Source organism: Phytohabitans sp. LZ39 (assembly GCF_059359075.1).
The window spans coordinates 1-115,343 of sequence record NZ_JCADBM010000001.1 but is presented as its reverse complement, the minus strand read 5'-3'; the positions used below and the strand labels follow the sequence as shown (position 1 = coordinate 115,343).

Annotated in this window: 98 protein-coding genes and 3 tRNA genes (1 of these 101 running past the window's edge); 57 read left to right on the top strand and 44 right to left on the bottom strand. The window is 70.7% G+C overall.

Translation table 11 applies throughout. From position 1 onward, the window contains the following. From AC5L36_RS00505 to crtI, 7 genes are all read right to left on the bottom strand, one after another. On the bottom strand, positions 1-192 hold the beginning of the coding sequence (locus AC5L36_RS00505; RefSeq protein ID WP_441216179.1) for an NUDIX hydrolase. 285 nt of this gene lie to the left of the window's left edge; the window shows 192 of its 477 coding nt (coding positions 1-192); it begins with the start codon at positions 190-192; its stop codon lies off the left edge, out of view. 86 nt (positions 193-278) lie between these two features. Further along, a tRNA-Phe gene (locus AC5L36_RS00500) sits at positions 279-352 on the bottom strand. Positions 353-374: 22 nt separating this feature from the next. Beyond that, positions 375-448, bottom strand: a tRNA-Asp gene (locus AC5L36_RS00495). A gap of 25 nt (positions 449-473) precedes the next feature. Further along, a tRNA-Glu gene (locus AC5L36_RS00490) sits at positions 474-546 on the bottom strand. A 162-nt stretch (positions 547-708) separates the two neighbouring features. Beyond that, a complete protein-coding gene (locus AC5L36_RS00485) occupies positions 709-1,530 on the bottom strand; it encodes a polysaccharide deacetylase family protein (protein WP_441216180.1) in 822 nt (273 codons plus the stop codon). A gap of 44 nt (positions 1,531-1,574) precedes the next feature. Continuing rightward, positions 1,575-2,126, bottom strand: a complete 552-nt coding sequence (idi, locus tag AC5L36_RS00480; RefSeq protein WP_441216181.1) for an isopentenyl-diphosphate Delta-isomerase — start codon at positions 2,124-2,126, stop codon at positions 1,575-1,577. Then, positions 2,123-3,607, bottom strand: coding sequence for a phytoene desaturase family protein (gene crtI, locus AC5L36_RS00475; protein ID WP_441216182.1), 1,485 nt, complete (start codon positions 3,605-3,607; stop codon positions 2,123-2,125). Before crtI ends, idi begins: the two co-directional genes overlap by 4 nt. Before the next feature lie 312 nt (positions 3,608-3,919). Between crtI and AC5L36_RS00470 the strand changes: the two genes are divergently transcribed. The 5 genes from AC5L36_RS00470 to AC5L36_RS00450 all read left to right on the top strand — a co-directional run bounded on the left by AC5L36_RS00470 (position 3,920) and on the right by AC5L36_RS00450 (position 9,276). Then, complete coding sequence (locus AC5L36_RS00470; RefSeq protein WP_441216183.1) at positions 3,920-5,278, top strand: dihydrolipoyl dehydrogenase family protein; 1,359 nt, start codon at positions 3,920-3,922, stop codon at positions 5,276-5,278. Positions 5,279-5,341: 63 nt separating this feature from the next. Continuing rightward, a complete protein-coding gene (locus AC5L36_RS00465) occupies positions 5,342-6,346 on the top strand; it encodes a LacI family DNA-binding transcriptional regulator (RefSeq protein ID WP_441216184.1) in 1,005 nt (334 codons plus the stop codon). A 215-nt stretch (positions 6,347-6,561) separates the two neighbouring features. Next, positions 6,562-7,707: a ScyD/ScyE family protein gene (locus AC5L36_RS00460; protein ID WP_441216185.1), complete on the top strand. Its 1,146-nt coding sequence runs from the start codon at positions 6,562-6,564 to the stop codon at positions 7,705-7,707. A 207-nt stretch (positions 7,708-7,914) separates the two neighbouring features. Continuing rightward, positions 7,915-8,760, top strand: a complete 846-nt coding sequence (locus AC5L36_RS00455) for a phosphatase PAP2 family protein (RefSeq protein ID WP_494907400.1) — start codon at positions 7,915-7,917, stop codon at positions 8,758-8,760. Between the two features lie 75 nt (positions 8,761-8,835). Further along, on the top strand, positions 8,836-9,276 hold the full coding sequence (locus tag AC5L36_RS00450; RefSeq protein ID WP_441216187.1) for a DUF1707 domain-containing protein: 441 nt from the start codon (positions 8,836-8,838) through the stop codon (positions 9,274-9,276). A 382-nt stretch (positions 9,277-9,658) separates the two neighbouring features. Here the strand turns inward: AC5L36_RS00450 and AC5L36_RS00445 are convergent, their stop codons facing one another. Genes AC5L36_RS00445 through AC5L36_RS00390 form a run of 12 tightly spaced genes read right to left on the bottom strand, consistent with a single transcriptional unit; the run spans position 9,659 to position 18,482 of the window. Beyond that, positions 9,659-10,732 (bottom strand): LysM peptidoglycan-binding domain-containing protein, encoded by a 1,074-nt coding sequence (locus tag AC5L36_RS00445; protein ID WP_441216188.1) that lies wholly within the window; start codon positions 10,730-10,732, stop codon positions 9,659-9,661. A 9-nt stretch (positions 10,733-10,741) separates the two neighbouring features. Beyond that, positions 10,742-11,167, bottom strand: coding sequence for a pilus assembly protein TadG-related protein (locus AC5L36_RS00440; protein WP_441216189.1), 426 nt, complete (start codon positions 11,165-11,167; stop codon positions 10,742-10,744). After that, complete coding sequence (locus tag AC5L36_RS00435; RefSeq protein ID WP_441216190.1) at positions 11,164-11,613, bottom strand: TadE/TadG family type IV pilus assembly protein; 450 nt, start codon at positions 11,611-11,613, stop codon at positions 11,164-11,166. The genes AC5L36_RS00440 and AC5L36_RS00435 overlap by 4 nt, the downstream gene beginning before the upstream one ends. Then, positions 11,610-12,053 carry a TadE/TadG family type IV pilus assembly protein gene (locus AC5L36_RS00430; protein ID WP_441216191.1) on the bottom strand — a complete coding sequence of 148 codons (444 nt, stop codon included), beginning with the start codon at positions 12,051-12,053 and terminating at the stop codon, positions 11,610-11,612. Before AC5L36_RS00430 ends, AC5L36_RS00435 begins: the two co-directional genes overlap by 4 nt. A 5-nt stretch (positions 12,054-12,058) precedes the next feature. Continuing rightward, entirely contained in the window at positions 12,059-12,247 is a 189-nt protein-coding gene (locus tag AC5L36_RS00425) for a hypothetical protein (RefSeq protein ID WP_441216192.1), read from the bottom strand. A gap of 23 nt (positions 12,248-12,270) precedes the next feature. After that, positions 12,271-13,137 (bottom strand): type II secretion system F family protein, encoded by an 867-nt coding sequence (locus AC5L36_RS00420; RefSeq protein WP_441216193.1) that lies wholly within the window; start codon positions 13,135-13,137, stop codon positions 12,271-12,273. Further along, positions 13,137-14,075 (bottom strand): type II secretion system F family protein, encoded by a 939-nt coding sequence (locus AC5L36_RS00415; protein WP_441216338.1) that lies wholly within the window; start codon positions 14,073-14,075, stop codon positions 13,137-13,139. Before AC5L36_RS00415 ends, AC5L36_RS00420 begins: the two co-directional genes overlap by 1 nt. After that, the gene (locus tag AC5L36_RS00410) at positions 14,033-15,601 is read right to left on the bottom strand and encodes a TadA family conjugal transfer-associated ATPase (protein ID WP_441216194.1); all 1,569 of its coding nucleotides are present in this window, start codon (positions 15,599-15,601) and stop codon (positions 14,033-14,035) included. The genes AC5L36_RS00415 and AC5L36_RS00410 overlap by 43 nt, the downstream gene beginning before the upstream one ends. Then, positions 15,591-16,394, bottom strand: coding sequence for a CpaE/TadZ family protein (locus AC5L36_RS00405; protein ID WP_441216195.1), 804 nt, complete (start codon positions 16,392-16,394; stop codon positions 15,591-15,593). The genes AC5L36_RS00410 and AC5L36_RS00405 overlap by 11 nt, the downstream gene beginning before the upstream one ends. 2 nt (positions 16,395-16,396) lie before the next feature. Next, complete coding sequence (locus AC5L36_RS00400) at positions 16,397-17,083, bottom strand: SAF domain-containing protein (RefSeq protein WP_441216196.1); 687 nt, start codon at positions 17,081-17,083, stop codon at positions 16,397-16,399. Beyond that, positions 17,080-17,982, bottom strand: a complete 903-nt coding sequence (locus AC5L36_RS00395; RefSeq protein WP_441216197.1) for a hypothetical protein — start codon at positions 17,980-17,982, stop codon at positions 17,080-17,082. Before AC5L36_RS00395 ends, AC5L36_RS00400 begins: the two co-directional genes overlap by 4 nt. Beyond that, positions 17,976-18,482 (bottom strand): hypothetical protein, encoded by a 507-nt coding sequence (locus AC5L36_RS00390; protein WP_441216198.1) that lies wholly within the window; start codon positions 18,480-18,482, stop codon positions 17,976-17,978. The genes AC5L36_RS00395 and AC5L36_RS00390 overlap by 7 nt, the downstream gene beginning before the upstream one ends. A gap of 414 nt (positions 18,483-18,896) precedes the next feature. Here AC5L36_RS00390 and AC5L36_RS00385 point away from each other — a divergent pair, with 414 nt between their 5' ends. Then, on the top strand, positions 18,897-19,616 hold the full coding sequence (locus AC5L36_RS00385; protein WP_441216199.1) for a prepilin peptidase: 720 nt from the start codon (positions 18,897-18,899) through the stop codon (positions 19,614-19,616). Between the two features lie 75 nt (positions 19,617-19,691). Here AC5L36_RS00385 and AC5L36_RS00380 read toward each other — a convergent pair whose 3' ends face one another. Continuing rightward, complete coding sequence (locus AC5L36_RS00380) at positions 19,692-21,395, bottom strand: S8 family serine peptidase (protein ID WP_441216200.1); 1,704 nt, start codon at positions 21,393-21,395, stop codon at positions 19,692-19,694. Positions 21,396-21,513: 118 nt separating this feature from the next. Here AC5L36_RS00380 and AC5L36_RS00375 point away from each other — a divergent pair, with 118 nt between their 5' ends. From AC5L36_RS00375 to AC5L36_RS00340, 8 genes are all read left to right on the top strand, one after another. After that, positions 21,514-23,028 (top strand): deoxyguanosinetriphosphate triphosphohydrolase family protein, encoded by a 1,515-nt coding sequence (locus tag AC5L36_RS00375; protein WP_441216201.1) that lies wholly within the window; start codon positions 21,514-21,516, stop codon positions 23,026-23,028. Positions 23,029-23,350: 322 nt separating this feature from the next. Continuing rightward, complete coding sequence (locus AC5L36_RS00370) at positions 23,351-24,541, top strand: helix-turn-helix domain-containing protein (RefSeq protein WP_441216202.1); 1,191 nt, start codon at positions 23,351-23,353, stop codon at positions 24,539-24,541. 118 nt (positions 24,542-24,659) lie between these two features. After that, a complete protein-coding gene (locus tag AC5L36_RS00365) occupies positions 24,660-24,887 on the top strand; it encodes a hypothetical protein (protein WP_441216203.1) in 228 nt (75 codons plus the stop codon). Between the two features lie 49 nt (positions 24,888-24,936). Then, entirely contained in the window at positions 24,937-25,908 is a 972-nt protein-coding gene (locus AC5L36_RS00360; RefSeq protein ID WP_441216204.1) for an ABC transporter ATP-binding protein, read from the top strand. After that, on the top strand, positions 25,905-26,774 hold the full coding sequence (locus AC5L36_RS00355; RefSeq protein ID WP_441216205.1) for an ABC transporter permease: 870 nt from the start codon (positions 25,905-25,907) through the stop codon (positions 26,772-26,774). Before AC5L36_RS00360 ends, AC5L36_RS00355 begins: the two co-directional genes overlap by 4 nt. Positions 26,775-26,786: 12 nt before the next feature. Continuing rightward, entirely contained in the window at positions 26,787-27,041 is a 255-nt protein-coding gene (locus AC5L36_RS00350) for a helix-turn-helix transcriptional regulator (RefSeq protein WP_441216206.1), read from the top strand. A 202-nt stretch (positions 27,042-27,243) separates the two neighbouring features. Then, positions 27,244-29,574, top strand: a complete 2,331-nt coding sequence (locus tag AC5L36_RS00345; protein WP_441216207.1) for a Tex family protein — start codon at positions 27,244-27,246, stop codon at positions 29,572-29,574. 147 nt (positions 29,575-29,721) lie between these two features. After that, positions 29,722-30,273 (top strand): sigma-70 family RNA polymerase sigma factor, encoded by a 552-nt coding sequence (locus AC5L36_RS00340; RefSeq protein WP_441216208.1) that lies wholly within the window; start codon positions 29,722-29,724, stop codon positions 30,271-30,273. A gap of 331 nt (positions 30,274-30,604) precedes the next feature. On the opposite strand, the gene AC5L36_RS00335 is transcribed toward AC5L36_RS00340, so the two are convergent. Then, the gene (locus tag AC5L36_RS00335) at positions 30,605-32,104 is read right to left on the bottom strand and encodes an Nramp family divalent metal transporter (protein ID WP_441216209.1); all 1,500 of its coding nucleotides are present in this window, start codon (positions 32,102-32,104) and stop codon (positions 30,605-30,607) included. Between the two features lie 71 nt (positions 32,105-32,175). Next, complete coding sequence (locus AC5L36_RS00330) at positions 32,176-33,171, bottom strand: Kelch repeat-containing protein (protein WP_441216210.1); 996 nt, start codon at positions 33,169-33,171, stop codon at positions 32,176-32,178. A 28-nt stretch (positions 33,172-33,199) separates the two neighbouring features. On the opposite strand from AC5L36_RS00330, the gene AC5L36_RS00325 reads away from it, so the two are divergent. Together AC5L36_RS00325 and AC5L36_RS00320 are read left to right on the top strand one after the other, a co-directional pair. After that, the gene (locus AC5L36_RS00325) at positions 33,200-33,832 is read left to right on the top strand and encodes an adenylate kinase family protein (protein WP_441216211.1); all 633 of its coding nucleotides are present in this window, start codon (positions 33,200-33,202) and stop codon (positions 33,830-33,832) included. Next, positions 33,832-34,854 carry an alcohol dehydrogenase catalytic domain-containing protein gene (locus tag AC5L36_RS00320; RefSeq protein WP_441216212.1) on the top strand — a complete coding sequence of 341 codons (1,023 nt, stop codon included), beginning with the start codon at positions 33,832-33,834 and terminating at the stop codon, positions 34,852-34,854. The genes AC5L36_RS00325 and AC5L36_RS00320 overlap by 1 nt, the downstream gene beginning before the upstream one ends. Here AC5L36_RS00320 and AC5L36_RS00315 read toward each other — a convergent pair. Beyond that, positions 34,799-37,366, bottom strand: coding sequence for a hypothetical protein (locus AC5L36_RS00315; RefSeq protein WP_441216213.1), 2,568 nt, complete (start codon positions 37,364-37,366; stop codon positions 34,799-34,801). The two genes, AC5L36_RS00320 and AC5L36_RS00315, sit on opposite strands and share 56 nt — an antisense overlap. 18 nt (positions 37,367-37,384) lie before the next feature. Between AC5L36_RS00315 and AC5L36_RS00310 the strand changes: the two genes are divergently transcribed. From AC5L36_RS00310 to AC5L36_RS00300, 3 genes are read left to right on the top strand one after another with little or no spacing between them, the layout of a single operon-like run. Continuing rightward, a complete protein-coding gene (locus AC5L36_RS00310; protein ID WP_441216214.1) occupies positions 37,385-37,852 on the top strand; it encodes an aminoacyl-tRNA deacylase in 468 nt (155 codons plus the stop codon). 51 nt (positions 37,853-37,903) lie between these two features. After that, positions 37,904-38,227, top strand: a complete 324-nt coding sequence (locus tag AC5L36_RS00305; protein ID WP_441216215.1) for a DMT family transporter — start codon at positions 37,904-37,906, stop codon at positions 38,225-38,227. Next, positions 38,224-38,754 carry a TetR/AcrR family transcriptional regulator gene (locus AC5L36_RS00300; RefSeq protein WP_441216216.1) on the top strand — a complete coding sequence of 177 codons (531 nt, stop codon included), beginning with the start codon at positions 38,224-38,226 and terminating at the stop codon, positions 38,752-38,754. The genes AC5L36_RS00305 and AC5L36_RS00300 overlap by 4 nt, the downstream gene beginning before the upstream one ends. On the opposite strand, the gene AC5L36_RS00295 is transcribed toward AC5L36_RS00300, so the two are convergent. Continuing rightward, complete coding sequence (locus tag AC5L36_RS00295; protein WP_441216217.1) at positions 38,735-39,565, bottom strand: alpha/beta fold hydrolase; 831 nt, start codon at positions 39,563-39,565, stop codon at positions 38,735-38,737. The two genes, AC5L36_RS00300 and AC5L36_RS00295, sit on opposite strands and share 20 nt — an antisense overlap. 5 nt (positions 39,566-39,570) lie before the next feature. Beyond that, entirely contained in the window at positions 39,571-40,575 is a 1,005-nt protein-coding gene (gene fgd / locus AC5L36_RS00290; RefSeq protein ID WP_441216218.1) for a glucose-6-phosphate dehydrogenase (coenzyme-F420), read from the bottom strand. A 152-nt stretch (positions 40,576-40,727) separates the two neighbouring features. On the opposite strand from fgd, the gene AC5L36_RS00285 reads away from it, so the two are divergent. From AC5L36_RS00285 to AC5L36_RS00270, 4 genes are read left to right on the top strand one after another with little or no spacing between them, the layout of a single operon-like run. Continuing rightward, entirely contained in the window at positions 40,728-41,675 is a 948-nt protein-coding gene (locus AC5L36_RS00285) for an LLM class F420-dependent oxidoreductase (RefSeq protein ID WP_441216219.1), read from the top strand. A gap of 58 nt (positions 41,676-41,733) precedes the next feature. Next, positions 41,734-42,261 carry a PadR family transcriptional regulator gene (locus tag AC5L36_RS00280; RefSeq protein WP_441216220.1) on the top strand — a complete coding sequence of 176 codons (528 nt, stop codon included), beginning with the start codon at positions 41,734-41,736 and terminating at the stop codon, positions 42,259-42,261. A 53-nt stretch (positions 42,262-42,314) separates the two neighbouring features. Continuing rightward, entirely contained in the window at positions 42,315-42,992 is a 678-nt protein-coding gene (locus tag AC5L36_RS00275; RefSeq protein ID WP_441216221.1) for an ABC transporter ATP-binding protein, read from the top strand. Further along, positions 42,989-45,214 carry an FtsX-like permease family protein gene (locus tag AC5L36_RS00270; protein ID WP_441216222.1) on the top strand — a complete coding sequence of 742 codons (2,226 nt, stop codon included), beginning with the start codon at positions 42,989-42,991 and terminating at the stop codon, positions 45,212-45,214. The genes AC5L36_RS00275 and AC5L36_RS00270 overlap by 4 nt, the downstream gene beginning before the upstream one ends. Before the next feature lie 300 nt (positions 45,215-45,514). Here AC5L36_RS00270 and AC5L36_RS00265 read toward each other — a convergent pair whose 3' ends face one another. Further along, on the bottom strand, positions 45,515-46,768 hold the full coding sequence (locus AC5L36_RS00265) for a chloride channel protein (RefSeq protein WP_441216223.1): 1,254 nt from the start codon (positions 46,766-46,768) through the stop codon (positions 45,515-45,517). Positions 46,769-46,881: 113 nt separating this feature from the next. On the opposite strand from AC5L36_RS00265, the gene AC5L36_RS00260 reads away from it, so the two are divergent. The 4 genes from AC5L36_RS00260 (at position 46,882) to AC5L36_RS00245 (ending at position 52,877) form a co-directional block, all read left to right on the top strand. Continuing rightward, positions 46,882-48,423: an MFS transporter gene (locus AC5L36_RS00260; RefSeq protein ID WP_441216224.1), complete on the top strand. Its 1,542-nt coding sequence runs from the start codon at positions 46,882-46,884 to the stop codon at positions 48,421-48,423. Between the two features lie 106 nt (positions 48,424-48,529). Beyond that, complete coding sequence (locus tag AC5L36_RS00255; protein WP_441216225.1) at positions 48,530-52,066, top strand: choice-of-anchor D domain-containing protein; 3,537 nt, start codon at positions 48,530-48,532, stop codon at positions 52,064-52,066. A gap of 76 nt (positions 52,067-52,142) precedes the next feature. Continuing rightward, on the top strand, positions 52,143-52,562 hold the full coding sequence (locus AC5L36_RS00250; RefSeq protein WP_441216226.1) for a protein-tyrosine phosphatase family protein: 420 nt from the start codon (positions 52,143-52,145) through the stop codon (positions 52,560-52,562). 3 nt (positions 52,563-52,565) lie between these two features. Further along, positions 52,566-52,877 carry a hypothetical protein gene (locus tag AC5L36_RS00245; RefSeq protein WP_441216228.1) on the top strand — a complete coding sequence of 104 codons (312 nt, stop codon included), beginning with the start codon at positions 52,566-52,568 and terminating at the stop codon, positions 52,875-52,877. A 48-nt stretch (positions 52,878-52,925) separates the two neighbouring features. On the opposite strand, the gene AC5L36_RS00240 is transcribed toward AC5L36_RS00245, so the two are convergent. Beyond that, complete coding sequence (locus AC5L36_RS00240) at positions 52,926-53,480, bottom strand: TetR/AcrR family transcriptional regulator (protein WP_441216230.1); 555 nt, start codon at positions 53,478-53,480, stop codon at positions 52,926-52,928. Positions 53,481-53,571: 91 nt separating this feature from the next. Here AC5L36_RS00240 and AC5L36_RS00235 point away from each other — a divergent pair, with 91 nt between their 5' ends. Next, positions 53,572-54,537, top strand: a complete 966-nt coding sequence (locus tag AC5L36_RS00235) for an oxidoreductase (protein ID WP_441216232.1) — start codon at positions 53,572-53,574, stop codon at positions 54,535-54,537. 153 nt (positions 54,538-54,690) lie between these two features. Continuing rightward, entirely contained in the window at positions 54,691-58,731 is a 4,041-nt protein-coding gene (locus tag AC5L36_RS00230) for a galactose-binding domain-containing protein (protein ID WP_441216233.1), read from the top strand. Here the strand turns inward: AC5L36_RS00230 and AC5L36_RS00225 are convergent. Next, positions 58,728-59,408, bottom strand: coding sequence for a hypothetical protein (locus AC5L36_RS00225; RefSeq protein ID WP_441216235.1), 681 nt, complete (start codon positions 59,406-59,408; stop codon positions 58,728-58,730). The two genes, AC5L36_RS00230 and AC5L36_RS00225, sit on opposite strands and share 4 nt — an antisense overlap. Before the next feature lie 4 nt (positions 59,409-59,412). After that, a complete protein-coding gene (locus AC5L36_RS00220; protein WP_441216237.1) occupies positions 59,413-60,015 on the bottom strand; it encodes an RNA polymerase sigma factor in 603 nt (200 codons plus the stop codon). A gap of 727 nt (positions 60,016-60,742) precedes the next feature. Here AC5L36_RS00220 and AC5L36_RS00215 point away from each other — a divergent pair. Next, positions 60,743-62,080: an MFS transporter gene (locus AC5L36_RS00215; RefSeq protein ID WP_441216239.1), complete on the top strand. Its 1,338-nt coding sequence runs from the start codon at positions 60,743-60,745 to the stop codon at positions 62,078-62,080. 104 nt (positions 62,081-62,184) lie between these two features. On the opposite strand, the gene AC5L36_RS00210 is transcribed toward AC5L36_RS00215, so the two are convergent. Both AC5L36_RS00210 and AC5L36_RS00205 read right to left on the bottom strand, forming a co-directional pair. Next, the gene (locus tag AC5L36_RS00210) at positions 62,185-63,114 is read right to left on the bottom strand and encodes an aldo/keto reductase (RefSeq protein WP_441216240.1); all 930 of its coding nucleotides are present in this window, start codon (positions 63,112-63,114) and stop codon (positions 62,185-62,187) included. A 96-nt stretch (positions 63,115-63,210) separates the two neighbouring features. Then, the gene (locus tag AC5L36_RS00205; RefSeq protein WP_441216242.1) at positions 63,211-63,540 is read right to left on the bottom strand and encodes a hypothetical protein; all 330 of its coding nucleotides are present in this window, start codon (positions 63,538-63,540) and stop codon (positions 63,211-63,213) included. A 401-nt stretch (positions 63,541-63,941) separates the two neighbouring features. Between AC5L36_RS00205 and AC5L36_RS00200 the strand changes: the two genes are divergently transcribed. Next, complete coding sequence (locus AC5L36_RS00200; RefSeq protein ID WP_441216244.1) at positions 63,942-64,946, top strand: NAD(P)-dependent alcohol dehydrogenase; 1,005 nt, start codon at positions 63,942-63,944, stop codon at positions 64,944-64,946. A 174-nt stretch (positions 64,947-65,120) separates the two neighbouring features. Further along, positions 65,121-66,965 (top strand): pectate lyase-like domain-containing protein, encoded by a 1,845-nt coding sequence (locus AC5L36_RS00195; RefSeq protein ID WP_441216245.1) that lies wholly within the window; start codon positions 65,121-65,123, stop codon positions 66,963-66,965. Positions 66,966-66,996: 31 nt separating this feature from the next. On the opposite strand, the gene AC5L36_RS00190 is transcribed toward AC5L36_RS00195, so the two are convergent. Continuing rightward, positions 66,997-67,656: a GNAT family N-acetyltransferase gene (locus tag AC5L36_RS00190; protein WP_441216246.1), complete on the bottom strand. Its 660-nt coding sequence runs from the start codon at positions 67,654-67,656 to the stop codon at positions 66,997-66,999. 77 nt (positions 67,657-67,733) lie between these two features. On the opposite strand from AC5L36_RS00190, the gene AC5L36_RS00185 reads away from it, so the two are divergent. The 16 genes from AC5L36_RS00185 to AC5L36_RS00110 all read left to right on the top strand — a co-directional run bounded on the left by AC5L36_RS00185 (position 67,734) and on the right by AC5L36_RS00110 (position 88,594). Then, entirely contained in the window at positions 67,734-69,740 is a 2,007-nt protein-coding gene (locus AC5L36_RS00185; protein ID WP_441216247.1) for a glycosyl hydrolase family 28-related protein, read from the top strand. Between the two features lie 193 nt (positions 69,741-69,933). Then, on the top strand, positions 69,934-71,250 hold the full coding sequence (locus AC5L36_RS00180) for an ABC transporter substrate-binding protein (protein ID WP_441216248.1): 1,317 nt from the start codon (positions 69,934-69,936) through the stop codon (positions 71,248-71,250). Next, complete coding sequence (locus AC5L36_RS00175) at positions 71,247-72,188, top strand: carbohydrate ABC transporter permease (RefSeq protein ID WP_441216249.1); 942 nt, start codon at positions 71,247-71,249, stop codon at positions 72,186-72,188. The genes AC5L36_RS00180 and AC5L36_RS00175 overlap by 4 nt, the downstream gene beginning before the upstream one ends. After that, positions 72,178-73,005, top strand: coding sequence for a carbohydrate ABC transporter permease (locus tag AC5L36_RS00170; protein ID WP_441216250.1), 828 nt, complete (start codon positions 72,178-72,180; stop codon positions 73,003-73,005). Before AC5L36_RS00175 ends, AC5L36_RS00170 begins: the two co-directional genes overlap by 11 nt. Continuing rightward, positions 73,002-74,201 (top strand): Gfo/Idh/MocA family protein, encoded by a 1,200-nt coding sequence (locus AC5L36_RS00165; protein WP_441216252.1) that lies wholly within the window; start codon positions 73,002-73,004, stop codon positions 74,199-74,201. Before AC5L36_RS00170 ends, AC5L36_RS00165 begins: the two co-directional genes overlap by 4 nt. Continuing rightward, positions 74,198-75,634 carry a glycoside hydrolase family 43 protein gene (locus AC5L36_RS00160; RefSeq protein ID WP_441216254.1) on the top strand — a complete coding sequence of 479 codons (1,437 nt, stop codon included), beginning with the start codon at positions 74,198-74,200 and terminating at the stop codon, positions 75,632-75,634. The genes AC5L36_RS00165 and AC5L36_RS00160 overlap by 4 nt, the downstream gene beginning before the upstream one ends. After that, positions 75,631-76,491, top strand: a complete 861-nt coding sequence (locus tag AC5L36_RS00155) for a DUF6807 domain-containing protein (RefSeq protein ID WP_441216256.1) — start codon at positions 75,631-75,633, stop codon at positions 76,489-76,491. Before AC5L36_RS00160 ends, AC5L36_RS00155 begins: the two co-directional genes overlap by 4 nt. Then, entirely contained in the window at positions 76,488-77,435 is a 948-nt protein-coding gene (locus AC5L36_RS00150; RefSeq protein WP_441216257.1) for a DUF6807 domain-containing protein, read from the top strand. The genes AC5L36_RS00155 and AC5L36_RS00150 overlap by 4 nt, the downstream gene beginning before the upstream one ends. Further along, the gene (locus AC5L36_RS00145) at positions 77,432-78,667 is read left to right on the top strand and encodes an ROK family protein (protein ID WP_441216258.1); all 1,236 of its coding nucleotides are present in this window, start codon (positions 77,432-77,434) and stop codon (positions 78,665-78,667) included. The genes AC5L36_RS00150 and AC5L36_RS00145 overlap by 4 nt, the downstream gene beginning before the upstream one ends. A gap of 219 nt (positions 78,668-78,886) precedes the next feature. Continuing rightward, positions 78,887-80,332: a pectinesterase family protein gene (locus AC5L36_RS00140; RefSeq protein ID WP_441216260.1), complete on the top strand. Its 1,446-nt coding sequence runs from the start codon at positions 78,887-78,889 to the stop codon at positions 80,330-80,332. 26 nt (positions 80,333-80,358) lie between these two features. Beyond that, entirely contained in the window at positions 80,359-81,792 is a 1,434-nt protein-coding gene (locus AC5L36_RS00135; protein WP_441216261.1) for an RICIN domain-containing protein, read from the top strand. Positions 81,793-81,927: 135 nt separating this feature from the next. Continuing rightward, positions 81,928-82,530 carry a TetR/AcrR family transcriptional regulator gene (locus AC5L36_RS00130; protein WP_441216262.1) on the top strand — a complete coding sequence of 201 codons (603 nt, stop codon included), beginning with the start codon at positions 81,928-81,930 and terminating at the stop codon, positions 82,528-82,530. An 84-nt stretch (positions 82,531-82,614) separates the two neighbouring features. After that, entirely contained in the window at positions 82,615-84,789 is a 2,175-nt protein-coding gene (locus AC5L36_RS00125) for an MMPL family transporter (RefSeq protein WP_441216264.1), read from the top strand. A 184-nt stretch (positions 84,790-84,973) separates the two neighbouring features. Beyond that, a complete protein-coding gene (ahcY, locus tag AC5L36_RS00120; protein ID WP_441216266.1) occupies positions 84,974-86,434 on the top strand; it encodes an adenosylhomocysteinase in 1,461 nt (486 codons plus the stop codon). A gap of 170 nt (positions 86,435-86,604) precedes the next feature. Next, the gene (locus AC5L36_RS00115; protein ID WP_441216268.1) at positions 86,605-87,744 is read left to right on the top strand and encodes a molybdopterin molybdotransferase MoeA; all 1,140 of its coding nucleotides are present in this window, start codon (positions 86,605-86,607) and stop codon (positions 87,742-87,744) included. A 94-nt stretch (positions 87,745-87,838) separates the two neighbouring features. Beyond that, positions 87,839-88,594 carry a hypothetical protein gene (locus tag AC5L36_RS00110; RefSeq protein WP_441216270.1) on the top strand — a complete coding sequence of 252 codons (756 nt, stop codon included), beginning with the start codon at positions 87,839-87,841 and terminating at the stop codon, positions 88,592-88,594. 52 nt (positions 88,595-88,646) lie between these two features. On the opposite strand, the gene AC5L36_RS00105 is transcribed toward AC5L36_RS00110, so the two are convergent. From AC5L36_RS00105 to AC5L36_RS00080, 6 genes are all read right to left on the bottom strand, one after another. Further along, positions 88,647-91,634 carry an AfsR/SARP family transcriptional regulator gene (locus tag AC5L36_RS00105; protein WP_441216272.1) on the bottom strand — a complete coding sequence of 996 codons (2,988 nt, stop codon included), beginning with the start codon at positions 91,632-91,634 and terminating at the stop codon, positions 88,647-88,649. A 221-nt stretch (positions 91,635-91,855) separates the two neighbouring features. Then, positions 91,856-92,095, bottom strand: a complete 240-nt coding sequence (locus tag AC5L36_RS00100) for a DUF6458 family protein (RefSeq protein ID WP_441216274.1) — start codon at positions 92,093-92,095, stop codon at positions 91,856-91,858. A gap of 69 nt (positions 92,096-92,164) precedes the next feature. After that, positions 92,165-93,601 carry a serine/threonine-protein kinase gene (locus AC5L36_RS00095; protein WP_441216275.1) on the bottom strand — a complete coding sequence of 479 codons (1,437 nt, stop codon included), beginning with the start codon at positions 93,599-93,601 and terminating at the stop codon, positions 92,165-92,167. Between the two features lie 97 nt (positions 93,602-93,698). After that, a complete protein-coding gene (locus AC5L36_RS00090; protein WP_441216276.1) occupies positions 93,699-94,544 on the bottom strand; it encodes a S1 family peptidase in 846 nt (281 codons plus the stop codon). Positions 94,545-94,726: 182 nt separating this feature from the next. Continuing rightward, on the bottom strand, positions 94,727-95,710 hold the full coding sequence (locus AC5L36_RS00085) for a TerC family protein (RefSeq protein WP_441216277.1): 984 nt from the start codon (positions 95,708-95,710) through the stop codon (positions 94,727-94,729). 180 nt (positions 95,711-95,890) lie between these two features. Next, positions 95,891-96,901 (bottom strand): coiled-coil domain-containing protein, encoded by a 1,011-nt coding sequence (locus tag AC5L36_RS00080; RefSeq protein WP_441216279.1) that lies wholly within the window; start codon positions 96,899-96,901, stop codon positions 95,891-95,893. 308 nt (positions 96,902-97,209) lie between these two features. Between AC5L36_RS00080 and katG the strand changes: the two genes are divergently transcribed. Together katG and AC5L36_RS00070 are read left to right on the top strand one after the other, a co-directional pair. Next, positions 97,210-99,384: a catalase/peroxidase HPI gene (katG, locus tag AC5L36_RS00075; RefSeq protein ID WP_441216281.1), complete on the top strand. Its 2,175-nt coding sequence runs from the start codon at positions 97,210-97,212 to the stop codon at positions 99,382-99,384. A 75-nt stretch (positions 99,385-99,459) separates the two neighbouring features. Continuing rightward, positions 99,460-102,243, top strand: a complete 2,784-nt coding sequence (locus tag AC5L36_RS00070) for an AfsR/SARP family transcriptional regulator (RefSeq protein WP_441216283.1) — start codon at positions 99,460-99,462, stop codon at positions 102,241-102,243. A 7-nt stretch (positions 102,244-102,250) separates the two neighbouring features. Here AC5L36_RS00070 and AC5L36_RS00065 read toward each other — a convergent pair whose 3' ends face one another. Next, positions 102,251-104,107 carry a Xaa-Pro dipeptidyl-peptidase gene (locus tag AC5L36_RS00065; RefSeq protein WP_441216284.1) on the bottom strand — a complete coding sequence of 619 codons (1,857 nt, stop codon included), beginning with the start codon at positions 104,105-104,107 and terminating at the stop codon, positions 102,251-102,253. A gap of 172 nt (positions 104,108-104,279) precedes the next feature. Here AC5L36_RS00065 and AC5L36_RS00060 point away from each other — a divergent pair, with 172 nt between their 5' ends. After that, positions 104,280-106,613: a PKD domain-containing protein gene (locus AC5L36_RS00060; protein WP_441216285.1), complete on the top strand. Its 2,334-nt coding sequence runs from the start codon at positions 104,280-104,282 to the stop codon at positions 106,611-106,613. On the opposite strand, the gene AC5L36_RS00055 is transcribed toward AC5L36_RS00060, so the two are convergent. Further along, positions 106,610-107,116, bottom strand: a complete 507-nt coding sequence (locus AC5L36_RS00055) for a GNAT family N-acetyltransferase (RefSeq protein ID WP_441216287.1) — start codon at positions 107,114-107,116, stop codon at positions 106,610-106,612. The genes AC5L36_RS00060 and AC5L36_RS00055 overlap by 4 nt on opposite strands. 28 nt (positions 107,117-107,144) lie before the next feature. On the opposite strand from AC5L36_RS00055, the gene AC5L36_RS00050 reads away from it, so the two are divergent. The 4 genes from AC5L36_RS00050 to AC5L36_RS00035 all read left to right on the top strand — a co-directional run bounded on the left by AC5L36_RS00050 (position 107,145) and on the right by AC5L36_RS00035 (position 110,498). Next, positions 107,145-107,279: a hypothetical protein gene (locus AC5L36_RS00050; RefSeq protein WP_441216289.1), complete on the top strand. Its 135-nt coding sequence runs from the start codon at positions 107,145-107,147 to the stop codon at positions 107,277-107,279. 518 nt (positions 107,280-107,797) lie between these two features. Then, positions 107,798-108,892, top strand: a complete 1,095-nt coding sequence (locus tag AC5L36_RS00045; RefSeq protein ID WP_441216290.1) for a helix-turn-helix domain-containing protein — start codon at positions 107,798-107,800, stop codon at positions 108,890-108,892. Continuing rightward, the gene (locus AC5L36_RS00040; protein WP_441216292.1) at positions 108,889-110,019 is read left to right on the top strand and encodes a hypothetical protein; all 1,131 of its coding nucleotides are present in this window, start codon (positions 108,889-108,891) and stop codon (positions 110,017-110,019) included. Before AC5L36_RS00045 ends, AC5L36_RS00040 begins: the two co-directional genes overlap by 4 nt. Before the next feature lie 44 nt (positions 110,020-110,063). Next, complete coding sequence (locus AC5L36_RS00035) at positions 110,064-110,498, top strand: DUF6582 domain-containing protein (protein WP_494907115.1); 435 nt, start codon at positions 110,064-110,066, stop codon at positions 110,496-110,498. Positions 110,499-110,507: 9 nt separating this feature from the next. Here the strand turns inward: AC5L36_RS00035 and AC5L36_RS00030 are convergent, their stop codons facing one another. Next, complete coding sequence (locus tag AC5L36_RS00030; RefSeq protein ID WP_441216294.1) at positions 110,508-111,143, bottom strand: transcriptional regulator; 636 nt, start codon at positions 111,141-111,143, stop codon at positions 110,508-110,510. Next, complete coding sequence (locus tag AC5L36_RS00025) at positions 111,140-111,517, bottom strand: DNA-binding protein (RefSeq protein ID WP_441216295.1); 378 nt, start codon at positions 111,515-111,517, stop codon at positions 111,140-111,142. The genes AC5L36_RS00030 and AC5L36_RS00025 overlap by 4 nt, the downstream gene beginning before the upstream one ends. A 58-nt stretch (positions 111,518-111,575) precedes the next feature. On the opposite strand from AC5L36_RS00025, the gene AC5L36_RS00020 reads away from it, so the two are divergent. Together AC5L36_RS00020 and AC5L36_RS00015 are read left to right on the top strand one after the other, a co-directional pair. Next, positions 111,576-112,754: a PEP/pyruvate-binding domain-containing protein gene (locus tag AC5L36_RS00020; protein ID WP_441216297.1), complete on the top strand. Its 1,179-nt coding sequence runs from the start codon at positions 111,576-111,578 to the stop codon at positions 112,752-112,754. Positions 112,755-112,765: 11 nt separating this feature from the next. Further along, positions 112,766-113,374 carry a histidine phosphatase family protein gene (locus tag AC5L36_RS00015; protein WP_441216299.1) on the top strand — a complete coding sequence of 203 codons (609 nt, stop codon included), beginning with the start codon at positions 112,766-112,768 and terminating at the stop codon, positions 113,372-113,374. Here the strand turns inward: AC5L36_RS00015 and AC5L36_RS00010 are convergent. After that, entirely contained in the window at positions 113,364-113,801 is a 438-nt protein-coding gene (locus AC5L36_RS00010; protein ID WP_494907112.1) for an SRPBCC family protein, read from the bottom strand. The genes AC5L36_RS00015 and AC5L36_RS00010 overlap by 11 nt on opposite strands. A gap of 91 nt (positions 113,802-113,892) precedes the next feature. Next, positions 113,893-115,218: an outer membrane protein assembly factor BamB family protein gene (locus tag AC5L36_RS00005; RefSeq protein WP_441216302.1), complete on the bottom strand. Its 1,326-nt coding sequence runs from the start codon at positions 115,216-115,218 to the stop codon at positions 113,893-113,895. Positions 115,219-115,343 lie beyond the last annotated feature (125 nt).

Here is a 115,343-nt window from a genome sequence, read left to right as displayed (position 1 = left end):
CCGGACCGCGGCGGCCGGCAGCGACTCGCCTAGGTCCATCGCACCGCCCGGCAGAGCCCAGTTGTCGTTGTCGGCGCGCCGGATCAGCAGGATCTCCCCGGTGGCGCTGATCACCACGACGTTGACCGAGGGCACCAGGCTCGTGGCCGGGGGCGCGGCGGGATCATCGAAGTAGTCGACGCGACCTGCCATGCGGCAAATCATCCCGCATCCGGAAAGCAAAACGCCCACCCGCGTTTCCGCTGGTGGACGCTGCTGTAGCCCGGCGAAAGGCTATGTGGCCAGGGGCGGGGTCGAACCGCCGACCTTCCGATTTTCAGTCGGACGCTCGTACCAACTGAGCTACCTGGCCGGGTCTCGCCTCATGTTAACCGCGGTCCTGACGGGACTTGAACCCGCGACCTCCGCCTTGACAGGGCGGCGAGCACTCCAACTGCTCCACAGGACCTTACTCTCCGGCCGGGCCGGAACCGTGCCCCCAACGGGATTCGAACCCGTGCTACCGCCTTGAAAGGGCGGCGTCCTGGGCCACTAGACGATGAGGGCGGGCCCCGCCATCATTGCACATCACAAGTCAGGCAGCCTTGCTCCCATCCGGCCCCGCCGGAGGCTTCGAAAGCATACGTGACGTGCGACCGTCCTTCCAAACCGATACCGGGCGCGTCACATTCCCCGCAGATGGCCACAAGATCGGCGTCGGAGTCTGGGTCAGCGGAGCAGGACGATGCCGTACTTGCGCTTGAGCTCGGACACGATGGCCGGGCAGGCGGCCAGCGTTGCGCTGCGGTCGCCGCCGCCGTCGTGGAGCAGCACGATCGAGCCGGGGCGGGCCTGGTTGACGACCCGGGTGCGGATGGCCTCGGCGCTCGGCTTCTTCCAGTCGAGCGGGTCGACGTCCCATCCGAGCGCGGTCATGCCCAGCTCGCGGGCGACCTTGACGGCCGCCGCGGTCCACAAGCCACCGGGGTGGCGAAAGTACTTGATTTTGGCGCCGGGCACTGCGCGCCGGATCTCCCGGTTGGTGGCCTCAAGGTTGGCCCGGATCTCGGCCTCGGGCTTGGTGCCCAGGTCGAACTCGTGGTGCCAGGTGTGGTTGCACAGCGTGTGTCCCTCGCGCACGATGCGCTGCACCAGCGCCGGGTACTGGTGCACCTCGGTGCCGACCAGGCAGAACGTCGCCTTCACGCCGTTGCGCCGCAGCAGGTCGAGCACCTTGGGCGTCCAGGTGGGCTGTGGGCCGTCGTCGAACGTCAGCGCGACCTTCTTGCTACCCGTCAGCCGCTGGGTCCGGACCGGGCCACCAGCGCCCTTTGGCGGCTTAGGGGACTTCGACGGCGGGGTGGTGTGCTTCGGCGTTGGCGACGGCTTCGGCGAAGGGCCGCCGGCGTGCTCGGACGCCGAGGGCGCCGGCATGCCGGGGCCCTGCTCGACGAGGATCGTTTCGACCGGCCCGCGGCCCAGAGCCCATCTGCCACCGACCAGCAGCGCGAGAACGACAAGCGCACTGACGATGGCTGCTCGGTGGGTCACGTCGCGTACTCCCGACGGTTCGGGGCCAGAGCGACAAAACCCTACTAGAGTGCCCGCTGAGAATCGAGATTCAGCTTTGCCAGGACGCCTGCCAACCACGGGGCGTAGTCGTCAGATCGCGTGTTGAGCAGGTCGAAAATCTCGCCGGGAGCCACCCACCGCAGCTCGGCCACCTCGGCCGGGTCGGGGCGCAGCGGGTGGTCGGCGGCGATGTGGCCGAGTAGTACGTGGTCGTACTCCACCTCGACGCGGCCGGTCGCCGGGTCGTCGGCGCGGTACACGTACACGCCGAGCTCGGTGAGCGGCAGCGGGGCGAGGCCAAGCTCCTCACCGAGGCGCACGTTTGCCGCCTCCGGCACCGGCTGGCCGGGCCCAGGGTGGCCGCAGCAGGCGTTGCCCCAGCGCAGCGGAAAGCGGGTCTTGACCGCCGCCCGCCGCTGGAGCAGCACGCGCCCAGCGGCGTCGGTCAGCAGCACGGAGAACGCCCGGTGCAGCATCCCGGGCGCGCGGTGCGCGGCGTCCACGGTGGCCTGGCCAGCAGGGGCGCCGTCCTCGTCCACCAGCTCGACGAGGTATGTCTCACGGTCCGGCGTCATGCGGCACGCCCCGTGACGCGCTGTGCGGCGAGCTTGCCGGAGATGAGCACCATGGGCACCCCCACGCCGGGCTGCGTGCCCGAGCCGACGAAGACGACGTTGTCCAATGTGGAGTGCAGGTTGGCCGGGCGGAACGGGCCGGTCTGCCAGAAGCTGTGCGCGGCCGCGAAGGGCGTGCCGGCCGCCATGCCGAGGTCGGCCCAGTCGGCCGGGGTGACCACATGGGACACCTCTATGCCAGCACCGAAGCCGTTGTAGCCGCGTGCCTCCAGCACTTCGACGAGCTCTTCCGCGTAGCGCTCGCCGAAGCCGCCGCGCCAGTGCGGGGAGCGACCACTCGCCAGGTTGGGCACGGGGGCGAGCACGTAGTACGCGTGGCGGCCCTCCGGCGCCAACGAAGGGTCGGTGCGGCTCGGGTTGGTGACCAGCAGCGACGGGTCCGACATCAGCACGCCGTGCCGGATCACCTCGTCGAAAGCCGCTTCCCAGGTACGTCCGAAGTGGAGGTTGTGGTGCGCGATCCGCGTGTACTCCTGTGTGGATCCGACGTGGAGCACCACGCACGACGGTGAGTAACGCAGCGGCCGGTGACGTTTCGGTGGCAGCAGGTCGCGGCGCGCGACCGGCAGGTCGGGGTTGAGCACCACGACGTCGGCGGGGATGCGCTCGCCCTCGGCGGTCAGCACCGCGACGGCCCGGCCCGCGGAGGTCTCCACGCGGCTGACCGTGGTGCCGTAACGGATCTGGACGCCGTGCTTTTCCGCCGCGCCGGCGAGCGCGCGGGGCACCGCGTGGATGCCGCCGCGGGGGAAGTAGACGCCGGCGACCGAGTCCAGGTACGCGATGACGGCGTAGATCGCGAGCGCGTCGCGTGGCGCGAGCCCGGCATACATGGCCTGGAAGGAGAAGATGCGCCGGGTGCGCGGGTCGGTGAAGAACTGGTCGATCTTCGACTGCAACCGGCCGAACGCGCCCATCGCCAGCAGCCGCAGCAGGTTGGCGGTGAGCAGATCGGTGGGTGCGTCGAGGTTGCGCTCGACGAAGTCGGCGCGCTCCAGCTCCCACAACCGCTTGGCGTAGTCGACGAAGCGCAGGTAACCGTCCGCTTCGGATGGTCCACACACGCGTGCCACCTCCGCCGCCATGCGCTGCGGCTCCGTGATGATGTCCAATGTGGAGCCGTCCGGGTAGTGCGCGCGGTACGCCGGGTCGAGCCGGGTCAGCTCCAGCCAGTCGGGCAGCCGCTCGCCCACCGCGTCGAGCGCCTCCGCGATGAGGTCGGGCATGGTGAGGACGGTCGGGCCGGTGTCGAACTCGTATCCGTCCACGGCCAGCCGCCCGGCGCGCCCGCCCGGCACCGCCTCGCGCTCGAGCACGGTGACGTGGCGCCCGGCGCCGGCGAGGTGCAGGGCGCAGGCGAGACCACCGAGGCCAGCACCAACGACAACCACCCGGTCGGTCCGCCCACTTACGCTCCGCACGCGATCGAGCGTAGCGACTACCTGCGGTTACGCCCCATGGCCTACCGCTTCCCGGCGGCCTCAGTCACCCGTTGGTGGCATGCTGGCGACATGAGCGGGAGCCGGGAGGCTACGGGCCTTGACCACGACGGCGGACGAGCGCCGAGCGGCGGAGCGGGGTAGGCATGAGCGGGAGCCGGGAGGCTACGGGCCTTGACCACGACGGCGGACGAGCGCCGAGCGGCGGAGCGGGGTAGGCATGAGCGGGAGCCGGGAGGCTACGGGCCTTGACCACGACGGCGGACGAGCGCCGAGCGGCGGAGCGGGGTAGGCATGGTGCGGCAGGTGGACATTGTGGTGGTCGGGCTGGGCGTCGGCGGCGAGGAGGTGGCCGGCAAGCTCGCGGAGGCCGGCCTCTCGGTCGTCGGCATCGAGCACAACCTAGTTGGCGGCGAGTGCCCGTACTGGGGGTGCGTGCCGAGCAAGATGATGATCCGCGCCGGCAACGCGCTCACCGAGGCGCGACGGGTCGAGCAGCTGGCCGGGCAGGCCCAGGTGGAGCCCGACTGGGCACCGGTGGCCAAGCGCATCCGCGAGGAGGCCACCGACACCTGGGACGACACTGTCGCGGTCGAGCGGTTCACCGGCAAGGGCGGCCAGTTCGTGCGCGGGTACGGCACGCTGGTCGGTCCGGGCCGGGTCGAGGTGGGCGGCGAGGTCTACGAGGCGCGGCGCGGCATCGTGCTCGGCACGGGCACCTCCGCGGTGATCCCGCCGATCGAGGGTCTGTCCGGCACGCCGTACTGGACCAACCGCGAGGCGATCGAGGTCGAGGAGCTGCCCACCTCGCTCGCGGTGCTCGGCGGCGGTGCGATCGGGCTGGAGCTGGCGCAGGTGTTCGCGCGGTTCGGCGTGCGGGTAACGGTGATCGAGGCGCTCGACCGCATCCTGGCGCTGGAGGAGCCGGAGTCGTCCGAGCTGGCCACGAAGGCGCTCGGCCGCGACGGCGTGGAGTTTCGCACCGGGGCGCGGGCGGAGCGGATCGGGTACGACGGCGGTGAGTTCACCGTGCACGTCGAAAGCGGCGCGCCGGTCGTGGCGGAGAAGCTGCTGGTCGCGATCGGCCGGCGGGCGCAGCTCGGCGAGCTGGGTCTGGAGTCCGTCGGGCTCGACTCGGCGGCTGAGCAGATCGAGGTCGACGAGCGGATGCGGGCCGGTGCCGCGATCTGGGCGGTCGGCGACGTCACGGGGCACGGCGCGTTCACGCACATGGCGATGTACCAGGCCGGCATCGCGGTCCGCGACATCCTCGGGCAGGAGGGACCGCCGGCGGACTATCGGGCGGTGCCGCGGGTGACGTTCACCGATCCGGAAATCGGCGGGGTGGGGCTGACCGAGGCACAGGCGCGCGAGCGGGGCATCCCTGTGCGCACCGGCCTGGCCCAGGTGCCCAGCTCGGCGCGGGGTTGGATCCACAAGGTGGGCAACGACGGGTTCGTCAAGCTCGTCGCCGACGCGGAGCGCGGCGTGCTGGTGGGCGCCACCTCCGCGGGCCCGGTCGGCGGCGAGGTGCTGGCCCCGCTCACGCTTGCGGTGAAGGCCGAGGTGCCGGTGGAGACTCTGCGTCACATGATTTACGCATATCCGACTTTTCACCGCGCGATTGAAGATTCTTTGCGTGATCTGCGTTAAGAACTCACCAGCGAGCTGGCCTGAGGTGTCAATTCTTGCAGCGGTTTGCCGTACGATTTCGCCGTGACACGACGCCTTACCGAGGTCGCCAAGAAGGCGGGGGTCAGCGAGGCCACGGTGAGCCGCGTGCTCAACGGCCGCGAGGGCGTTTCCGAGGCGACCCGGGCCGCGGTGCTGACCGCCCTCGACGTGCTCGGCTACGAGCGGCCCTCAAAGCTGCGCGGCGAGCGTGCCCGGCTGGTCGGCCTGGTCCTGCCCGAGCTGCAAAACCCCATCTTCCCGGCGCTCGCCGAGGCGGTCACCGGCGCGCTGGTGCAGCGTAGCCTCTCGCCGATCCTCTGCGCGCGCACGATCGGCGGCGTCTCCGAGACCGACTTCCTCGAGATGCTGCTCGAGCACCAGGTGTCCGGCGTGATCTTCGCTGGTGGCAACTACGCGATGGCTGACGCGCCGCACGACCACTACCGCACGCTGCGCGAGCGTGGGCTGCCGGCGGTGCTGGTCAACGCCGGCGTCGCGGGGTTGGGCTTCCCGAGCGTCTCCACCGACGACGCGGTCGCGGTCGAGCAGGCGTTCGCCCACCTTGTGTCCCTCGGCCACCAGAAGGTCGGCGCGCTGCTCGGCCCGGAAGACCACGTGCCCTCCCGCCGCAAGCTCGACGCGCTCATGGCCGCCGCGAAGGGCACCCCGGATGTGACGTGCGACGTCGAGCGGGCGAGCTTTTCGATGGAGGGTGCCCGTCCGGCCGCCACCCGGCTCGCCGAGCGCGGGGTGACCGGCATCCTGTGCGCCAGCGATGTGCTCGCTCTCGGTGCCGTGCGCGCCGTCCGCCGGCTGGGCAAGCGGGTGCCGCAGGACATCTCGATCGTCGGCTACGACGACTCGGCCATCATGACCTGCACCGACCCGCCGCTGACCACCGTCCGGCAGCCGATCGAGGCGATGGGCCAATCGGTCGTCGACCTGCTCGTGCAGCAGATGGAGGGGGTCGGTGTGCCTCCGGAGGAGCTGTTCTTCGAGCCGGAGCTCGTCGTCCGCGGCTCCACGGCGCCAGCACCGAAGGACTGATTGGTCCGTCTCTGCACTTCCATTTTTGCGGCTACCAGTCGTATTCTTGCGATCACCGCCACGAAACACGGCAGATGTGAGCCGGTTTGTGGGCGGCTGACCGCCGCCGGGACAGTGGCGACCGCCCACAAACCCTTTTTTACCGTTTTCATCCCACCGAACGGTGAAAGCACGCATGATTCCCCTTGTTCGGTTGCACGAGGAACGGGGTATTCATGAGGCTTAGTCACGTTATCCCAGCCGGTGCCGTTGCCGCCGCGCTGGTGCTGACCGGCGCGCCCGCCGCGTCGGCCACCGCCAGCGCCGAGGGCAAGCCGTCGGTGAGTGTCGTCGCGCGCGGGTTGGACAACCCCCGCGGCATCACGGTGGGTAGGAACGGATGGCTCTACGTCGCCGAGGCCGGCCGCGGCGGAAAGGGCCCCTGCATCGATGGACCCGAGGGCGGCAGGGAGTGCTTCGGCACCTCGGCGGCTCTGACGGTGGTGGCACCGCACCACCACCGCGGCAAGGGCTGGAAGCAGTGGCGCGCCATCACCGGCCTCCCGTCGCTCGCCGGCGAGAAGGACGGCGGCTCGGCCATCGGCCTGCACAAACTCTCCCCGGCCGGTCCAGGGTTGGTGGCCACGATCGGCGGCGCCTTCAATCTGGACACCCGGAAGCTCCTCGGCAAGAAGGCGCGGCTCATGGGCCACGTCGTCGGCCTGTACCCGGGGGCACGCGGCCCGGTCAAGCCGATCGCCGATCTCAACGCGTACGAGGCGGCGAAGAACCCCGACAAGGGCGAGGTCGACTCGAACCCGTACGGCGTCCTGGCCACGCCGTTCGGCGCGTTCGCCACGGATGCGGGCGGCAACGACCTGCTCAAGGTCACCAAGAACGGCAAGGTCTCCACCGTGGCGGTCTTCGGCGACCGGACGGTGCCCCATCCCTTCGCGCCCCCGCCGGCGACGGTCCCCATGCAGGCTGTGCCCACGGCCGTGGCCTGGGGTCCGGACCGCGCGCTCTACGTGAGCGAGCTGACCGGCTTCCCGTTCGTAAAGGGTGCCGCGCGGGTGTGGCGGATCGCCCCGGGTCACGCGCCGAAGGTGTACGCGACCGGCTTCACCAACATCGTCGACATCACCTTCGACCGCTGGGGCCGCCTGCTGGTGCTTCAGATCTCCAAGGAAGGGCTGCTCGCCGGAGACCCGAAGGGCGCGCTGATCCGGGTGGACGTCAAGCGCGGCGCGAAGCGGACCGAACTCGCGAAGGGGAAGCTGACCGCTCCCGGCGGCGTGACGGTCGCCCGGGACGGCACGATCTACGTGACCAACAAGTCGATCGTCGCGGGCGGCGGCGAGGTGCTGCGCATCAACGCGTAGCCGCGGCTCCGGTCTCGACCTCAGGGCGTCCCGCTTCGGCGGGGCGCCCTGGCCTTTGCCGGAAGCGTAAAGGGACATCGGGTCGTGCGTGGTCCGTCTACGATCGGCCGGAGCAAGTTCGAGGTGTGTCGTTGTGCGTGGGGTCACACGGATAATCGTTGTTCTGGTATAGAGATTTCACTTAGCGTTGAATTGCGTAAACCGTGGATGAAATCTCGGTGGGGGACGGCGATGGCAGTCACGGAAGGGGTCACGCGGCCCGCTACAGGTCCGCGGACAGTAACACCGGTAACCCCGGGGCCTGAGCGCTCTCGGGCGGCGCGCTTGCGCGAACTCGTCATCGAGGTGGTCTTGATCGCCTCGATGATGGTTATTTACCAGGGCATCCGCCACCTCGCGGATGGCCAAATGGGTGTTGCTTTCCGCCATGCGGACTGGGTGTGGGAGGTCGAACGGGCATTTCGCTTGCCCAGTGAGGCAGTGATCCAGCATTGGGCGCTCTCCTGGGGCGGCACGGCTCGACTCGCCAACCTTTATTACGTGGGCGTCCACTTCCCCGGCACGATCGCGGCGATGGTGTGGCTGTGGATCCGGCACCGGCCCGACTACCTGCGCATGCGCACCGAGATGGCGGTGCTCACCGGCGCCGCGCTCTTCGTGCACGTCATCTTCCCGCTGGCGCCCCCGCGGCTGGTCAACAGCTTCGGCATGGTCGACACGATGATCCTCACCGGCCCCTCGGCCTACCCCGACAACAGCACGGACGGAGTCGCCAACCAGTTCGCCGCGATGCCCTCGCTGCACGTCGGCTGGGCGCTGCTCGTGGCGATCGCACTGATCCGGGTGAGTTCCAGCCGTTGGCGGTGGCTGGCGCTCGTCCATCCGGCGCTGACCGTGAGCGTCGTGGTGATCACGGCCAACCACTACTGGCTCGACGGGATCGTGGCCGGCCTCTTGCTCGTGGGGGCGGTCCGCCTGGTGGGCCTGCGCAGCCGATATGCCACCGGGCTGCCCGGGCAGCCCTTGCCGAGCTTCTCCCGCGTACTGCTCTGAGCGCGCCGTCCCGTGCGGCGCGCTTCACTGTGCCCGCATCTTGACAGTGACAAGACTGCCTGGCACTGTGGAGTCATGGCGAACGAACTTGAGCGTGTGGGCACGGCCGAGCGCGAGTCGGTGGCCGCGCTCCTGAGCGACGCCCTCGCTGCGGGCTACCTGGAGACGGAAGAGTTCAGCGAGCGGTCGACGGCGGCTTACACCGCGCGTACCCGCGGCGAGCTCGAGGCACTGGTCGCCGACCTACCGGCGACCTGGGTGCGGTCGCGCGCCCGTGACCGCCGGCGGGAGCGGCACGCGGTGGGCGCCCGGCTGGGCATGCGGACGCACGTGGCGGCGTACATCGCGGGCTCGCTCCTCATGCTCGGCATCTGGGCAGCCGTGGGCCTGAGCAGCGGCGCGTGGTACTTCTGGCCGGTCTGGCCGATCCTCGGCTGGGGTGTCGGCCTGCTGGGACACGTGATCCCGGTGCGTGCGGTGCTGGAGGCGCAGTCTCGCCGTCCGCTGCGCCGCTAGCCACAACGTTGGCCGGCCTCACCCGGTGAAGTTTTGTGGCCACCGCACTATCTAGAGACCTTTTCGGAGTCGGGGGATTTCGACCGCTGAATCCCCTTATTTAGACAGAGACTTGAGCTACCGCGACGTCCGTCGTGGTCCGGACCGCTGCTCCCGCGGCCTCACCCGTCCGCCGTGGGTCACGCTCACCCCGGCGGCTGCGCCGGGCCTTGCGGCCCCGGCCTTGCCGCGCGGGCCTGGCAGCGGAGGCCGGGGGTTTCGGCGAGCCCCGGCGAGCCGCCGGCCGCAGCGGTCTCCGGCGGGAGCGGCGGTCCGCAGCTGACGCGAATCCGGGACACCTGTTTCGAGTGGACCTGACTCCTAAAGGTCTCTAGAGAGCGCGTCAGGGGCGGCGGGTGCGCTCGCGGGCCTGCCGTCGCTTGTCGCGCAGGCCCAGCAGCACACCGATCTGGGCGCCGACCAGGCTGGCCGCGGTCAACACGGCGGTCACCGCCAGCGGCAGGTTGAGTCCTTCCTTCCTTTCCGGCCGTCCGGCCGCGGCGTCCACCGGCTCGCGGCCGTCGTCGCCTTCCTGCACGGTGGGCGGTGGCGGGACGTAGGGCACCGCCGGCTCTTCAGTGGCCGGTTTCGACGGGGTGGGCGACGGCTTTCGGCCCTCCGAACCACCCTCACCAGGCAACGGGCTCGGCGTCGGGTGGGCGCCTGGTGACTCCTCGCCACCGCCGGGGGCAGGCGGCGGAGGCTTCTCGGCGGCCGGCGGGGGCGGGACCGAAACCAGGCCGGTCGCGTGGCGGCGTACGCCGCCGTCGGCCGCGTTGTCCGGCAGGTGCAGCATCTGCCCCGGACGGATGAGGTCGGGGTCACGGATCTTGTTTAGCTTGGCCAGCTCCGGGTAGCGGTCGAACTCGCCCAGGTAGCGGTCCGCGATGTGGCCCAGGTAGTCGCCGCGTTCGACCCGGTAGACCGGCTGCGGATCCTCGTCGGCGGCTGCTGCGGCCGTGCGCTCCCAGGCCGCCGCGGCGGGGGCGGACACCGCGGCCGGCGTGTATGGCGCGGCGGCGTACGACGTGGGCGGGGCGGTGGTGGCCGCCGAGGCCATCGCCGGGCTTGCCCCGATGATCAGCGCGACGCCGCCGACGAGGGCCGCCGCCATCCGCTGCTGCCGCCGCATGCCGGGCAGCCGGGGTACGGGGATGCGCAGCGCCCGCGCCGGGATCTCCACGAGCACCGACAGCGCGAACGTCGCCCAGCCCAGCCAGCCCACCACGGCGAGCGCGCGCAGGAAGAGCTGCCCGTCGTCGCGGCTGGTGAGCGCGTCACCGATCTCGGAGAGCGCGGGCACGTGGTCGGGCAGCGGGTTGCCGGCGAACACGACCAGCGCGACCGGCGCGCCAACCAACAGTCCAATGAGGATGACGAGCGCACCCAAGCCCTTGACGACCTGTCGCAGCCGCATGGCGCCCTCCTATTCGTCGGGTGTGGTGAGCAGCACCGCTGTGGCGGTGCCGGTCACCGTGCTGGTGTCGGAAAACCCGAAGACGTCGAGAAACTTGTTGTCGTACGTGACGGAGACCTCGACCTGGATCAGCGGCTGGCCGTCCGGGCCCGTGGAGAACGTGGGTGGCGGCCCGCCCACTCCGGCGGCCGCGCGGTAGGCGTCGACGGCGGCGACCGCCTCGGCCTCGCTGATCTGCGTCGGGCCGCCCTCGATCGCCTGCGCCCGGTCGATCGACTGGCCACCGGCACGGGCCGCCTCGGCGGCGAGGTTGTGTGCACGCTGGAGGGCGCCGAGCTGGCCGGCGCCGTCGTACGCCAGGCCGATCACCATCAGCATGCCGGCGAGCGCGATCGCCAGGAAGATGCTGACCCGCCCGTCGTCCCGCGTGTTCATCCGCGGCTCCGGTAGCGGTCGAGGGGTGAGACGTAGGTCGCCACCACCGTCTTGGCCCCCGGCACGCCCGGCATGACCAGGTCGGCGAAGGAGACCGTGCAGCTCACGGTCGCGGTGACGGTGGCCGGCTCGCCGAGGTCCGCGGCGAACCCGCTCGTGTCGACCGCCACCTGGAGGCTGTCGCCGCAGTCGAGGCCCTGCGCGTCGAGGGTGGAGTTGGCGGCAGACTCGCCGTCGGTCTCCGCGGCCGCGGCGGTGCGGGCGAGGGACGCGGTGCGGGCCGCCTCGTGCGCGGCCAGGTCGACGGCGTTCTGGGCGATCGCGGTGCGGCCGGCCACCGCCGCGAGCACGATCAGCATGAGGAACGCGGGCGCGAGAATGGCGATCTCCACGGATACGGAGCCCTGGTCGCCCGTGCCGGGCGCGCGGCGAGCCGAAGCCGTCACGGCGTCTCCTCCTCCACGAAGCGCTCGACCGGCCCGCGCGCGGTCTGGCTGACCGTCCAGTCGACGCCGGGGATCACCGAGACCACGGTGCCGGTCACGGTGGCCGTGACCTGCTCGTCGTCGCGGGATACCTGCACGTCCCAGCCGACGAGCCAGCCGCCCGTGTCGGCGATGAAGGAGCCCGCCTGCTCCTCGCCGGCCTCCGGGGACGCGCCGTTGAGCGTGCGGGTGGAGCTGACCGCCACCTGGGCGGCGTTGAGCGCCACGGCCCGGGCCAGAAACCATGCGCCCACCTGGATGGAGGCGAACGTGAGGATGAGGATCGCCGGAAACGCGACCGCCAGCTCGACGGGGGTAGCCCCCCGATCCCGGCCGCCAGCCGACCGGCGCCGGACCAGCTCGACGGCCCGGCGCACGCGAGCGACAGCGCGGCGACGCATCCCGGTTACGGCGTGCCGCCGCCGCCGATGGAACCCATGAACGAGTCCACCAACCCGCTCGCCGCGAGCACCACGGCGCCGGCGGCCGCCGCCAGGCCGGCGATGATGATGGCGGTGGGCACCGGGCTGTCACCCCGGTCTCGCTCGCCCGGACCGCGCAGCCGCGCGATCCGCTCCCGCAACGTCCTGATCATCGTTTTCCTCCCTGGGGTACGGCTCAGATTCGGGCCAGGAACGGGTACATGACGAAGCCGACGAGCACGAAGACGAGCAGCGCGCCGGGCACGTCGAGCCGGCTGGTGATCGCCTCGGCGCGAGCCAGGTTGTCGGTGCGGATCTGGTCGCGCAGTGAGTCGGCGCGGACCCGCAGCGTCTCGTGCACCTGGGCACCCTCGGTGCCGGACGCCTGGACGATCGCACCGACATCGCCCAGCTCCGGTACGCCGATCTTTTCGGCGAGCGAGCGCAGCTCGTCCCACGGTGACTGCATCTGCATCTGCGCCATCCGCAGCGACTCGCGCAGCCGCTCGAACACCCAGCCGTCGCAGACCTCGGCCGCCCGTTCCAGGGATTGCACCGGACCGTGCGCGGCGGAGAGCTGGAGCGCGACGAGGTCGAGGTAGGTGCATACGGCCTGGGTGAACTCGCGCCGTGCCGCTTTCGCCTTGGAGAGCACGTCGGCGTGCGCGACAAGCGCGAAGAGCGCGGCCAGACCGAGGCCGGCCGCGGTCGGGATGACGAACGGCAGCGAGACACCCGCGGTGCGCGCGGCCAGCGAGAGAAACGCGGGGATGGCCAGGCCGATCAGCGCCGACAGCAGGAGCGAGAGGGTGTACTGCTCGGGCGACTTGCCCAGCAGCGCCAGCTCCTTTACCGGCGGCCGGGTCCACCGGGACAGGCCGGTGAGCCACTCCAGCCGCCGGCTCGGGTGCGTGGTGCGGAGCGTCGCCGGCGGATGCAGGCGGTGCAGCGCGGGGCCGAGGGCCGGGGTTGCGGGCAGCAGCGTCTCACGGACGACGATAAAGATGCCGAGGCCCACCGCCGCGCCGCCGAGGATCGCGATGACCAGGTACGGGTTGCCCATCACCCCTCCCGCCGCTCGTCGGGGATCGCCAGGAAACGCACCGGCGCGGGCGGCAGGCTCATCGCGCGGGTCCACGCGAGCAGCGCGACGAACGTGCCGCCGAGCACCACCAGCACGACTTGGCCGGTCGGCGTGCCGTACGGCTCCATGTACTGGGGGTTGAGCAGCCCGTACGCCAAGGTCAGCAGCGTCATCCCGGTGAGGAAGCGGACCGCGAAGCGCGGCTGCGTGCGCTTGGCCTCCACCTCGCGTCGGGTCGCGACCTCGGCCGCGGCGGCGGTCGCGATCGAGGAGAGCACGTCACCGAGCCGCTCGCCCCGGTCGCTCAGGTGCAGGACCAAGGCGGCGACGACCTGGTCGCACATCGGGTCGCCGAGCTGGCCGGCGAAGGCGAGCAGCGCGTCGCGGGCGTGCCAGCCGGCCTGGAGCCGGGCCGCGAGGAGCGCGACCTCGTCGCCGATCTCCTCCGGTGCGGTGGAGACGGTCGCGATGATCGCCTGCTGCAACCCCTGGCCCGTGCTGGATACGTCGCGCAGCCGTCGGGTCCATTCGCCGACTGCCTCGATGCGGGCGATCGCCCGCTGCTCGGCCCGCCCGACGCCGAACAGCCACGGCGCGCCGGGCACGGCGATGCCGGCCAGTAGGCCCACCATCGGCAGGCCGGTCACCATCCAGGCGAGCGCGCCGGCGGCGATCGCGGCCACCACGACGATCCGGTGGCGGCGCCGCTCGGCGGCGCTGACGCCGGTGCCGTTCCAAAGGCGGCTGAGGCGGCGGCTGCTGCGGGACGGCGGCTTGGCCGACGCACGAGTGCCCACAACGGACACCACCGCGAGCACGATGCCGCCGACGCAGGCGGCGCCGGAGAGCAGGGCGATCAGCTCGATGTCGGAGCTCACGAGCGGCTCCGCAGCTGGCTGTGCCGGGGCCGCCGCCAGGCGCCGGCGTGTGCCTCGATGTAGCGGCTGAGCACGCGCGCGTCGTAGCCCACCCGCATGAGCTGGTCGCGGACCCGCTCGGGCAGGTGCATGGGCACCGCGCGACCGTCGGCACCCGGGCCGAAGATGGTGGTGGTCGCGATCCGCGCCCCGTCGCCCACCCCGACGATCTCCTCGATGTGCGAGACGAAGCGGTGTTTGCGGCCGCCGATCGCGGTCTCGTCCTCGATCGTCACGTACACGATCAGGTCGAGCGCGTTGCCGGCCATCCGCCGAGCCTGCTCGACGGTCATCTCCCGGCCGTGCGACAGCGCGAGCTCGATGATGCGCTCGCTCACCCCGCCCGGTGTACGCGCGTGGATGGTGCACATCGAGCCGCGGCTGGTGGTCATCGCCTGGAGCATCGGCACGATCTCCCGCGACCGCACCTCGCCGACGATGATGCGCAGCGCGCCCATCCGCAGCGACACCGGGATCAGGTCGGCGATCGTCACCTCACCCGCCGGCCGCCCGTCGGCGCCGCGCTCGCCGTGCCCCTCCCGCGACTCGAAGCTCATCACCGCCCGGTGTCGCTCACCGCGACGGGCGGGTAGCAGCTCGCGGCTCTCTTCCAGCAGCACGTACGGCTCGTCGGGCGGGATCTCCGACATCAGCGCCCGGATGACCGTGGTCTTACCGGCACCGGCCAGCCCGGCGACCATGATGTTGAGGCCGGCCCGCAGCGCGGCGCGCAGGAAGTCGCGGATCAGCGTGTCCATCATCTCGTCGAGGTCGGGGCGGCCACCGGCGATGTCGTCGAGGGTGATGTCGAGCGTGTTGTGCTTGCGGATCACCGCGTACGGCCGGTGGCTGACCAGGTAGACCGCGGCCAGCCGGCTGCCGTCGGGCAGCTGGAGGTCGAGCGTCGGCTTGGAGGTCGACAGGGAGCGCTCCGTCGCACCGGCCCGGCGGGCGGCCGCTTGGAGGATGTCGACCAGCTCCTCGTCGCTGTCGGCGATCGGGGCGGCCCACTCCACGCCGCCGCCGTGTCGGGTGATCCGCACGTGGTCGCAGCCGAGGATGTGCACCTCCTCGATCGTGTTGTCGACCAGCAGCGTCTGGAGCCGACCCAGCCCCACCAGCTCGGCGGTGACCTGGTCGAGCAGCATCCGCTCCTCGACGGCCTGCATCGGGGTGCCGGAGCGGCGGACCGAGTCGGCGTACTCCGACACGACGGCCACCGCAAGCCGGACCCGCTCGACGTCTTCCTCTTCGGGCGTGAACTCCCGGCCGCGCTGCCACTGGGTCAGCCGCTCGGTGAGCTGGCGTCGCAGCTCGCGTACCACCGAGAAGTCGGCCTGCCGCCGAGGCGGAGGGGGAGGTGGTGGCGGTGTGGGCGGCGGGGTGAACGGCGCCACCGGAAGGGCCGGCACGCCGTTGGCCTGATGGCGGCCGACGTGCACCTGCGGCGGGCGCATCGGCGGCGCGGTCGACGTCGCCTCCGGCTGCTGGGTGCGTGGGTCGTGGGTGACCGGCTCAAACCGCATCCGGCACCTCCGCGGGCAGGCTCCGCCAGCTCAGCCGGGCGCGGCGGCGGTCGAGGATCGCGTTGATCGGCACTTCGAGTGCGTTGGCGGCACGCATGAGCGGACGGTTGGCCTTTACCGTGCCGCCCAGCGTGAGCACTTCGGCGGTGCGCGGGTCGTGCGGCAGGCGGGCGATGACCGGCAGCTCCAGCGCCTTGCTGATCTCGCCCTGCGCGTGTCCCTCGCCGACCAGCAGTAGCCGGAGCGAGCCGGCGGCGACGCGGTGTTCGCGGAAGTCGCGCTGGAGCGCGGCGATCGTGGCCCGCGCGCTGGAGAGGTCGGGCAGGCGCGCACCGGTGACGACGAGCACGAGGGCGGCGGCGCGCAGGATCGGCCATGCCGGGTTGGGGGCGTGCAGCCGTCCACAGTCGACGATCACGTCGTATGCCGGCTCGCCCTTTTCCAGCGCGAGGAAGAAGTCGGCGAACCGCTGCCACAGTGGACTGACGCTGCCGGACTGTGCCGGGTCGACGATGCCCGGCAGCAGGAGCCGCTCGCGCCGGGGCGCGTCGAGGTCGATCAGCTGCGACCAGAAGTCGCGGTCGAGCCGCCCGTCGCGCAGCTCGGCCACGGCCAGCTCGCCGATGCCGCGCGGGCCGGGCACCGCCCCGCCCAGGTAACCAGCCATGATCGACCCGCCCGCCGGGTCGCACTCGGCGAGCACGAGCCGGCGGTGCCAGGTGAGCGCACAGGCCAGTGCCGTCGTTGTCACCCCGGGCGACCCCTTCGGCGAGACCAGCGCGACGATCGCCATGGTCAGGCAGCCCCGGTGAGGATGACGGCGAGCCGGTTTTGGGCGGCGAGCGTGACCACCGCGGGCGCGTCGCGGCCGGCCAAAGCCAGGTAGACCACGACCGTCGTGCGGTCGGGGCCCTTTTCGTCGGGCTCGGTGGCGTCGACGACCGTCGCCTCGTATCGCGTGGTCTGCGTCGCCCGCGCCTCGCCGGTCGTCGACGAGTTTTGCGGAGGCGTGCTGACCAGCAGCACCTTGTCGCCGGGGCGGAGCTCCTTGGCCGGCACCTGGTTGGGCTTGAGGCCGATCGCGACCTGCTGCTGCCCGGGGCCGAGCAGCGGCTTGTCGGTGAGCTGGGCCATCGTGATCAGCGTGCCCTCCACGAGCGTGACGGCCGCCCGCTTGCCGATGACCTCGTTGATCTTGCTGGCCGGCACCGGCGAGAGCCCGACACCGCCCGCCACCTGCACGGAGCGCATGTCGTCGGCGGTCAGGGCGGTGCCGACCGAGACCGACCGGGCCACCGCGAGGTAGGTGCCGGTCGAGCGCACCGAAGTCACCGCGAACGCCGCGCCGAGGCCGCCGAGCGCGATCAGCAGCACCGCGAGGCCGAGCAGGCCGGGGCGCATGCGCCGCTGCCGGACGACGCGGGGCGGCTCGACCGGTGCGTCGACCGGGCCCGCCACGCGGTGGTTGGCCGCCAGGCTCATTCGGTCACCACCTGGAGCTCGTTGATCCGCACGCCGACGGTCGCCTCACGGATCTGCGGCTCGAACGTGCCGATCTCACCACCGCCGCTCCAGGTCACGGTCCACGTCGTGGTCGCGGTGACCGTGAACTTCTGGCCCGGCTGCTGCTTGCTGGACTTGGTGAAGACATGCCCGCAGTCCGGCGAAGGGCCGGTCGCGCCCTTCGGGTACGGCGTGCCGCCGCCCGGACAGCTGACCGGTGGGCTCCCGTCGCCCAGGTCGAAGGTCAGGTTGTTGACTCTTGCCTCGATGGTCACAGTCAGCCCTCGGTCCGACTCGCTGTTGAAGATCGGCCCCCAAGTCTCAAGACCTCTTTCCACCCAGAGCCACACCGGGAGTCCGACAAGTCCGGCGCCGTTGGGATCGGGCTTGATCTGGAGGTCGGGCGCGCGCAACGTGATCTCGGCGAACGCGCGGCGGGCCAGCGTCTCGGGGTCGGGCGGCGCCTCGGCACCGGCCGGCGGCGCGTCAAACCACACCGGTAGACCGACACCCTGGGCGCATGTCGGCGTGTACCAGGCGCCGTCCGGGCTGCCGCCGGGCTTTGGCGGGTGCTGAGGCTCGGTGAGCTTGTAATAGCACCCGTCGGCCTGGTTGAACCAGCCGAAGATCGGGTCGTAGCAGGGGACGACCTCCTCGCCGCGGGTGCACTCGCGCTCACCGCCGCCGCCACCCTCGTTGCCACCGTTGTTTCCGTCACCGTTGTCGCCGCCGCCACCGGTGTCTTCGTCTTCGTCGATGATGTGGCAGCTGTCGGATCCAGGCGGGCACTCGGTGATCGGCGGGTCGGCGACCGCCGCCGACGGGACGGCGAGCACGAAGAGAGTGGCCGTGAGGGCGAGGACGCGGCGGGTCAGCACGGCTGGTCCTGGTGGATCGCGCCGTCGCTGATCAGCCAGCGGCCGTCGGGATAGAGGGTCGCGGTGGCGGTCGCCACGTATCGGCCACCCACGGTGCCGGGCACGGGCTTTTTGCTCTTTGCGTAGACCATCTTGTATCCCGAGGAGTCGATGCAGTCCTGAATGGACACCGTTGGCGGATCGGCGGTCAGGTCGAGCGCGCTCACTCGCGGATCGGAAACCATCTTTCCGGTGCGCACGGCGCCGTGCGTCTCGAGGTCGCGCACGGTGTCTCTGACCCGGGTGAGCAGGGGGTCGGCCAGATACTTCGCCAGAGCGGGATGGGTGGGATCCGGATCGGCCGACGCGTCGCGCGACGCCGCGAGATAACCGTTGTACGCGGCCAGCGCGGCCTTTGACGCGGCACCCGCGTCCGGGCCGGCGGAGGCGGCCGTGCTCGGTGCGGCGACGGGAGGCGTGGCCTCGCCGGATGACGAACAGGCGCCGACGAGCAGCGCCACAAGGACCGCAGAGGCTCGGCCCAGGTGCTTTGCGGGCAACGGTGTTTCCTCTCCCCCTGGCGCGCGCCCGGTGCCTCCGAACCGCTCGCGTGCCGTGTCTTTCCCGTGCTGTCGTGCCCCCCAGGCGATGTGTGCATTGAGAACCGTCGCCGCGCGGTCGGCGGACGGCTGGTGCTCTCACCCAGATGGGCAGCATAGGCTGACTGCCGCCAATGCAACAGAGGCAATCCAAATGATCACGCCGAGTGATGATCGTCGGCGGCCGGATGCTGGGAAGGGTGCGATGGAGATCGATTGGCCGGATCCCGGTGTCAGTGCCCATGTGCACGCGTATCCCGGACATCCGGCATCGCTTGGCGTCCGGTGCGCCAACGTGGTTTCCCGCAACCAACTGTTCACCGTGCGTGGCGCTTGATGGGCAGGATTCTGGCAGCCGCCGTCGTGGGCCTGTTGCTCGGCCCGTTACTGCGCGCGCAGGTGTTCACACACACCGTGCCGGCTGGCGAGCCGTGGCGACACGGTTGCCCGCACTGCCAAGCCCGGCTGCACAGCGCTTTCCTGCCGCCCACCGGCCGCTGCCCGCGGTGTCGCGCGCGGATCGGGCCGCCGCCGGCCCTGGTCGAGGTGGTGGCCGCGGCGGCGCTCGCGGTGGTCGCCTGGCGGGTGCGCGAGCCGCTCCCACTGCTCGCCGTCGCGTGGGTCGCGTTGTTCGGCGTCGTACTGGCCCATGTGGACGCTACCGTGCGCCGATTGCCCGACCGGCTGACGTTTCCGGCCGCCGGCGGTGCGCTGGTCCTGTTTGGACTGTCCGCAGTGGTCGACGGCGAGTACGGCCACCTTGCCTCCGCGGTGGCATGCGCTCTGGCACTCGCGGCCTTCTATCTCGTACTGGTGCTCATCTCACCTAACGGGATGGGTCTCGGCGACGCCAAGGCCGCGCTCGCGGTGGGTCTGGTGGCCGGCTGGTTCGGCTGGGGGATCGCGGTCGCCGCGGCGGTCGCCGGTTTCCTCCTCGCCGGCCTCTACGCCGCGGCGCTGCTCCTGCTGCGCCGAGCCGGCCGCAAGGACCACATCGCACACGGCCCGTTTCTGCTGCTGGGCGGGCTCGTCGCGATCGCCCTGCTGGCGGTGTAGGTCGCTCACTCAAGAGCCGGGCCGCGAGCACCCCAGGGGGCGCTCCGGCACTGCCGGAGCGCCCCACGAAATCACCTACGGGCGGGCGCCCCACCTCGGGCGCTCGGTGACCGCGGCGTACGCGTCGACGACGCCGTACCCGTAGAAGCCGTTGAAGTTCGTGCCGCCTGCGCAGTAGGCGTTGAACTCCGGCTCCCGACCCTCGTTGGTGTACGTCTGGAGGCGCGGCTCCGGGCAGGCGTGCTCGGCGGCCGTGCGCAGCAGCTGGTTTTCCACCTTCCACGGCTCCAGCGTCAGGCCGCCGCGGTGCCGGTCGCGGTGGCCGAACTCGCTGACGATCAGCGAGGCGACACCGGCGGCGTGCGGGGCGGCCATCGAGGTGCCCTGGAGGTACGTGTAGTACACGCAGGTGCCGTTCGGGCAGAGCTTGACGACCGCACCCTCGCCGGCCGGCGTGATGTTGCCGTCGGCGTCGACCAGCGGCGGGTCCTCCTCCTGGAGCGGCTTGAGCGGGTACGTCGACAGGATCATGTTTTCGTCGGTGCGGAACGTCGGCGTGCCGAAGCCGTCCCGGAACCAGCCACCCGGCGCCGACACGGAGATCTGCTCGGTGCCGTAGTTGGAGAAGTCCGACTTCTTGCCGGACGGCCCGAGCGCCGAGACGCCGATCACGAACGGGCCCTCGGCCGGCATGGTCCAGCAGGACCGGTTGTCGATCTGCCGGGTGTAAGCCGGTGCGCCGTAGTCCGGGCTGATCGTGTCAGGCAGCGGCTTGCCGAGGTCGGTGTGCTCGTTGCCGAGCGCGCCGACGAGCGTGACGCCGCGCAGGTGGGCGTACGTCAACGCGCGCGTCATGGCCCGGAGGACGGCCCGCTGCTCGGCCTTCGCCGCCGCGCTGTCCGCGGAGTTGTCGAGGCAGTTGTACAGCCACGGGTCGACGAAGAACGACATGTTGACCACGTCGATGCCGGCGTCGGCGGCGTACGTCAGCGCGTTGACGACCGGCTCCAGGAAGAAGAAGCCGGAGTCCTGGCCGCCCTTGAGCTCGACAAGGGTCACGTTGGGCGCGACGCCGGAGACGCCGAGGCCGTTGACGGCGGCGCCGATCGTGCCGGCCACGTGGGTGCCGTGGCCGCCGTCGTCCGTGCCGACCGGGTCGAGGCAGCTCGGCACCTCGCACGCGCCGTCGATGTCGGTCAGGTCGGGCGCGAAGTTGCGGGAGAGGCCGCGGCTGAAGTTGGGCGCCAGGTCGGGGTGGCTGGCGTCGAGGCCGGTGTCGAGGATGCCCACCGTGACGCCCTTGTCGCCGGGCTGCTCGCGGCGCGACTCGTCCGAGCGCACCATCTCCAGGCCCCAGAGCTTGTCGTCGAGCGGGTCGAGCCCGGCCGAGGCGTGGCCCGTGCCCTTGCTCTTGCCGGTCGTGCCGGCCAGCAGGTTTTCCTGCTCGACCGCGTCGACCTTCGGGGCGTTCGGCGCGTAGCCGATCGCGCGGCGCTGTGCCGCACCCACCAGCGCGCCGTCCGCGGCGGCGCGGCTGGCGAAGTCGGTGCGGGCGGACTTCACCTGAAACACGCCGACGCTGTCGTTGCGGGCGACCACCGTGCCGCCGGCGGCGGTGATCGCGGCGACCGCCGCGTCGGCCGCGACGCCGTCTTCGGCGACCACGGTGTACTCCGTAGTGGTGGCGGGCGCCGCGCTCGACGGTCCGGTCGGGACGATCGCCACGAGGGCCAGCGACGTCGCGGTGGCGATCGCTCCGGCCATCAGTCTCTTGCTCACATCTGTTTCCTCTCGTTGAGGCTTCAGCCGAGCATCCAACCGGAACGATGTTTCGAAAACATCAAGATCGCCAACCGATGAACTCACGCTCGCCGAGCTGCTGAGTTAACGTCTGATCATGGATCCGCGGGCCCGGCGCTTGTTCGGCGGCACCGCGATCGCGCCCGGCGACCTCGCGGCGAGTCCGTTCCGGGTCGATCGCGACCGCATCGTCAGCTCGCCGTTCTTCAGCCGGCTCGGCGGCGTAACCCAGGTGATCAGTCCGGGTGGCTCCGGGCTGCTGGTGCACAACAGGCTCACCCACAGCCTCAAGGTCGCCCAGGTGGCACGCGCGATCGCCGAGCGGCTGATCGCCGACGAGCGCTACAGCGGCCTGCTCGACGAGTTGGGCGGGTGCGACCCCGACGTGGTGGAGGCGGCCGCACTCGCCCACGACCTCGGTCACCCGCCCTTCGGGCACCTCGGCGAGCAGGTGCTCGACCGGCTGGCCCGCCAGCGGCTCGGGCTGGCCGACGGCTTCGAGGGCAACGCGCAGTCGTACCGGATCGTGACCAGCACCGAGATCCGCCGCGCGACGACGATCGGCCTCGACCTCACCGCGGCGGTGCGCGCGGCGATGCTCAAATACCCGTGGACCCGCCACTCGTACCCGCAGCCGCACCCCCGCCACCTCCACCCGGCGCCGCGCGGTGCGAGCCCGTCACCCGGCGACCTGGACGGCGGCTCGGCCAAGTTCGGCGCGTACACGACCGAGGTGGCGGACATGCGGCAGGCACGCGAGCCGTTCGCCGGGCGGATCGCCGACTGGCAGCAGACCGTCGAGGCGTCCGTGATGGACACCGCCGACGACATCGCGTACGCCATCCACGACGTGGAGGACTTCCACCGGGTGGGCGTACTCCAGCAGGGCTCGGTGGCCACCGAGCTGATCGCGTGGCAGAACGAGGTCGCCGAGCTGCGCAAGCTTCCCGACGCCGAGCTGGACGTCGGCACACGACGCCCCGGCCGGTCGGTCGAGCGGCTGCGCCGCCAGCTGCACCGCAAGGACGGGTGGATCAGCGACGACGAGGCGTTCGCGGCGGCGGTCGAGCAGGTGCGGCACGAACTCGTCGACGGCCTGCTCGCCGCACCGTTCGACGGCTCGGTCGAGGCCGAGCAGTACGTCGCCCGCTTCTCCGCACAGTGGACCCGCCGCCTGATCGGCGCGATCACGGTGGCGCCACACCCGCCGCTGCGATCCGGCCACGTGATGCTCGCGCCCGCACAGTGGCACGAGGTGCAGGTGCTTAAGTTCGTCCACCAGGGCTTCGTGCTCGCCCGGCCCGACCTGGCGCTGCACCAGCGCGGCCAGGCCAGCCTGCTCACGACCCTGGTCGAGGCGCTGTACGAGTGGCTGCTCGACCCGGACGAGCAGGCCCGCCTACCCCGGCGCCTGCACGATCTGGTGGAGCTGGCCGACGCCGAGCTGGAAGCCATGGACGCGACTGCCACCGCCCCGGAACGCGCGGTGCAGGCCCGCGGTCGCGCGGTGATCGACTTCGTGGCCGCGCTGACCGACAGCCAGGCCGTAGCCCTCCTCGACGCGCTCTCCGGCCGCTCCCGCCAACTCTGGACGGACGCTTTCGTCCTCTAGCCAGCTCGCCGCCCCAGCCTGGGACCCAAGAGGGCAGCCTGTCACCGCCTGGGCGGGTGTACGGGAGCCCTCCTCAGAATTCATCCCCAAGAGGGCTGCCCTCTTGAGGGCGAAGCGCGACCAACGGCGGACGGGTGAGGCCGCGGGAGCAGCGGTCCGGACCACGACGGAGATCGCGGTAGCTCAAACCTGGATCTTGAAGTTGGCCCTTCAGTAGGGCTGAGATGAGTGAACTAAGCCAATTGTTCCGTCACCGTTCGGGGTCTTCACGACATCAGGGGCAGCGCATACCGTCGATTTAAGACGGTCCCCGGGAGCTGCGATGCGATCGACGCTCGGCGCTCAACTGTCCGCCCTGCGCCGACGGCGGGCCATGTCGCAGCGCGACCTGGCCGAGCGGGCCGGCGTCTCGGTCGACCTAGTGCGCAAGCTTGAGCAGGGGCAGCGCCACGCCACCCGGATCGCCAGCCTCACCGCGCTGGCCAACGCGCTCGACGTCACTCCCGCGGATCTGCTCGGCAAGCCGCGCGGGTTGCCGGCGGGGCGGGTGAGCGGCGAGGTGGGCGCGATCAGGCGGGCCGTGCTTGGCGTGCGGGAGCCCGCGGTGGAGCCGCCCGTGCTCGACGACCTGCGCACGGAGGGGCGGGAGGCGTGGCGCCTCTACTGGGCGGGCCGCTACGCCGAACTCGCCCGCGATCTGCCCGCCCTGATCGCCGGCGCGCGGGCGGCGGTCGAGGCGGCCACCGACAGGGCGGCCGCCGCGGCGACGCTTGCCGAGTTGTTGCAGCTCACCGCGTCGCTGCTGGCCCACCTCGCGCACGAGGACCTGGCCCACCTCGCCCTCGCGGAGGCCGTGCGTGCCGCCGAGGCCTCCGGCGACGAGCTGCTCTTCGCCGGCCAGCAGGCCACCCGTTCGTGGGTGCTGTCCCGCCAGGGCCTGTGGTCGGAGGCCGAGCACGTCGCGGTGACCGCGGCCGAGCAGGTGGAGCCGGCGCTGTCGCGGGCCTCCATCGACCAGGTCGCGGTCTGGGGCGAGCTGCTGCGCTACGGCACCACGGCCGTGGCGCGCTCCGGCCGCCAGTCCGAGGCGCAGGAGATGCTCGGGTTGGTCCGCGCCGCCGCCGCGCGGATGGCGGGGGACCAGCGCAGCACGTACGTCGGGATGGCGTTCGGCCCGACGGTCGCGGCGATGAAGGCCGTGGACGTGGCGATCGCCGCCGACCGCCCGCGGCAGGCGATCAAGCTGGCCGAGCGGGTCGAGCACCCCGAGGCGGCGCCCACCGCGATGCACGCCCGCTACCTGCTCAACGTGGCGTGGGCGCAGATGACCGACTGGCGTTCGCAGGACGCGGTCGACACGTTGCGCACGGTCGAAGCCCTGGCGGCGGAGATGCTGCCGCACCAGACGATCGTCCACACGATCATCGCCGAGCTGTTGCCGCGGCGGCGCAAGCAGCGCCTACCCGGCCTCGTGGGTCTTGCCGAGCGGATCGGCATCGCGGCCGGCGGGTAGGACGTGTTGTCCCCGTGCCGCACGTTCGGCGGCGACGGGGTAGCCCATCGCGCCACACCGGGGTGGTCGCCCATCGCCGTACGTTCCCTCAGTTCGATCTGACGATGGGGGTGAGAGCATGGCCGACGGCGAACATACGCCGACCCGGCCGTCCTGGAAGTGCTCGTCATGCGGCTCGGACTGGCCGTGTGACGACGCTCGGGACCAGCTCTACAAGGAGTACGGCGAGCAGCGGGTCAACCTCGCCGTCTACATGGCGACGCAGCTCGGCCACGCGGCCGGGGAGCTGCCGGGCGTGTCGACCACCGAGCTGTACCAGCGCTTCATAGCCTGGACCCGCCCGTAGTACATGTACTACAGTTTGGAGGAGCCTTTAGACGAGACGGGGGATACGTATGACCGTCGTGAGGCAGCTGCGGACACCGGCGGCGGTTGTGGAGCCGTCCGACGATCTCGCCGCGATCGAGGTCCATGACCTCCGGATGCGTTACGGCACCAACGATGTGCTCGATGGGGTCAGCTTCACCGCCCACCGCGGCGAGGTGCTCGCGCTGCTCGGGCCAAACGGCGCTGGCAAGACCACCACGATCGAGATCCTCGAGGGCTTCCGGATCCGTTCGGCGGGCGAGGTGCGGGTGCTCGGCGTCGACCCCGGCCACGGCGACGAGCGGTGGCGGGCCCGGCTTGGCGTGGTGCTCCAGTCGTGGCGTGACCACGGCAAGTGGCAGGTGCGCGAGATCCTCGCCCACCTCGGGCTCTACTACCGGCCGTATTCCACGCCGCGGATCACCCGTCCGTGGGATGTCGACGACCTGATCGACGCGGTCGGCCTGACCCCGCACGCGGGCAAGCGGGTCAGCCAGCTGTCCGGCGGCCAGCGGCGCCGGCTCGACGTGGCGATCGGCATCGTGGGCCGACCCGAGATGCTCTTCCTCGACGAGCCGACCGCCGGCTTCGACCCCGAGGCTCGCCGCGAGTTCCACGATCTCGTGCACCGGCTCTCCGACATCGACGACACCACGATCCTGCTGACCACACACGACCTCGACGAGGCGGAAAAGCTCGCTGACCGCATCCTCATCCTGGCCGGCGGCGCGATCATCGCGGACGGCTCGCCCGACCAGCTCTCCCGCGGCGTCGCCGCCGACGCCGAGGTGCGGTGGAGCCGCGACGGCGAGCGGTTCGTGCACGCCACCAGCGACGCCACCCGGTTCGTGCGGGAGCTGTTCCAGCAGTACGGCGAGGCCGTCACCGATCTCGAGGTACGCCGCGCCAGCCTGGAGGACACCTACATGGCCTTCGTCCGGGAGTACGAGTCGGGACGCGGCGTGGCGGCCCTGCGCGCGTTCGAGGAGGTCACCCGATGACCACAGTCTCCTTTGGCCGCCCCGCGATGGGTGCGGCTCGCGCGGGCCTTACCCGCGGCCGCATCGAGCTGCGGCACACGTTCACCAACGGCCAAGACGTGTGGAACTATCTTTTTCCCGCCGTCCTCCTGCTGGTGGTCCTGTTCTTCATGCGCGGCGCGACGGTGCCGGGCACGAGCTTCTCGCTCGGCTCGCGCACGATGCCGAGCGCGCTGGGCATGGGCATTGCGTTCGGCGGCCTCGTCACGATGGCCATGGTGCTGACGATCGACCGCGAAGACGGCACGCTGCTCCGGGCCAAGGCGATCCCCAACGGGATGGTCGGCTACCTGATCGGAAAGATCACACTCGTGGCCGGCATGGGGCTGATCAGCCTGGCGATGCAGCTCATCCCTGGACTGATCTTCTTGGACGGCCTGTCCGTGCGCGGCGCGTCGAGCTGGTTCACGCTGATCTGGGTGGTGCTCCTGGGCATGGTCGCCACGATGCCGATCGGTGCGATCTTCGGCTCGCTGATCGCCAACCCGCGCAACATGGGCATGATCATGCTGCCGTTGATGGGCCTGATCGCCACCTCGGGCATCTTCTACCCGATCACCAACTTCCCCGTCTGGCTACAGTGGATCGCCCAGGTCTTTCCGGTCTACTGGCTGGGGCTTGGCATGCGGTCCGCCCTGCTCCCCGACAGCATGGCCGCGGTCGAGATCGGCGAGTCGTGGCGCCACCTGGAGATGGTCGGCGTGTTGGGCGCGTGGGCCGTCCTCGGGCTTGTCGTCGCGCCGATAGTGTTGCGCCGCATGGCCCGCCGCGAATCCGGCTCCCGGGTTGCCGAGCGCCGCGAAAAGGCCATGCAGCGGATCGCGTGAGGGGCGACGCGGATGAGTGAGGTCATCTACAACCGCATCGCCATGCTGCGTGCCGAGCGGGGCATCTCCCGCCGGGAGCTGGCCGAGGCGCTGGGCGTCCACTACCAGACGGTGGGCTATCTCGAGCGCGGCGAGTTCAGCCCGAGCCTCCATCTGGCGCTGCGGCTGTCCCGCTACTTCGAGGTGCCGGTCGAGGTCATCTTCTCCATCGACCCGTTTCCGCGTATCGGCGCAGCCTCCACTTCGGACGTCCAGCGCAGCGCATAGTCACGCTCTGGTGGCTATCAGCAAGATCCACCCATCGTTCGGCGTGATTGTCGTGGCGCTGGTCGGCGGCTACGGGCGGGCGAGGCGACAGGCCCTGACCAGGAGCGGGTCGTCGAGGCCGGCGTCGAGGGGGCACAAAAACGCGAAACCGCCGGACACAGTGTCGGTCGTAGCGCGGGGGCGGAGCACCTAGGATCGCAGCGTGACATCGGATCGCATCTCGACGACGCAGCGGATCGCCGACGAGCTCGGCGTGCGGGAAACACAGGTGACGGCGGCTGTCGACCTGCTGGATGGCGGGGCCACGGTGCCGTTCATCGCCCGCTACCGCAAGGAGGCCACCGGCGCGCTCGACGACGCACAGCTGCGCACATTGGAGGAGCGGCTGCGCTACCTGCGCGAGATGGAGGAGCGGCGCACCGCGATCCTGGAGTCGATCCGCAGCCAGGGCAAGCTCGACGAGGCGCTCGAGGCGCAGATCATGGCCGCCGACTCGAAGGCGCGCCTCGAAGACATCTACCTGCCCTACAAGCCAAAGCGGCGCACGAAGGCGATGATCGCGCGCGAGGCCGGGCTGGAGCCGTTGGCCGAGTTGCTGCTCAGCGATCCGACGCAGGAGCCGCTGGTGGCGGCGGAGGCGTTCACAAAGGAAGACCTCGACAAGGCCGCCGCTCTCGAAGGGGCGCGGCACATCCTCGTGGAGAAGTTCGCCGAAGACGCCGACCTGATCGGCGCCCTGCGCGAGCAGATGTGGTCGCGCGGCCAGCTCGTTTCGCGGGTGCGAGACGGAAAGCAGGACGACGGCGCCAAGTTCGCCGACTACTTCGACTTCGCCGAGCCGTTCACCAAGCTGCCGTCGCACCGGATCCTGGCGATGTTTCGCGGTGAGAAAGAAGAGGTGCTCGACCTCACGCCGCAGCCGGAGGATCCCGACCTTCCCAACTCGTACGAGCCGCGGATCGCGGGCCATTTTGGCATCGCCGACAAGGGACGGCCGGCCGACCGGTGGCTGCTCGACACCGTGCGGTCCGCGTGGCGCACCCGGATCCTGATCCACCTGGATGCCAATATCCGCAGCCGGCTGTGGCAGGCGGCCGAGGAGGAAGCGGTCCGGGTCTTCGCGGCCAACTTGCGCGACCTGCTGCTCGCCGCGCCCGCCGGCACGCGCCCGACGATGGGGCTCGACCCCGGCTTCCGCACCGGTGTGAAGGTGGCGGTTGTCGACGCGACCGGCAAGGTCGTCGCCACCGATACCATCCACCCGCACGTGCCCGCCCACCGGTGGGACGAGTCGATCGCCACGCTGGCCAGGCTGGCCGCCGCTCACAAGGTGGAGCTGATCGCGATCGGCAACGGCACGGCCTCGCGAGAGACCGACAAGCTGGCCGGCGATCTGATCGCGCGCCATCCCGAGCTCAAGCTCACCAAGATCGTGGTCTCCGAGGCCGGCGCGTCGGTCTACTCGGCGTCCGCGTACGCCTCGTCGGAGCTGCCCGACCTCAACGTCTCGCTGCGCGGCGCGGTCTCCATCGCCCGCCGCCTCCAGGATCCGCTGGCCGAGCTGGTGAAGATCGATCCCAAGTCGATCGGCGTGGGGCAGTACCAGCACGATCTCTCGGAGGTCAAGCTCTCCCGCTCGCTCGACGCCGTGGTCGAAGACTGCGTCAACGCCGTGGGTGTCGACGTCAACACCGCCTCGGCGCCGCTGTTGACCAGGGTTTCCGGCATCGGCGAGGGGCTGGCGGCGAGCATCGTCATGCACCGTGACAGCAATGGGCCGTTTCGCAGCCGGCAGGCGCTCAAGGAGGTGCCGCGCCTGGGGCCGAAGGCGTTCGAGCAGTGCGCCGGCTTCCTCCGCATCCCGGGCGGCGACGACCCGCTCGACACGTCCAGCGTGCACCCGGAGGCATACCCGGTGGTCCGCCGCATCTTGACCGCCACGAAGAGTGACCTTCGCTCGCTCATCGGTAACGGGCCGATCCTGAAGGGGCTCAAGCCCACAGACTTCGTCGACGACAAGTTCGGCCTGCCGACCGTCACCGACATCCTCAAGGAGCTGGAGAAGCCGGGGCGTGACCCGCGGCCGGCGTTCAAGACGGCGACCTTCGCCGAAGGGGTGGAGACGCTCGCCGACCTCCAGCCAGGGATGGTGCTGGAGGGCGTAGTGACCAACGTCGCAGCGTTCGGCGCTTTCGTAGACGTGGGTGTGCATCAGGACGGGCTTGTCCACGTATCGGCGATGTCGAAGACATTTGTCAAGGACCCTCGTGACGTAGTGAAACCGGGCGACATCGTTCGGGTGAAGGTGCTCGAGGTCGACGTGCCGCGCAAGCGGATCTCACTGACCCTGCGCCTCGACGACGAAGGCCCGCGGGCCGGTGGCAACGGCGCCGCCGGCGGACCGGGGCGCCGCGACCGGCCGGCCAGGCCGAGCGGCAAACGCCCAGCTCAGCCGGCACGCCAGCCGCAGGGGGCGATGGCCGACGCGCTGCGGCGCGCCGGGCTCGACAAGGGAATCGGCGGCCCCCGCTGACTCGTCAGTAGATACGAGATAAATTCTGTTATCGCGTCGCGCGTGCAGCATCTCCTATACACAGGGGGTCGGGCGCGCCCGGCCCGGTCATGCCGAAGACCGTGAGGTGAGGGTGTCAGTGACCGTGTTCGCGTCGGGCGGCCGCGCATGACGTCGGGGCTGACCGCGGGACGTCACCACCGGGGCGAGGGCAACGAAGACGCCCTGGTCCGCCAGCTGTACGAGGAGCACGCGGCGCCGCTGCTGAGGTTCGTCCTCCAGCTCGTCGCGGGTGACCGGCAGCGGGCGGAAGACATCGTGCAGGAGACGCTCCTGCGCGGTTGGCGCAACGCGCACCGGCTGGGCGCTCAGGGGCAGGTCTCGCTGCGCCCGTGGTTGGTGACCGTGGCCCGCCGCATCGCGATCGACGAGCACCGCAGCCAGAGGGCGCGGCCAGCCGAGGCCTACGGCGTAGATCTGGAAAACGTCTCCGAGCCGGACGAGAGCGACCATGTGCTGCGCCGGATGACCGTGACCGACGCGCTCAAGACGCTCAGCCAGCCACACCAGGAGATGCTGCTGGAGACGTACTTCAAGGGGCGCACCGTGGCCGAGGCGGCAGAGGCGCTCGGTCTGCCGCTCGGCACGGCGAAGTCCCGTGTGTACTACGCCCTCCGAGCCCTGCGCAGTGCCCTGGAGAAGCGCGGCGTCACGGGCTGACCGAAGAGGCCAGCCTTCTCGAACCTCAGATTCCAGATTTGAGCTACCGCGACGTCCGTCGTGGTCCCGACCGTTGCTCCCGCGGCCTCACCCGTCCGCTGTTGGTTGCGGTCACCCCCTTGCGCCTCTGTCGGGTTGGCACAGGCAGGCGGGGCGGTCCGGGCATGCTTTGCTCTGCTTCCTCTAGGGAAGCAGAGCAAATGTGGTTGGGCCTGAGGGTGACCCAGACGCTGCGCGGGCCTGCCAAACCCCGATGCCGGGGGGTGGGTGGTGAACCGCGATGGATCGTCGGGGCCCGCCCGCATTTGCGGGACGGACCCCGGCGATGGGGTCAGAACGTGATCAGCGGATCCCCGACGAAGTCGGCGACGAAGTTGATGAAGAAGAAGCCGAAGAAGAGGACGTTGAGCCCCAGGATCACGTAGTGGTACGCCCGCGGGCGGGCCGGGCGGGGGAGCTTGCTGTTCAGGTACATCAGCATGAACGGAAAGATCAGCGCGCCAAGGTTGGAGATGTTCGCCGACCACTGCACCAGGTTGACCGGCAGCGCCAGGTGCAGGATCACCGAGATGACCACCATCAGCAGGAACATGAACGGGTAGTAGAAGCGGCGCGGATCGCCTTCGATCAGCCGGCGCAGGGTGGGGCTGGTCGCGTGCGCGGCGTCCGTGGTGACCCGCACCATCGCCTCGAAGATGCCCAGCTGCGTGCTGAAGAGGATCAGCACGCCGAGGAGGAGCGCGATGTAGAAGAGCGTGGAGCCGTACTCGTCGTCGAGCGCACTGGCCACGAACGTCGGCACGTTCGCCGTCGTGGGCCGCTCGCCGGTGGACTCGACCGCGTGGGCCATGAGGATCGTGGGCAGCAGCATGCCCAGCATGGCCCCGACGAAGAAGACGCCCCACATGTCGGTGAGCAGCAGCTTGTACCACCGCCGCCAGCGCGCCGTGTTGGCCTCGTCCTCGGGGAAGGTCATGCCGACCGGTTCGAGCTTGCGGCCTTCGCCGCGGAGCCCGGCGATGAACCCCGTGCGGTAGCCCATCCCGTAGCCCTTGTCGCGGTAGTGGCCCATGACGTACCAGTTGAGACCCGACGCGAGCGCGGTGAAGCCGGCGAGTGCGCCGAGCTGCGTGGCCGTGATGCCCTCCGGCGGCGCCGCGGGTGTGACGAAGCCCTTGAGGCCGTCCCACCACAGCTCCCACGGCACGACGAAGAGGTCGATGAGCAGCAGTCCCACCAGGATGGACACGACCATCACCCAGTTGGCCAGCTCGAGCGCGCGGCTGATCCGGCGGGCCGAGGCCGTGATCAGGAAGACCAGCACCAGCAGCGCGATCGCCCAGATCCGTGGCTCCTCCGCGCCGGACGGGGCGATCTCGCCGTGCACCAGCGCGTACAGGCCCTGGCCGGCGCTGGCCGCCCAGCCGCCGGCGATGAACGCGAAGATGACGACCGCGACCGAGATCGGCACCCACAGGAACCAGCCCGGTGGCACCCGCCCCCAGCCCACGACCGGCACCTCGCCGGTGGCGAGCACGTAACGCGAGCACTCGACGTTGTAGAAGGTTTGCAGCAGCGCCGACACCAGGATGACCCAGCCGACACCGACGAAGCCGTACTGCCCGACTGCCTGCGGGCCCAGCAGCCACTCGCCGCTGCCGATGGAGATGCCCAGCGCGATAAGGCTGGGGCCGATGGCGTACTTGATCAGTTCGCGCGGTCCGAGACGCCGGACGCCGAAGACCTCCTCGGGCTCCGGCAGGTCGGTCACGGTCAGCGGCGGGCGGCTGACCCCGAGTTGATAGGTGCGAACATCTGTCACCTCAGCCATGAGGCGCCTCCTTGAGTAGACCCCCCTTGCGTGTAATCAAGGATGATCTATCAAGTGATTTATGTCACGCCCTAACAGCCGCCAAGTGGGGCCAAATCGATCGATTCCGTCGAGTCGGCGACGTGCAGGCCCGGCTTCGGACCACCGGCGAACGTGAACACGGTCGTGCCCATCGCGATGACGCCCAAGCCGTGGCGGGGCGTGGGCGTCGGTGGAAGCGAGGCCCACGTACCGGTCTTCACGTCGAAGGCCTCCGCCTCCTCGAACGTGGCCTCCGCCTCCCCGCCGACCGCCACCACCTGCCCGGAGCAGGTCGCCGCCGCGGCGAGGCCACCCCGGCGGGTGGGCAGGTCGGGCAGCACCGTCCACTGGTTGGTGGTCGGGTCGAAGGACTCGAACGCGGTGAAGTTGCCCTTGCCGCCGGCGCGCCCGCCGACGGTGTAGACCTTGCCGCCGAAGCCGGCGCCGCCCAGGTGCTCGCGGGGCGTGGGCGGGCCGGGCGCGTTGGTCCAGGTGTCGGCCGCCGGGTCGTAGACGAGCATCTGGCGGGCCAGACCGCCGGCGTTGAGGCCACCCGCCACGTACACCTTGCCGCCCTGTGCCACCGCCGTGCCGGCGGCCCGCTCCTGCGGCAGCGGCGCGATCGGCCGCCACGTGGCGCCGTCGAGCTTGAACGCGTGCTTGCTCGGGTCGCCGCTGGCCTCGAAGCCACCGAACACATACACCTGGTTGTCGACCGTCGCCGCCATCGCGTGGTTGACGGCGACCGGCAGCGGTGCGGCGTCCTCCCACTTGCCGGTCGCCGTGTCGAAGACCTCGACGGTCGGGACCGTCCCGCCGTCCGCCCGGTAACCGCCCACCACGTACACCCGGGTGCCGCTGGTCGCGGCCGCGACCTCGGTGCGGGCCGAGGGGGCGGCGGCCAGGCGCTGCCAGGTCAGGCCGGTGGTCACGCTCGGCGCCGGGGACGCCGGGGCGGATTCCTGGGTGCGCGGCTCGTCCGAGCCGGTGCACGCCGCCGTGGCCAAGACGGTGACGAAGAGCAGACTGGGGTGCCGCAGTCGCATCGACCAAGGGTGTGCGATCGTGCACCTCATGCGCAAGTACGTGGTGATGGGCGTCCAGGGCAGCGGCAAGGGCACCCAGTGCGCTCTGCTCTCCAAGGAGTACGACCTCGTACATATCAGCGTCGGTGACATCTTCCGGTGGCACGTGCAGCATCACACCAAGCTCGGCGCCCAGGTACGACGCACCATGGCCGCGGGCGAGCTGATCGGCGACGACCAGGTCGAGGCCGTGGTCCGGGAGCGCCTCCACCAGCACGACTGGAACTATGGCTTCGTCATCGACGGCTTCCCGCGCAACGGGCGGCAGGCGGAGTTCTTCCTGGAGAGCTACGACATCGACAGCGTGATCCACCTCGATCTGCCCGACGACGAGGTGCACCGCCGGGTGCTCAACCGGCGGCTCTGCTCGCGCTGCGGCATGGACTACAACCTCATCGCCGACCGCCCCGAAGAAGAGGGCAAGTGCGACGTGTGTGGTGGCGAGCTCGTCACCCGCCCCGACGACACCCCCGAGGCGCTGGACGCCCGCCTCCGGGAGTACCACGACAAGACGAAGCCGGTGCTCGACATCTTCCGCCGCAAGGAGTTCGTGGTGACCGTCGACGCCCGCCCCGACGCGGACACGGTGCAGCAGGAGATCCGCCGAAAGCTGGGCCTGTGATGCGGGTCGCGCGGCTGTATGGCGTCGAGGACATCCGGGTCGTCGACGAGCCGGCGCCCGAGCCGACGGCGGTGGAGAGCCTGGTGCGGGTGACCGCGGTGGGTCTGTGCGGCTCCGACCTGCACTGGTACACCGAGGGCGGCATCGGCGACGCCCGGCTCAAGCAGCCGCTCGCGGTGGGGCACGAGATGGCCGGCGTGATCGAGGGCGGGCCGCGGCACGGCGAGCGGGTGGCGATCGACCCCGCCATCCCGTGTGAGCACTGCGAGCTGTGCCGCCGCGGCCACCCCAACCTCTGCCCGGCCATCCGCTTCGCCGGCCACGGCACGCTCGACGGTGGACTGCGGGAGTACCTGGCCTGGCCGACCGCGCGCCTGCACCCGCTGCCGGACTCGCTCTCCGACGCGGACGGCGCGATGCTCGAGCCGCTCGGTGTCGCGCTGCACGCGCTCGACCTGGGCCACCTGCGGCTGGGCATGACCGTCGGCGTCTTCGGCTGCGGGCCGATCGGGCTGCTGCTCGTGCAGCTCGTCCAGCTGATGGGCGCGCGGGCCGTCTACGCCGCCGATCCGCTGCCGCACCGCCGGCAGTCGGCCGAGGCGTACGGCGCGTCGATTGTGGACGATCCGGCTGGCCTCGACGTCGACGTCGCGTTCGAGGTCGCCGGCACCGACCCGGCCGTCGACGCGGCGATGCTGGCCGCCGGACCGGGCGCCCGCGTGGTGCTGGTGGGCATCCCGGACGGCGACACCACGACGTTTCCCGCGTCGGTGGCCCGCCGCAAGGGCCTGACGATCGCCATGGTGCGTCGGATGAAGGACGTCTACCCGCGCGCCATCGACCTCGTGCGCCGTGGCCTCGTCGACGTCTCCACTGTGGTCACCGCCCGCTATCCGCTGGACGCGGCGGCCGACGCCTTCGAGGCCGCGGTCGCCCGCCGCGGCCTCAAGGTCGTGGTGGAGCCCACTACTCCGGTGGTACCTGGCGCAGATCCGGTTGCGGGCGAGGCGTCCCCAGCGTGAAGACGTCGCCGGCGTCGCCCTTGGCGAGGCTGTCCAGCAGATCGCCGGCGGCGGGCCAGAAGGTGGCGTCGCCCGGCTCGAACCAGACCGCCTCCTGCCCGCCTGGCGGGTCGTACGGGTAGTCGACGCCGGCCTGCCGCAGGAAGTCGTCTCGCCCGGCGAGGATGTCGGCGTAGTACGGCACGCTTTCCCGCACCGAGCCGCGCAGAGCGTCCAGGTTGTCCAGTGCCGAGCGCAGGCGCAGCCAGCGATGCCGGTCCCACTGGGTCGGGTGGCCGAAGCGGCGGCTCAGCCGGGCGCCGGCCAGTGCCCCGCGCAGCGCCATCGAGGCGATGATCTCGCGCGGCATGTAGAGGTTGGTGCCGCCCTCGTCGGCCCGCTGGCGCACCCAGGCCACCCGGCCGCGGTAGCCGGGCATCGCGGTCTGCATCGAGTCGCGCCAGGAGCGGGCCGTGTCCAAGATGGACCCGGCGAACCTCGCCGCCCCGGTGCCCAGGTCGGTCGCGGGCACCACCGCGTCCTCCCAGTCTTGCGGCAGCCACACGTCCTGGTGTGGAAACTGGTACGGGTGCTGGCCGAGGTTGAGCCCGAACGTGGGCCACCGCGGCAGCGGCGAGTCGAAGAGGTGCACCGGAAAGTTCGACGTGATGCCGCCGTCGGAAAACCACAGCTCCTGTGCCCGCGGCCGGCCGTCCTCCGGCCACATGAGACGGTGCTGCTCGCGGTTGCGGATACCCCGGCCGAACTCGTCACCGATCTCGGTGGCGGGCACCAGCCGGTACAGGCGGATGGCTTTGAAGAGCCCGGGCAGCGCGAGGCTGAGCCGTACGGCGAAGATGACCGGCAGGTTCCACGGGTCGGGCAGCCGGTGCAGGGTGACCGCTTCGGCGTTGGGGTCGGTCTGTGGCACGGTCTGCGGATCGGGGTCGCGCATCGCCTCGATGACGTCCGGCGGGAAGACCGCGTCGTCTCCGTCGCCGAGGTCGTCCATCCGGAAGTACAGCGCGTCGTCCGGGCCGGCCGCGGCGAGCGGAAAGCGGTACGGCCGCTGGCGCGACAGGTCGGTCGTGATCAGCTCCAGGTTGACGAGCCGCCGGGCGGGCTCCCGAGCCAGCCTGTGGATCTCCGCCGTGCCCTGCGCCAGCGGCTTGAACGACCGCCCCTGCCACAGGTGACCGAAGCGCAGCACCTCGCCCTTGTCGAGCGCGGCGACCTCGTTGAGGCAGCCGCTCAGCCAGGGGATCACCGAACGGGACACGGTGGGCCGAGCCGCGCCGGCGACGAGCTCCGACGGGCGCCGCGAAGTCTGTGGGGCCGACCCGGCGAGCAGGCCGAAGTGGCGGCGGCCCACCCGCGCGAAGTACCGCCAGGTGCTGGTGGCGACCACCGCGCCCATCGCGAGGCTCAGTGCGGCGCCGGCCAGCGCACCGGCGACCCAGTCCCACCAGCGCAGCCAGGTGAGGACCCCGGCGACGGCGAGGACCACGACGGCCACCGGCCATCGCCATGACGGGCCTGCCGTGTGGTGCCGGCTGGAGGCGCTGGTCAGCAGGGTCAGCCACTGTGGTGTTGATGGTTTTGGTCGCCGGCCGGCAAGCGTCGGGACGAGCACCAGCAGCGCACCGACGCTGGCGAAGAAGAGGTAGAGGTCGAGCGCGGCCCACGCGTATCGCCACGAGCCGTGGTCGCCGCCCGGCCGGTCGACCGCCGGCCACGAGGGCAGCCGCGCGCCCAGCCAGACCGCGAGGTAGAGCCCCGCGGCGGCGAACACCGCGACCATCAGCTTGGACCACTTGCCGAACGCGAGCAGCAGCGCCAGCGCGCCGGCCCACACCTGCTTGCGCATGAACGCGGTGACCAGCGTGTAGAGCCGCCGGTCGCGCGGGCCGGGGCGGAAGAGCTGGGCCAGCCGGTACGCGTCACGCTCGCCGCCGAGGTCGTCCGGCGACACCTCGGCCAGCCACGCGATCGTGTCGGACATGCCCACGAAGCCCGGTCGCACGTGACCGTCGCGGCGGTCCTCTTCGGACAGTGGCGCGTATGCCTCCGCCGGCAGCCGGCTGCTCCGCCCGACCTCGGCGGCAGCGGTCACGGCGGCGGCGATCGCGCCGGCCGAGGCGCCGCCCACGTTGCGCACCCGAAAGCGGCTGGCCACCTCGCAGACGGCCAGCGGGTAGACGACACCGGACGTGGTGCCGCCGCGCATGGTGAGGTCGACGCTGTGCCGCACGTACGAGCGGCGCGTGTCGTCGTCGGCACCGTCCACTGTGTAGGGCGGCGCCCACACCTGCGGTGGCGCGCCGGAAAGTGCGTACGTCTCGGGGTCGCCGTATCCGCCGACCTCGCCGGGCGGCGGCTCGGACCACAGCCACTGCCGCCCACCGTCGGGATCGGGGATGGTGAGACCACCGGGCAGGTCGCCCGCGCGGAGCAATGTCGCGTAGGGCACCCGGCCTCCGCCGATGAGCTGCTGGAGTGCCTGGCGCGCTTTACCAGAGCTTCGGACAGCCATGCGGCTAGTCTCCTGGGCATGTCTTCACCAGCGCTGCAAGCGCTTGACAGATCAGGTGTCGTCTATCGGATTCTCCGGCACGGCCCGGTGCGCAGTCTGCCCGAGGCGGCCGAGGCACGGGGCGTCGAGATCCCCGACGTGGTGAAGACCATCGTGGTGCGCCGCGGCAGCGACGACTTCCTCTTCGTGCTCGTGCCCGGCGACCGCGTCATCTCCTGGCCCAAGCTGCGCACGCTGCTCGGCGTGAGCCGGCTGTCCATGCCGGACGCCGCCTCGGCCAAGGAGGCGACCGGATACGAGCGCGGCACCATCACCCCTTTCGGCTCCACCACGAGCTGGCCGGTCATCGCCGACGAGCGGGTACGCGGCCGGGAGATCACGCTCGGCGCGGGGGAGCACGGCGTGGCGGTCGCCTTCGACGCCGAGGCGGCGCTGGCTGTGCTCGACGCCACGTACGCCGACGTCACCGACCCCGAGACGCCCTGACTTCTCTTCTGTACGCTTGTACATGTACAGGCGTACTAGATGGGGGCGATCATGGCGTACGTACTTCTCGGGCTGGCCATCGCGGCTGAGGTGCTCGGCACGAGCCTGCTCAAGAGCACCGAAGGCTTCACCAGGCTGTGGCCGACCGTCGCCAGCCTGAGCGCCTACGCGGTCTCGTTCCTCGCGCTGTCGACGGCGATCCAGAAAGGGCTCCAGGTCGGTGTCGGATACGCGATCTGGTCCGGGCTCGGCACCACGCTGATCGTCACCATCGGGGCGCTCTTCCTCAGCGAGCCGGTCACGCCGGCAAAGGTGATCGGCGCGGGGCTGGTGGTCGCCGGCGTCGTCGTGCTCAACCTTGGCGGTGCCCATTGAAACGTGACCCGGAAGGGCGGCGGCGAAAGATCGTCGAGGCGGCGGGGGAGCTGATCCCCGAGGTGGGCGTGGCAGGGCTGACGCACCGGCTGGTCGCCGCCCGCGCCGGGGTGCCGCTGGGCGCGACCACGTACTACTTCACCGACCTCGACGAGCTGTCCGCCGCCGCGCTGCGGCACCTCACCGACCGCGTGATGGCGGACCTCGCCGGATGGGCGGCCCTGCTCGACGCCAGCGACGACGTGCCGGCGACGCTGGCCGACCTCGCCGCGGAGTACCTCGCGGACCGGAGCCGGGCGCTCCTGGAGACCGAGCTCTACGTCGCCGCCGCGCGCCGGCCCGAGCTACGGCCGCTGGCCCAGGAGTGGGACGAAGGGCTGGTCCGGCTCCTCGGCGCGCACACCGATCCAGCGACGGCGCGGGCCACCTCGATCTTCCTGTGCGGGGTGCTGGTCTACGCCTTGGTGCGGGACGAGCCGGTCGACGTGCCCGCGCTCACCACGACGCTCACGAAGCTGCTGACCTGATCCACTCCAGCGCCGCCGCGCCGGAGGTCATGACCGAGATGTGTGCGCCGTCGGGGTCGAGGCGCAGCTCGGCCCGCGGGATGCGCTTGGCGAGCCACTGTGCGTGCCCGCTCGGCACCACGATGTCGCGGCCGCCGTGGACGAGGAGCACCGGCGCGGTGATCTGCGCGGGGTCACAGCCCCACGGCGTGACGTACGCGATGTCGTCGTCGACCTGCCCGCCCGGCCCGCCCGCCTCGGCCGGACCGACCACCTCGCTGAACCACGACCAGCCACTCTCGAACGCGGCGAAGTCGGCCGGCGTGAACTGGTGGTCGTACTCCACCCCCGACGCCTCGAAGGCCTCCTTGACCGCGAGCCCTTCGCGGGCGGCGGTGAGCGCGGCGACACCGGAGTCGCCCATGCCGGCCCACCAGTCGAGCCCTTCGGCGTCGGGTGGGGCGAGGCCGGCCGCGCTCACGGCGGCGAGCACCCGGTCGGGCAGCAGGGCGGCGGTGGCCAGCGCGTGTGAGCCGCCCCCGGAGTGTCCCATCACCGCGAACCGCTCGATGCCCAGCGCGTCGGCGACCGTCGTGGCCCAGGTGCCCGCGTCGCCGACCGTGCGGCCCGGGGTGCGGGGCGATCCGCCGTAACCCGGGCGGTCGTACCCGATCCACCGGATGCCGAGGCGGTCGGCGGCCGCGAAGAGCGGCTTGGGCGGCGCGCCGATGTTGGGTGTGCCGTGGTGCCACAGGACGGCGAGCCGGTCGTCGCCACCCGTGTCGTACGCGTGCAGCCGTCCGCCGTCGGGGAGCGTCAGATCGATCTCCATGCGCCTCAGCCTAGGGCGCGCAGCCGCGGCAGGAGGTCCTCGCCGAACTGGGTCAGGAAGCGCTCCTGGTCGTGCCCGGGCCCATGAAAGACCAGGTGGTTGAGGCCGGCGTCCACGTACGGCTTGATCTGCGCGAGCGCCTCGTCCGGATCGGACGCGACGATCCACCGCCTCGCGACCTGCTCGATGGGTAGCTCGTCGGCCAGGCGCTCCATCTCCGTGGCGCTGTCGACGGTGTGCTTCTGCTCCGGGGTCAGCGACAGCGGCGCCCAGAAGCGGGTGTTTTCCAGCGCGGCGTCGTGGTCACGGTCGTACGACAGCTTGATCTCGATCATCTTGTCGATCTGGGCCACGTCGCGCCCGGCCGCCGCCGCGCCCTCGGCCACCGCGGGCATCAGCTTCTCCGTGTACAGGTCCATGCCCTTGCCGGACGTGCAGATGAAGCCGTCGCCGGACCGACCGGCGTACTTCGCGACGACCGGGCCGCCGGCCGCGACGTAGATCGGCACTGGCCGCTCGGGACGGTCGTAGATCACGGCGTCGACGAGCTTGTAGTAGTCGCCGTCGAAGCTGACCTCGTCCTTGGTCCACAGGTCGCGGATGAGCCGCACCGCCTCGCGCAGCCGCGCGAAGCGTTCCTTGAACTCAGGCCAGTCCAAACCGGAGACGGCGATCTCGTTGAGCGCCTCACCGGTGCCCACGCCCAGCATCACCCGGTTGTCGTACAGCAGCGCCATCGTCGCGAACGCCTGGGCGATCACCGCCGGGTTGTAGCGGAACGTGGGCGTGAGCACGCTCGTGCCCATCTTCACGCGGCTGGTGCGCTCGCCGACAGCGGCCATCCAGGCCAGGGCGAACGGCGCGTGCCCGCCCTCGTGCCGCCAGGGCAGGAAGTGGTCCGACACCAGCACGCTGTCCAGGCCGACCTCTTCCGCGCGCACGGCGTACTCGACGAGCTGCCGCGGCCCGAACTGCTCCGCCGACGCCTTGTAGCCGATCGTGAGGCCCATCGCCGTCCCTTCCGTCGCTGGTTTGACCACCCGTTTTTGGACCACCCGCCCGCGCCGGAGGAATCGGTGCGACTCCTTTCCGGCCGCCGCCGGGTCACCACTCCTGAACCGTACGGCCCTCTCGGCGGCGACGCCCAGGAAGGACGATCATCGTGACGATCTCGTTCAGCATCTTTCTGCCGACCGGATTCGGGCGCGAGTTCGCGCATGTGACGGATCCGGTCGAGGCGTTCGAGTCGGTGGTCCGGGTGGCGCGGGCCGCCGACCCGCTCGGCTATCGGACGCTGTGGGCGCCGGACCACCTTGTGACGATCCCGCCCTCGCAGGACTTCGTCTTCGAGGCGTGGTCGGTGGTCACCGCGCTGGCCCGGGAGACGTCCCGGGTGCGGCTCGGGCAGCTCGTCACCGGCAACGGGTACCGCAACCCCGCGTTGCAGGCCAAGCTCGCCTCGACCGTGGACGTCATCTCGCACGGCCGGCTCTCGTTCGGGATCGGTTCCGGTTGGTACGAGCCGGACTACGTCGGGTACGGCTACGACTTCGGCACCCCCGGCGAACGGCTGCGCAAGCTGGGCGAGGCGGTCCAGGTGATGCGAGCGATGTGGACAGAGAAGGAAGCCACCTTCGAGGGGCGGCACTACCGGGTGCGGGGCGCGATCAACCAGCCCAAGGGGGTGCAGGCGCCGCACATCCCGCTGATGATCGCTGGCGGCGGCGAGAAGGTCACGCTCCGGCTTGTCGCCGAGTACGCCGACGCCTGCAACATGCTGGAGTCGCCGGAGGTGCTGGCGCGCAAGTACGCCATCCTGCGCCGGCACTGTGACGAGCTCGGCCGCGAGTACGACAGCATCCGCCGCACCGCGACGACGCTCTGCATCATCGCGGACACCGACGAGGCGGCGCGGGCGCAGGTGCCGCCGGGCATCGAGTTCGCGTACCCGGGCGACGTCGGCTCGTACGGCCTGGTCGGCACCTTCGAGACCGTGCGCGAGCGGATCGCCGTCTACGCGGACGCGGGCGTGCAGGAGCTGATTGTCGGCTTCAGCGACCCGACGAACGTGGAGCTTGTCGAACGCTTCGCCGCCGAATTCATCAACTGAGACAGATATACGCCGAGGGTATATACGCGAGGTATACGCTCAGGGTACGCTCCCTTCCATGAGCGTTCCGTTGACCCTCCTCGGCCTGCTTGAGCGCGAGCCCAGCCACGGCTACGACCTCAAGCGCGACTACGACGCCTACTTCAGTCGCGGCCGTCCCCTGCCGTTCGGGCAGGTGTACGCGACGCTGGGACGCCTGGCCCGAGACGGCAAGGTGGTGATCAGCGAGGTGCAGCCGGGCGTCGGGCCGGAGCGCAAGCGCTACGTCATCACCGAGGCGGGCGCGACCGAGTTCGACGCCTGGCTGACCGAGCCACTCGAGGCCGAGCCACACCTACAGTCGGTGCTCTTCTCCAAGGTGGTGCTCGCGCTCATGCTCGGGCGCCCCGCGCACGAATACCTCGACATCCAGCGCGGCGCCCACCTGGAGCGCATGCGCCAGCTGACCGAGATCCGGCGCAGTGGCAGCCTCGTCGACACGCTCCTCGCCGACCACGGCCTCTTCCACCTGGAGGCCGACCTCCGCTGGATAGACACCACGACGGCCCGACTCGACGCCCTCCGCGCCGAGGTGGTGAAGGCATGACGTCACGTGCAGCTCGTCGGAATGGGACCCAGCAAGCGTTTTCAGCCGAGGTGATGATCGAGGCACGCGACGTCGTGCGCTCCTTCGGGCAGACGTCGGCGCTGCGCGGGGCCACGGTGGCGGTCGCGCCCGGCGAGATCCTGGCGATCATGGGTCCGAGTGGATCCGGCAAGTCGACGTTGCTGCACTGCCTGGCCGGCATCCTTGTGCCCGACTCCGGAGAGATCCACTTCGACGGCCGCCGGGTCGACACGATGGACGAGGCTGGGCGGAGCACGCTGCGCCGCGACGGCTTCGGGTTCGTCTTCCAGTTCGGCCAGCTCGTGCCCGAGCTCACCGCGGAGGAAAACGTCGCGCTGCCGCTGCTGCTCGGCGGCGCCCGGCGCGACGCGGCGCTGCGCGAGGCCCGGCCGTGGTTTGGCCGGCTGGGGCTCGACGGGCTGGAGCGCCGCCGGTCCGGTGAGCTGTCGGGCGGGCAGGCCCAGCGGGTGGCGCTCGCTCGCGGCCTCGTCACGAGCCCCAAGGTGCTCTTCGCCGACGAGCCGACCGGGTCGCTCGACTCGCTCACCGGCGAGCAGGTGATGGACCAGCTCGTCGGGGCGGCGCGCGAGCACGGCACCACGGTCGTCCTGGTGACGCACGAGGCGCGCGTCGCGGCGTACGCCGACCGGCACATCATGGTCCGCGACGGCAAGGTGGCCGCGCTCAGGCCGGAGCGGGTGCTCTCATGATCCGCTTCGGCTTGCGCCTCACGCTGGCCACGGGTCGCGAGGCGCTCGTCCGGCTGGTCGTCATCTCGGCCGCGGTGGCGCTCGGGGTGGGGCTCCTCCTGACCGCGCTCGCGGGCATCAACGCGGTGGACGCGCAAAACATGCGGTACGCGTGGCTCAACAGCGGCCTCGTGGGTGAGACCTCCGGGCCAAAGGCGGCAAACCCGAGCTGGTGGGTGCTGCGCGACGACTACTACCAGACCCAGAGCATCGGCCGGCTCGACATCGCGGCCACCGGCCCGGACTCGCCGGTGCCGCCCGGCATCCCGCGCCTGCCCGGCCCGGGGGAGTACTACGTGTCTCCGGCCCTCCGCGAGCTGCTGCGGTCCCACCCGCCGGCGGAGCTGGCCGACCGGTTTCCCGGACGCGAGATCGGCACGATCGGCGACCGCGCCCTGCCCTCGCCCGACTCGCTGCTGATCGTCGTCGGCCGCACGCCCGACGAGCTGTCCACAGTGCCCGGAGCCGACCGGGTGGCCAGCATCATGACCACCGACCCGAGCGCGTGCGACCGCTGCGTGATCGGCATCGGCGCCGACGGCATGACCCTGGTCCTGTGGGTCGTGGCCGGCGCGCTGATCGTGCCGGTGCTCATCCTTATCGGCACGGCGACCCGCCTCGCCGCCGCCCGCCGCGAGCAGCGCTTCGCCGCCATGCGCCTCGTCGGCGCGACGCCCCGCCAGGTCTCGGTGATCTCGGCGGTGGAGTCGACCGTGGCGGCGATGGCCGGCACGATCGCCGGCATCGGCCTGTTCTTCGCCTTCCGGTCGGCGCTCGCCACGATCGCGTTCACCGGTCAGCGTTTCTTCGCCAGCGACCTCTCGCTCCGGCCGCTCGACGTCGTGCTCGTCGTGCTCGGCGTGCCGGTGGGCGCGGCCGTGGCCGCACGGTTCGCCTTGCGCCGGGTGCAGATCTCCCCGCTGGGCGTCACCCGGCGGGTCACGCCGCGCCCGCCGCGGGCCTGGCGGCTGATCCTGCTCGCGGCCGGTGTCGCCGAGCTCTGCTACTTCGCCAGCCGGCGCCCGGACACGACAAGCGGCCAGCTGATGGCGTACATGTCCGGGTTTGTGATGATCATGATTGGCCTCGTGGTCGCCGGACCGTGGCTGACGCTGGTCGGTTCGCGGGTGCTGGCCGGGCGGGCCCGCCACGCCGCCGCCCTGATCGCCGGCCGGCGCCTGGCGGACAACCCGCAGGCCGGCTTCCGCGCGGTCAGCGGGGTGGTCCTGGCGCTCTTCGTCACCAGCGTCGCCACCGGCGTGATGTCCACGATCGTGGCCGAGGTGGGCGGCGCGCGCAGCGGGTCGGTGGTGAGCAGCGCCCTCACCCAGCCGTTCGACACCAAGGACGGTAACGGGCCGAGCGCATCGGAGGTGCCGTCTGGTCTCGCGTCGATTCCCGGCGTCGAGGCCGTCCACCTGGTCCATGCCAGCCCGCAGGATGGGAGTACGAATCGGGACGACCCCGACTGGTATCCCGGCGTGATCTCCTGCGCCGACCTGGCCCGCTCGCCTGAGTTCGGCACGTGCGCGCCCGGCGCGCAGGCCGCCTACGTGTGGCCGGATCTGGTCGGGCCGCGCAACACTTCCGACGACGCACCGGTCTGGCCGGTCGCGCCGGTAGACGCCGCCGGCGTCCAGCGACTGCCACTTGCGTCGGTCGTCGTGGCCACGGACGGGTCGGCGCCGGCCGTCGAGCGGTCGCGCACCATGCTCGAGGCGGCCTTCCCAGACAGCAACCGGCTGCCGAACACCATCGCCGACTTCGAGAGCGACTTTCGAAACACGCTGGTGCAGTGGCAGCAGCTGGCCAACGTCGTGATCGTCACCAGCCTGGCGATCGCCGGGTGCAGCCTTGCGGTCAGCGTCGCCGGCGGCCTTACCGAGCGCAAGCGCCCGTTCAGCCTGCTGCGGCTCACCGGCATGCGGCTCGCGCTGCTGCGCCGGGTGGTCGCGCTGGAGAGCACGGTGCCGCTGCTCTTCGTCGCGGTGCTCGCGATCGGGATGGGCTTCCTCGCCGCGCAGCTGTTCCTCACCTCGCAGCTCGACTACAACCTGCGCGCGCCCGGGCCGAGCTACTACGCGGCGGTCGCGGCCGGCCTCGTCGCCTCCCTCGCGATCATCGCCTCGACCCTGCCGATGCTCCGCCGGATCACCGGCCCAGAGACCGCGCGAAACGAGTAGATATTCGAGCGTTCGAGAGGCTTTCCGAGCCGGTGGTGGCTTCGGCCCTGAATCCCTTATTTAGACAGAGATTTGAGCTACCGCGGCGTCCGTCGTGGTCCAGACCGCTGCTCCCGCGGCCTTACCCGTCCGCCGCTGGTCCCGCTCACCCCTATTGGGGTAGGGGGCTTGTTTCGCGGAGCTGGCAGTGGACGGTCGGGGTTTCGGCGAGCGCTGCGAGCCGCCGGCCGGGAGCGGTGCCCGCGGGAGCATACGGTCCGCAGCTGACGCGGACGTGGGCAAATCTGCCTCGAAGAAACGTCACGACGAGCGGCGACCCTGACCCCGAAAGCCCTCTTGAAGGTTCTCCAGTCGGGAGGTGGCGAGCCATGCGGTGGCGGACGCGAGCGCGGCGGCGGGCACAGCGTCCGTCCCCGCGGTGCCAACGAGCAGCGCGCCAAAGATGAGCGGCGAGAAGAGCAGCTTCGTCTGCGCGGCCATCCCGGCGGCGGCGCCGACCGCGATGGCGAGCGTCGGCGACGTGTCGAACCAGACGACCGCCAGGGCGGCGAGCGCGACGCCGAGGAAGACCGCCGGGAAGATCGGGCCGCCGCGAAAGCCGCAGCCGAGGCTGACCGCGTACGCGAGGAACTTCGTGACCAGGAGCACGACCACGAGCCGCGTCGAGTTCGTCTCCACCACGGTCGCGATCGAGGTCTGGCCGGAGAAGAGCACGTCCTGCGAGTCGGCACCGAGCGCGTCACCGGCCAGGGCGAGCGCGCCGACCGCCGCGCCGCCCAGGACGACGACCGGCCAGGCGTCGAGCCGTTCGATCCGGGTGGCGACCGCGCGGACGCCGGTGACGGTGAGTGCGGCGGCGAGCCCGATCGCGATGGCGACCAGCAGGTCGTAGAGGTGGACGCCGGTGTACTCGGGCAGGTTCGGCACCGCGAGGCCGGGTGCGTCGAGGCCTGGCCAGTCGCGGACTCCGACGAAGATCAGGTAGCCGATCGCCGCGGCGACCAGGCCGGGTAGGAGGGCGGGAAGCAGGGCCGCGCCGATCCCGACGCCGCCCTCCACGAGCAGCATGCCGGCGACGATCGGGCCGCCGAAGAGTGCGGATACCGCCGAGAACGAGCCGGCGTTGGAGAGCATCGCCGTGCCCTGGTCGCCGGCGGCGCGGTAGAGGCGGCTGACCGCCACGCCGACCGCCGAGCCGAGGGCGATGACCGGCGCTTCCGGGCCGAGCACGGCGCCGAAGCCCAGCGTGCCGAGCGCGGCAAGTGCGACGCCGGGCACGTACCGCGGCGGTGTCGGTGTGGTGCTCAGGCCGCCGAGCGGTGAGTGGCCGCCGTCGCCGGGCAGCAGCCGGCGGGCGGCGAGAACGATGAGCGCGCCGCAGGTGGGCAGGCCGAGCACCAGGTACCAGGGCGGCGAGTCGGGCCAGAGCCAGTGCTCCAGCTCGTGGATCAGCGTCAGGAAGAGCGCGGCCACCAACGCCGCCGGGATGCCGATGGCCGCGCCGAGCCCGACAAGCCGCAGGTACACCGCGCCGCTCGGCCGCCCGTCACCCACTCATGCCGCCTGCCCGGTCATGTCGTGCCCCCCGCTCGAGCGAGCCCCAAAACGTGAGACTAATTGCGTATATCAGGGCATGCTGGGAAAACCGGGAAGACGGGAGGGGTCTCATGGCCGTCTCCACAACGAGCCAGGTGACGCACCGGTGGGTCGCGCTCGCCGGGCTCTGCGGTGCCGCCGGTCTCGTGTGGCTCGCGTTCGCGGAACTGGCTGTCGCGCTACCGACCATCTCCACCGAGCTGACCATCGGGCTTACCGATCTACAGTGGACAAACAACGCCTTCAGCCTCGCCTGCGGCGCGCTCGTGCTCGCCGCGGGCCGCTTGAGCGACCTCTACGGGCGCCGCCGCCTGCTGCTGATCGGTGTCGCGATGTTCGGCGGCTTCTCGCTGCTGACCGCGTTTCTCTCCAGCCTGCCCGGGCTCGTCGCCGGCCGCGCGCTCATGGGGGTCGGTGCGGCGATGATCCTGCCGGCCACGCTGGCCCTGATCCCGCCGCTGTTTCCACGCGAGGAGCAGCCCAAGGCGTTCGGCGCGTGGATGGCCGTCGCCTGGGTGGGGCAGGCGGCCGGGCCGGCCGTCGGCGGGGCGCTCACCAGCGCACTTGGCTGGCGCTCGCTCTTCTGGATCGCCGCGCCGCTCGCCGCGGCCGCGTTCCTGGTAATCCTCCGGTACACGCCTGAGTCGCGGGACGTGGGCGCCTCCGGCGGCGTCGACGTGGTGGGCCTGGTGGCCAGCGCGGCGGCGGCGTTCTGCCTGCTGTACGCGTTCACGGAAGGGCAGTCGACCGGCTTCGACGACCCGCTGATCATCGGGCTGCTGGTCGTCGCCGCCGCCCTGGGCGTCGGGTTCGTGCTCGTCGAACGGCGGGTGCGCGAGCCGCTCGTCGACCTCCGGCTGTTTCGCGCCCGCGACTTCGACGGCGCGCTGACCGCCAACCTCGTCATGAACATCGTCTTCGCCGGCCTCAGCTTTCTGCTCGCGCTCTACCTACAGACCGTGCGCGGGTACAGCGCGCTGGAAGCCGGGCTCCTGCTCTTTCCCTCGACGCTCACGATCCTCGCGCTCAACCCGGTCGGCTCGCGGATGGCCGCGCGCCTCGGTCCACGCCTGCCGGTCGCGTGCGGCCTGGTGCTGCTCGGTGTGGGTACTCTGCTCGCCGGCCTGGTGAGCACCGACTCGCCGTACTGGCTGCTGCTGGTCGGCCTGCTCGTGCTCGGCGCCGGCCTGGGCCTGCTTTCGGTGCCTATCTCCGACACCGCCGTCGCCGGGCCGCCGCCCGAGCTCGCCGGCACCGCCTCCGGCCTGTTCAAGATGAGCAGCATGCTCGGCGGCGCGATCGGTGTGGCGCTCTGCGCGGCGCTGGCCAAGGGGATCGGGACGAGCCGGGCCCGCGACGACGCCATCGCCGCCGGTCTCACCGAAGACGACCTCGCGAAGCTCGACAACGCGTTGAACGGGTCGGACGCCGCGGCCACGGTGCTCGAAAGGCTGCCGCCGGACGAGCGGCAGGCGGTCATGGCGGCATATCAGGACGCGTACGCCACGGGCGTCGCCGGCTCGGTGCGGATCGTGGGACTGTTTGCCCTGTTAGCGGTTGTTCTGCTGCTTTGGCTCTGGCCTAGGCGCACGACTCTTGCGGCAGACCGCTAGGAAGTTGCAGAGATCCATCTAGATATTGCGCTGTTGTGTCGAGAGAGTTACGGTCCCGGGTAGCCCGGCACCCACTTTCATCGACCCCCACGAAAGTGAGCAGCGCATGCGTCCCCGGACTTCCACCCTCGCCGGCGCGGTCGCGAGCGGCGTGCTCGTCGCCGCCGCCGCGAGCGCCATCCTCGCCGGCCCCGCCTCCGCCGCCGGTGGTGCCGGCGCCCCCTTGCCCTATGTGCACGTCGAGGCCGAGGCCTCGGCGACCAACGGCACCGTGATCGGCCCCGGCTACACCTACAACACGCTCGAGGCCGAGGCGTCCGGCCGCCGTGCGGTAACGCTCGACGCCACCGGCGAGTACGTCGAGTTCACCGTCCCGTCGACGGCAAACTCGATGGTGGTCCGCCTCAGCATCCCGGACACCGCGACCGGCTCGGTCTACACCGCGCCGCTCTCGCTCTACATCGATGGCGCGCGCCAGGCCGACATCACGACGACGAACAAGTACAGCCACCTCTACGGCGGCTACCAGTTCTCGAACACGCCGCAGGGCAACCACCACTGGTTCTACGACGAGTACCAGCGACTGCTGCCGCAGATGAACCCTGGCGCCAAGGTGCGCATCCAGAAGGATTCGAACAGCTCGGCGTCCTCGTACACAGTGGACTTCATGGAGTTCGAGCAGGTGGCGGGCGCGCTCCCGCAGCCGGCCGGCTCGGTCTCGGTGACGAGCCACGGCGCCGACCCGAGCGGCGCGGTCAACTCCACCGCCGCCTTCAACGCGGCGATCTCGGCCGCCGGTCCGGGCGGCACCGTGTGGATCCCGGCGGGCCGCTTCCTCGTCACCGGCCACCTGGTGCTCAACAACATCAACATCCGGGGCGCCGGCATGTGGCACTCCATCGTGGGCGGCGAGGGCATCGGCTTCTACGGCCGCTGGATCGACCAGGGCGGCAGCTCGAACGTCAACATGTCGCACTTCCAGATCCGCGGCGAGGTCATCGAGCGGTGTGACGCCTGCCAGGTCAACGGCATCGGCGGGGCGATCTCCAACTCGAACATCAACAACATCTGGATCGAACACACCAAGGTCGGCATGTGGATGGACGGTCCGATGACCAACCTGACGTTCGACCGCATGCGGGTCCGCGACCAGACCGCCGACGGCATGAACTTCCACAAGGGAGTGACCAACTCCGTCGTCTCCAACAGCCACTTCCGCAACACCGGTGACGACGCGATGGCGATGTGGTCCGACCAGGTGGAAAACTCCGGCAACACGTTCCACCACAACACCGTCGAGCAGACCCAGTGGGCGAACGGCATGGTGATCTACGGCGGCCGCAACAACAGCATGACCGACAACGTGGTGATCGACTCCGGCATTTCGCAGGGCGGCGGCATGCACGTGGCCAACCGCTTCGCCTCGACGCCGCTCGCCGGCACCACCAACGTGCTGCGCAACACGATCATCCGGTCCGGCAGCCTCGACCCCAACTGGCAGTTCGGCGTCGGCGCGCTCTGGTTCGACGCCCGCGACCAGGCGATGACCGGCGCGGTGGTGGTCGACGACCTGGTCATCCGCAACGCGCCGTACGAGGCGATCCACTTCGTCTCGGGGTCCAGCATCACCAACGTGAGCATCCGCAACGCGACGATCGACGGCGTCGGCACGTTCGTGCTCCAGGCGCAGGTGGGTGGTTCGGTGTCGTTCGCCAACGTGCAGGCGACCCGGATCGGCCAGGCCAACGCGCCGATCTACAACTGCCTCGGCGGCGGCTTCCAGATCGTCAACGCGGGTGGCAACGGCTCGTGGATCAACGGACCCACGTACGCCCAGTGTGGACAGTGGCCGCAGCCGGTCTTCTGGCCGGACTCGTCGGGCCTCACGGTCGCGCCGAGCGCGCTCGACTTCGGCTCCCAGGCCACCGGCACGACCAGCGCCGCGCGGGCCGTCTCGGTCAGCAACAACGGCTCGGCCGCGGTGTCGCTCAGCGGTGTGTCGGTGACCGGCGACTTCGCGCAGACCAACAACTGCGGCGCGTCGCTCGCGGCGGGCGCGTCGTGCGCGGTAAGCGTGACCTTCCGGCCGACCGCCGCGGGCAACCGCACCGGCACGCTCACCGTCGCCAACGCGGCCGCACCCGCCACCGCCAGCCTCTCCGGCGTGGGCGTGGCACCGGGCCCGGTCCTGAACGCCAACCCCGGCTCGCTCTCGTTCGGCGCGGCGGCGGTCGGCTCGACCACGGCCGCGCAGAGCGTGACGGTCACCAACAGCGGCACCTCCAGCGCGACCGTCTCCGGCGTCTCCGCCTCGGGCGATTTCGCACAGACCAACAACTGCGGCACGCTCGCGGCGGGTGCCTCCTGCACGGTCAACGTGACGTTCCGGCCCACCGCCGAGGGCAGCCGCACCGGCTCGGTCACGGTGACAAGCAATGCCAACAACAGCCCCGCCACGGTCGCCCTTTCCGGCAGCGGTATCGGCTCCAACACCAACATCGCCGCCGGCAAGCCCGCGTCCGCGAGCAGCCAGGCGAACCCGTCACTGGCACCCGGCAACGTGACGGACGGAAACGCCGCCACCTACTGGGAAAGTGTCAACGGCTCCTTCCCGCAGTGGGTGCAGGTGGACCTCGGCGCGGCCACCGGCGTCGGCCGGATCGCGCTGAAACTCCCGCCGGACGCGGCCTGGGCCACCCGTACGCAGACGCTCTCGGTGCAGACGAGCACAAACGGCTCGTCGTTCACCACGGTCGTCCCGTCCGCGGGGCACACGCTCAACCCGGCGACCGGCAACACGGTGAGCATCGGGCTCCCGGCGGGCACGAGCGCCCGGTACGTCCGCGTGAACATCACCGGCAACACCGGCTGGCCGGCGGGCCAGGCTTCCGAGTTCGAGGTGTACCCGGGCGCCGGCAACCCAGGCGGGGCAACGCTGTCGGCCGGCGCGTCGTCGCTGACCTTCGGGTCGGTGCCGGTCGGCGGTGCGAGCACCGCCCAAGCGGTGACCGTGTCCAACACGGGCAGCGCGGCGGCCACGGTCACCGGCGTCTCGGTGACCGGCGACTTCACACAGACCAACAACTGCGGCACCGCACTTGCCGCAGGCGCCTCCTGCACGCTCGACGTGACCTTCCGGCCAGCCGCCACGGGCAACCGCACGGGCACGCTCACGGTCAACAGCAGCGCCACCAACAGCCCCACGACGGTGGCGCTCTCCGGCACGGGTGGCGGCACCACGAGCGCCAACCTGGCGGCGGGCCGGCCGGCCACCGCATCCAGCCAGCAGCAGAGCTACGCACCGTCCAATGTGACCGACGCCGACCAGAACACCTACTGGGAGAGCGCCAACAACGCCTTCCCCCAGTGGGTGCAGGTCGACCTCGGCTCGGCACAGAGCGCCAGCCGCGTGGTGCTCCAACTGCCCGCGTCGTGGGGCGCCCGCAACCAGACGCTCTCCATCCAGGGCAGCACCAACGGCAGCACCTGGACGACGGTGGCCGCGTCAGCCACGTACAACTTCGCCCCGACGGTGACGATCACCTTCCCAGCGACAACCCAGCGATACTTCCGCCTGAACATCACCGCCAACACCGGCTGGCCCGCCGGCCAGCTCTCGACCTTCCAGATCTGGAACACCTGACGCGTCATGGTGGGCGGGGTCGTGCGACGCGCCGCGACACCAGGTCCCTGGTCAACGGCGTGGGTAGGGTGGTCCGGTGGGTTGGGACGCGAGTGAGCCGGGCGTCGTGGAGCTGCCGTCCGGGCGCACCGTGCGGGGGCGCGGGCTGCGGCGGCCCATGCCGGCCGGGCCGCCGCCGACCTTCGGGGTCTACCTGCTGGGGCGTCCGCCGCCGGCCGTCGGCTGGGCGAGCCGGTGGATCCGGTGGCCGGACTTCTGGCTGCCCAGCGACCGCCGCCAGGCCCGTGACACGCTGCGTGAGGCATGGGAGCGGGCGGCCGGCGAGCGTGTCGAAATCGCCTGCGGCGGCGGTCGCGGGCGTACGGGCACCGCTCTCGCCTGCCTCGCCGTGCTCGACGGCGTGCCGCCGGACGAGGCGGTGGCGTGGATCCGTGCGAGGTACGACAAGCACGCCGTCGAGACACCATGGCAGAAGCGCTTCGTACGAGGAGGCTGACGGATGCGGGTGACACTTTCCCCAGACGGCCCCGGTGACCTGTCGGCACTCGCCGACGCGCTGGCTGCCGCCGATCCACCGATAGCTGCCGAGCCGGCCGCCGACGGCGCCTACACCATCCATATCGGACTGTCCGGTGTGGCGCCGCTCTTCAACGCCGTGACCAGCTTCGTGGTCCGCCAGACCGCCGACACCGCCGTGCTGATCCGCAGCGACACCGGAGCCGAGGCCCGCGTCGACCGCCGGGTGGCCACCGACCCGTTCGAGGTGCTGATGGCCGTCAGCCTCTTCAACCCACCAGTCGGCCTGGGCTGACGCAACACCGCCCGCTCGCGTTAGCGCCAGTACTCCCAATAGCCGGGGTCAGGCGCGGAGGCCGGTGCAGACAACCGTGATTATGCGGTCTAGCGCGGCCTTGTCTGTGCTGCCACCCGGGTGGGCCTGGCAGCCGACCATGAGTGCCTTGACGTCGGCAAACTCCACATCGGACCGGATCGTGCCGGCGGCCTGCGCCATCGCGAGCAGTGTGCGGAGGCGGCCCGAGACGTCGTGGCCGGCCTCGACGCCGGCCGCGTCCAGGTCGTAGCCGGCGCCGGCGAGCGCCTCGGCCAGTCCGCGGTTGGCGGCGCCCTCGTGGACCAGCGTGGCGAAGAACCGGAAGAACGCCTCGCCCGGCTCCTCGCTCGTGGCGAGCGCGTCCGCCTCGGCGGTGAGCCGTTCCATCCGTTCCAGCAGGATCGCCGCGTACAGCGACTCCTTTGTGGGGAAATGGCGGCTGACCGTGCCGGTGCCTACGCCCGCCCGGCGGGCGATCTCGTGGATCGGCACCGCCAGACCTTCGGCGGCGAAGACCTCGGCGGCGACCGCCAGCACCCGGGCCCTGTTGCGCCGGGCGTCGGCACGGAGCTCTCTCGCCAACGCGCACTCCTCCATTGCTAAGCGGGACGACCGTCCCGTATAGTCGAAGAAGCGGGACGTACGTCCCGGATTCTATCTCAGGAGGTGTGCGATGGCACGGCGATGGACCGAGGCGGAAGTGTCGGATCAAAGCGGCCGCGTCGCGGTCGTCACAGGCGGTAACACCGGTCTGGGGTTCGTGACGGCCCGGGTGCTCGCCGCGCGTGGGGCGACCGTGGTGCTGGCGTGCCGCAGCGACGAGCGGGCGGCCGGCGCGGCGGAGCGCATCCGGGCCGCCGCCCCGGGCGCGACCGTCGAGACGCTCCGGCTCGACCTGGCCTCGCTGGAGTCGGTGCGGCGTGCCGCCGCCGAGCTGCGCGCCACCCATCCGCGGATCGACCTGCTCGTCAACAACGCCGGTGGCCTGTGGCCGCGCCGGGAGACCACAGTGGACGGCTTCGAGCGGACGCTCGCCACCAACCACCTCGGCCCGTTCGCGTTCACCGGGCTGGTGCTCGACCGGCTGCTCGCGGTCCCCGGCTCGCGCGTCGTGACGGTGAGCAGCATCGGCCACCGGTTCGGCGCCGGCACGTTCAACTTCGACGATCCGCACTTCGCGCGCGGCTGGGTGTACACCGCCCGCGACCGCGCCGCCTACTTCCAGTCGAAGCTCGCCAACCTGCTCTTCACGTACGAGTTGCAACGGCGGCTCGCGGCCGCCGGCGCGCCCACCATCGCCGTGGCCGCGCATCCGGGCAACGCGCGTACGGAGTTCACCCGCGAGCTCGATCCGGTCTCCCGTGCGGTGGCCGGGCGGTGGTTTCGGCCGCTCACGTGGTGGCTGCTTCAGGATCCACGGGTCGGCGCGCTGGCCACGCTGCGGGCCGCCGTCGACCCGGAGGCGCGCGGCGGCGACTTCTTCGGGCCGCCCGGCCGGCTCCAGTTCACCGGACATCCGGTCAAGATCAGGTCCTCACCGCAGTCGTACGAGGTCGCGGCGCAGCGCCGGCTCTGGGAACTCTCCGAAAGATCGACCGGCGTGACGATCGATGTGGGCGAACTGTTGACGAACCAGTGACACATCTGAAACCTTAGACCCCTGGCCCGCAAGAAATCGATGCTTGCGTGCAAGAAGCTAGCAGAAGTGCGCGTTAAACCACACCGCCATGCCGCACGGCTGTCCCGGACCAGCGGCGCTCCACCTCGTCGTTCACCAGCGCAAGGGGACACCATGAGACGGAAACAGCTCAGCTGGCGGCTGATCAGCGGCGTTCTCGCCGCAGGTCTGGTCTACGCCGGGCTCGCGCCCACGCCCGCGATGGCGGCCGGCGGGCCCAACCTGGCCGCCGGGCGCACCGCGTCGGCCAGCGGGTCCAACGGGCAGTACACCGCGGGCAACGTCAACGACGGCAACCCGGCCACCTACTGGGAGAGCCCCGGCAACACGTTTCCCCAGTGGGTACAGATCGACCTCGGCAGCAGCGTGAGCATCGACCAGGTCGTGCTCAAGCTGCCGAGCGGCTGGGAGACCCGCACACAGACACTCAGCGTCCAGGGCAGCACCAACGGCACCAACTTCAGCACCCTCTCCGCGTCGGCGGGACGGATGTTCAACCCGGCGAGCGGCAACGCGGTCACGATCAACTTCACCACGGCGAGCGCCCGGTACGTGCGGGCGAACATCACGGCCAACACCGGCTGGCCGGCCGCGCAGGTCTCCGAGATGGAGATCTACGGCGCCGGGGGCGGCGGCGGAAACCTCGCCACCGGCAAGGTGATGACGGCGAGCAGTGCGCAGGGCGGCTTCGGCGCCAACCTGACCAACGACGGCAACCCGGGCAGCTACTGGGAAAGCACCAACAACGCGTTCCCGCAATGGCTCCAGGTGGACCTCGGCACGGCCGCGAGCGTCAGCCGCGTCGTGCTGAAGCTGCCGACCGGCTGGGGCGCCCGCACCCAGACGCTGGCGGTGCAGGGCGGCACCGAGGCCGGCACCTCCAGCACACTCTCCGCCTCGGCGGGCCGGGCGTTCGACCCGGCCTCGGCCAACACCGTCACGATCGACTTCGCGGCCACGACGGTCCGGTACGTGCGGGTGCACATCACCGCCAACACCGGCTGGCCGGCGGGGCAGATCGCCGAGTTCGAGGTTTACGGGACGACCACCGGCGGCGACACCCAGGCGCCGACCGCGCCGGGCGGCCTCGCCTTCACCCAGCCGGCCGCCGGCCAGATCAGGCTGACCTGGAACGCTTCCACCGACAACGTCGGCGTCACCGGTTACACGATCTTCGCGAACGGTGCCGAGCGGGCGAGCGTGGCGGGCAACGTCCTGACGTACACGGACACCCAGCCGGCGAGCGCGACGGTGGAGTACTTCGTGCGCGCCCGCGACGCGGCCACCAACGAGTCGGCGGACAGCAACCACGTCACCAGGGTCGGTGAGAACCCGCCGGGCGGCACCAACCTTGCCGCGGGCAAGCCGATCGACGCGTCCTCGTTCGTGCACACTTTCGTCGCGACCAACGCCAACGACGGCAACCTCGCGACCTACTGGGAGTCCAACGGCCAGCCGGGGACGCTGACCGTCAAGCTCGGCGCGAACGCGGATGTCACGTCGGTGACCGTCAAGCTCAACCCCGACCCGGCGTGGGGTCCGCGCACACAGACCTTCGAGATCCTCGGCCGGGACCAGGGCGCGACCGGGTACACGTCGCTGAAGGCGAGCGGGACGTACAGCTTCAGCTCGTCGACGAACCAGAACTCGGTGACCGTCCCGGTGACCGGCCGCACCGCCGACGTGCAGCTGCGCTTTACCGCCAACAGCGGCGCGCCCGGTGGGCAGGTCGCCGAGGTACAGGTCGTCGGCACCATGGCGCCCAACCCCGACCTCGTCGTGAGCGCGGGCAGTTGGAGTCCGGCATCGCCGAACGAGGCGAGCGCGATCACCCTCTCGGCCACGGTGCGCAACGACGGCTCGGCGGCCTCCGGCGCGACCTCGGTCAACTTCAACCTCGGTGGCGCGCTGGCCGGCAGCACCCCGGTGGCCGGCCTCGCCGCCGGCGCCTCGGCGACCGTCACGTTCAACGCCGGGACGCGGCCGATGGGCAGCTACAGCTACACCGCGACGGTCGACCCGGCCAACCAGGTCGTCGAGCAGAGCAACGACAACAACAGCTTCACCGCGCCCTCGCCGCTGGTGGTGGCGCAGGCGCCCGGCCCTGACCTCCAGGTCACCGGTATCACCTCGAACCCGCCGAACCCGGCGGTGGGCGCCTCCGTCACGTTCACGGTGACGGTCAACAACCGCGGCACCGCCGCGAGCGGCGCCACCACGGTGACCCGCGTGGTGGCCGGCGGCACGACGCTCAACACGAACACCGCCTCGATCGCCGCCGGCGCGACCGTCAACGTGGCGATCAGCGGCAGCTGGACGGCGACGAGTGGCGGCGCCACCATCAGGGCCACCGCCGACGCGACGAACGCGGTCACCGAGACGAACGAAAACAACAACTCGCTCGCCCGGTCCATAGTGGTCGGTCGCGGTGCCGCTGTTCCGTACACCGAGTACGAGGCCGAGGCCGCCGACTACCAGGGCACGCTGCTGGTCGCCGACCCGCTGCGTACGTTCGGGCACACCAACTTCGCCACCGAGTCGTCGGGGCGGCAGTCGGTGCGGCTCAACAGCACGGGGCAGTTCGTCGAGTTCACCTCGACAAACCAGGCCAACTCGATCGTCGTGCGAAACTCCATCCCGGACTCGCCGGGCGGCGGTGGCATGGAAGCCACCATCAGCCTCTACATCAATGGCACGTTCGCCCAGAAGGTCACGCTGTCGTCGCGCAACAGCTGGCTGTACGGCACGACGGACGACACCGAGGGGCTCTCGAACTCGCCGCAGGCCAACGCCCGCCGGCTCTTCGACGAGTCAAACCTGTTGCTCGGCCAGAGTTATCCGCCGGGCACGAAGTTCAAGCTACAGCGGGACGCCAACGACAGCGCGCAGTTCTACATCATCGACCTGATCGACCTGGAGCAGGTGGCGCCGGCGCTGAGCCAGCCGGCCGGCTGCACCTCGATCACGCAGTACGGCGCGGTGGCCAACGACAACGTCGACGACAGCGCGGCCATCCAGCGGGCCGTCACCGACGACGAAAACGGCGTGATCAGCTGCGTCTGGATCCCGGCCGGCCAATGGCGCCAGGAGCAGAAGATCCTGTCGCCGGACCCGACCCGGGGCCAGTACAACCAGAAGGGCATCCGCAACGCGGTCATCCGTGGCGCGGGCATGTGGCACACGCGGCTCTACACGAACACCGAGCCGCAGAACGTCGTCGGCAACATCAACCACCCGCACGAGGGCAACGTCGGTTTCGACATCGACGACAACACCCAGATCTCGGACCTGGCCATCTTCGGTATGACCACCAACCGGGCCAACCGGGGGCACGGGATCAACGGCCGGCTCGGCAAGAACACGCGGATCAGCAACGTCTGGATCGAACACGTCAACGTCGGCGCCTGGGTCGGCCGCGACTACTCGGACACCCCGGCGTACTGGAACCCGGGCGACGGCCTCGATTTCAGCGGCATGCGGATCCGCAACACATACGCGGACGGCATCAACTTCGCCAACAGCACGCGAAACTCGCGCGTCTTCAACTCGTCGTTCCGTACCACGGGTGACGATTCGCTGGCGGTCTGGTCGAGCACCTTCGTCCGTGACCAGGCGACGGACATCGGGCACGACAACCACTTCACCAACAACACCATCCAGTTGCCGTGGCGGGCGAACGGTATCGCCATCTACGGCGGCTACGGAAACACCGCCGAAAACAACCTGATCTACGACACGATGAACTACCCGGGCATCATGCTGGCGACCGACCACAGCCCGCAGCCATTTTCCGGAACCACGCTGCTCGCCAACAACGGGCTCTACCGCTGTGGCGGCGTCTTCTGGGGTGAGCAGCAGAAGTTTGGCGCCATCACGATATTCGCCCCGGGCCGGGACATCCCCGGCGTCGTCATCCGCGACTCCGAAATCATGGATTCCACGTACGACGGCATCCAGTTCAAGGGCGGCGGTGGCAACATACCGGGCGTGGTGATCACCAACGTGCGGATCGACAAGTCCAACAACGGCGCCGGCATCCTGGCACAAGGCAGCGCACGCGGCAGCGCGACGCTGACCAACGTCACCATCACCAACTCGGCGACCGGACACATCGTCGTCGAGCCGGGTTCGCAGTTCCAGATAACCGGCGGCTAGCCCGTCACGGAGGGTGGCCTGGCCGATGTGGGCGGGCCACCCTTCTTCTTGTCCGGGTGTTTCGGCGACTCCGTCGGCGTCGGCGGGAGCAGCGGTGCGCAAAATCCGGGAATCCGTGGCTCTCCGCCGGCCAACCGAGCAAGCTCGGCCAGGTCCTTGGGCTTCATCGGCTTGCCCTTCACACGCCGGTCGTCCCACTGGCGGCAGAGCCTGGCCGCGGTCTTGTCGGCAGGGCCGGCCGTCGGGCCGCTGGCAGTGGGGCTGGGCGTGGGGGCCGGTCCGCTCGTGGCACCACCACCCGGGCTCGTCCGCGCGGCGGAAGACGGCACCTCGCGCGGCGCGAGGCTCTCCTTCGCGGGCGGGCCGGTGCCGGGCAGGTAGCCGGTCTCGGCGGCCACCGCGACGCCGCCGACGAGCAGCACCGACACGGCCGCCGCGGCGGCGAGCGGCCGGAGCACGTGCCGCCGGCGGGGCGCCGGTGCCGGGCGCTCGACCCGGCCGGCCTCCTCGAACGCGGCGAGGGCCGAGTCGAGCCCGGTCAGCTCCTCCGGCCGGGGCGGGGCGGCGGCCGCGGCCAGCAGGCGGCCCAGCTCCGGGTGCTCGGTGTCCGGCCGGCCGGCGAGCAGCCGCTCGGCCTCGTCCGGCTTGATCCGGCGCCGCCATGGCCGACGAATCACGGCGTCACACCCCCTCGGTCCGCGGCGAATGGAGGTCGAGCGGCGGCCTCGACGCGGCGCGGCGGGCCTGCACCTCGGCGTGCTCGGCGAGCCGGCGCAGGCCCCGCATCGACGCGATCCGTACCGCTCCCGGCCGCTTGCCCAGCACCTGGGCGGTCTGCGCCACGTCGAGCCCGGCCACGACCCGGAGCGTCACGGCCTCGGCCTGCTCCTTGGGCAACGTGGCGATCACACTCAGTGCCCAGTCGGTCTCGGAGTGCTGGATCACCTCGGTGGCCGCATCCGGATAAGTCGCCGGCAGCTCACGCTCCGTCAGGTCGCGAGGCTCCTCCGGGCGCCGCCGGACCCGCCGCCGCTCGTCGATCGCGCGGTTACGGGCGATCGTGAAGAGCCAGACGCGAAACCCGGCCGCCGTGCCCGTGAACCCGCGCAGAGCCCGCGCGGTCTGAAGCCACGTCTCGGAGGCCACGTCTTCGGCCGCGTCGCCTACGATCACCCGCAGATAGCGCAGCAGCGCCGGCTGCTGCGCTCGCCACAGGCAGGCGAAGGCCGCGGAGTCTCCCCGCACCGCACCGGCGAGGGCGCTCTCGAGTTCCTCGTCGTCCAAAGCCCCGATCCCTGTCGCGCTGGTCCGGCCAGCAGGTTACACCCGCTCGCCGTGATCGTGACCAGGGTCGCGGGCCGCACGGTTGAGCCGGGTACACGCAAGGTCATCAGCGCCCTGTTACCGATATCGGGCCGCGAACCGGAAATGTGTACGGACGTCTTCACTCGTTACCCCTTCCTCCGCCGCCTCGGCCCGATCGACCGGTCGCGCCACCTGTACCGGGTCTGTTGGCATCGTCTTTCGGAAGCGCCTGGTGGGCACGTGGGAGGAATCCGCAATGGGGGCACATTGGCCGGGGCGGCTATCGGCCGCGGTCGGAGCGGTGGCGCCCGCCCGGCTGGCACGACGGCCGGCACCAACCCCGGCAGCGTGCCCACCATGGCGTTCGCCTCAGCTCCCGGCAGCTCGGCCGGCGGTGGTGGGACACCCCCCGATTCCCACCGCTTCCGGAACGGGTGCGCCGGGCACGCCCGCCCGGCCCGCTGCGCCGGTCTCCGGTATGGCTGGCGTGGGCTCGGCAGCGGGCGAGGTCGCTCTTCTCGTGGCTCGCTGGCGCTGGAGGCCCCCTCCTCCTCCGCCGGCTCCTCCTCCCGAGAAAAGCGACCAGGGCGCCGGTGGCAGGCCGACCGCATGCCGGCCACCGGCGCCCGTCCGCCGAAACGTCGATGAGTTTTGTCGGTCCCGTCCGTCATAGTCCCCAGAGGGTCGACACCAAGGGGGCAGGACGATGAGCGACACCGGATCCCGATGGCTGCGCGGGCCGCTGCGCCCGTTTCGCTTGGGGCAGTACAGGCTGCTCGCCGGCTCCGTCACGATGTCGCTCTTCGCCGCCGGTGTCTGGCTGATCGCGCTGGTCTGGCAGGTCATCGCGCTCGGCGGCGGTCCCACCGAGCTTTCGCTGGTCTCCGCCGCCGCGGCCGGTGGCATGGTGGCCACCACGCTGCTCGGCGGCGTGCTGGCCGACCGGGTGCCGCAGCGCCGCATCCTGCTCGCGGTCGCCGGCGCGCGCACGGTCGCGATCGCGGTGGTCGCCGCGCTCGCGGTCGGTGATCTGCTTCACCTTTGGCACCTGATCGTGGTGGCCGGCGTGATCGGCCTCGGCAACGGGTTCACCTACCCCGCTTACTCGGCGCTGCTCCCGTCGATCCTGCCGGCCGAAGACCTGATGGCGGCCAACGGCGTCGAGGGCATGCTGCGGCCGACCATCATGCAGGCCGGTGGCCCGGCCGTGGCCAGCGCGCTGATCGCGGCCTCCTCACCTGGCGCGGCGATCGTCATGGTGGCGGTGCTGGAGGCGATCGGCGTGGCGTTCCTGCTGCTCGTCCGCCCGGTGCCGCTGCGCCGCGACAGGTCCGCCGAGCCGGCCCACCCGGTCCGCGCCGCGCTCGTCGACCTCAAGGACGGCTTCGTCTACATGGCCCGCACCCCGTGGCTGCTGGCGACGCTGCTCTTCGCCTCGGCGCTGATCCTGCTGATCATGGGCCCGGTCGAGGTGCTGATCCCGTTCGTCATCAAGGACCGCGCCGGCGGTGGCCCCGGCGACCACGCGATCGTCATGGCGGCGTTCGGCATCGGCGGTGCGATCGGGTCGCTCGGCATGGCGATGTTCAAGATGCCCCGCCGCTACCTCACGGTCATGAACCTCTTCTGGGGCGCCGGCTGCCTCCCGCTGGTGCTGATCGGCCTGATCGCCAACGTCTGGGTGATCGCCGCGGCCGTCTTCGTGGTCGGCATCTGCTTCTCCGCGCCGATGGTCATCTGGGGCACGCTGTTGCAGCGCCGGGTGCCGCCGCACATGCTCGGCCGGGTCTCCAGCCTCGACTTCTTCGTCTCGTTGGTCTTCATGCCGGTGTCGATGGCGCTAGCCGGCCCGGTCAGCAGCGGCATCGGGCTGGGCGTCACGTTCGCGGTCGCCGGCCTGCTGCCCACCGCCTTCGCCGTGGCAGCGATCGTGCTGGCCAGGATGCCGAAGGACGAGCTGGCCCATCCGCTCGACACCGCACCGGCCGACGAGGAGAGCGCCGACGCCGAGGATCCCAGGCAGCTCGTCGGCGCCGCCGCCTAGCCGGCGGCAGCGCGCACGATCAAGCTGGCGCACATGGGCTTCGCCACCAGCGAGGCCCACGTGCGCCAGCTTCAGATCTGCTGTTGTTACCTCGGCAGCCCAACTCAAGCCACCCGCCCGTGAAAGTGTCGGTCAGCGTCCAGGGTCGCCAGGTCATTTGCGGTGAGACGGAGTGCGCTGGCGGCGATGTTTTGCTCGAGGTGGTGCGGGTCGCCGGTGCCGGGGATGGCCAGCACGTGCGGGCCCTGGTACAGCGTCCACGCCAGGCGCACCTGGTGCGGGGTTACGCCGTGGGCGCTGGCGACGGCCCGCACGGCTTCGTCGTGGTCGGTGCCGGCGCCCTCCTCGCGCCGTGCGCCGGCGATCGCGAAGAACGGCACGAAGGCGATGCCGCGCTCGCCGCAGGTACGCAGGAGCGCGTCGTCCTTGCGGTTGTTGTCGAGGGCGTAGCTGTTTTGCACGCACGCCACCGGCGCGATGGCCGCAGCCTCGTCGACGTGGTCGAGGCGCACATTGGACAGTCCCAAGTGGCGGATCAGCCCGGCGTCGCGGAGCTGCGCGAGCGCGCCGAAGCGCTCCGCCACCGAGTCGCGGCCGGGTCGTTTCACGATCCGCAGGTTGACGAGGTCGAGGTGGTCGCGGCCGAGCCGGCGCAGGTTTTCCTCGACCTGCGCGCGCAGCTCGGCCGCCGAGGTCGCGTCGGTGTATGCGCCGGTCACCGGATCGACGCCGGGCCCGACCTTCGTCGCGATGAGCAGATCCTCCGGGTACGGCGAGAGGGCTTCGCGGATCAGTTCGGTGGCGTACCGCGTCGGGCCGCTGCCCACGCGAAGTATGCCGCCGGGCGAGAAGTAGAAGGCGGCCGTGTCGATGTGGTTTACGCCAAGCTCGACCGCCCGCCGGAGCACGCTGACGGCGAGCTCGCGATCCGGGTTGGCGGTGATGCGCATCGAGCCGAAGCCCATCCGGTGGACGGTGCGGCCGGCGAGTGTCCAGGTGCCGGCCGCTGCGGCGGTGATGGGCTGGGAGGGCATCCGCCGAAGGTACCTCGCCGGCGACTGGTGTCAGGGCCGCGGCCCGGCGGCCCTGACACCGCGCTGCCTCTGGGAGTCGGCGGCGGGGTGGGTGGTTCAGTCGGTGCGGCGGCCGTTGCCCGGTGATGCCAACGGCCGCACCGTGCTTTCACGTCCGTGGCTGAGCAGGTAGCCCTCCACGAACCCGGCGTTGTGGTCGGTGGTGCGCTCGTCGATTTCGGACAGCCGGGTGACGAGGAAGTCGGTCAGTGCATTCAGGCGATCCTGAGTGCGATTGTGGAATTCTGCCTGTACTGCGACGACGGTGGACACCGACGCGGTCGCGAGGGTGAAGAGGTTGACGATGGTCGGGACCTCGCCGCCGGTTAGCGCTTCGACGAGGATGTTGACAGTTAGGCACTGGGTGACCGCGACGGTCGCCGCCACGACCGCCGCACGTTTCAGGGTCATAGGCAGACCCTCCTTTGTCCCGCAGGGCTGCATCCGGTCTCCTCCCCGCCGCCGTTTACAACCCCGAGCACGAAGGAGGGACGATAACCCGAGAAGAGACCCGCGCCGTGGAGCCATTGATGTCAACAGATGGTTCTTTCGTCATATGGAAAAGCGGCGTGGTTGCGCTGGTAACGCACATAGACGTTAGTCAAACAATTTCGTGGCCGCCGGGTACACATAGGACCCGCAGACGCGCGCCTCGCCCGCGGGCAGCTGTGGGCACGTCGTCAATGGAGTCGTCCTTAAGTACGGTCGGCGGACCCGACCATGGGCCGTCCCAGACGCGGCCCATGTACCGATGAAAGTGATGCCCTGCGCTCGTCACCATCGATGCTATGAAGGCGATCGTCCAGGAGCGGTACGGCTCACCCGACGACCTCGCGCTGCGCGAGGTGGACAAACCGGCACCCGCCGACGGCGAGGTGCTCGTGCGCGTGCATGCGGCGGCGGTCAACGCGCGCGACTGGCACGTCATGCGCGGCGACCCCTATCTGGCCCGCCTGGCCATGCCCAAAGTCTTCGGCTTCAACGCACCGAAGCGGCGGATCCGGGGCAGCGACGTGGCCGGCCGGGTGGAGGCGGTCGGTAAAGGCGTGACCCGCTTCCGGCCGGGCGACGAGGTGTACGGCGACGTGTGCGACATGGACGGCGCCTTCGCGGAGTACGTGTGCGTGCCGGATGGCCAGGTGGAGCACAAGCCGGCCAACCTGACCTTCGAGCAGGCGGCGGCAGTGCCGATGGCCGGCTGCACAGCGCTGGTCGGGCTGCGCGACGTCGCCCGGGTCACGGCGGGGCAGCGGATCCTGATCAACGGCGCGTCCGGCGGCGTGGGGACGTTCGCCGTGCAGATCGCCAGGGCCTTCGGCGCGGAGGTGACCGCCGTGTGCAGCACGCGCAACGTCGAACTCGTTGAGTCGCTGGGTGCGGACCGCGTGATCGACTACACGAAGGAAGACTTCGCCCAGGACGGGCAGCGGTACCACATGGTCTTCGACCTTGTCGCCAACCGCACGCTGGCCGACCTCCGGCGGGTGCTCACCGCCGATGGTGTGCTCCTGCTTTCCGGCGGCGGTGTGTCGCGCAACGGCCGCCCGCACGTCACGGGACCGATGGGCCTACAGATCAAGGCGCAGGTCGCGGCCCGGTTCGCCCGCCACCGGCTGACTTCCCTGATGGGTATGGCGCCGCGCGCGGAACACCTCGCCACGCTGCGCGAGCTCATCGAGTCGGGCAAGGTCGTGCCGGCCATCGACCGGACGTTCACGCTCGCGGAGGTGCCGGAGGCCATCCGGTACCTGGAGGTGGAGCACGCGCGGGCGAAGGTGGTCATCACCGTCTGAGGCCGCCTTACGGTTTTCCCTCGCCGGCCCGTACGGAAATCAGCACCCGTACGGGCATGGCGCTGCGTCGATTCACGCGGTAGAAACAAGCGTCCCCTTATTCCACGACGTGAACGAAGTGGTCCTGGCGGGAGAGCGCTCTCACCCAGGGCCGCAGCGGAGAGGACGAACCGCATGAAAAGGCACCTGAGACGGGCACTCACGCTCGGCCTCGTACTGGCGACGGCCACCGCGGGCACCGGGACCGCCGCCGTCGCCGCACCATCCACGTCAGCCAGTCCCGCGTCGGTCTTCGGGCCGAACGTCACGATCTTCGACCCGAGCATGCCGATCAGCCAGATCCAGGCCACGCTCGACGCCACGCATGCCGCCCAGGTCAACGCCGAGATGGGCACCAACCGGTACACGTTCCTGTTCAAGCCGGGCACGTACGGCACGGCGGAGCAGCCGCTCCAGGTCAAGGTCGGCTACTACACGGAGATCGCGGGCCTCGGCGCCTCGCCCACCGACGTGGTGATCAACGGCAAGATCGAGGTCTACAACCGCTGCCTGGAGAACGGCGGCACGAGCAACTGCCTCGCGCTGGTCAACTTCTGGCGCACGCTCTCCAACCTCTCGCTCAACATCAACGCACTAGGGCAGGACGGCTGCCGCGCGTCGGCCAACTTCTGGGCCGTCTCCCAGGCCGTGTCCCTGCGCCGCGTGAACATCACCGGCGGCAACCTGTCGCTGATGGACTACTGCACGGCCGGCCCGCAGTACGCCAGCGGCGGCTTCATCGCCGACTCCCGCCTGCCCGCCACCACGAACGGTTCGCAGCAGCAGTGGCTGACCCGCAACAGCGAGGTCGCCGGCTGGTCGAACGCCGTGTGGAACCAGGTCTTCGCGGGCGTGACCGGCGCGCCCGACGACTCGGCGTTCCCCAGCCCGCCGTACACGACGCTGGAGACCACCCCGCTGAGCCGGGAGAAGCCGTTCCTCTTCGTCGACGCGAAGGGCCGATACCAGGTCCGCGTGCCGTCGGCGCACCGCAACACCAGCGGCGTCACCTGGGCCAACGGCCTCACGCCGGGCCGCACGATCCCGCTCTCCGACTTCTACGTGGCGAAGCCGGGCGACTCGGTCCTGAAGATCAACCTGGCGCTGGCGCTCGGCAAGCACTTGCTGCTCACGCCGGGCGTGTACGACATCGCCCGCAGCATCGAGGTGTGGCGCCCCAACACGGTCGTCCTCGGCCTCGGCCACGCCACGCTCACCGCGGTCAACGGCTCGATCCCGCTGGACGTCGCCGACGTGCCCGGCGTGATCGTCGCCGGCGTCACGATCGACGCCGGCCTCAAGGAGTCGCCGGTGCTGCTGCGGGTGGGCCGCAAGCACGGCCTGGGCTTCGACTCGCCGAGCAACCCCACCACGCTCAACGACGTGTACTTCCGGGTCGGCGGCCCGCACGTCGGCAAGACGAACATCGCGCTGGAGGTCAACAGCGACAACGTCCTCATCGACCACACCTGGGTGTGGCGTGGTGACCACGGCGTCGAGGGCTTCACCGACACCGAGCGGTGGAACACCAACACCGGCCGGTACGGCGCCGTCATCAACGGCGACGACGTGACCGCCACGGGCCTGTTCGTCGAGCACTTCCAGCGGTACAACACCGTGTGGAACGGCGAGCGCGGCACGGTGGTCCTCTACCAGAACGAGCTGCCGTACGACCCACCGACACAGGCCGACTGGATGAACGGAAGCGTCGAGGGGTACGCCGGCTACAAGGTCGGCGACAAGGTGAAGACCCACAACCTCTACGGCGCGGGCGTGTACGTCTTCAACCAGAACAACCCGTCGATCCACACCGAGAACGGCTTCGAGGTGCCGCAGCGGCCGGGTGTCAAGCTGCACCACATCATGACCGTCAACCTCAGCGCCGGCACGATCGACCACGTGGTCAACGGTGTGGGCGAGGCGGCCGACACCACGAAGATCGGCGTTCCGGTGTACATCGCGGACTACCCGATCCCGTAGGACACGGTGAATGGTGATCCTCCGGCCCGTGTCACTCTCCGGGCCGGAGGATGACCTCGCTGCCGATCGGGGTGAAGCCGACCGCGAGAAACGCGCGCAACGAGCGGGCGTTGCCGGGCGAGACGGCGGCGAAGACCGGCTCGCCGGGCGGCACCAGCCCGAGCGCGTCGTGCACCAGGCTCCGGCCCCAGCCGCGTCCCTGACCCTCGGACGCCGCCTCGACGCTGATCTCGGTGCGTCCGGCCAAGCCTTCGGAAAGCGTGACGAGGCCCCGCGCGTCGCCGTACACCCGGACGTCGTGCCGCAGCTCCGTCGCGTGCCGTACCCGCGGATGGTCGGCCGCGTCCGGGCGGAGCGGAAGGCTCGCGCCGCCCCGCCCGCGTGCGACGAGCGTGGCGTCGACGACGCCGATCCAGCCGGCTGGTCCGGCCAGCCAGCGCAGGAAATCCGGGCTCATCGACCCGCCGAACCCGTCCGGCCGCTGAGCCAGCACGGCCTCCGGCGGATGCGCGGTGGCTACCAGCGCGTGGCCGGTGAAGGCGACCGAACAGGCCAGGCCACTCGCGAGCGGCGGAAGCACCGTGCAGGCGCCGTCGACCGGCGGAAACTCGCCGTCGGCGGCCGCAAGGAGGTAGGCGAGCAGCGGGTGTGCTGTTCTTTCGTCATCAGCACGCCTTCTTTCGTCATCCAATCGGCTCTTGTCTCCTCTCGCGTCGGGATTTAACGTCATCGCAACACTCCCGCACTCGCAGAATCGAGCCCGTGCTGATGACCTACAGACGCATGCTGGCACTGCCCGTTGTGTTGACATTGTCCGCGACCGCCTGGGCCGCCCCGGCCAGCGCGGGTGCCCGCACCGCCGCCCCGGTCGTGACCCGGGCCGCCCTCGACCCCGCCCTCGTCACCGGCCGCGGCGCGCGGGTCGACTTCCTGGAGCAGGAGGCGGAAAACGCCGTGACGAACGGCGCGGTCATCGGGCCGGACCGCACCGCCTACACCCTTCCCGCGGAGGCCTCCGGCCGCAAGGCGGTGAAGCTGGCGCCCGGCCAGTACGTGGAGTTCACGCTGCCCGCGGCGGCCAACGCCGTCAACGTGCGCTACAGCATCCCGGACGCGCCCAACGGGGGTGGCATCACCGCGCCGCTCGACGTGACGGTCAACGGCAAGGCCAAGAAAACCATGACGCTGACCTCGCAGTACGCGTGGCTGTACAACCAATACCCGTTCACCAACGACCCCAACGCGGACCTGCTGCACCCCGACTGGTGGATCACCGAGTGCTCGTGCGTGCCGGCCGCCACCACGCCAACACCCACGATCACCAAGCCGTTCCGCCCGATGCACTTCTACGACGAGCAGCGGCTGCTGCTCGGCAAGACCTACCGGGCCGGCGACCGGGTGCGGCTCACCGCCCCGGCCGGCACCAACGCCGCGTGGACGGTCATCGACCTGCTCGACTCGCAGCTCGTCGGCCCGCCGCACGTGCGGCTCGTCGCGGCCAACGTGCTGCTCTTCGGCGCCGACCCGACCGGGCGCCGCGAGTCGTCGGACGCATTCGACCGGGCGATCGCCTTCGCCAAGCGGGCCAAGCTCAAGGTCTACATCCCGCCGGGCACGTACCAGGTCAACCGCCACATCATCGTCGACAACGTGACCATCGAGGGCGCGGGCAGCTGGTACACGATCATCAAGGGCAAGGAGGTCGCGCTCCCCGAGCCGGCGCCGGACCTGTCGGTGCACACCGGCGTCGGTTTCTACGGCAGGTACGTGAAGGACGGCGGCAGCAGCAACGTGCATCTGTCCGGCTTCACGATCGAGGGCGACGTGCGCGAGCGGATCGACACCGACCAGGTCAACGGCATCGGCGGCGCGCTGAGCAACTCCACGATCGACGGTCTCTACATCCGCCACACCAAGGTCGGCATGTGGTTCGACGGGCCGATGACGAACACCCGGATCACCAACAACGTGATCGTCGACCAGATCGCCGACGCGCTCAACTTCCACACCGGCGTCACCAACTCGGTCGTGGCCAACAACTTCGTCCGCAACACCGGCGACGACGGCTTGGCCATGTGGGCCGAGAAGACGACGAATGCCAACAACACGTTCGACCACAACACCGTGCAGACGCCGACACTGGCCAACGGCATCGCCATCTACGGCGGCACCGACAACACCGTGTCGAACAACCTCGTCGCCGACCCGATCCGCGAGGGCAGCGGCATACACGCCGGATCGCGCTTCGGCGCCGAGGCGTTCGCCGGCCGGCTGGCCATCACCAACAACACGGTGGTACGCGCCGGCACCTACGAGCTCAACTGGAACATCGGGCTCGGCGCGATCTGGCTCTACGCGCTCGACAAGAGCATCGCCGCCGACGTGCAGGTGACCGGCGACCACTACCTCGACAGCACGTACAACGCGATCATGCTGGTGAGCGACTGGCCGGTGAAGGACCTGTACTCGATCAACGGCGTCAAGTTCAAGAACATCAGGGTCGACGGCACGGGTACATCCGTGGTGAGCGCCCGGGTCGCGGGCAGCGCGTCCTTCGAAAACGTGGACGCCCGCAACGTCGGTGCGGTCGGCGTCAACAACTGCGGCACGTTCCACTTCACGCCGGCCGGCTCCGAGTTCGCGGTGACCGACCTCGGCGGCAACGACGGCGGTGGCGTCACCGGGCCGTGGCTCGCCCCGTGGATGCTGCCCAACACCATCACCTGCGACGACCGTCCACCGGTCGTGCCGCCGGCACCGCCATCCCCCTGGTGACCAGCGGCAGGTAAGACGGGAGGGGTCGCGCTCAATGGCACCGCGCGGCCCCTCCCGTTTTGTTTCATGGGTTGACGTAAATGAGGGTGGGTCGTACCGTACATCGAGCGGTTTAAGTCTCTTGCCACCCCCTCTGACCGGGGCGTCTGCCCGGCCCGGTGCGGTTCGCCACGCCTGTGAAGGGACGTGCCCCATGATCGAACAGCCTCTGCGAAGCCGACGGGACATGTTGCGGATGGCCGGGCTCGCCGGCCTTGGGCTCGGCCTCGCCGCGTGCGGCCGTGGTTTCGGCGGCGGCGGCGACGAGTCCGACGGCGGCGGCGTCCAGCTCAACATGGTCTGGTGGGGCGCGGCCGACCGTGCCCAGAAGACGCAGGCGGCCCTGGACATCTTCCAGCGGCAAAATCCCGGCGTCACCGTCAAGACGGAGTACCAGGACAGCGGCCCGTACAAGGACAAGCTGGCCACCCGCTTCGCGGCGGGCGACCCGCCGGACGTGATGGCGATGCGGATGGACAGCCTCCGCGAGTACGCCGACCGTGGCGCGCTGCTCGACCTCGGCCAGCACGCCGGCGCCGTCGACCTGTCCGGCCTGAGCGACAACGCGAAGGCGCTCGCCGCGGTCGGCGAAAAGACCTACGGGGTGCCCGCCGGCCTCAACGCGATCGGCTTCGTGGTCAACAAGACCATGACCGAGAAGTACGGCGTGAAGATCCCGGACGGCGATACGTGGAGCTGGGACGACCTTGCCGCGTTCGCCCGCGACATCACCAAGGCCAGCGGGCGCAAGGTCTACGGCACGGCATTCGAGCCGGCGACGCTGGCCAACATCATCGTGTACACCCGGCAGCGCGGCGAGGACTTCTACACCGAGGACGGCGCGCTCGGCATCAGCGAGGCCACGGTGGTCGCCTGGTTCGAGCTGGTGGAGAAGATGCGGGCCGAGGGTGGCTTCCCGCCGGCCGGCTTCGTCGAGACCGTGGGTGGTTCGCCCGAGCAGTCGTACCTGGCCAAGGGCTCGATCGCGTCCCAGATCATCCCGACCAACAACTTCCTCGGGTACAACAAGGCGGCGGGCGGCAACCTCGCGCTGCTGCGCATCCCCGGCGAGACGCAGGGGCCGCGGCGGGGCCAGTCCGTCGACTGCCCGCACCTGTGGTCGGTCGCGGCCCAGTCCAAGCACCGCGACGAGGCGCTCAAGCTGCTCAACTTCCTCGTCAACGACGTCGAGGCGGCCAAGGCGACCGGCACGACTCGGGGCGTCCCGCCCAGCACGAAGGTCGCCGACGAGATCAAGCCGGCGCTCAGCCCGGACGACCAGGTGGCCACCGAGTATCTCGGCGCCCTACAGAAGGAGACGCTGCCGCGCTCGTTCACCTACCCGCCGGGCTCCTCGAAGATCGCGTCGAGCCTGCTGAGCATCGCCACGGAGGTGGAGTTCAAGCGGCAGACGGCGCAGCAGGCCGCCAAGGCGTTTCTCGACGCGGGGCGGAAAGCCCTGGGCAAGTGACCACCACGACGCGGGTCACGCTCCCCACCGGCTCGACCGCGCGACCCGCGCCACCGCCGCGGCGGGTCAAGCGACGCAAGGACCGCGCCGGGTACCTCTTCCTGTTGCCCTGGTTCATCGGGATGCTCTTCACGGTCATCCCGTTCTTCGCCTCGCTGTACCTCGCCTTCACCGACTACAACCTGCTCAACGCTCCACAGTGGATCGGCTTGGACAACTTCCGGGAGATGCTCGACGACCCGCTGCTGCGCCAGTCGCTGAAGGTCACCTTCGTCTACACGTTCGTGTCGGTGCCGCTGTCGCTGGTGGTGGCGCTGGGCGTGGCGATGCTGCTCAACCGCGGCGTGCGCGGCCTGCCGGTGTACCGGGCGATCTTCTATCTGCCCTCGCTGCTCGGCGGGAGCGTCGCGGTGGTGCTGCTGTGGCGGTACATCTTCGGCCTCGACGGCATCGTCAACGCGTTTCTCGGCTGGTTTGGCATCGACGGTCCAGGATGGACGTCCGATCCGGACTACGCGCTGACCACGCTGATCATCCTGCATATCTGGACCTTCGGCTCGCCGATGGTGATTTTCCTCGCCGGCCTGCGGCAGATCCCGACGATGTACTACGAGGCGGCCGCCGTGGACGGCGCGTCGAAGTGGCGGCAGTTTCGCTCGGTCACGCTGCCACTGCTGAGCCCGATCATCTTCTTCAACCTGATCCAGTCGCTGATCTCGTCGTTTCAGACCTTCACACAGGGATTCATCATGAGCGGCGGCACCGGCGGGCCGGCCGACTCCACGATGTTCTACAACCTCTACCTGTACCAGCAGGGTTTCTCGCAGTTCAACATGGGCTACGCCGCGGCCATGGCCTGGATGCTGCTGGTCATCATCGCCGCGTTCACCGCGCTCAACTTCCTGGCCGCGAAGTATTGGGTGTTCTATGACAACTAGAAAGCGCTTCGCCCGGCACGTGCTGCTCTGCCTCGCCGGCGTGGTCATGATGTATCCGCTGCTGTGGATGGTCTCCAGCTCGCTCAAGCCAAGCAAGACGGTCTTCACCGACCTGTCGCTGTGGCCGTCCGACTGGGACCTGAGCAACTACCCGCGGGGTTGGGTCGCCCTCGAGCACCCGTTCACCGTGTACATGGTCAACTCGTTCGTAATCGTGGTGTTGAGCATCATCGGCAACCTGATCTCGTGCTCGCTGGCGGCGTACGGCTTCGCCCGGCTCAACTTCACCGGCCGCAAGCTCTTCTTCGCGCTGATGCTCGGCACGATGATGCTCCCCGGCCACGTGCTGCTGGTGCCGCAGTACATCGTGTTCGCCAAGCTCGACTGGATCAACACGTACTACCCGCTGCTCGTGCCGAACTTCCTCGCCACCAACGCGTTCTACATCTTCCTGATGGTGCAGTTCATGCGGTCGCTGCCGCGCGAGCTCGACGACGCCGCGCGGATCGACGGCTGCGGGCCGTTCCGCACGTTCTGGAGCGTGATCATGCCGCTCTGCCTGCCGGCGTTCGCGACGACGGCCATCTTCACGTTCATCTCGGTGTGGAACGAGTTCTTCGGGCCGCTGATCTACCTGACCGACTCGGAGCTGTACACCGTGCCACTGGCGCTGCGGCAGTTCATCGACTCGGAGGGCCAGTCGCAGTGGGGGCAGATGTTCGCGATGTCGTTCCTGTCGCTGGCGCCGGTCATCGGGTTCTTCATCGCCGGCCAGAAGTACCTCGTCAAGGGCATCGCGACGACGGGGCTCAAATGAGGCGCTACGCATTCGTCGGCACCGGGTCGAGGGCGCGGATGTACCTCGGCGCGTTGCTCGACACGCACGCGGACGCCGGGCGGCCGGTGGCGTTCTGCGACACGAACGAGGTGCGGATGGCCTACCACGACCGGCTCGTGCGGCGGGCGCGGCCGGACCTGCGGGTGCCGCACTACGCGGCGGCCGACTTCAAGGCGCTGCTGGCCCGGGAGCGGCCCGACGTGGTGATCGTGACCTCGCCGGACGCCACCCACGCCGGGTACGTCAGCGCGGCGCTGCGCCACGGCGCGGACGTGGTCGTGGAAAAGCCCATGACGACCGACACCGCCGGGCTCGACGAGATCCACGACGCGCTGGCGGCCAGTGACGGCCGGCTGACCGTCACCTTCAACTACCGGTACTCGCCCCGCAACACCTTGGTCCGGCGGCTCGTCGCGGACGGCGCGATCGGCGAGGTCACCTCGGTGGCGTTCGAGTGGTGCCTGGACACCGTGCACGGCGCCGACTACTTCCGCCGGTGGCACCGCGACAAGGCCACGTCGGGCGGGCTGCTGGTGCACAAGGCGAGCCACCACTTCGACCTCGTCAACTGGTGGCTCGCCGACCGCCCGGAGGTCGTCTTCGCCCGCGGCGGGCTGCGCTTCTACGGGGCGGACAACGCCCGGCGCCGGGGCGCGGCCAGTGACCCGTTCGAGTTGGAGATCACCGCCGAGCTGCGCGAGCTCTACAAGGACGGTGAGCACCTGGACGGGTACATCCGGGACCGGGACGTCTTCTCCGGCGGGATCACCATCGAAGACAACCTCAACGTCGTGGTCGGCTACCGGGGTGGCGCCTCGATGTCGTACACGCTGCACGCGCACAGCCCGTGGGAGGGCTACCGGGTGGCCGTCAACGGCACGGCCGGGCGGATCGAGCTGGACGTTGTCGAGCGTGGCCGGCCGCGCAGGTCCCGGGTGATCCTCCAGCGGCATTGGGAGGCGGCCGAGGAGGTGCCGATCCCGTCCGGGCGGGGCGGGCACGGCGGCGGCGACGGGATGCTGCTCGACGACGTCTTCCATGGGCCGAACAGCGACCCGCTGCGCCGGGCGGCCGGCTACGCCGACGGCGCGGCGAGCGTGCTTGTCGGCATCGCGGGCAACGAGTCGCTGCGCACCGGAGAAGCCGTGCGGGTGGCGGAGATCGGCGCGCGATGACCGATCGCAGCTACCGCAACCCCGTGCTGCACGCGGACTGGTCCGATCCCGACGCCGTCCGGGTCGGCGAGGACTTCTACCTTGTCGCGTCGAGCTTTCACCGGGTACCCGGGCTGCCGATCCTGCACAGCCGCGACCTCGTCAACTGGTCGATCGTCGGGCACGGGCTGGCACGGCTGGAGCCCGAGGAGGCGTTTCAGACGCCCCAGCACGGATGCGGCGTGTGGGCGCCGGCCATCCGTCACCACGACGGGCTGTTCTGGATCTTCTACCCAGATCCCGACCGCGGCATCTTCGTCATCACCGCCACCGCGCCCACCGGCCCCTGGAGCCCGCCGCACCTCCTCAAGGCCGGCCGAGGGCTGATCGACCCGTGTCCACTGTGGGACGACGACGGCTCGGCGTACCTGGTGCACGCCTGGGCCAAGAGCCGGGCCGGGTTCAACAACAAGCTCACCTGCCACGAGATGAGCCCGGACGGCACCGTGTTGCTGGACGGCGGGCGCCACGTCGTCGACGGCGACGCGCTGCCCGGCTACCGCACGCTCGAAGGCCCCAAGTTCTACCGCCGGGACGGCTGGTACTGGATCTTCGCGCCGGCCGGCGGGGTCGCCGAGGGATGGCAGTCGGCCTTCCGGTCGCGGCACGTCTTCGGCCCGTACGAGGACCGGATCGTGCTGGCCCAGGGCGACACAGCGGTCAACGGTCCGCACCAGGGCGCCTGGGTGACCACAGTGGACGGGCGGGACTGGTTTCTGCACTTCCAGGACAAGGGGCCGTTCGGGCGGGTCGTGCACCTCCAGCCGATGCGTTGGGTGGACGGCTGGCCGTCGATCGGGTCACCGCCCGGCCAGCCGGTCCCGTTGTGGGAGAAGCCGGCCGGATGGGGCACGCCCACCGCGCCCGCGGCCGGGCCTCCCTTTGGGGCGCAGTGGTTCTGGGCGGCCAACCCCAGACCTGGATGGCGGAGTTTTCGCCCCGGCGGCGGGCTACGGCTCGCCTGCGTGCCCGGCGACACCGACCTGCGCCAGCTGCCCAACCTGCTCGGCCAGCGGCTGCCCGCCGAGCGCTTTCTGGCCACGACGACGCTCCGGCTGACCGGCACCACCCCCGACGCGCGGGCCGGCCTGGCGATCGTCGGCCGCACCTACGCCTGGATCGGCCTCGAACACACGCCGGACGGCCTCATGCTCGTCCACCGCGTGGCCGGTCTGGGCGACGCCGTGCCACCGGCGCCCGTCGACGGCGCGGCGGTCCCGGTGGGAGTCCTGGTCACTCCCGACGCGCGTTGCCAGTTCCTGGCCGGCGAGCCGCTGCGGCCGATTGGGCCGCCGTTTCCCGCGACCGCCGGGCACTGGGTGGGCGCGACCCTCGGGCTGTTCGCCACCGGCGACGGTGGCGCGGTCGACGTTACGCCGCTGGGCATAACATGACCGGCGAGACGATCAGCCTGCGACTGGGCGACCGCCAGGTCGCCGAGTACGCCTGGCAGCCCAGCCTCCCCGCGGCCGTCTCACCGCGCCCGTTCCTGCACCCGGTGCGCACATTGGCGGGCACCGAGGTCACCGAGTCGATGCCCGCGGACCACCTGCACCACCTCGGCGTGAGCGTCGCGGTCGCGGACGTCGGCGGCGCCAACTTCTGGGGCGGCCGCACGTTCGTGCCCGGCCGCGGGCCGGTGCACCTGCCCAACCACGGCACCCAGCGGCACCACCGGTGGACCACGCGCGACGCCGGCAGCATCCGGCACGAGCTGCGGTGGATCGGCCCGGCCGGCGCTGACCTGGTACGCGAGCGGCGCCGCATTGCCGCCCTGCCGCTGGACGGCCGCGCGTGGGCGCTGGACTTCGGCTTCGAGCTCACCAACGTGACCGGCGAGCCGCTCGCGTTCGCCAGTCCGGCCACCAACGGGCGTCCCGGCGCGGGGTACGGCGGCTTCTTCTGGCGGGCGCGGCGTGGCGACCGGCGGGTGCACGTGCTCGGCCCGGACCGCACCGGGGAGCGGCGGCTGCACGGCAAGCGCACCGCGTGGCTGGCGCTGAGCGGCACCAGTACCGACCCGTGGACCTTGATCTTCGTGCCGAGCCGGGCGGACCTCTGGTTCGTGCGCAGCCGCGACTACGCCGGTGTGGGCTCCTCGCTCGCCTGGGACCAGCCGCTCGTCGTCGCCTCGGGCACCGCGCTGCGTCGCCGTATCATCACCGTGGTGGCCGACGGCCGGCTTCGCACGCGCGAGGTCGCCGACCTCGCCGGTGAGGTCACGGCGCTGCACGACGGGTGGCCGCCGTGACCGCCAGTCGCCGGCCCGCCCCAGCCGTCCGGGCCGGCGCGGGGTTGGCGACGAGAGACGGCGAGGTGACGATGGCGGGCGCCGACCAGCCGCACGGCACCGCCACACTGAGCGTGCGCGGGCTCCACGTCGCGCGATACGTGTGGGAGCCCGACCTGCCGCTCGCCATGTCTCCCCGCCCGTACCTGCATCCCGTCCGCACGCTCGGCGGGAGCACCGTCACCGACGCCGCACCCGACTCGCACCGCCACCAGTTCGGCATCAGCATCGCCGCCCCCGACGTGGGCGGCCGAAACTTCTGGGGCGGCCGCACGTTCGTCGCCGGCCACGGCCCGGCCTGGCTCGACAACCACGGCCGCCAGCACCACCAGCGGTGGCTGCGCCACACCAGCGACGAGCTCGTGCACGCGTTGCGGTGGGCGGACGCGCACGGGGCGGCGCTGCTGCACGAGCACCGCACGATCACGTGCCGCCCGGTCAGCGAGACCGCCTGGGCGCTGACCACACACACGCGGCTGACCAACGCGACCGGCGCACCGCTCACCATCCGCAGTCCGGCGGCGCAAGGACGTCCGGGCGCCGGCTACGGCGGCTTCTTCTGGCGCGGCGCGGCGGTGGAGAGCGCGCGCATCCTGAGCCCGGCCGGCGCGGGCGTGCAGCCCGTGCACGGCAGCACCGCGGCCTGGCTCGCGGTCACCGGCACGGCCGCCGGTGCCACCTGGACGGTGCTCTTCACGCCGGGCGACGAGACCACCGCGCGTGACCGTTGGTTCGTCCGGGCTCGCGACTACCTCGGGGTCGGCTCGTCGCTCACCTGGGACGAGCCGCTGGTGCTCGGCCCGGAGGAGACGATCGAGCGCAGCCTCGTCGCGTTCGTCGTAGACGGCGCGCTGACCACGGCTGAGGCCGCCGCCCTCGCCGCCGACGCCCGGCCAGCGACATGACGACTCCGATCCGGCCGAGCAGCCCACGACAGCGCCAAGAGCCGGTCCGGCAGGAAAGCCTGCGCATCATCAACCTCGAGCTCGTCTTCCGGCACATCCTCGCCGCCACCGACCCGATCTCCCGCACCGAGCTCGCGGCCGCCACCGGGCTCACCCGGCCCACTATCACCCGGATCGTCGAAGACCTCCGCGCCGGACAGCTGATCACCGAGACCGGCACCGCACACGACGGGCGCGCCGGCCGGCCGCGGGTGGGGCTCACCCTCTCCGACCGCGGACCCGCCGGCCTCGGCCTCGACATCCGCGCGGACGGCCTGGCCGCGTGCGCCGTCGACCTGACCGGCAACGTGCGCCACCTCGCCTTCGCGCCGTCGCCCTACGCCGGGCGGACCGCGGACGCCGTGCTGGCCGACCTCGCGCGGATGGCCGGCGCCGCCATCGAGGCCATCGCCGCGGAGAGCCTCACCGTCGTCACGGCCACCTTGGCGGTACCCGGACCGGTGGATGCCGGGGTGGTCCGGTCCGCGCCCGCGCTCGGCTGGCGCGATGTCGACGCCGGTGCCCTGCTGCGCGACGCGACGAGCCACCTCGACCTTCCGGTGCGGGTGGAAAACGAGGCCAACCTCGCCGCCCTCGGCGAGCTGTACGCGGGCGGCAACGCGCTCAGCGGCTTCGTGTACGTCTCCGGCGGGCTCGGCATCGGCGCCGGCATCGTCCTCGATGGACAGTTGCTGCGCGGCATGCGCGGCTGGAGCGGCGAGCTGGGGCACGTCACGGTCTACCCGGACGGCAAGCCGTGCCCGTGCGGGGCGCGGGGGTGCCTGCACACGTACGCGAGCCTGGAGGCGATCCTCGGTGGCGAGCCAGTCCCGCCCGGGATCACGCCCGACGCCGCGATCCTCACCCGTGCCGACGCGGGGGAGCCGGCCACCCTCGCCGCGCTCGAAACCGCCGGCACCACGCTCGGGATCGCACTGTCCGATGTGCTCAACATCCTCGACATCGACACGGTGCTGCTCGGCGGCAGCTTCGCCCTCCTGGCGTCCTGGCTGACCGCGAACGCGCGGGCGGAGATCGACCAGCGGGTCCTCACCACCGACTGGGCGCCGGTCACGGTCCGCCCGGCGATCCTCGGTCCCGACGCCGCGGTCATCGGCGCCGCCCTCACCTCGATCGACCAGATCCGCCAGCGCCCCGCGACGTGGCTCCTTCACAAGGCGTCGGTGAGGTAGAAACCCCAGCACAGGGGGTTTGTTTCATCGATTGACATAACGGTCGGGCGTGGCATAGCCTCATCTACGCATCGACTGGGATCGGTGGCTGGGCAACCGCCGTCCCCGGTCTCGTCGCCTGTCCGGGCTCGCGGCGAACTATCACGCAGCCACTCGACGACGGCCGGCGCCACTCTCCCATCGCACGCGCGGCCGTCCCCTGTGCAAGAAGGGATGCGCATGTTCAAACGACTGACGCTGGCCGCCGCCCTGGCTGTCGCGGTGCCGGCGGCGATCGTCGCGGTGTCCGCGCTCCCGGCGAGTGCCGCCACACCGGCGAACGGCGGTGTCTACACGCTCGCCGTCGGAGCGTCCGGCAAGTGCCTGGAGGTCGCGGGCGGCTCGGTGGACAACGGAGCCCTGCTCCAGCAGGCCTCGTGCACCGCCGGCTCGACCCGGCAGCAGTGGCGCGTCACATCGTCGTCGGCCGGCGGGTTCAACCTGGTCAACGTGAACAGCACGCGCTGTGCCGACGTGCCGTCCGCCTCGACCGCTTCCGGTGTGCGGTTGCAGCAGTGGGGCTGCGGTGACGGCACGAAGGTGAACCAGCGGTGGTCCTTCGCCGCTTCGGGCGCCGCGTCCGGCAAATACACCATCGCGAGCGCGGCGAGCGGGCTGTGCGTGAGCGACAAGGACGGCTCGACGGCGGGCAACAACCCGATCGTCCAAGAGGGATGCTCGGACGTCGCGCGGATGCAGTGGCTCTTCAACCAGGTGGGCGGCACGACACCGCCGCCGACCGGAACGCCGACCGTGGCGTCCGACGGCACCGGCACGTACCGCACCGTGCAGGCGGCGATCGACGCGGTCCCGGCCGACAACACCACCCGCCGGGTCATCACCATCAAGGCCGGCACCTACCGCGAGGTCATCCGGGTGCCGTCCAACAAGCCGCTCGTCACGCTTCAGGGTCTCGGCTCCGGACCGTCGAATGTGGTCATCGTCTACCACAACTCCGCCGGCACGCACGGCACGTCCGGCAGCGCCACCGCGTTCGTCGACGGCCGCGACTTCGTCGCGACCAACCTGACCATCTCGAACGACTTCGACGAGAACTCGGCGAGCAGCGGTCACCAGGCCGTGGCGCTCAACCTCAACGCCGACCGGGCCGTCTTCGACAACGTGCGGCTGCTCGGCGACCAGGACACCTTCCTGGTGAACGACGCCACCCGCGCGTATGTCGTGAACTCCTATGTGGAGGGCACCGTCGACTTCATCTTCGGCGGCGGCACGATCGTCTTCGACAACTGCTCCATCTACGAGAAGCGCTCGACGGGCGGGCCGATCACCGCGGCCAGCACCGCCGCCACGAAGACGTACGGGTTCCTGTTCTATCGCTCGAACATCACCGGGGCGACGAACAACACCACCCAGCTCGGCCGCCCGTGGCGCCCGGACGCGCAGGTGCTCTACCGCGAGTCGACGCTCAGCGCGACCATCCGCACCGCCCAGCCCTGGACCGACATGTCCGGCAACCTCTGGCAGAACGCGCGCTTCCTGGAGTACCGGAACACGGGGTCGGGCGCGGGCACGAACGGCAACCGCCCGCAGCTGTCCGACTCCCAGGCCGCCAGCTACACGCCGCAGCGCTATCTCGCCGGCTCCGACGGCTGGAACCCGCTATGACCACACCCTCTCCCGAAAGGACAAGCATGAAACGGAAACTGATCGGCCTGTCCGTGGTCGGCCTGGTCGTGCCGGCCGCGATCGTCGCGGTGTCGGTGCTCCCGGCGAACGCCGCCACGCCGACCAACGGTGGCGTCTACACGCTCGCCGCGGGTGCCTCGGGCCGGTGCCTGGAGGTCACCGGCGGCTCGGCCGACAACGGCGCGTTGCTCCAGCAGGCCTCGTGCAGCGCGGGTTCGACCCGGCAGCAGTGGCGGGTGGTGTCGTCGTCCGCCGGTGGTTTCAACCTGGTGAACGTCAACAGCACCCGCTGTGCGGACGTGCCGTCGGGCTCGTCCACCTCGGGTGTGCAGCTCCAGCAGTGGGGCTGCGGCGACGGCACGAAAGTGAACCAGCGGTGGTCCTTCACCGCCTCGGGCGCGGCATCCGGCAAATACACCGTCAGGAGCGCGGCGAGTGGGCTGTGTGTGAGTGACCCGGGCAGCGCCGCGACCGTGCAGGAGGCGTGCTCCGACGTCGCCCGCATGCAATGGCTCTTCAGCCAGGTCGGCGGCGGGACGCCGGGCGTGCCGTACTCCAACGTGCCGGACGGCTTCGCCCAGGGTGTCACCGGCGGCGCCGGCGGTCAGACGGTGACCGTCACCAACCAGTCTCAGCTCAACCAGTACGTGACCGCGAGCGCCCCGTACGTGATCCGGGTGGCCGGCACCATCAACATCAGTCCGAAGGGGACGGAGCTGCGGGTCGCCTCCAACAAGAGCATCATCGGCGTCGGCACCAGCGGGCACATCGTCGGCGGCGGGTTCTTCCTCGGCGCCGGGGTCAGCAACGTCATCATCCGCAACCTGACGATCCGCGACACGCTCATGCCCGACGACGACCCGGGTGACGACGCGTATGACTACGACGCGATCCAGATGGACACCGCCAACCGGATCTGGATCGACCACAACCGGCTGTCGCGGATGAACGACGGTCTCATCGACAGCCGCAAGGACACCACCAACCTGACCGTCTCGTGGAACCACCTGGTGGACAACAACAAGACCTTCGGCATCGGCTGGACGGAGAACGTAACCGCGCGGATCACCATCCACCACAACTGGTTGCAGAACACGCGCACGCGCAACCCCAGCGCGGACAACATCGCGTACTGCCACCTGTACAACAACTACGTCCAGAACACCTCGTCGTACGGCAACTACATCCGCGGCCTGACAAAGGGCGTCATCGAAAACAGCTACTTCGAAAACAGCCGCAATCCGTACTACGTGGAGGCCGGCGAGCTGGTCAACCGGGGCAACATCCGGGTCAACAGCCCGTGGGACTCCGGCAAGGTGACGTCGAAGGGCGCGGCCTTCAACCCGTCCAGCTTCTACTCGTACACGCTCCACGCCGCCACCGACGTGCCCGCGCTGCTGCGCCAGTACGCCGGGCCACAGGCGAGTATCGGCAACTGATCCGGGCCTGCCGGCCTTCTCTTCCCCACGGGGAAGGCCGGCAGCGCCCCCGAACCTGAGAATGATCTCAGGAAACTTGCTGGCTCTCGGCAATCTTGCTGGGCGCCAGCAAGTTTGTTTGCTAGCTTCGGCAGGGTGAGTGATGCCGGACTGCGGGAGCGGAAGAAGGCGGCGACGCGCGCCGCGTTGAGCGAGGCGGCGATGCGGCTCGCGCAGGAGCGTGGCGTCGAGCACGTGACCGCGGAGGCGATCGCCGAGGCCGCGGGCGTCTCACCGCGCACGTTTCACAACTATTTCGCCAACAAAGAAGAGGCCATCCTGGCCGCGACCTGGGACTTCGTCCGCGATGTCGTGGGCGCGCTGCGAGCCCGGCCGGCAGCGGAGTCGGCACTGGAGGCGATCCGGCATATCGCCGACGACCTGATCGCGGGCAGCGGCACCAGCATCGAGCAGATCGCCGTCCGGATGCGGCTGATGGAGACCAGCCCGTCCCTCACCTCGCGTAACGACGTGCTGCGCGAAGAGGTCGGGCGCATGGTCGTCGAGGCGGTGGCCGAGCGGTCCGGCACCGACCCCGAGCGCGACATCTACCCGCGCCTGCTCGTCGCCAGCCTGCACGCGGCGCTGATCGCCTCCATCGACGTCTGGCGCGCGGGTAAGACCGGGCGCGAACTGACCGACCTGCTGGGCGAGGCGTTCGACCAGCTCGGCGCGGGGCTGCGCGAGCCGCCCCGCTAACACCCACCCAGAGCCCACGAGCCTCGCCACCGACCGGTCGCGGGGTCGAGCACGCACGCCCGAATACAGGGGGGAAAACGACCCATGGCGACCTATCTGTACCGCCTTGCGCGGTTCTCGTACCGGCGCCGAAAGCTGGTCCTGGTGCTGTGGCTGGCGGTGCTGGCCGCCTTCGGCGTCGGTGCCCTCACGCTGTCGGGGCCGACGTCCAGCGCGTTCACCGTCCCCGGCACCGAGTCGCAGAAGGCCATCGACCTGCTGGGCGAGCGGTTTCCGCAGGCGGGTGCGGGCGGCGCGACCGCGCGGGTGGTGTTCGCCGCGCCGTCCGGGGAGACGCTCGCCGACCCGGCCAACAAGACCGCGATCGAGCAGACGGTCGCCGCGCTCAAGGTGGCGCCGCAGGTGGGCGGCGTGTCCGACCCGTACCAGGCGGGCGGCGTCAACCCGGCCGGCACGGTCGCGTACAGCCAGGTGACCTACGCCGTGCAGGGGTTGGACGTCACCGACGCGTCCCGCGACGCGCTCACCGCCGCCGCAGAGCCCGCCCGCGCGGCCGGGCTCACCGTCGAGATGGGCGGTGACGCGCTGAGTCCACCGGTCGGCACCTCGGCGACGGAGGTACTCGGCCTCGTGGTGGCCGCGGTGGTACTGGTGATCACATTCGGGTCGCTCGTCGCCGCCGGGCTGCCGCTGCTCACCGCGATCATCGGGATCGGCATCGGCATCAGCGGCATCTTCGTTGTCAGCGGCTTCGTCGACATGGCCTCGACGACCTCGATCCTCGCGCTGATGCTGGGCCTGGCCGTCGCCATCGACTACGCGCTGTTCATCGTCTCCCGGTACCGGCACGAGCTGGCCACCGGGCGCGAGGGCGAGGAGGCCGCGGGCCGCGCGGTGGGCACGGCCGGTTCCGCCGTGGTTTTCGCCGGACTGACCGTGGTGATCGCGCTTGCCGCGCTCGCCGTCGTGAACATCCCGCTGCTGACCGAGATGGGTCTCGCCGCCGCGTCCACAGTGGTCGTCGCCGTGCTGATCGCGCTGACCCTGCTACCCGCCCTGCTCGGCTTCGCCGGGCGACGGATCATGGGCCGGCGCGGACGCGACCCGGAGACCGCGGGCAACGGCAAGCCCACCGCCGGTACCCGATGGGCCCGCTTCGTCACCCGGCGACCGGCGGCGGTGCTGGTGGCCGCGGTGCTCGCCCTCGGCGTGATCGCGATCCCCGCGCTGAGCCTGCGGCTCGGCCTGCCGGACGACGGCACCGCCGCGCCCGACACCACGCAGCGCAAGGCGTACGACCTGCTCAGCCAGGGCTTCGGGCCAGGGTTCAACGGCCCGCTGACCGTCGTCGTGGACGCGCCGGACGCGCCGGCCGCGGCCGACGAGGCTACGACGGCCATCAAGGCCCTGCCCGACGTGGCCGCCGTCGCGCCGCCGGTGCTCAACCCGGCTGGTGACACCGCCCTGCTGACCGTCATCCCGGCCAGCGCGCCCAGCAGCGCCGCCACCGAGGACCTCGTCACCGCCATCCGCCACACCGACGGCGCGCTCAGCGCGGACCTTTCCGTCACCGGGCAGACGGCGTTGAACATCGACGTTTCCGACAAGATGGGCGGTGCGCTTGTGCCGTACCTCGCGGTGGTGGTCGGCCTCGCGTTCGTGCTGCTCGCGCTCGTGTTCCGCTCGATCGTCGTGCCGCTCAAGGCGACGCTCGGCTTCCTGCTGTCGGTGGTGGCCACGTTCGGCGCGGTCGTGGCTGTCTTCCAGTGGGGGTGGCTGGCCGGGCTCTTCGGCGTCGAGGAGACCGCGCCGATCATGTCGTTGCTGCCCGTGCTGCTGGTCGGCATCGTCTTCGGCCTCGCGATGGACTACCAGGTCTTCCTGGTCACCCGGATGCGCGAGGAGTACGTGCACGGCGCCAAACCCACCGAGGCGGTGGTCACCGGCTTCGGCCACGGCGCGCGCGTCGTGACCGCGGCGGCGATCATCATGATCAGTGTCTTCGCCGGCTTCATCCTCTCCCACGAGGCGCTGATCAAATCGATCGGCTTCGCGCTCTCGGTGGCGATCCTCTTCGACGCGTTCGTCGTGCGTATGACGATCGTTCCCGCGGTGATGACCCTGCTCGGACGGTCTGCGTGGTGGCTGCCGCGCTGGCTCGACCGCCTCATGCCCAATGTGGACGTCGAGGGCGAGAAGCTCCGCCACGAGCTCGCCGAGCCGGCCCCCGACTCCGCACAGGTGGCCGCTCTGAGATAGACGGCACTTCTTGAAAGGTGCTCTCGGCGTCGCGCGGGTGGCGGGTCTCGGGTTATGGTGGGTGCTACGCCGCCATCGGCGTAGCACCGGTCGAGAGGCGCTGCAACGGGCCTTTGAGCCCGCCACGCTCGACATGGTTGCCAGGTTTGAAGGGCGCCTCCTACAGAGGAGGTGTCCTCTTCCTATGTCTGTGTCCATCCAAAAGCTGAACGGTGTCGAGTTCGCTGTTCGCGACCTCTCGCTGGCCGACTTCGGCCGGCATCAGATGCGGCTGGCCGAGCAGGAGATGCCGGGCCTGATGGCGATCCGGCGGGAGTTCGCCGACCAGCAGCCGCTGCGTGGCGCACGGGTCGCGGGCTCGCTGCACATGACCATCCAGACCGCGGTGCTGATCGAGACGCTGGTCGCCCTTGGCGCGCAGGTGCGCTGGGTGTCCTGCAACATCTTCTCCACCCAGGACGAGGCGGCGGCCGCGGTCGTCGTCGGTCCGGAGGGGACGATCGAGGCGCCGTCGGGTACCCCGGTGTTCGCCTGGAAGGGCGAGACGCTGGAGGAGTACTGGTGGTGCACGATGCAGCTGTTCGACTTCGGCGACGGCCAGGGGCCGAACATGATCGTCGACGACGGCGGTGACGTGACGCTGCTGGTGCACAAGGGCGTCGAGTTCGAGACGGCCGGCGCGGTGCCGGAGGCCCAGGCGGACGACCACGAAGAGTACCGGCTGATCCTCGAGTCGCTGCGGGGCAGCTTCGCGGCCGACACCAAGCGGTTCACCCGGCTCGCGGCGGGCATCCGCGGTGTCTCCGAGGAGACCACCAACGGCGTCGCCCGGCTCTACCGGCTGGCCCGCGAAGGGCGCCTGCTCTTCCCGGCGATCAACGTGAACGACTCGGTGACGAAGTCGAAGTTCGACAACAAGTACGGCATCCGGCACTCCCTCGTCGACGGCCTCAACCGCGCCACCGACGTGATGCTCGGCGGCAAGCTCGCGGTGGTCTGCGGCTTCGGCGACGTCGGCAAGGGCGCGGTCGAGTCGCTGCGCGGCCAGGGCGCACGGGTCGTGGTCACCGAGATCGACCCGATCTGCGCGCTTCAGGCGGCGATGGAGGGCCTCCAGGTCGTGGAGCTCGAAGACGTGGTCGAGCAGGCCGACATCTTCATCACCACGACCGGCGGCACCGACATCATCATGGCCGACCAGATGGCCCGGATGAAGCACAACGCGATCGTCGCCAACGTCGGTCACTTCGACACCGAGATCGACATGGCCGGGCTGGCGCGCGTGCCCGGCATCGTGAAGACCGAGGTGAAGCCGCAGGTGCACGAGTGGCTCTTCCCGGACGGGCACGCGATTCTCGTGCTCTCCGAGGGCCGCCTGATGAACCTCGGCAACGCGACCGGTCACCCGAGCTTCGTGATGTCCAACTCGTTCACGAACCAGACGATCGCCCAGATCGAGCTGTTCACCAAGCCGGGCGAGTACGAGACCAAGGTGTACACGCTGCCGAAGCACCTCGACGAGAAGGTGGCGCGGCTGCACCTCGACGCGCTTGGCGTGCGGCTGACCACCCTCACGAAGAAGCAGGCGGAGTACCTCGGCGTGGATGTCGAGGGGCCGTACAAGGCCGACCACTACCGCTACTGACCACGAAGTCGCCCCGGGCGGTCCTCACAACCGCCCGGGGCGGCGTGGAGAGGCGTTCGTCGCACGCCGGAAGCGGGTATGGCCTACAGGTGACACATCGGCGCGGTGCACTGGGCCGTGTGATGTACGCGACCGCGATCCTACCGCCCGCATCCCAGAGCGCTCGCGGGATGCCGTGGGCGCAGGCGCGGGCGGTGGCCGCCACCGCACCGGCCGCCTTGGGCGCTGAGCGGGTCCCGCTCGGTGCGGCCGCCGGGCGGGTCCTCGCCGCCCCCGTGCGGGCACTGGTCGCCGCGCCCGCATTCGACACGGCCGCCATGGACGGGTTCGCGGTGGCCGGGTGCGGCCCGTGGCGGATCGCCGGCCGGGTGCTGGCCGGGCGTCCGGGCTGGCCGGGTGTGCTCGCCGCCGGCGAGGCGGTCGAGATCGCCACCGGCGCGATCGTGCCGGACGGGGCCGAAGCCGTGCTGCCGTACGAGATCTGCCATGTCGACGGCGGCCTGGTGAGCGGCGCGCGTGAAGCCAAGGACCACATCCGGCGGGCCGGTGAGGACGCCCACGCCGGTGACGAGGTGGTGCCCGCCGGCCGGATCGCGACGGCCGCCGTGCTCGGCGCGGCCGCGCAGGCCGGCGCCGACGAGCTGACGGTCCACCGCCGGCCCGCGGTCGCGGTGCTGGTCACCGGTGACGAGGTGGTGACCCGGGGCATACCGGGCGCCGGGCAGGTGCGCGACGCGCTGAGCCCGATCGTGGCCGCCATCGCCGGGCGGGCGGGCGGCGAGCCGGTCGAGGACCACTTCCTGCGGGACGACGCCGACCTCCTCCGGACCGCGATCGAGAGCGCCACGGCCGACGTGGTCGTGGTGACCGGGTCGTCCTCGGCCGGCGCCGCCGACCACCTGCCCACGGTGCTCGCCGGCCTCGGCGCGCGCTGGCTCGTCAACGGGGTCCGCTGCCGCCCTGGCCATCCGCAGGCGCTGGCCGTGACCGCCGCCGGCCGGTGGGTCGTCGGGCTGCCCGGAAACCCCTTCGCCGGCCTGGTCGCCGGGTTGACCCTCCTCGAACCGGTGGTGGCCGCGCTGGCCGGCCGGATGCTGGCAACGCCGGTGACGCTGCCCGTGGTGGGCGCCGCCAGCCCGTACCCGGAGGGCGTGCGACTGGCGCCCGTGGAGATCGGCGACGGGCAGGCGCGGATCGTGCCGGGCGCCCGGTCCGGCAGCCTCCGCGCCGCCGCGACCGCGGACGCGCTCGCCGTGCTGCACCCGCACTGGTCGACCGGAAAGGCCGCCGCCCTGCTCACGCTGCCCTGAGCTCCGCGCGTCCAGTTCTTGTCGAGAATCCGTCCAGCCCTGCCCCACAAAGTCTTCGGCAAAGGCTCATGGGGACCACACGACAGGGAGTGGGATGAGAGCACGGGTAGTCCGGGTGTTGGTCGCCGCGCTGGTCGCGGTCGCGGTGGTGGTGCCGGGCACGGTCCGGCCGGCTCAGGCAGACACCGCCGACGAGATCAACAAGTACCTGGACATCGCGAACAAGGCCGTCACTCTGGTCAAGAGCATCCTTGGTGGCGGTGCCTCGGACGCCGCGATCAAGAGCGCGGTGCAGCAGATCATCGCCGCGGTGGAGGGCGCGAAGACGCAGATCATCGCGCATGTGGACGCGCTAGCCGCGGCCGAGGTGCAGGGGTGCGTACGCCACCACGTCATCGAGTTCGCCGACATCGACCGGTTCGACAACCAGACAGTGCTTCAGCTGTGGGCGCAGGACGCGACCGGGTGCGCGACGCTGGCCAGCAGCGTGCTGCGCGCGGTCTCGGACAAGGCTGCGGCAGACAACCTCGCGGCGGTCGTCAACATCATCGGCCCGATCGCGATGGCCGCGCGGGCCAGGGCGGGCTTCCAGACGTTCGGCCTGACGAGCGAGCTGCGCAGCGCCAACCAGGTCGCCATACAGACCCTGGCACCACGGTGCGTGGAAGGGTGGGCATGGTTCGAAAACGACATCCCGTTCTGGGAGATCTACTGTGCCGCCTACAACGGTGATGTCGCGGACATGTACTTCCCGGGCCCACCGGGAGACAGGCCGGCGGCCGAGGCACGCGCGACACAACGGACGTTCCGCGCGCTGGCCATGAACGCCGTCCCGCTGTACAGCATCTAGAAGGACCGCCAGCGGTTTGGGCTACCGACGGATATCGCGGTAGCCCAAACCTCTATTTCAGGGCGCCCGTCAGCGCTTCGAGACGGGCCCGGACCTTGGCCGCCTCGAAGGATTCGAGATCGGTGTAGAGGGCGAGCGCCTCGTCGTACCGCACCCGCGCCCGCCTCGGGTCGTCGAGTGCCTCGTGGGCGTGGCCCAGGCCGGCGAGGGCACGGGCCTGCTGATCCACCGCGCCGATGTCGAGCGTGATGGCGAGCGCGGTGGCGTGGTGGTCGAGGGCGTCGCCCGGTCGCCCGCCGGCGTGCGCCGCCTCGCCGAGGCCGTTGAGAACCCACGCCTGGCCCTCCCGGTCACCGATCCGGCGAAACAGCGCGAGCGCCTGTTCGAAGTACCCGGTGGCCCGGCCCGGCAGCCCGATGCGGGTGTACGCGATGCCCAGGTTGTCGAGTGAGCTCGCCTCGCCGGAGTGGTCGCCGAGCTGCCGAAACAGCGCCACCGCCTGCCGGTGGTGCTCGGCGGCCTCCCGGTCCCGGCCGAGCCGCTGCTCGACGAGGCCGAGGTTGTTGAGCGCGGCGGCCTCGCCCGAGCCGTCTCCCGACTGCCGGGCCAGGGTGGCCGCCTCCTCGTGGTGGCGAGCGGCTTCGGTGTGCCGGCCCACGAGCGTCTCGATGATCGCCAGGTTGTTCAACGCGCGGCCTTCGCCGGAGCCGTCGCCCGCCTGCCGGAAGAGGACGATGGCCTGCTGGTGGTGCTCGGCCGCCGAGGCGTACGCGCCCTGCCGTTGCTCGACCGTGCCGAGTGCGGTCAGCGCGACGGCCTGGCCGGTGGTGTCGTCGGCCTTCGCGAAGAGGGCGGCGGCCCGCTCGAAACGTTCCTCGGCCGCGTCGTAGCGCCCTAGTTTCAGGTGCACGGCGCCGACGCCGCGTACCGCGTGTGCCTGGCCGGCCAGGTCACCGGCCCGCCGGGCAGCCACCCAGGCGGCGTCGTGCAGCGCCATGGCGTCCGTGTAGTGGCCGCCGTCGAGGTAGCGGAAGAGCGTGGTGGAGAGCCGGACCGGGTACGTCGAGCCGGGCGGGGCACCGCGTGCGGTCGCGACGAGGGAGGCCCGCTCGGCGTCCAGCCAGGCCCGAGCGGTGGCGGCGCTGGACAGATCCGGGCTCGGCGTGGCGGGCCGCGGCACGCGGGGACGGCGGTGGGCCTCCGCGGGGTACAGCTGGTCCATCGCGGTCATGGCGTTGGCGAGGTAGTAAGCCAACAGCCGATCGACCGCGGCCGCCCGCGCCTGCTCGGTGTCCTGTGTGGACGCGATTGTCGCCGCGTACGCGCGCAGGAGGTCGTGCATCCCGTACCGGCCGGCGGTGGTGGCGTCCACGAGGTGCGCGCGGGTGAGCACGCCCAGCGCCCGGTAGGCGCCCGCGAGGTCCGTGCTGGCGAGGGCGGCGACGGCGTACACATCGGTGTCCGCGCCGGGGTGCAGGCCGAGCAGCCGGAACGTGCGCGCGGCGTCGCGTGGCAGGTGCTGCACCGACCAGGAGAACACCGTCGCCACGGTCGCCCGCGGGTCACCGCCGGCGTCCAGCAGGGATAGCCGCTGCTGCCGCTCGGCCAGCTCGCCGGCGAGGTCGGCCAGCGGCGTCGCGGGACGCGAGATCGCCAGCTCGGCGGCGACCCGCAACGCCAGTGGCAGACGGGCGCAGCGGCCGACGAGGGCGGCCGTCGCCGCGGGCTCGGCGCCGGCGCGGTCGCCGATCAGCCGGTGGAGCAGCGCGTACGCGTCGGCCGGTGGGAGCAGGTCGAGATCGAGCCGGTGCGCGCCGTCCCGGGCGACGAGGCCGGCCAGGCTGTCCCTGCTCGTGATCACTACAGCGCACCCGCCCGTGCCCGGCAGCAGCGGGCGGACCTGCTCGGCCGAGGAGGCGTTGTCGAGCAGGATCAGCATCCGCCGGCCGTCAACCGCCGTGCGGTAACGCGCCGCCCGCTCCTCCAGGTCGAGCGGGATGTCCGGACCGGGCACGCCGAGCGCGGCCAGGAACCGGGCGAGCGCGTCGGCGGCGGTCATCGGCCGATCCGGGTCGTACCCGCGCAGGTTGACATAGAGCTGCCCGTCGGGAAACCGGCCGCGGACCTGGTGGGCCCAGTGGATCGCGAGCGCGGTCTTGCCGACGCCGGCCGTACCCGAGACGGCGGAGAGCACCACGGCGGCCCCGGCAGGTGCGGCGAGGAGCGTATCGAGCCGCGCGAGCTCGTCGCCGCGACCGGTGAACGCGGCGACGTCGGCGGGCAGCTGTGCCGGCACCTGCGGGCTCGCGGCGGCGGCCGAAGCCTCGCCGCGCAGGATCGCCCGGTGCACCTCCTGGAGCTCCGGTCCCGGGTCGGCGCCGAGCTCTTCGGCCAGGTGCACGCGGGTGGCGGCGTACCGGTCGAGGGCCTCCGCGCCCCGCCCCGCCGCGGCCAGCGCCCGCATCAACACCGCGGCCAGCGGCTCGACCAGCGGGTGCTCGGCCAGCTCGCCGGTCACCCGGTCGATCACCGCCGGCGCGTTGCCCACCGCCAGCTCGGCCCTGGCCCAGGCGAGCACCGCGGATAGGCGCAGCTGCTGCCACACGTGGCGGGTGTGCTCCACCCACTGCCCGGACAGCCCGGCCAGCGGCTCGCCACGCCACAGCCCCAATGCCTCGCGCAGCAGCCCGACCCGGTCGGTATCCGAACGCTCGGGTGCCGCCGCCCGCTCGACGAGCCGGCCGAAGCGGTGCAGGTCGACGCGTTCCGGAGGCAGCTCCAGCACGTATCCGTCGCCGCGCCGCGCGACCACGACATCGCCGGCGGCCTGACCGAGCAGCCGGCGGATCCGGTTGATGTGCGTCTGCACCAGCTGGCGCGCCCGTGGCGGCGCCGCCGATCCCCACACCCGCCCGATCAGGGACTCCACCGGCACCAGCCGGCCCGCGTCGACCGCCAGCGCTGCCAGCACCACCGCCTGCTGCGGCCGCCCCCCGGCCAATCGCCGGCCGCCCGCGTGCACCTCGACAGGACCGAGCAAGCTCAGCTCCACGACCAACCCCCAGGACTTTGGTCGATTCCCGTTCGTCAATTTATCCCGGGGGGCCCGACCTAGGCTGTCGGGTCTGCGGCAAGCTCGCCGGTGCGCCGGAGCTTCTGCCACTTGTGGATGGCCGCCGGAGAGCGCGCTCGCGGCGGAGTGGAGGAGCACCACCTACATGATCTGGCGGTGCTGTACCGGCAGTGCCCCTCACATCCCCGTCACAACGGCGGGGAGACGTCCCGCCGTTCCTCGACCCGCCGATACTCCGCCGGCTCCTCGGCGACCACCGTCCGCCGGCGGTTGCCCCAGATCGTCATCGTCAGGATCAGGCCGAGCACGCCGGCACCCATCAGGATCCAGCCGACGACGTCGATGTCGATGCCGGCCACGCTGGCGTCGACCGCGAACGTGAGGATCGCGCCGACCGCGATCAGGAAAACGCACGCACCGATACCCATGAGGGGCCTCCTTGGTTTTGGGGGACAACCTCGCAGTACCCAGCGCTTCGACCACCGAACCCGCGAGCCTCAGCCGAGCGCCGCGATGATCGGGTCGATGACGTCGAGCGCCTCGAACGCGGCGCGGCTGAGCTTGCCGTCCCGTCGGAGTTCGGCGAGTCGCTCGTCCAGGTCGTGCAGCTTTTCGGTGGCTCCTTCGCTTCGTCCGTTCTGCACCGATTCGGCGATCGAGGCGGCCTTGCGCTGCAACTCCCGGCCCTCTTTCCGGCCGAGGTCACCGCTGTCCACAAGCCGCTGGACCGTGGTCGCGAAGGCGGCGAGGCGGTCGACGGGGCCGGCCGGTGATGTGCGGGAGGCGCTCGGCGAGCTCGCCGTGGCGCTGGGCTCGACGCTCGTCGGGGCCGGCGTCGGCTCCGCGGGTTGAGTAGCCGCGGGCGGGTCCACGGCCGGTGCGGCGGCGGGCGGCCGATCCGGATCACCGCCGGGGAGCAGCAGCACCACAGCTACCACGGTGAGCACGATCAGCGCCCCGGACACCGCCGCGATCCACCACCGGCGCAGCCACGCCTCGGCGGTGGGCCAGGCCAGCAACCAGGCGGGCAGGTCGTGCGGCATCCGGTGCCGGCCCGCCGGCCGTTGGGGCGCCACAATGACCCTGGCGACCACCGCCGTCGCGGGCTCCGCGGGTGCCGGCGCGGCGCGGATGGCGGCCAGCTCTTCGCGGACCTCGGTGGCGGTGGCCGGGCGGCCGGCCGGATCCTTGGCCAGCAGCCGCCCGATCAGGTCGTCGACCTCCGGGGGTACGTCGTCGCGCACGGACCGTACCGTCGCGGGTGCCCTGTTCAGGTGATGGTGCATGACCGCGATCGCGGTCTCGCCGAGGAACGGCGGCCGGCCGGTCAGCATCGCGTACAGCACACAGCCGAGCGAGTACAGGTCTGTGCGCGCGTCGACCCCGTCCCCGGTGGCCTGCTCCGGCGCCATGTACTCGCACGTGCCGACCGCCTGGCTGTGCGAGGTGAGCGCGGCGTCGCCGTCCCGCGCCTGTAGCCGGGCGATGCCGAAGTCGCACACCTTCACGGTGCCGGAGTGGCTGACGATCAGGTTGCCGGGCTTGATGTCGCGGTGGATGACGCCCGCTTCGTGTGCGGCCGCGAGCGCGGCACCGACCTGCTCGGCGATCGACAGGGCCTGGTCGACCGGCAGCCGCCCGCCGCCCGTCAGCAGCTGCGCCACGGTGTGGCCCTCGACGAGCTCCATGGCCAGAAACCCGGCGCCGAGGTCGTGACTGGCGACGATGTTCGGGTGCTCCAGCCGGGCCACGGTCTCGGCCTCCCGGCGCAGCCGCTCCAGCGCCACCGGCCGGGCCGCCTGCTCGCGGTCCAGGATCTTCACGGCTACCGGCACACCGGTGTCGAGGTCGACGGCGCGCCAGACGGTCGCGGTCCCGCCGCGGCCTACTTCTTCCTCCAGCCGGTACCGGTCGCCGATGATGCGGTCCCCCATGCGTCGCGGTCCCTCCGTGCGATTGGCGATAGACGGGGTACGGCCGGTGCCCTCCGGAGCTGGGCACCGGCCGTATCACCCCGGTGGGGGTGGCTGGCTAGCTGACGCTGGCGAACCAGTCCTGCACGACGGGGATGTCGACGCGCTGGTAACCGCCGAGGTAGCGGCAGTTCTGGGTGTAGCCGTAGCTGGTGACCGCGACCAGGTAGCCGTCCAGGAACACCGGGCCGCCGGAGTCGCCGAAGCAGGTGCCGCCGCCTCCGCGGGTGTCGTTGACCGTGCCGTTGAGCTGGAGGATCTGCGGAGTCAGCTTCTGGCCGGGCGAGGTCGTGTAGCGCCGGATCAGCGGGTAGCTCATCGGCTGCGGCTTCTGCGGACCCGACTCCGGCTTGCGGACCTCGGTGCCGTACCCGACCACGTCGAAGAGGGTGCTGTTGAGGGCCGGCTGCGCGACCTGGTCCAGGTACCCCTCGGGAGCGATCGTGGCGGGTGCGATACCGGTGACCGGCTTGTCCAGCACCACGACGCCGAAGTCGTTCCAGTTGCGGAGGTCGGTGAAGTCCGAGTACTCCGGGTGGGTCAGCGCGGTGCCGGCGAGATACCCGGCAGCGGTGATCTCGGCGGAGGTGTAGCCGGCGCTCGGGTCGGCCGCGACCGGGAACGGGCTGGGCGGCGCCTCGGCGATCACCGAGTCGAACGTCACGAGGGTCTTGCCCAGCGTGCCGTCGGTGCAGTGCGCGGCGGTGGCCAGCACGGTCGGCGTGACGAGCGTCGCGGAGCACCGGAAGCGGCCCTCGGCGCTGTAGAACAGGATCAACCCGACATTGGGGTGCCGGTTTCCGTCCGGCTCCCCTCCGGTGATGGCGGCGGCGGGCTGTGCGGTGGCGACCAGGGTGGCGCCGGTGAGGGCGAGGGCGGCCAGGGTGCGCCGGATATTACGCATATGGAACGGTCCTCTCGGTGGAGAGCTTGCTGCCACTCGGAGAAGCGAACCGGCGCCACCAGGCGTTACGCCCTACCCCGACAACGCGTCACGTCGCTAGCGGACACCTATGTCCGTGGCGAAAATGCGCCCCCATGGGGGCCAAAACTCGCCACGGACCTCAACGGATCGCCGTTCGCAGGTCAGTGGGGCGACTGGGAGGCTGGGGCAAGGCTGTCGCGGCGGTTGGCGGCCATGCTCGTCACGGTTACTGTCGCGAGGGTGACGAGGATGACACCCAGCGACAGCGGGGTCGGCACCTCGGGCACCTGGTCCCAGACGCCGTGCGCCCAGTGCAGCACCAGCTTGACCCCGATGAATGCGAGGATCAGGCCGAGGCCGTAGTTGAGGTGACGCAGCCGCGCGAGGACGTTGCGCAGCACGAAGTACAGGGCGCGGAGGCCGAGCAGCGCGAACGCGTTGGTGACGAACACCAGGTACGGGTCCTCGGTCACGCCGTACACGGCGGGGACGGAGTCGACCGCGAAGACCACGTCGGTCATGAACACCGCGGCGACGACCAGCGCCATCGGCGTCAGCGCCCGGCGGCCGGCGACGCGGACGGTCAGCTTGGACCCGTGGTAGTCGGAGGTGACCGGCATCAGCCGGCGGAGCAGGCGCACCGCGCGCATCTTGTCGATGTCGATCTCGTGGTCGGCGCCCCGGACCGCGTCGCGGATCACCTTCACCGCCGTCACGAGCAGCACCGCACCGAAGAGCAGGAACGCCCACGCCCCGCTGGCGATCACCGCGGCGCCGGCGGCGATGAAGATGCCGCGCAGCACGAGGGCGCCGACGATTCCGTACAGCAGGACCCGCTGGGCGAGCGCCGGCGGCACCGCGAACGACGCCAGCAGCAGCATGAACACGAACAGGTTGTCGACCGACAGCGACTTTTCCACCACGTATCCGGTGAAGAACTCGACGGCCGGTGTGCCGCCGTAGGCCCACCAGACCACCACACCGAAGACGGCCGGAAGTGCGAGATAGAACACTGTCCAGCCGACGGCCTCGCGCATCGGCACGTCGTGCGGGCGCCTCGTCACGGCGAAATCCAGCGCCAGCAGCACAACCAGGACCGCGATGGTCACCGCCCACAGCAGCGGCGACCCGATCGATTCCAGCACTCGCCAATCCCTCCCTCGGACACACGGCAACGTCCGAGGTCTCCCTCACCCGCCAGGCGCTGGCGGGTGCTCGCTCCGGGGGCGGTATTGCAAAGCCCGTACTGACCGGAACGATCTTGGCGAAGTACTCCCCTCCTGGTCAGGATATGGGCGGGACCTGAAAGCTCGCTGGGAATCGGCTCAGATGATCGACATATGGACGTGGTCCTTGTGGTCCTGCGGCCCGCTGTAGCTCTTCCAACCGGTGGCCGGGAACCAGATCTGTCGATACCAGATGACGTAGAGGACGCCGAGCCGGTCGGCGTTGCGCACAAGGAACGCGGTCAGGTTGTTGCCGTATAGCCGCATGTCGTCGTTGTGCGCGTTGGAGAAACCGCTGCCCTGAAGTGACCAGTCACACGCGCGGCCCTTGGGATGCTCGAACGGTCCACCCGGCCGGTAGCACCCGACGAACCGGCGGAAGCCCGCCTTACGGACCTCCGTATACGCGTTGAGTGTGCGTGGCGTGATGCAGCCCGAGGTGGTCGGGTCGTTGACGCTGCACGACTCGTCCGGCCACGAGCCGTCCGAGGCGCGCGGCGCGGCCTTGGCCACCGGTGAGGTGGCGGAGACGAAACCGCCGGTCAGCTTGGTGCCGCCGACTAGGGCGAGGGCCTTTTCCGCCTCGGTCTTCTGCCGCGCGATGACCGCCAGCTGGCGCTGCTCCTCGGCGACCTCGGCGTCGAGCGCCTTCTTGGCCTGTGCTGCCTTGTCGCGTGCGGCGTTGAGGTCGGCGAGCTTTCGGTCGTTGACCATGTTGATCTCGGTGAGCATGGATGCCCGCTCGACGAACTGGTCGCGGGAGCTGGTGTCGAGCAGCGCCGACACCGCGGTGAGCTTGCCTGTGCGGTAGGAGGTGGCGGCCATCTCGCCGATCTGCGGCGCGAGTTCGTTCAACCGCTCGTTGGCCTTGCGTAGCTCCAGGCTGAGCTGGAGCTGCTTGGCCCGCGACTTGTTGAGCGCGGCCTTGGCCTGCGCGTGCCGCTTGCCGGTGGCGGTCAGGACGTCGCCGAGGAGCGCTGGTCCGCTCTCGTTCGGCACGGCCGGGTCGCCCGGCTTGGCCAGCGCACCGGTCGGCGCGGTGAGGAACAAGGTCGCGGCGGCGATCGCCACTAGTGCGAGGGTGCACCACCGTCGGACAGGCGCCGTCATACCTTCCCTTCCCTGCGTGCTGCGTGTGACCGGCGGCCAGCTTACCCAACGGCACTGGTAGCCAGGCGCACAAAGAATCCGTTACACCACAACGACTTTCAGTGACCGTCTCGATGCTTTCAGACATCGATGAAGCACCACGTGCATAGCCGCGAAAGCGGATCAACGCTGTGAGCAGGATCACGTGCGACTGAATCGGTTCGTCGGACCTTGGCGGGAGAAGGGCAACCAATATTCTTGACTGAGTCCAGAAAAGTGATCGACAATCTCACGCGACCGGCACCCTTTCTAGCGCAAGGAGAGCACACGTGGGAACTGAGCACGACGGCCTCATCTCCGGTGAAGCGCCGGTCCGCCCGCCGAAAGCCCGGTCCAACCGGGACTGGTGGCCCAACCAGCTGGACGTGGGCGTCCTCCACCAGAACCCGCCATCGGGCGACCCCATGAGCCAGGGGTTCGACTACGCCGCCGAGTTCAAGAGCCTCGATCTCGACGCGCTGAAGGCGGACATCCACGCGGTGATGACCACCTCGCAGGACTGGTGGCCGGCCGACTTCGGGCACTACGGGCCGCTCTTCATCCGGATGGCCTGGCACAGCGCGGGCACCTACCGCACCAGCGACGGTCGTGGCGGCGGGGGCTCCGGCGACCAGCGCTTCGCACCGCTGAACAGCTGGCCGGACAACGCGAGCCTCGACAAGGCCCGGCGCCTGCTGTGGCCGGTGAAGAAGAAGTACGGCAAGAAGATCTCGTGGGCCGACCTGATGATCCTCGCCGGCAACGTGGCCCTGGAGTCGATGGGCTTCAGGACCTTCGGCTTCGCCGGCGGCCGCGCGGACGTCTGGGAGCCCGAGGAGATCAACTGGGGCACCGAGGACACGTGGCTCGGTGACAAGCGCTACAGCGGCGACCGCGAGCTGGCCAAGCCGTACGGCGCGGTGCAGATGGGCCTGATCTACGTCAACCCGGAAGGCCCCAACGGCAACCCGGACGCGCTCGCCGCGGCCCGCGACATCCGGGAGACGTTCGGCCGGATGGCCATGAACGACGAAGAGACCGTCGCGCTCATCGCCGGCGGGCACACGTTCGGCAAGGCGCACGGTGCCGCCAACCCCGACCGCAACGTCGGTCCGGAGCCCGAGGCCGCCCCGATCCAGGAGATGGGCCTCGGCTGGAAGAACGCGCACGGCTCCGGCAAGGGTGGCGACACCATCACCTCGGGCCTCGAGGGTGCGTGGACGCCGACGCCGACGGCGTGGGACAACAGCTTCTTCGAGACGCTGTTCAGCTTCGAGTGGCAGCAGACCACGAGCCCGGCCGGCGCGAAGCAGTGGGAGCCGACCGACCCGGCCGCGGGCGAGCTGGTGCCGGACGCCCACGATGCGTCGAAGCGCCACGCGCCGATGATGCTCACGACCGACCTCGCGCTCCGCGTCGACCCGATTTACGAGCCGATCGCGCGCCGCTTCTACGAAAACCCGCAGGAGTTCGCCGACGCGTTCGCCAAGGCGTGGTTCAAGCTCACCCACCGCGACATGGGACCGATCACGCGGTACCTGGGCCCGCTGGTGCCGGCCGAACCGCAGATCTGGCAGGACCCGGTGCCTCCGGTCACGCACGAGCTGATCGGTGCCGAGGACGTCGCCGCCCTCAAGGAGAAGGTCCTCGCCTCCGGGCTGTCCGTCTCCGAGCTCGTCGCGACCGCCTGGGCGTCGGCTTCGACGTTCCGGGGCACCGACAAGCGCGGTGGTGCCAACGGTGCGCGCATCCGGCTCGCTCCGCAGAACGCGTGGGAGGTCAACGACCCGGCGCAGCTGCGGCGGGTGCTCGGTGTCCTGGAGGGCATCCAGCGGGAGTTCGACGGCACGGTCTCGCTCGCCGACCTCATCGTGCTGGCCGGCAACGCGGCCGTCGAGAAGGCCGCGAAGGCCGCCGGGTACGACGTCGTGGTTCCCTTCACGCCGGGTCGCACCGACGCGTCGCAGGAGCAGACCGACGTCGAGTCCTTCGCCGTCCTGGAGCCGACCGCCGACGGCTTCCGCAACTACCTCGCCAAGGGGCAGGTGAAGCCGACCGAGCAGCTGCTCGTCGACCGGGCGCAGCTGCTCACGCTCAGCGCCCCCGAGATGACCGTGCTCGTGGGCGGCCTGCGCGTGCTGAACGCCAACTTCCAGCAGTCGCAGGACGGTGTGCTGACGCAGCGGCCGGAGGCGTTGACCACCGACTTCTTCGTCAACCTGCTCGACTTCGGCACCACGTGGGAAGCGACCTCGGACGCGGAGGAGACGTTCGAGGGCCGCGACACCGCGACGGGCGAGGTCAAGTGGACCGCCACCCGGGCCGACCTGATCTTCGGCTCGAACTCCATCCTGCGCGCGCTGGCCGAGGTCTACGCCAGCGACGACGCGCAGGAGAAGTTCGTGCACGACTTCGTCGCCGCGTGGAACAAGGTGATGATGCTCGACCGGTTCGACGTCAAGTAATCCCAACCGATCCGCGGAGGCGCCGTGCGATCTGGCACGGCGCCTCGCCGTTTCTGGAACGCGTACCATCGGCGGGTGAGCGGGGATTCAAACCTGACGATCCGGTTGCTGGGGCCGCTCGACGTTTCGATGGGCGGGCACACCGTCCCCCTGACATCGGCGCGGCTTCGCACGCTGCTCGCGGTGCTGGCCCTCGCCCCGGGCCGGCCGGTCTCGGTCGATCGGTTGGCCACCGCGATCTGGGACGAAGACCTGCCGGCCAACGCGCGCCGCGCGGTCCAGCTCTACGTCACCCGGCTGCGGGGCGCGCTCGGCGCCGACCGGATCCGCACCGAACCAGCCGGGTACGCGCTGATGATCGAGCCCGAGCAGGTCGACGCCGTCCGATTTGGACAGTTGCTCGACGCCGCGGCCACCGTGCCTGACACCACAGTGGAGCGTGCGCGGCTCGGCGAGGCGCTGGCCCTGTGGCGCGGGGCGCCGTTCGAGGGCGCACGCTCGGCGTGGCTGGAGTCGGTCGACGCGCCAGGCCTCGTCGAGCGCCACCTGACCGCCGTGGAACGCCGCGCCGAGCTGGAGTTGGCGCAGGGCCGCCACGAAGAGCTCATCCCGCAGCTGAGCCGTTTGACCGCGCAGCACCCGACGCGGGAGAGGCTGTGTGCCCTGCTGATGCAGGCCCTGTTTCGCGCCGGGCGGCGGTCCGACGCGCTCAACGCCTACCAGCGGCTACGCCAGGTGCTCGACGACGAGCTGGGCCTCGAGCCCGAGCCGGCGCTCCGCGAGCTGCACCGGCGGATCCTCACCGAGGACAGCGCGCTCGCCGAGCCGGTCGACTCCCGGCTCGCGGACGGTCCGGTGCCGCGGCAGATGCCGCCAGGCGTCGCCGACTTCGCCGGACGGTCCGAGGCGCTGGACCGGCTCGACGCACTACTGCCGGACACGGGCACGCCGGAGCCGGCAGCGGTGGTGATCTCGGCGGTCATCGGCACCGCCGGCGTCGGCAAGACGGCCCTCGCGCTGCACTGGGCGCACCGGGTGGCCAACCGCTTCCCGGACGGCCAGCTGTATGTGAACCTCCGCGGCTTCGACCACTCCGGCCGGTTCATGGACGCGGGCGAGGCGGTCCGCGGGTTTCTCCATGCGCTCGGTGTGCCGCCGCAGCGCATCCCGCCGGGCCTGGAGGCGCAGGCCGCCATGTTCCGCAGCCTGGTGGCCGGCAAACGGATACTCATCCTGCTCGACAACGCGCGCGACGCGGAGCAGGTCCGCCCGCTGCTGCCCGGCGCGCCTGGCAGCCTCGTGGTGGTGACGAGCCGCAGCCAGCTCTCCGGTCTCGTCGCCGCGAAGGCCGCCGTTCCGGTCACCATCGACCTGCTCACGTACACCGAGGCGCGGCAGCTGCTGTCGACCCGGCTCGGCGCCGGCCGGGTCGCCGCCGAGCCGGAGGCGGTCGACGACATCGTCAACCGCTGCGCGCAGCTGCCGCTCGCGCTGGCTATCGTCGCCGCCCGCGCGGCCACCTATCCGGAGTTTCCGCTCAGCGCGCTCGCCGCCGAGCTGCGCGAGCCCGCCGGCCGGCTCGACGCCCTGGCGAACGTCCGAGAGGTCTTCTCCTGGTCGTACCGCACGCTCTCGCCGCAGGCAGCCCGCCTGTTTCGGCTCCTCGGGCTGCATCCCGGCCCGGACACCTCCGCCGCGGGGGCGGCCAGCCTGGCGGCGCTGCCCCCGCGGCTCACCCGCGGCCTGCTCGCCGAGCTGACCGGTGCGCACCTGCTCTTCGAGCACCACCCCGGCCGGTACACGTTTCACGACCTGCTCCGGGCGTACGCCGCCGACCTCGCCGCGGAGACCGACCCCGAGGCCGAGCGGCAGGCGGCGGTCCTCCGCGTGCTCGACCACTACCTCCACACCGCGTACACCGCGGCCCGGCTCCTGTACTCGGCCCGAGACCCCATCGACCTCGCACCGGCGCAGCCCGGCGTCGTGCCGGAGAGTCTCGACTCCGTCGAGCAGGCGATGGAATGGTTCGTCGCCGAGCACACTGTCCTGCTCGCGGCCGTCGACCGTGCCGTGGCCGCCGAGCTGGACACCCACACGTGGCAACTGGCCTGGACCCTGACCGACTTCCTCGACCGCAACGGGTACGGGCACGACTGGGCCGCCGTCGCCGGTGCCGCCGTGGCCGCCGCCGAGCGGTCGGCGTCAATCGGTGCCCAGGCCCGCGCACACCGCTTCTTCGCCCGAGCGCTTTACCAGCTGCGGCGCCTCGATGACACCAACCGGCACATGAGGCTCGCACTGGCACTGTGCGAGCGGGACGGCGACCCGGTCGGGCAGGCGCACACGCACCACGCCCTGGCGTCGCTCCTCGGGCGGCAGGGCGAACGCACCGCGGCGCTGGAGCATGTCAAGACGGCGCTGCGCCTCTACACCGAGGTGGGGCACCGGCACGGTCAGGCTGCCGCGCTCAACGCGATCGGCTGGTACCGGGCCCAGCTCGGGGAGCCACAGCAGGCGCTGGTCGACTGCCAGCGGTCTCTCGCGCTCCTTGAGGAGCTCGGCGACTACGCCGGCGCGGCGGACGTCTGGGACAGCATCGGCTTTGCCCAGCACCAGCTCGGCCGGTACGCCGAGGCCATCGCCTGCTTCGAGCGCTCCGCCCAGATGCACGAGGAAATCGGCGACCGCCGGTTCGCCGCGGAAAACCTCGTGCACAAGGGCGACGCGCATCACGCGGCCGGTGAACACGACGCCGCGCACGAGGCGTGGCGGCGCGCGCTCCCGATCCTCGAAGAGCTTGACCACCCCGACGCCCAGCTGGTCCGCGCCAACCTCAAGCTGCGCGCGGACCAGCCGTGACACCGGGTCAGAAGCCGAGCGCCCGCCGCCCGCCGACGACCGGGATGTGCAGCTCGCTGTCGTGCGGCGCGACCCGCAGGCGGGTGCCGCCGAGCGGGAGCAGCGTGTACTCCTGGTCGGTGGAGAAGACCACGACCCCGATCCGGTGGCCGGCTGGGAAGACGTAGTCCTTGGGCTGCATGGTCCAGCGGTAGTCGTACAGCTTGCCGGTGCGGACCGGCTCGCTGCGGTTGGCGGCCTTGCGGTTTTGCGGGTCCATCCAGCCGCGCGTGACCACGAACGGCGCGGCGGTCGAGCCGGCCGGACCGTAGTCGACGAGGTACGCGGTCAGGTTGGCGTCCGGCTTGTTGTCGATCGCCATCCGCAGCCGCATCTCCGGACGCCCGGAGAGCCGCACGTCGCGGGTGAGTACAGGTGAGGTGTACGCGAGGCGGTTGGGGCTCGCCGCGTCCGGGTTGGCGACCAGGGCGTCCGGGTGGATGGTGCGACCCTCGTCCACAAAGGACTGCTCGACGTCACCGCGGGTCCTGCCGGTGGTCAGCGAGCCGGGCGCGGCAAGGCGCACCGCCACGTCGCGGGCGCCGGGGTCGGGCCAGTTGCGGTACGTGGTGTACGCGAGGTTTTCCCGCTGTACGACAGCCGTCGGCTCGCTCATGATGCCGTTGCGGACACCCCAGAGCCAGTAGTCGAACCACCGGTTTTCGGTCTGCTTGTACGTCCAGGCCTTGCCGTTCGGCAGCGTGACGGGCACTCCGCTGGGGCTGCTGTGCCCGCCCTGGTGCAGCCAGATCTTGCGCGGCACGTGCCACTTGGTGAGCTGGTCCCACCAGCCGCCGAAGTGCTCGGTCTTGACGTTCCAGTCGTTGAGCCCGTGCACCACGAACACGCTGGCCTTGACCCGGCGCGCGTCGAGGTAGTCGCGCTCGGCCCAGAACCGCGAGTAGTCGCCGGTGACCCGGTCCTGCTTGGTCGTGATGGTGGCCATCTCGTCGGCGCAGTCTCCTTCGGAGCGGGCCTGCCCGGCGGTGAACTTGGCCAGCACGTCGAGGTCTTCGCCCTGGAAGGTGCCGGGCGCGACGACGAGCCCGTTGGCCCGGTAGTAGTCGTACCAGCTGCTGATCGCGGCCACCGGGACGATCGTCTTGAGGCCCTCGACGCCGGTCGTGGCGACCTGGTTCGGCAGGGTGCCCGCGTACGAGCCGCCGGTCATGCCGACCGCGCCGGTGGTCCACGTCGCCCTGGCCGGGGCGCCGTTGGCGTCCCATCCCCTGACGCGCCCGTTGAGCCAGTCGATGACGGCCTTGGTGCCCAGGGTCTCGGCCGAGTCTCCGCTGGTCGAGCAGCCGTCGGAGTCGGCGGTGCCGACGCTCTGGCCGAGCACGACCGCGTATCCGCGCGGCACGTAGTAGTTGTCGAGCGAGCCGGGCAGGTCGGCCTTGGCCTGTGCGGCCTGGACGCCGGCGTCCGCCGACCGCGCCCCGGCGCGGTCGCCCAGACCGTTCTGGGGCAGCTCGTCGACCAGGACACTGTGATACGGCACGTCGCCCCAGACACCCTTGCGGTACGGGCTGTGCTCGAAAATCACCGGCACCTTGAAGCCGGCCGTGGCCGTCTCCCGGGGCCGGGAGATGTCGATCGCCACCCGGTCACGTTTGCCGTCGTGGTTGGTGTCGAGCGGAGTCTCCACGTAGACCCGCTCCTCGATCGCGTCGGCGAACGAGAAGACCGGCTGGGTCATCCCGTCCTCGACGACGATCTTCGGCGGCGAATCGGCCGGCGCGGCGGCCACGCTCGCCGGCGCGGCGAACACGAGTCCACTGGCGACGGCGGCGCTGGCGAGGAGCAGATGTCGAGCTTGCGGCATGAGAACCCCCGAAGTGTCCACTTTTGATGGAGGCCCAGAACATATCGACGGATGTACCGGGCGTCTACCTCTCGCCGGTGGCAGCGGGACTGTTTGCACGTTCGCGCAGTTGTGAACACCGGGATCCGTGTGGTGTTATCCGGTTCCCCTTCCTTGATCACACGAGGGCAGCATGCGCTTATCGCTTCGTGCCGGAATCACCGCGCTGGCCCTGACCGGCGGCACCCTCGTAGGTGCGGCGGCTCCCGCGGAGGCCGCCGTCACCACCCTGTACGTCCGCCAGGCGTCCTCCACATGTTCGGACAGCGGCGCGGGCACGTCACAGCAGCCGTTTTGCACGATCGGCGCGGCAGCCGCGGTCGTCGCCGCCGGGCAGACCGTCGACATCGGCGCCGGCCGGTACGCCGAGCGGGTCACGGTCGCCACCTCCGGAGCACCGGGGGAGCCGATCACCTTCCAGGCTCAGCTGTTTGCCGGCGTCCACATGTCCGGGCCGACGGCCGGGTTCGTCATCGACGGCCAGCACGACCTCAGGATCCGAAATATCGAGACGTACGGCACCAGGGACGTCCCGGTGCTGGACATCCGCGATTCGTCGGCCATCACGGTCGAGGGCGGCAACCTCACCGTGGACGACGCGACGACCGTGCCGCCCGTGCGGCTCGCCGGCGTGACCAACTCACGGCTGAGGAACATCACCGTCAACGGCCGCATGGCCGGCGGTGGTGTGAGCCTCGACGCCGCCACCTCCGGGGTGACGGTCGACCACCTCGAACTCTCTCAGCCCGGGTCGGGGCCGATCACCGGGGCCGTGGGGATCGACGTCGCCGGTCCGGCCAACACGATCGTCAACAACTTCGTCATCGGCTTCACCGGCGCCGCGATCGCGATCGAGTCCGGGGCCGTCGACACCGTCGTGGCCAACAACCTGGTGCAGTTCGGCAGCACTTACGGCATCCACAACAGGGGCGCCACCGGCACCGCGATCACCAACAACTCGGTCACGGCCTACTGCCGCGGCGGGATCCGGGTCGACGGCGCCTCGTCCGGCGTATCGGTGCAGAACAACGTGCTCCAGCTCAACTTCAACTACGGCCAGTCCCAGTGCGCGGGCGTGCCCACCGACGGCTTCGAGATCGGGGTATTCGACGGCGCCGTCGGGCGCACCACGGTCGACTACAACAACGCCAACCACGGCGACAGCGAGGCGAAGTCGCCGAGGATCTACGCGTGGAACGGCACCCGGATGAGCATGGCCGCCTTCCGCACCGCCTCCGGGCAGGCCGCGCACGACAAAGAGACCATGGGCCAGACCCGCGACAACACCGACTCGGCCAACTCGGCGGCGCCCGGATACCGGGCGACCGACATGGCCGGCCGGGCCCGGATCGACGACCCGGCGATGCCGAACGTGGGGACCGGCCCGGTGGCGTATGCCGACCGCGGCGCCGTCGAGAACATCCGCGTCCCGGTGGTCTGGTCCGACACCACCTTGAACGTCGCCACGCGCACGGTGACCGTCGACGCCTCCGCGACCCAGCCGGGCATCGCGCCGATCGCCTCGTACGAGTTCAGGCTTGGTGACGGCTCGGTCGTCACGCAGACCTCGCCGGTCATCACACACACCTATGCCCAGACGGGCCGCTACTCGATCGTCATAAAGGTGACCGACACCGACGGCCGGTCCGGCCAGATGGACACCTCGATCAGCATGCTGCCGGTCATCGGCAGCTTCGGCCTGCTGTCGCTCTACAACCACAAGTACGTCGCCACGAACACCGAGTATCCGACCCTCGAACCGAGCCAGGCGGGTGTGACGGCGGCCGGCCACTTCGACCTCGTGGACGCGGGCCAGGCGGACGTGGCCCTCTTCGCTCGGTCGCTCGGACGCTACGTCACGACTGGCCTGACCGACACCGACCCGCTCGGGATCACCCAGGTGGCGATCGGAGAGCGGGAGCGGTTCGCCCTGATCCGCAACGCGGACGGCAGCATCAGCCTGCGGTCGAAGTACAACGGCCGGTACGTGAGCCTCCAACCGGCGTTCACCCCGTTCCTGATAGCCAGCCGCACCGCGATCGGCACGTGGGAGAAGTTTCACCAGGTGCGGCTCACGGATGCCGCGCGCACGCTGAAGGCCCACGCGAACGGCAACTTCGTATCGGCCGAGAGTGCCGGCACCAAGCCGCTGATCGCGAGCCGGCCGGCCGCCAACACCTGGGAGCGGTTCGACATCGTCGACCTCGGCAACGGCCAGATCGCCCTCTTCGCCCGCGCCAACAACCGATTCGTATCCGCGGAGAGCGCCGGAACGCAGCCGCTGCTCGCCGGGCGGGTGGCCGTCGGTGGGTGGGAACGGTTCACGATGGTCCAAAACAGCGACGGCTCGGTGAGCCTCAAGGCGGTGGTCAACGACCGCTACGTCGCGGCGGAGGGCGCGGGCACAAAGCCGCTGCTCGCCGGCCGCACGGCGATCGGCACCTGGGAGAGGTTCACGCTCGGCTAGGCGGAGAGCGGCCGGACGAAGATCAGGCATCGGTCCGGTGTGGTGACCAGCCGGCCGTCGTCGTCGTAGTGCTCGCGGACTGTTGTGATCTCGCCGTGGGCCCACTGCTCGAAACCCAGCGACCGGTAGAGCTGGACGGCGGGTTCGTTCTGCCGGTCGACGCCCGAGGCCACCGCGTGGTGGCCGCGGCCGATCAGCAACTCCTCAGCCGCTCGCACCAGCGCGGTCGCCACCCCGCGCCGGCGCATCTCGGTGCGCACCTGAAGCCGGTAGAGCAGCGGAACGCCGGGCAGGTGCAGTCGGATTTCCGGCTCGTCCGCCGGCTCCCAGGAGACGAGGATCGCGCCGGCGAGTTCGTCTTTTCGCCAGGCGGACAGCACTACACCGCGCCGAGCGAGCCGGGCCCGGTAGAAGTGCGCATGCGTCATACCGAGGACCTGTCCGAGCTCAGGCAGGTCCTCGGAGTCGACGTAGCGGATGTCAAGGTCCTCGTCATCACTCACGACCTAATGATTCCTCTCGATGGATTAGGTGGCCGAGACGATCAAGACGATGACCAACAGCAGGCACGCCATCCACACCAGCATCACCAAAGCTATCGCCAGTGCGACGACGGTCAGGGCGGCCGCGTCCGAACCGGTGGTCGGACGCGGTTGCGGACGCTGATGGGGGGCACTTGCGTCAAAAAGGTGACCCAACAAAGGGTTGAATGGGGCTAGGCTTGGCATGGCGAGTTCCTCGGCATCCTGAGCAGGGGCCTTGCCGTTCCGGACACCCCTGGCCGCGATCCGGGGGTGTCTTTCGTCGCGTGATCCGTCCCCGTGGCGACCCCCGCGTGCTCCGCGGGAGTAGTCGATGATCGATGCGTGGCGGCGCTCTTGCCGCTGACGCGACGACGTTTCCGCGTAGTAAGAGGCTGAAGATCATGGTATGATCCCCCGGTACCTCAGCGGACTTTGGTGAAGTCCAGGAAACTTTGGATCTTCAGAGTAAACTTCAGTGAACCACTGAATCAAGCGTTACCTTACTTGTCGGCTGTCCCTTGAATCACCATATCGAGGAAAATGCGGTATTAGTCATGCCTCATGCGCTGCTAACCAAGTAGGAGTCGTAGGTCGGCGCTATTGACACGGTGGAGCAGGCTTCAGTAGCAGGCTGAACTTTACTGGAGGAGGTGGGCCCCGATGGCGACGAAAGCCGACAACGCTACTGCCCTCGCCCGGCGCCTCCGGAGACTGCGGACTGAAGAGTGGAGCCAAGCCGTCACTCAACCCGTCCTGGCCAAGGCGTTCGGAGTGAGCGTCCCGCTGATCTCTTCGTGGGAAAGCCTGAAGAAGCTGACGATTCCCCCACCGCAGCACTTGGAGCACTATGCCCTGTTCTTCTCGACGACGCGCTCGATGGACGGCGGCCGGCCACGGCTGATCGACATCGATGACCTGACAGAGTCGGAGCGCGCCCGTAGAGAAGAGCTGCTTCGCGAACTGACCGCGTTGCGAGCAAGCGCGACCGGCATCGTGAGTGACAACGGCCCGGGTGCCCAAACGGCCGCGCTCAACACTGGGCCGTGGCACTTCCCTGACGGGGCGCCGGTGACGATCATCTGTGCTTCCCTGCCGCCGGAGCTGCGAGCCGACGAGTCGTACACGAACCCGCACAGCCCGGATTACATCGAGCTGTACAACTACGCCGACCTCGACGCGCTCGTCGAGCTGTACGGGCATGTGCGGGCGGCGAATCCGCGTAGCCAGGTGACCTTCCATCTGGCCGAGCCGGACCATGTCATAGATCGCGACGATCTCACCAAGCACCTGGTGCTTCTGGGCGGCGTGGACTGGAATCCGTTGACGCGCGACATGGTGGAGCTTCTTGGTGTGCCCGTCACGCAAGTAGCCCGGGAGGGCGACCGTGACACGGGTGCCTTCGCGGTCGACGAGGACGGTCGGCGCCGCGTCTTCGAGCCGGTGTTCAAGAACAAGGGCGGCACGGTCCTCGTCGAGGATGTCGCACAGTTCGTCCGCGGACCCAACCCGCACAACCGGAAACTGACCGTCACGATCTGCAACGGCATGTACGGGCGCGGAACATACGCCGCGGTCCGCACCCTGACTGACGCTGTCTTCCGGGACCGCAACGCCGAGTTCATCCGTTCGCGGGTGCCAGACGGAGCCACGTACAGCATTCTGGCCCGTGCGAAGGTGACGGCGGGTACGGTGGTCACTCCAGATTGGACAGAGGCCGACACCCGGCTGCACGAGTGGGTAGGGATTGCCACATGACAACTGCCCTGGTCGACACAGACGCGAATCCGGCGTCTGGGCAGCCCAGCCACCACCCCTCTCACTCGTTGCTGCTCGACCCTGTCGTCTCAGCCGATTACGCCCATGTCGATGCCATCCTCGTCCCGACGGCACGCCCGTCGGCCTATCTCAGAGACGCGATGAGCCTGGCCATGGAGCTTGGCTGTCCGGTCGTCGCCCTGTGCAGCAAATGGGCCCACGCGGACAGGGCGTTTCGCGAGGCGCGTGGCATGAACGCGACTCTGATCGCGGCGGACGTGCCCGAGGCCTCGGGCCAGATACCGCTCAAGACGTCCGTGTTGCTGGCCGGCACGAAGTTCGCCCGGTCGACGGACGTGAGCCTCAAGCGCAACCTCGGCCTCGCCCTGGCCCGCATGGTCGGGTGGGACAACGTGGTGTTTCTCGACGACGACATCACGGACATCCGCCCGGATGACATGCGTTCGGCGGCCGCCCTGTTGTCGAGCTACAGCGCTGTCGGCCTGGAGAATGTCGGCTTCCCCGACAACTCCGTCGTCTGCCACGCGTACCGCGCCGTGGGCGAGTACCAGGACAGCTTCGTCGGCGGCGGGGCGATGGCGGTGCCGGGCCGATCCACCTCGTTCTTCCCCAACATCTACAACGAAGACTGGTTCTTCCTCCTCGACGACACCGGATTCGGCCGGGTAGCGGTCACCGGCAAGGTGGCGCAGAAGGAGTTCGACCCCTTCTCCGATCCGCGTCGCGCGCGGGCTGAGGAGCTGGGCGACTGCCTGGCAGAGGGCGTTTATGCCCTCCTCGACGACGGCAAGTCGCTGGCCGACGCCGACGAAGAGTTCTGGCGCGGCTTCCTCCACGACCGCTACCTGCTGATCCAGCGCGTCCTGGAGAAGGTGCCCGGGCTCGACATGCATCCGAAGGACAAGATCCGGATGGTCGAAGCGCTCAAAGCGGCCCAGGGCCGGCGGCAGCTCATCACCCCGGCCTTCTGCGTGGAGTACCTGGACGCCTGGCAGGCGGACCGTAAGACGTGGCGGGATTACGTGCTTCACCTCCCGACCGGGCTGACGCCGCGTAAGGCGCTGGAACACCTCGGCCTGTCCGCCCACATAGCGCTCACCAGATAGCGCCCGAGCGCATAGAACCCACCCGACCGGGGTAGGTCCCGCTTATGGCTGCGAAACGAGCAACACGCGAGCTAGACGCCGCCAAGCGCAACTCGATGTCAGACAGCGCCTACGCGTTTCCCCGGGTACGCAAGGAGCCACTCAACGACGCGTCCCATGTGCGCAACGCGATCGCCCGATTCGATCAGGTCCGGGACGTGACGGACGACGAGCGGCGCGAAGCGTTCCGGCGGATCCGCAAGGCGGCCGACAAGTTCGGCGTGGAGATGACCGCGAAGCGCTGGCAAGACCTGGGCAAGCCGACCGCGACGATGAAGTCGTCCGACAAGCCCCGCACCCCGACGAAGGCCGAACGCGCGGCGGCACGCCGCGGCGACCGTTCCCGGGACGAGCTCTACAGCGAGGCGCAGCGCCGTGGCGTCAAGGGCCGGTCGACCATGACCAAGGCCCAACTGCAACGCGCACTCGACCGCGCCTGAGGTCGGCGTTCAGGCTTCCGCCGTGCGATCGAGGCCGAGCGTCGCGATGAGGTCTTCGTGGAGCTCGAACCAGACGCGGTGGCAGGAGTCGACGTCGGTGCGGTCGACCCAGCCGCCTTCGCCCGCGAGCACGCGCTGTCGTGCCGCCGCGAATCGCCTGTGGTAGCCGCCCAGCCGGGCGAGGACGTGTCCGAGCCGGTCGGCGAGTGGGGCGAGGGCGGCGTCGATGGCGGCGAGCTCGTCGAGGACACCGGCGTCCCAGGCGGGATCGGTGTGGTCGTTGACGGCGAGCCGGTCGCCGGCGGTCGGCCGGAGCTGCCAGTCGGTGCAGGCGCGCTGTAGGCGGGCGTTCAGCGGGAGAAACTCGCGGTAGACCTCGCGAACCTCCTCCGCCGCCCCGGCGCGGGCCAGCTCGGCTGCCAGCTGGCGTTCGTTTTCCGCACGGCCGGACTCGGTCAGTGACCAGCCTCCAACATCGGCGAACGCGGCGTGGGTCACCCACCCGTGTGCCTCGGCGTCGAGCAGGATCTCGGTGGTCTCGGCGGCGTCGAGCCCGAACCGCCGGGCGATCACCGGAGTGTCGGCGAACCCCGTGATGCGGACCGCGTGCAGCACCAGCAGTTCAAGCGGCGACTCGTGAGTCACGAGTCAGCCTCCTGCCGTGCCGTCAGCCGGGTGTAGTGCTGCTGGCACGCCTGCGGGGAGTTGAACCCCATCGCCTCCGCCATCTGCGCCCAGGTGAGACCCGCACCGCGGGCCACGAACAGCAGGCCGGCCTCGATCCCTTCGATCTCGGCACGCGCCGCCGGCAGGAGAGCGAGCGCGCTCAGGATGTCTCCCGCGGCCAGGTCGGCGGCGCGCCAGAGCGCGAAGTGCGTCAGGTCGACCGCCGACGGCGGGACGGGGGCGGGTCGCCACGGGCGGGCGTCAAGCGCACTCGCGCCAAGGCCCAGTAGGCGCTTGGTCGCGTCCTGTTCGCGGCGTGCTTGAGCGTGATCGGCGTCTTCCTTGCCTGGCATGCCGCCGATCCTGCACAATCAACAAATTGTTGTCAACGCTTCGTTGAAGGGTGTCTGGATGATCGTGCCGCTCGCGGACGCGGATGTAGGGACCTGCGGGGGCAAGGCGGGTGTCCTCGGTGTGCTCCTTCGCACGGGCCTCCCGGTGCCCGACGGCTTCGTGATTCCCTTCAGCGCGTACCGCGACGCGTCACGGCGGGCGATCGAGGCCGGCCCACTCGACCCCGGCCTGCTCGAGGCCCTCGGTCGCGCGCTCGAAGCGCTCGGCGATCCGCCGGTCGCGGTGCGCTCGTCAGCTGTGGGCGAGGACACGGCCGCGGCGTCGGCGGCCGGCCAGCACGAGAGCACCCTCGCCGTGTACGGCATCGGTGCGGTCGTGCAGGCGGTGCGTGCCTGCTGGGCCTCGCTCCACTCGCACCGCGCCGTCGCGTACCGGGACGCGGTCGGCCACGACCGACCGGCCGGCGTTCTGGCGATGGCGGTCCTCGTCCAGTGCCACGTGGACGCAGATGTCTCCGGGGTCATGTTCACCCCCACGGGCCCGGGCGGCGTGACCCGGATCGAGGCGTCTTGGGGCCTCGGCCCCAGCGTCGTCGGCGGCACGGTCACTCCGGACGCCTACCGCGTGACGGAGGGCGGGTTGGTCACCCGCACCGTGGCTGACAAGAGGACCCGCCTTGACCGGCGCGGCACGGGCCTCGTCGCGCACGACGTGCCCACCGCCGCCCGGCGCCAGCCCTCGCTCGACGACGCGACTGCCGTGCGGCTCGCCCGGCTCGGGCAGCAGGTCGCCGCCGTGCTCGGTGGTGCGCAGGACATCGAGTGGGCGATCGCTGGCCGGACGATCTGGTTGCTTCAGGCCCGGCCGGTCACCGCCGCTCCGCCGCCACCACCGTCCGGCGCCTCGACGACCTCGGCCGCCACGCTGGCCGGGATCCCTGGCAGCCACGGGATCGCGACCGGCACGGCGCGGGTCGTCCGCGGTCCCGGCGAGTTCGCCCGCGTGCGCTCCGGTGACATCCTCGTCTGCCGCTACACCGACCCGGCCTGGACGCCCTTGCTGCGCCTCGCCGCGGGCGTCGTGACCGAAGTCGGTGGCGTGCTCTCCCACGCCGCGATCGTGGCCCGCGAGCGTCAAATCCCCGCCGTGCTCGGCATGGCGAACGCGACCACCACGCTCCACGACGGCGCCACCATCACCATCGACGGCACCACCGGCACCGTGACCATCTCCTGATGGGAGGCCTCATGGGAACTCGACACCTCTATCTCGCCCGCCACGGCTCGGCTGACGCGTTCGGTACGCTCACCGACACCGGGCGCCAGCAGGCGAACCTGCTGGGCGAACGCCTCGCCGGCATCCCCGTCGACGCCGTATGGCACTCGCCGCTGCCGCGCGCGGTCGCCACCGCGCACGAACTCGCCCGACATCTACCCCACGTGCCCGTGGCCGAGGCCGTCGAGCTCGTCGACCACGTGCCGTACGTGCCCAGCGTGGCCGAAAGGCACCCGGCCTGGACAGCCTTCTTCGACGGGTACGACGACGCCGAAGCCGCCTCGGGGCACCGGCTGGCACAAGCCCTCGTCGCCCGCTTCACGACGGCACTGGATCCGACCACGCACCCGGCGGACACCCACGAGGTGCTGATAACCCACGCGTACCAGGTCGCCTGGCTGGTGCGTCACGCGCTGGAGGCGCCGCCATCCCGGTGGCTCGGCCTCAACAGCGCCAACACGGGCCTGACCGTCATCGAGTGCCGCGCCGGCCTGCCACCCGCGGTCATCATGTTCAACGACATGAGCCACCTCCCGGCCGACCTGCGCTGGACCGGGTTTCCGGACGCCGTCAGGCCATGACCTGCCCGCCTACGCGCCGCCGTACCGCTATGTCGTTCAAACGGCTGAGCATCTCGGTGCTGCGCGGACCGAGCAGGACCGACTGCACCAGGTGCGGCACAAACCGGCCGACGCCGGCGATCAGGTCGTACGTCAACGTCACTCGGGTCGCCCCGTTGACCGGTTCGAGATCCAATCGGACCATCGCCTCCCCGAGTGGCCAAGCCCTGGCGTGCAGCTCGAGCATCCGTCCTGGGACGACCGCGTGTACCCAGGTCGTGTCTTTGACGTGCAGCGGCCACGGTCCGACCTGATGGTGTATCCGGGTCCCCGCGGCGGGCCAGCCGTCGTCGACATCGCGGATGTGCGACGCACCGACGACCCAGCTGGCGTAGGTCCAACCGTCAGCCAGCACAGCGAACACACGCTCCGGCGATGTGCCGAACATCCTCGATTTCCGCGGCATCGCCTTCCCCTCTCGAAGCCGTTTCCGCTCGTTTCCCGTCCCTTACCGGATTAAGCGCAGGCGTACGGCGGGATTAGCGCCACACGCCGATCGTGGCGTCGAGGCGGCGGCAGATGACCGCACCGGCTTGTACCTCGCAGTCGCGGGTGACGCCCCCGACCAGGCCGAAGAAGCGCGCCCTGCCGCTGGCCGGGTCGAGGTGGGCCAGCCAGGCGCGCGAGGTGGCCAGGTCGGTGCGCATCCCGATCAGCTTGCCATCGGCGCCGGGCGGGCTGATGAGGGTCCAGACGCCGAGGTGTTCCACCGTGCGGCCGGTCTCCGGATCGAGCACGGTCAGGTCGGTGAGGCCGTCCCGAGTGCGGACCGCCGCCACGAGGTGGCCGCCGGACCGGCCGGCATATGTCCGGGTCGGGTCTGACCACAGCGTCCGACCGGTCGCGGGGTCGAGCACGCGCACGCCGCCGAGTTGGGAGGTGACGCAAAGCGTGTCGCCGCAGTCCGGGACGTACTCCGTCGGCAGGTCGACCGCGGCCGTCCACCGCCGGTCGAGGCCGTTCAGGTCGTATGCGGTGACCATCGATTCCTGGCGCACCAGCATCAGGTCGCCGGTGAACTGCACGTAGGTCGCCGGCACCGACGGCGGGCGTGGCGGCAGGAGGTCGGCGGCCGACAGGATCCGCCCATCCTCGGCGTCGCGCACCTCGACCCGCCCCGCGGGCAGGAGCGTGACAACGTGGGTGAGTGCCTGGCCGGCGTACCGGTAGGAGAGCCATCCCCCGTTCGGCACCCGGTAGGACCAGCGGACCGCGCCGGTCACCGGGTCGACGGCCTCCAGAGTGTCCTGCCCGGTGCTGGCGGTGGGCGTGCCGTCCGGCGACGTCCAGAGCAGCACCTGACCACGCACCGGCGTCATACCCTCGAAAAGTGCCCGGCGGCGCCACGCGATCTGGCCCGTCGCCTCCCGGATGGAGACGGTCTCGACCTGTTGCGGAAGCTCGGGCTGGGTCCGGACGAGCAGCTGCCCGGCCGTGGCGCCGACCCCGCGCAGCGCGCCGGACAGCGGGAGCGGCGCCTGCCACAGCCGTTGGGCGTCCGGTAGGGCGTAGGCGGTGATGGTCCGCGGCCCGGCCCCCTCGGCCCGGTCGGAGGTGACCACGTAGAACTGCTCACCCGTCGCGAACGTCATATCGCCCAGCCGCGCCGGGATGGTGGCCTCGATCAGCGCCGCCGGCGTGGGCACAGCCGGCCCGAGCGCGGCGGCCAGCGCGACAAGCCCGGCGAGCGCCCAGGCCAACCGCCACCGGACCGGCATGCGCCGTGGCTCGGGCATGGACACCTCGGTCTCGTGCCGCATCTCGCCGAGGTCGATGACGCCGCCGGCCGCCACCGCCGCTACCACAGTCAGGCCTTCGCGATCTCCTGGTCCGGGACCAGTTTCCCGGCCTGGACCTTGAACGCCCAGACGATGACCTGGGTGGGGTCAAGCTCGCCGTTGCCCTCGAACTTGTACGTCACACCCGTTGC

Bases quoted from the DNA above. Each gene is read 5' to 3' on its own strand.
- AC5L36_RS00445 (WP_441216188.1), bottom strand. From the start codon at position 10,732: ATGCGGCTGCGACAGGTCGTCAAGGGCTTGGGTGCGCTCGTCATCCTC.
- AC5L36_RS00400 (WP_441216196.1), bottom strand. From the start codon at position 17,083: ATGAGCCTGGCGGCCAACCACCGCGTGGCGGGCCCGGTCGACGCACCG.
- AC5L36_RS00170 (WP_441216250.1), top strand. From the start codon at position 72,178: ATGACAACTAGAAAGCGCTTCGCCCGGCACGTGCTGCTCTGCCTCGCC.
- AC5L36_RS00315 (WP_441216213.1), bottom strand. From the start codon at position 37,366: ATGGCTGTCCGAAGCTCTGGTAAAGCGCGCCAGGCACTCCAGCAGCTC.
- AC5L36_RS00325 (WP_441216211.1), top strand. From the start codon at position 33,200: ATGCGCAAGTACGTGGTGATGGGCGTCCAGGGCAGCGGCAAGGGCACC.
- AC5L36_RS00045 (WP_441216290.1), top strand. From the start codon at position 107,798: ATGGCGACGAAAGCCGACAACGCTACTGCCCTCGCCCGGCGCCTCCGG.
- AC5L36_RS00425 (WP_441216192.1), bottom strand. From the start codon at position 12,247: ATGATCAGGACGTTGCGGGAGCGGATCGCGCGGCTGCGCGGTCCGGGC.
- AC5L36_RS00010 (WP_494907112.1), bottom strand. From the start codon at position 113,801: ATGTTCGGCACATCGCCGGAGCGTGTGTTCGCTGTGCTGGCTGACGGT.
- AC5L36_RS00215 (WP_441216239.1), top strand. From the start codon at position 60,743: ATGAGCGACACCGGATCCCGATGGCTGCGCGGGCCGCTGCGCCCGTTT.
- AC5L36_RS00405 (WP_441216195.1), bottom strand. From the start codon at position 16,394: ATGGCGATCGTCGCGCTGGTCTCGCCGAAGGGGTCGCCCGGGGTGACA.
- AC5L36_RS00135 (WP_441216261.1), top strand. From the start codon at position 80,359: ATGAAACGGAAACTGATCGGCCTGTCCGTGGTCGGCCTGGTCGTGCCG.
- fgd (WP_441216218.1), bottom strand. From the start codon at position 40,575: ATGGGCCTCACGATCGGCTACAAGGCGTCGGCGGAGCAGTTCGGGCCG.
- AC5L36_RS00065 (WP_441216284.1), bottom strand. From the start codon at position 104,107: ATGCCGCAAGCTCGACATCTGCTCCTCGCCAGCGCCGCCGTCGCCAGT.
- AC5L36_RS00375 (WP_441216201.1), top strand. From the start codon at position 21,514: ATGGATCCGCGGGCCCGGCGCTTGTTCGGCGGCACCGCGATCGCGCCC.
- AC5L36_RS00410 (WP_441216194.1), bottom strand. From the start codon at position 15,601: ATGCGGTTTGAGCCGGTCACCCACGACCCACGCACCCAGCAGCCGGAG.
- AC5L36_RS00350 (WP_441216206.1), top strand. From the start codon at position 26,787: ATGAGTGAGGTCATCTACAACCGCATCGCCATGCTGCGTGCCGAGCGG.
- AC5L36_RS00420 (WP_441216193.1), bottom strand. From the start codon at position 13,137: ATGGGCAACCCGTACCTGGTCATCGCGATCCTCGGCGGCGCGGCGGTG.
- ahcY (WP_441216266.1), top strand. From the start codon at position 84,974: ATGTCTGTGTCCATCCAAAAGCTGAACGGTGTCGAGTTCGCTGTTCGC.
- AC5L36_RS00115 (WP_441216268.1), top strand. From the start codon at position 86,605: ATGCCGTGGGCGCAGGCGCGGGCGGTGGCCGCCACCGCACCGGCCGCC.
- AC5L36_RS00280 (WP_441216220.1), top strand. From the start codon at position 41,734: ATGAGCGTTCCGTTGACCCTCCTCGGCCTGCTTGAGCGCGAGCCCAGC.
- AC5L36_RS00305 (WP_441216215.1), top strand. From the start codon at position 37,904: ATGGCGTACGTACTTCTCGGGCTGGCCATCGCGGCTGAGGTGCTCGGC.
- AC5L36_RS00015 (WP_441216299.1), top strand. From the start codon at position 112,766: ATGGGAACTCGACACCTCTATCTCGCCCGCCACGGCTCGGCTGACGCG.
- AC5L36_RS00140 (WP_441216260.1), top strand. From the start codon at position 78,887: ATGTTCAAACGACTGACGCTGGCCGCCGCCCTGGCTGTCGCGGTGCCG.
- AC5L36_RS00430 (WP_441216191.1), bottom strand. From the start codon at position 12,053: ATGCGTCGCCGCGCTGTCGCTCGCGTGCGCCGGGCCGTCGAGCTGGTC.
- AC5L36_RS00295 (WP_441216217.1), bottom strand. From the start codon at position 39,565: ATGGAGATCGATCTGACGCTCCCCGACGGCGGACGGCTGCACGCGTAC.
- AC5L36_RS00195 (WP_441216245.1), top strand. From the start codon at position 65,121: ATGAAAAGGCACCTGAGACGGGCACTCACGCTCGGCCTCGTACTGGCG.
- AC5L36_RS00450 (WP_441216187.1), top strand. From the start codon at position 8,836: ATGGCGAACGAACTTGAGCGTGTGGGCACGGCCGAGCGCGAGTCGGTG.
- AC5L36_RS00090 (WP_441216276.1), bottom strand. From the start codon at position 94,544: ATGCGTAATATCCGGCGCACCCTGGCCGCCCTCGCCCTCACCGGCGCC.
- AC5L36_RS00275 (WP_441216221.1), top strand. From the start codon at position 42,315: ATGATCGAGGCACGCGACGTCGTGCGCTCCTTCGGGCAGACGTCGGCG.
- AC5L36_RS00360 (WP_441216204.1), top strand. From the start codon at position 24,937: ATGACCGTCGTGAGGCAGCTGCGGACACCGGCGGCGGTTGTGGAGCCG.
- AC5L36_RS00165 (WP_441216252.1), top strand. From the start codon at position 73,002: ATGAGGCGCTACGCATTCGTCGGCACCGGGTCGAGGGCGCGGATGTAC.
- AC5L36_RS00355 (WP_441216205.1), top strand. From the start codon at position 25,905: ATGACCACAGTCTCCTTTGGCCGCCCCGCGATGGGTGCGGCTCGCGCG.
- AC5L36_RS00235 (WP_441216232.1), top strand. From the start codon at position 53,572: ATGGCACGGCGATGGACCGAGGCGGAAGTGTCGGATCAAAGCGGCCGC.
- AC5L36_RS00160 (WP_441216254.1), top strand. From the start codon at position 74,198: ATGACCGATCGCAGCTACCGCAACCCCGTGCTGCACGCGGACTGGTCC.
- AC5L36_RS00145 (WP_441216258.1), top strand. From the start codon at position 77,432: ATGACGACTCCGATCCGGCCGAGCAGCCCACGACAGCGCCAAGAGCCG.
- AC5L36_RS00095 (WP_441216275.1), bottom strand. From the start codon at position 93,601: ATGGGGGACCGCATCATCGGCGACCGGTACCGGCTGGAGGAAGAAGTA.
- AC5L36_RS00260 (WP_441216224.1), top strand. From the start codon at position 46,882: ATGGCCGTCTCCACAACGAGCCAGGTGACGCACCGGTGGGTCGCGCTC.
- AC5L36_RS00200 (WP_441216244.1), top strand. From the start codon at position 63,942: ATGAAGGCGATCGTCCAGGAGCGGTACGGCTCACCCGACGACCTCGCG.
- AC5L36_RS00335 (WP_441216209.1), bottom strand. From the start codon at position 32,104: ATGGCTGAGGTGACAGATGTTCGCACCTATCAACTCGGGGTCAGCCGC.
- AC5L36_RS00470 (WP_441216183.1), top strand. From the start codon at position 3,920: ATGGTGCGGCAGGTGGACATTGTGGTGGTCGGGCTGGGCGTCGGCGGC.
- AC5L36_RS00455 (WP_494907400.1), top strand. From the start codon at position 7,915: ATGAAATCTCGGTGGGGGACGGCGATGGCAGTCACGGAAGGGGTCACG.
- AC5L36_RS00230 (WP_441216233.1), top strand. From the start codon at position 54,691: ATGAGACGGAAACAGCTCAGCTGGCGGCTGATCAGCGGCGTTCTCGCC.
- AC5L36_RS00370 (WP_441216202.1), top strand. From the start codon at position 23,351: ATGCGATCGACGCTCGGCGCTCAACTGTCCGCCCTGCGCCGACGGCGG.
- AC5L36_RS00330 (WP_441216210.1), bottom strand. From the start codon at position 33,171: ATGCGACTGCGGCACCCCAGTCTGCTCTTCGTCACCGTCTTGGCCACG.
- AC5L36_RS00340 (WP_441216208.1), top strand. From the start codon at position 29,722: ATGACGTCGGGGCTGACCGCGGGACGTCACCACCGGGGCGAGGGCAAC.
- AC5L36_RS00100 (WP_441216274.1), bottom strand. From the start codon at position 92,095: ATGGGTATCGGTGCGTGCGTTTTCCTGATCGCGGTCGGCGCGATCCTC.
- AC5L36_RS00025 (WP_441216295.1), bottom strand. From the start codon at position 111,517: ATGCCAGGCAAGGAAGACGCCGATCACGCTCAAGCACGCCGCGAACAG.
- AC5L36_RS00020 (WP_441216297.1), top strand. From the start codon at position 111,576: ATGATCGTGCCGCTCGCGGACGCGGATGTAGGGACCTGCGGGGGCAAG.
- idi (WP_441216181.1), bottom strand. From the start codon at position 2,126: ATGACGCCGGACCGTGAGACATACCTCGTCGAGCTGGTGGACGAGGAC.
- AC5L36_RS00035 (WP_494907115.1), top strand. From the start codon at position 110,064: ATGGCTGCGAAACGAGCAACACGCGAGCTAGACGCCGCCAAGCGCAAC.
- AC5L36_RS00125 (WP_441216264.1), top strand. From the start codon at position 82,615: ATGGCGACCTATCTGTACCGCCTTGCGCGGTTCTCGTACCGGCGCCGA.
- AC5L36_RS00210 (WP_441216240.1), bottom strand. From the start codon at position 63,114: ATGCCCTCCCAGCCCATCACCGCCGCAGCGGCCGGCACCTGGACACTC.
- AC5L36_RS00320 (WP_441216212.1), top strand. From the start codon at position 33,832: ATGCGGGTCGCGCGGCTGTATGGCGTCGAGGACATCCGGGTCGTCGAC.
- AC5L36_RS00255 (WP_441216225.1), top strand. From the start codon at position 48,530: ATGCGTCCCCGGACTTCCACCCTCGCCGGCGCGGTCGCGAGCGGCGTG.
- AC5L36_RS00245 (WP_441216228.1), top strand. From the start codon at position 52,566: ATGCGGGTGACACTTTCCCCAGACGGCCCCGGTGACCTGTCGGCACTC.
- AC5L36_RS00060 (WP_441216285.1), top strand. From the start codon at position 104,280: ATGCGCTTATCGCTTCGTGCCGGAATCACCGCGCTGGCCCTGACCGGC.
- AC5L36_RS00185 (WP_441216247.1), top strand. From the start codon at position 67,734: ATGACCTACAGACGCATGCTGGCACTGCCCGTTGTGTTGACATTGTCC.
- AC5L36_RS00040 (WP_441216292.1), top strand. From the start codon at position 108,889: ATGACAACTGCCCTGGTCGACACAGACGCGAATCCGGCGTCTGGGCAG.
- AC5L36_RS00110 (WP_441216270.1), top strand. From the start codon at position 87,839: ATGAGAGCACGGGTAGTCCGGGTGTTGGTCGCCGCGCTGGTCGCGGTC.
- AC5L36_RS00080 (WP_441216279.1), bottom strand. From the start codon at position 96,901: ATGACGGCGCCTGTCCGACGGTGGTGCACCCTCGCACTAGTGGCGATC.
- AC5L36_RS00440 (WP_441216189.1), bottom strand. From the start codon at position 11,167: ATGAACACGCGGGACGACGGGCGGGTCAGCATCTTCCTGGCGATCGCG.
- AC5L36_RS00460 (WP_441216185.1), top strand. From the start codon at position 6,562: ATGAGGCTTAGTCACGTTATCCCAGCCGGTGCCGTTGCCGCCGCGCTG.
- AC5L36_RS00155 (WP_441216256.1), top strand. From the start codon at position 75,631: ATGACCGGCGAGACGATCAGCCTGCGACTGGGCGACCGCCAGGTCGCC.
- AC5L36_RS00365 (WP_441216203.1), top strand. From the start codon at position 24,660: ATGGCCGACGGCGAACATACGCCGACCCGGCCGTCCTGGAAGTGCTCG.
- AC5L36_RS00385 (WP_441216199.1), top strand. From the start codon at position 18,897: ATGGGCAGGATTCTGGCAGCCGCCGTCGTGGGCCTGTTGCTCGGCCCG.
- AC5L36_RS00310 (WP_441216214.1), top strand. From the start codon at position 37,385: ATGTCTTCACCAGCGCTGCAAGCGCTTGACAGATCAGGTGTCGTCTAT.
- AC5L36_RS00180 (WP_441216248.1), top strand. From the start codon at position 69,934: ATGATCGAACAGCCTCTGCGAAGCCGACGGGACATGTTGCGGATGGCC.
- AC5L36_RS00270 (WP_441216222.1), top strand. From the start codon at position 42,989: ATGATCCGCTTCGGCTTGCGCCTCACGCTGGCCACGGGTCGCGAGGCG.